This window comes from Rhizobium yanglingense (assembly GCF_977109285.1).
This window is the reverse complement of record NZ_CDSAWY010000004.1, coordinates 506,698-619,884: the sequence shown is the minus strand read 5'-3', so window position 1 is coordinate 619,884 and position 113,187 is coordinate 506,698. Positions and strand designations below refer to the sequence as shown.

The 113,187-nt window shown below is 60.0% G+C and carries 105 protein-coding genes, 1 tRNA gene, 7 pseudogenes and 1 riboswitch (1 of these 114 only partly in view); of the genes and pseudogenes, 75 read left to right on the top strand and 38 right to left on the bottom strand.

Features of this window, described 5'->3' with window-relative positions; all coding sequences use genetic code 11:
* A protein-coding gene (locus ACW4PC_RS08070; protein WP_455873428.1) for an aspartate/glutamate racemase family protein crosses the window boundary here: on the bottom strand, positions 1 to 689 show its 5' portion. Its footprint begins 31 nt before the window's first position; the window shows 689 of its 720 coding nt (coding positions 1-689); the start codon lies at positions 687 to 689; its stop codon lies off the left edge, out of view.
* A 153-nt stretch (positions 690 to 842) separates the two neighbouring features.
* Here ACW4PC_RS08070 and ACW4PC_RS08065 point away from each other — a divergent pair, with 153 nt between their 5' ends.
* Positions 843 to 1,307 carry an Lrp/AsnC family transcriptional regulator gene (locus ACW4PC_RS08065; protein WP_455873427.1) on the top strand — a complete coding sequence of 155 codons (465 nt, stop codon included), beginning with the start codon at positions 843 to 845 and terminating at the stop codon, positions 1,305 to 1,307.
* An 89-nt stretch (positions 1,308 to 1,396) separates the two neighbouring features.
* Positions 1,397 to 2,662, top strand: coding sequence for an NAD(P)/FAD-dependent oxidoreductase (locus tag ACW4PC_RS08060; protein WP_455873426.1), 1,266 nt, complete (start codon positions 1,397 to 1,399; stop codon positions 2,660 to 2,662).
* A gap of 35 nt (positions 2,663 to 2,697) precedes the next feature.
* Here ACW4PC_RS08060 and ACW4PC_RS08055 read toward each other — a convergent pair.
* Positions 2,698 to 3,746, bottom strand: a pseudogene (locus ACW4PC_RS08055) (NAD(P)-dependent alcohol dehydrogenase).
* A 280-nt stretch (positions 3,747 to 4,026) separates the two neighbouring features.
* The gene (locus ACW4PC_RS08050) at positions 4,027 to 4,398 is read right to left on the bottom strand and encodes a VOC family protein (RefSeq protein ID WP_455873425.1); all 372 of its coding nucleotides are present in this window, start codon (positions 4,396 to 4,398) and stop codon (positions 4,027 to 4,029) included.
* Between the two features lie 271 nt (positions 4,399 to 4,669).
* On the opposite strand from ACW4PC_RS08050, the gene ACW4PC_RS08045 reads away from it, so the two are divergent.
* The 3 genes from ACW4PC_RS08045 (at position 4,670) to ilvC (ending at position 7,420) form a co-directional block, all read left to right on the top strand.
* Complete coding sequence (locus tag ACW4PC_RS08045) at positions 4,670 to 5,578, top strand: AraC family transcriptional regulator N-terminal domain-containing protein (RefSeq protein WP_455873424.1); 909 nt, start codon at positions 4,670 to 4,672, stop codon at positions 5,576 to 5,578.
* A gap of 105 nt (positions 5,579 to 5,683) precedes the next feature.
* The gene (locus tag ACW4PC_RS08040) at positions 5,684 to 6,349 is read left to right on the top strand and encodes a TetR/AcrR family transcriptional regulator (protein ID WP_194729979.1); all 666 of its coding nucleotides are present in this window, start codon (positions 5,684 to 5,686) and stop codon (positions 6,347 to 6,349) included.
* Between the two features lie 51 nt (positions 6,350 to 6,400).
* Positions 6,401 to 7,420: a ketol-acid reductoisomerase gene (gene ilvC / locus ACW4PC_RS08035; RefSeq protein WP_022714456.1), complete on the top strand. Its 1,020-nt coding sequence runs from the start codon at positions 6,401 to 6,403 to the stop codon at positions 7,418 to 7,420.
* A gap of 55 nt (positions 7,421 to 7,475) precedes the next feature.
* Here ilvC and ACW4PC_RS08030 read toward each other — a convergent pair whose 3' ends face one another.
* Both ACW4PC_RS08030 and ACW4PC_RS08025 read right to left on the bottom strand, forming a co-directional pair.
* The gene (locus tag ACW4PC_RS08030) at positions 7,476 to 8,048 is read right to left on the bottom strand and encodes a class I SAM-dependent methyltransferase (protein ID WP_455873637.1); all 573 of its coding nucleotides are present in this window, start codon (positions 8,046 to 8,048) and stop codon (positions 7,476 to 7,478) included.
* 120 nt (positions 8,049 to 8,168) lie between these two features.
* Positions 8,169 to 8,420: pseudogene (locus ACW4PC_RS08025) on the bottom strand (PIN domain-containing protein); the annotation flags it as partial.
* 257 nt (positions 8,421 to 8,677) lie between these two features.
* Between ACW4PC_RS08025 and ACW4PC_RS08020 the strand changes: the two are divergent.
* Positions 8,678 to 9,898, top strand: coding sequence for an aminotransferase-like domain-containing protein (locus tag ACW4PC_RS08020; RefSeq protein WP_455873423.1), 1,221 nt, complete (start codon positions 8,678 to 8,680; stop codon positions 9,896 to 9,898).
* Between the two features lie 19 nt (positions 9,899 to 9,917).
* Here ACW4PC_RS08020 and ACW4PC_RS08015 read toward each other — a convergent pair whose 3' ends face one another.
* Entirely contained in the window at positions 9,918 to 10,976 is a 1,059-nt protein-coding gene (locus ACW4PC_RS08015; RefSeq protein ID WP_455873422.1) for an aldo/keto reductase, read from the bottom strand.
* Positions 10,977 to 11,149: 173 nt separating this feature from the next.
* Here ACW4PC_RS08015 and ACW4PC_RS08010 point away from each other — a divergent pair, with 173 nt between their 5' ends.
* The 7 genes from ACW4PC_RS08010 to ACW4PC_RS07980 all read left to right on the top strand — a co-directional run bounded on the left by ACW4PC_RS08010 (position 11,150) and on the right by ACW4PC_RS07980 (position 17,963).
* The gene (locus tag ACW4PC_RS08010) at positions 11,150 to 12,127 is read left to right on the top strand and encodes an ABC transporter substrate-binding protein (protein ID WP_455873421.1); all 978 of its coding nucleotides are present in this window, start codon (positions 11,150 to 11,152) and stop codon (positions 12,125 to 12,127) included.
* A 17-nt stretch (positions 12,128 to 12,144) separates the two neighbouring features.
* Complete coding sequence (locus tag ACW4PC_RS08005) at positions 12,145 to 13,839, top strand: ABC transporter permease (RefSeq protein WP_455873420.1); 1,695 nt, start codon at positions 12,145 to 12,147, stop codon at positions 13,837 to 13,839.
* Entirely contained in the window at positions 13,827 to 14,855 is a 1,029-nt protein-coding gene (locus ACW4PC_RS08000) for an ABC transporter ATP-binding protein (RefSeq protein WP_455873419.1), read from the top strand. Before ACW4PC_RS08005 ends, ACW4PC_RS08000 begins: the two co-directional genes overlap by 13 nt.
* Positions 14,856 to 14,927: 72 nt before the next feature.
* Positions 14,928 to 16,040: an endonuclease/exonuclease/phosphatase family protein gene (locus ACW4PC_RS07995; RefSeq protein WP_455873418.1), complete on the top strand. Its 1,113-nt coding sequence runs from the start codon at positions 14,928 to 14,930 to the stop codon at positions 16,038 to 16,040.
* Positions 16,037 to 16,783, top strand: a complete 747-nt coding sequence (locus ACW4PC_RS07990) for an NUDIX hydrolase (protein ID WP_455873417.1) — start codon at positions 16,037 to 16,039, stop codon at positions 16,781 to 16,783. The genes ACW4PC_RS07995 and ACW4PC_RS07990 overlap by 4 nt, the downstream gene beginning before the upstream one ends.
* 64 nt (positions 16,784 to 16,847) lie before the next feature.
* Entirely contained in the window at positions 16,848 to 17,762 is a 915-nt protein-coding gene (locus ACW4PC_RS07985) for a PhzF family phenazine biosynthesis protein (protein WP_039845266.1), read from the top strand.
* Positions 17,763 to 17,887: 125 nt separating this feature from the next.
* Positions 17,888 to 17,963 (top strand) — tRNA-Lys (locus ACW4PC_RS07980).
* 134 nt (positions 17,964 to 18,097) lie between these two features.
* Here ACW4PC_RS07980 and ACW4PC_RS07975 read toward each other — a convergent pair.
* Positions 18,098 to 18,457 carry an SPW repeat protein gene (locus tag ACW4PC_RS07975; protein ID WP_022714913.1) on the bottom strand — a complete coding sequence of 120 codons (360 nt, stop codon included), beginning with the start codon at positions 18,455 to 18,457 and terminating at the stop codon, positions 18,098 to 18,100.
* Between the two features lie 243 nt (positions 18,458 to 18,700).
* Between ACW4PC_RS07975 and ACW4PC_RS07970 the strand changes: the two genes are divergently transcribed.
* Positions 18,701 to 18,859 carry an entericidin gene (locus ACW4PC_RS07970; protein WP_455873416.1) on the top strand — a complete coding sequence of 53 codons (159 nt, stop codon included), beginning with the start codon at positions 18,701 to 18,703 and terminating at the stop codon, positions 18,857 to 18,859.
* Between the two features lie 61 nt (positions 18,860 to 18,920).
* Here the strand turns inward: ACW4PC_RS07970 and ACW4PC_RS07965 are convergent, their stop codons facing one another.
* Complete coding sequence (locus ACW4PC_RS07965; protein ID WP_455873415.1) at positions 18,921 to 19,325, bottom strand: hypothetical protein; 405 nt, start codon at positions 19,323 to 19,325, stop codon at positions 18,921 to 18,923.
* Positions 19,326 to 19,582: 257 nt separating this feature from the next.
* Between ACW4PC_RS07965 and ACW4PC_RS07960 the strand changes: the two genes are divergently transcribed.
* Positions 19,583 to 19,771 carry a hypothetical protein gene (locus ACW4PC_RS07960; protein ID WP_455873414.1) on the top strand — a complete coding sequence of 63 codons (189 nt, stop codon included), beginning with the start codon at positions 19,583 to 19,585 and terminating at the stop codon, positions 19,769 to 19,771.
* Positions 19,772 to 19,777: 6 nt separating this feature from the next.
* Here ACW4PC_RS07960 and ACW4PC_RS07955 read toward each other — a convergent pair whose 3' ends face one another.
* The 4 genes from ACW4PC_RS07955 to ACW4PC_RS07940 all read right to left on the bottom strand — a co-directional run bounded on the left by ACW4PC_RS07955 (position 19,778) and on the right by ACW4PC_RS07940 (position 21,796).
* The gene (locus tag ACW4PC_RS07955) at positions 19,778 to 20,014 is read right to left on the bottom strand and encodes a hypothetical protein (RefSeq protein WP_039846821.1); all 237 of its coding nucleotides are present in this window, start codon (positions 20,012 to 20,014) and stop codon (positions 19,778 to 19,780) included.
* Positions 20,015 to 20,101: 87 nt separating this feature from the next.
* Complete coding sequence (locus tag ACW4PC_RS07950) at positions 20,102 to 20,332, bottom strand: hypothetical protein (protein ID WP_455873413.1); 231 nt, start codon at positions 20,330 to 20,332, stop codon at positions 20,102 to 20,104.
* Between the two features lie 122 nt (positions 20,333 to 20,454).
* Positions 20,455 to 21,426: a DMT family transporter gene (locus tag ACW4PC_RS07945; RefSeq protein ID WP_455873412.1), complete on the bottom strand. Its 972-nt coding sequence runs from the start codon at positions 21,424 to 21,426 to the stop codon at positions 20,455 to 20,457.
* Between the two features lie 109 nt (positions 21,427 to 21,535).
* Positions 21,536 to 21,796, bottom strand: coding sequence for a hypothetical protein (locus tag ACW4PC_RS07940; protein WP_039845259.1), 261 nt, complete (start codon positions 21,794 to 21,796; stop codon positions 21,536 to 21,538).
* Between the two features lie 247 nt (positions 21,797 to 22,043).
* Here ACW4PC_RS07940 and ACW4PC_RS07935 point away from each other — a divergent pair, with 247 nt between their 5' ends.
* The 7 genes from ACW4PC_RS07935 (at position 22,044) to ACW4PC_RS07905 (ending at position 30,940) form a co-directional block, all read left to right on the top strand.
* Entirely contained in the window at positions 22,044 to 23,489 is a 1,446-nt protein-coding gene (locus ACW4PC_RS07935) for a DHA2 family efflux MFS transporter permease subunit (RefSeq protein WP_455873411.1), read from the top strand.
* Positions 23,490 to 23,762: 273 nt separating this feature from the next.
* Complete coding sequence (locus tag ACW4PC_RS07930; RefSeq protein ID WP_455873410.1) at positions 23,763 to 24,818, top strand: sensor histidine kinase; 1,056 nt, start codon at positions 23,763 to 23,765, stop codon at positions 24,816 to 24,818.
* 20 nt (positions 24,819 to 24,838) lie between these two features.
* Positions 24,839 to 25,390 carry a DUF924 family protein gene (locus ACW4PC_RS07925; protein ID WP_455873409.1) on the top strand — a complete coding sequence of 184 codons (552 nt, stop codon included), beginning with the start codon at positions 24,839 to 24,841 and terminating at the stop codon, positions 25,388 to 25,390.
* Between the two features lie 88 nt (positions 25,391 to 25,478).
* The gene (locus ACW4PC_RS07920) at positions 25,479 to 28,019 is read left to right on the top strand and encodes a mechanosensitive ion channel domain-containing protein (RefSeq protein WP_455873408.1); all 2,541 of its coding nucleotides are present in this window, start codon (positions 25,479 to 25,481) and stop codon (positions 28,017 to 28,019) included.
* 121 nt (positions 28,020 to 28,140) lie between these two features.
* Positions 28,141 to 28,404 (top strand): hypothetical protein, encoded by a 264-nt coding sequence (locus ACW4PC_RS07915; protein ID WP_455873407.1) that lies wholly within the window; start codon positions 28,141 to 28,143, stop codon positions 28,402 to 28,404.
* 171 nt (positions 28,405 to 28,575) lie between these two features.
* Complete coding sequence (locus ACW4PC_RS07910) at positions 28,576 to 29,406, top strand: response regulator (protein ID WP_183922805.1); 831 nt, start codon at positions 28,576 to 28,578, stop codon at positions 29,404 to 29,406.
* 202 nt (positions 29,407 to 29,608) lie between these two features.
* A complete protein-coding gene (locus ACW4PC_RS07905; protein WP_455873406.1) occupies positions 29,609 to 30,940 on the top strand; it encodes a diguanylate cyclase in 1,332 nt (443 codons plus the stop codon).
* 17 nt (positions 30,941 to 30,957) lie between these two features.
* On the opposite strand, the gene ACW4PC_RS07900 is transcribed toward ACW4PC_RS07905, so the two are convergent.
* From ACW4PC_RS07900 to ACW4PC_RS07890, 3 genes and pseudogenes are all read right to left on the bottom strand, one after another.
* Complete coding sequence (locus tag ACW4PC_RS07900; protein ID WP_039845252.1) at positions 30,958 to 31,977, bottom strand: GlxA family transcriptional regulator; 1,020 nt, start codon at positions 31,975 to 31,977, stop codon at positions 30,958 to 30,960.
* A 296-nt stretch (positions 31,978 to 32,273) separates the two neighbouring features.
* A complete protein-coding gene (locus ACW4PC_RS07895; RefSeq protein ID WP_028739595.1) occupies positions 32,274 to 32,471 on the bottom strand; it encodes a hypothetical protein in 198 nt (65 codons plus the stop codon).
* Positions 32,472 to 32,965: 494 nt separating this feature from the next.
* A pseudogene (locus tag ACW4PC_RS07890) lies at positions 32,966 to 33,578 on the bottom strand (L,D-transpeptidase).
* A 297-nt stretch (positions 33,579 to 33,875) separates the two neighbouring features.
* Here ACW4PC_RS07890 and ACW4PC_RS07885 point away from each other — a divergent pair.
* From ACW4PC_RS07885 to ACW4PC_RS07850, 8 genes are all read left to right on the top strand, one after another.
* Positions 33,876 to 34,289: a GNAT family N-acetyltransferase gene (locus ACW4PC_RS07885; RefSeq protein WP_455873636.1), complete on the top strand. Its 414-nt coding sequence runs from the start codon at positions 33,876 to 33,878 to the stop codon at positions 34,287 to 34,289.
* A gap of 93 nt (positions 34,290 to 34,382) precedes the next feature.
* A complete protein-coding gene (locus tag ACW4PC_RS07880; RefSeq protein ID WP_455873405.1) occupies positions 34,383 to 34,949 on the top strand; it encodes an NUDIX hydrolase in 567 nt (188 codons plus the stop codon).
* 146 nt (positions 34,950 to 35,095) lie between these two features.
* On the top strand, positions 35,096 to 35,311 hold the full coding sequence (locus ACW4PC_RS07875; protein ID WP_455873404.1) for a sunset domain-containing protein: 216 nt from the start codon (positions 35,096 to 35,098) through the stop codon (positions 35,309 to 35,311).
* Positions 35,274 to 35,441, top strand: coding sequence for a hypothetical protein (locus ACW4PC_RS07870; protein ID WP_455873663.1), 168 nt, complete (start codon positions 35,274 to 35,276; stop codon positions 35,439 to 35,441). The genes ACW4PC_RS07875 and ACW4PC_RS07870 overlap by 38 nt, the downstream gene beginning before the upstream one ends.
* The gene (locus ACW4PC_RS07865; RefSeq protein WP_455873403.1) at positions 35,416 to 35,655 is read left to right on the top strand and encodes a hypothetical protein; all 240 of its coding nucleotides are present in this window, start codon (positions 35,416 to 35,418) and stop codon (positions 35,653 to 35,655) included. Before ACW4PC_RS07870 ends, ACW4PC_RS07865 begins: the two co-directional genes overlap by 26 nt.
* A gap of 427 nt (positions 35,656 to 36,082) precedes the next feature.
* Positions 36,083 to 36,469 carry an NUDIX hydrolase gene (locus ACW4PC_RS07860; protein WP_455873402.1) on the top strand — a complete coding sequence of 129 codons (387 nt, stop codon included), beginning with the start codon at positions 36,083 to 36,085 and terminating at the stop codon, positions 36,467 to 36,469.
* Positions 36,470 to 36,479: 10 nt separating this feature from the next.
* Positions 36,480 to 36,992: an HIT family protein gene (locus tag ACW4PC_RS07855; protein ID WP_455873635.1), complete on the top strand. Its 513-nt coding sequence runs from the start codon at positions 36,480 to 36,482 to the stop codon at positions 36,990 to 36,992.
* Positions 36,993 to 37,086: 94 nt separating this feature from the next.
* Positions 37,087 to 37,446 carry a hypothetical protein gene (locus tag ACW4PC_RS07850; protein ID WP_455873401.1) on the top strand — a complete coding sequence of 120 codons (360 nt, stop codon included), beginning with the start codon at positions 37,087 to 37,089 and terminating at the stop codon, positions 37,444 to 37,446.
* Positions 37,447 to 37,699: 253 nt separating this feature from the next.
* Here the strand turns inward: ACW4PC_RS07850 and ACW4PC_RS07845 are convergent.
* From ACW4PC_RS07845 to ACW4PC_RS07835, 3 genes and pseudogenes are all read right to left on the bottom strand, one after another.
* Positions 37,700 to 37,990, bottom strand: a pseudogene (locus ACW4PC_RS07845) (ImuA family protein); the annotation flags it as partial.
* A 16-nt stretch (positions 37,991 to 38,006) separates the two neighbouring features.
* Positions 38,007 to 38,738 carry a methyltransferase domain-containing protein gene (locus ACW4PC_RS07840; RefSeq protein WP_455873400.1) on the bottom strand — a complete coding sequence of 244 codons (732 nt, stop codon included), beginning with the start codon at positions 38,736 to 38,738 and terminating at the stop codon, positions 38,007 to 38,009.
* Positions 38,704 to 39,027, bottom strand: a complete 324-nt coding sequence (locus ACW4PC_RS07835; RefSeq protein ID WP_455873399.1) for a class I SAM-dependent methyltransferase — start codon at positions 39,025 to 39,027, stop codon at positions 38,704 to 38,706. The genes ACW4PC_RS07840 and ACW4PC_RS07835 overlap by 35 nt, the downstream gene beginning before the upstream one ends.
* Before the next feature lie 1,282 nt (positions 39,028 to 40,309).
* Between ACW4PC_RS07835 and ACW4PC_RS07830 the strand changes: the two genes are divergently transcribed.
* Positions 40,310 to 40,960 (top strand): hypothetical protein, encoded by a 651-nt coding sequence (locus ACW4PC_RS07830; RefSeq protein WP_455873398.1) that lies wholly within the window; start codon positions 40,310 to 40,312, stop codon positions 40,958 to 40,960.
* A 143-nt stretch (positions 40,961 to 41,103) separates the two neighbouring features.
* On the opposite strand, the gene ACW4PC_RS07825 is transcribed toward ACW4PC_RS07830, so the two are convergent.
* From ACW4PC_RS07825 to ACW4PC_RS07800, 6 genes are all read right to left on the bottom strand, one after another.
* Positions 41,104 to 44,196, bottom strand: coding sequence for an efflux RND transporter permease subunit (locus ACW4PC_RS07825; RefSeq protein ID WP_455873397.1), 3,093 nt, complete (start codon positions 44,194 to 44,196; stop codon positions 41,104 to 41,106).
* Positions 44,193 to 45,284 carry an efflux RND transporter periplasmic adaptor subunit gene (locus tag ACW4PC_RS07820; protein ID WP_455873396.1) on the bottom strand — a complete coding sequence of 364 codons (1,092 nt, stop codon included), beginning with the start codon at positions 45,282 to 45,284 and terminating at the stop codon, positions 44,193 to 44,195. The genes ACW4PC_RS07825 and ACW4PC_RS07820 overlap by 4 nt, the downstream gene beginning before the upstream one ends.
* 279 nt (positions 45,285 to 45,563) lie before the next feature.
* Positions 45,564 to 46,421: a MipA/OmpV family protein gene (locus ACW4PC_RS07815; protein WP_455873395.1), complete on the bottom strand. Its 858-nt coding sequence runs from the start codon at positions 46,419 to 46,421 to the stop codon at positions 45,564 to 45,566.
* Positions 46,422 to 46,563: 142 nt separating this feature from the next.
* Entirely contained in the window at positions 46,564 to 47,955 is a 1,392-nt protein-coding gene (locus ACW4PC_RS07810; RefSeq protein ID WP_455873394.1) for an ATP-binding protein, read from the bottom strand.
* Complete coding sequence (locus ACW4PC_RS07805) at positions 47,955 to 48,692, bottom strand: response regulator (RefSeq protein WP_455873634.1); 738 nt, start codon at positions 48,690 to 48,692, stop codon at positions 47,955 to 47,957. Before ACW4PC_RS07805 ends, ACW4PC_RS07810 begins: the two co-directional genes overlap by 1 nt.
* 138 nt (positions 48,693 to 48,830) lie before the next feature.
* Positions 48,831 to 51,410 (bottom strand): glycosyltransferase family 39 protein, encoded by a 2,580-nt coding sequence (locus ACW4PC_RS07800; RefSeq protein ID WP_455873393.1) that lies wholly within the window; start codon positions 51,408 to 51,410, stop codon positions 48,831 to 48,833.
* Positions 51,411 to 51,841: 431 nt separating this feature from the next.
* Here ACW4PC_RS07800 and ACW4PC_RS07795 point away from each other — a divergent pair, with 431 nt between their 5' ends.
* Positions 51,842 to 53,002 (top strand): patatin-like phospholipase family protein, encoded by a 1,161-nt coding sequence (locus ACW4PC_RS07795; RefSeq protein WP_455873392.1) that lies wholly within the window; start codon positions 51,842 to 51,844, stop codon positions 53,000 to 53,002.
* Between the two features lie 797 nt (positions 53,003 to 53,799).
* Here the strand turns inward: ACW4PC_RS07795 and phnE (ACW4PC_RS07790) are convergent.
* The 4 genes from phnE (ACW4PC_RS07790) to phnC form a co-directional block, all read right to left on the bottom strand.
* Positions 53,800 to 55,302, bottom strand: a complete 1,503-nt coding sequence (gene phnE, locus ACW4PC_RS07790) for a phosphonate ABC transporter, permease protein PhnE (RefSeq protein WP_455873391.1) — start codon at positions 55,300 to 55,302, stop codon at positions 53,800 to 53,802.
* Positions 55,303 to 55,312: 10 nt separating this feature from the next.
* Positions 55,313 to 56,275, bottom strand: coding sequence for a phosphonate ABC transporter, permease protein PhnE (gene phnE / locus ACW4PC_RS07785; RefSeq protein WP_455873390.1), 963 nt, complete (start codon positions 56,273 to 56,275; stop codon positions 55,313 to 55,315).
* Between the two features lie 90 nt (positions 56,276 to 56,365).
* The gene (phnD, locus tag ACW4PC_RS07780) at positions 56,366 to 57,274 is read right to left on the bottom strand and encodes a phosphonate ABC transporter substrate-binding protein (RefSeq protein WP_455873389.1); all 909 of its coding nucleotides are present in this window, start codon (positions 57,272 to 57,274) and stop codon (positions 56,366 to 56,368) included.
* Between the two features lie 88 nt (positions 57,275 to 57,362).
* The gene (phnC, locus tag ACW4PC_RS07775; RefSeq protein ID WP_455873388.1) at positions 57,363 to 58,208 is read right to left on the bottom strand and encodes a phosphonate ABC transporter ATP-binding protein; all 846 of its coding nucleotides are present in this window, start codon (positions 58,206 to 58,208) and stop codon (positions 57,363 to 57,365) included.
* Positions 58,209 to 58,607: 399 nt separating this feature from the next.
* On the opposite strand from phnC, the gene ACW4PC_RS07770 reads away from it, so the two are divergent.
* From ACW4PC_RS07770 to ACW4PC_RS07735, 8 genes are all read left to right on the top strand, one after another.
* On the top strand, positions 58,608 to 59,642 hold the full coding sequence (locus ACW4PC_RS07770) for a substrate-binding domain-containing protein (protein ID WP_455873387.1): 1,035 nt from the start codon (positions 58,608 to 58,610) through the stop codon (positions 59,640 to 59,642).
* Positions 59,643 to 59,801: 159 nt separating this feature from the next.
* Positions 59,802 to 61,283: a phosphate ABC transporter permease subunit PstC gene (gene pstC / locus ACW4PC_RS07765; RefSeq protein WP_455873386.1), complete on the top strand. Its 1,482-nt coding sequence runs from the start codon at positions 59,802 to 59,804 to the stop codon at positions 61,281 to 61,283.
* Positions 61,280 to 62,599, top strand: a complete 1,320-nt coding sequence (gene pstA, locus ACW4PC_RS07760; RefSeq protein WP_455873385.1) for a phosphate ABC transporter permease PstA — start codon at positions 61,280 to 61,282, stop codon at positions 62,597 to 62,599. The genes pstC and pstA overlap by 4 nt, the downstream gene beginning before the upstream one ends.
* A 15-nt stretch (positions 62,600 to 62,614) precedes the next feature.
* Complete coding sequence (gene pstB / locus ACW4PC_RS07755; RefSeq protein ID WP_455873384.1) at positions 62,615 to 63,430, top strand: phosphate ABC transporter ATP-binding protein PstB; 816 nt, start codon at positions 62,615 to 62,617, stop codon at positions 63,428 to 63,430.
* 34 nt (positions 63,431 to 63,464) lie between these two features.
* Positions 63,465 to 64,178, top strand: a complete 714-nt coding sequence (phoU, locus tag ACW4PC_RS07750; protein ID WP_455873383.1) for a phosphate signaling complex protein PhoU — start codon at positions 63,465 to 63,467, stop codon at positions 64,176 to 64,178.
* 34 nt (positions 64,179 to 64,212) lie between these two features.
* The gene (gene phoB, locus ACW4PC_RS07745) at positions 64,213 to 64,896 is read left to right on the top strand and encodes a phosphate regulon transcriptional regulator PhoB (RefSeq protein WP_022714998.1); all 684 of its coding nucleotides are present in this window, start codon (positions 64,213 to 64,215) and stop codon (positions 64,894 to 64,896) included.
* Between the two features lie 23 nt (positions 64,897 to 64,919).
* Positions 64,920 to 65,600, top strand: a complete 681-nt coding sequence (locus ACW4PC_RS07740; protein WP_455873382.1) for a winged helix-turn-helix domain-containing protein — start codon at positions 64,920 to 64,922, stop codon at positions 65,598 to 65,600.
* Positions 65,601 to 65,989: 389 nt separating this feature from the next.
* Entirely contained in the window at positions 65,990 to 66,178 is a 189-nt protein-coding gene (locus tag ACW4PC_RS07735; RefSeq protein ID WP_455873381.1) for a hypothetical protein, read from the top strand.
* Between the two features lie 37 nt (positions 66,179 to 66,215).
* Here ACW4PC_RS07735 and ACW4PC_RS07730 read toward each other — a convergent pair whose 3' ends face one another.
* Positions 66,216 to 66,659, bottom strand: a complete 444-nt coding sequence (locus ACW4PC_RS07730; protein WP_455873380.1) for a hypothetical protein — start codon at positions 66,657 to 66,659, stop codon at positions 66,216 to 66,218.
* Between the two features lie 94 nt (positions 66,660 to 66,753).
* Positions 66,754 to 67,001 (bottom strand): annotated as a pseudogene (locus ACW4PC_RS07725) (YbhB/YbcL family Raf kinase inhibitor-like protein); the annotation flags it as partial.
* Between the two features lie 227 nt (positions 67,002 to 67,228).
* Between ACW4PC_RS07725 and ACW4PC_RS07720 the strand changes: the two are divergent.
* Both ACW4PC_RS07720 and ACW4PC_RS07715 read left to right on the top strand, forming a co-directional pair.
* Positions 67,229 to 68,131, top strand: a complete 903-nt coding sequence (locus tag ACW4PC_RS07720) for a universal stress protein (RefSeq protein WP_455873379.1) — start codon at positions 67,229 to 67,231, stop codon at positions 68,129 to 68,131.
* A 76-nt stretch (positions 68,132 to 68,207) separates the two neighbouring features.
* Entirely contained in the window at positions 68,208 to 69,017 is an 810-nt protein-coding gene (locus ACW4PC_RS07715) for a sulfite exporter TauE/SafE family protein (protein WP_455873378.1), read from the top strand.
* 44 nt (positions 69,018 to 69,061) lie between these two features.
* On the opposite strand, the gene ACW4PC_RS07710 is transcribed toward ACW4PC_RS07715, so the two are convergent.
* The gene (locus ACW4PC_RS07710; protein WP_455873377.1) at positions 69,062 to 69,337 is read right to left on the bottom strand and encodes a hypothetical protein; all 276 of its coding nucleotides are present in this window, start codon (positions 69,335 to 69,337) and stop codon (positions 69,062 to 69,064) included.
* Between the two features lie 66 nt (positions 69,338 to 69,403).
* Here ACW4PC_RS07710 and ACW4PC_RS07705 point away from each other — a divergent pair, with 66 nt between their 5' ends.
* Positions 69,404 to 70,345 carry a LysR family transcriptional regulator gene (locus ACW4PC_RS07705; RefSeq protein ID WP_455873376.1) on the top strand — a complete coding sequence of 314 codons (942 nt, stop codon included), beginning with the start codon at positions 69,404 to 69,406 and terminating at the stop codon, positions 70,343 to 70,345.
* 103 nt (positions 70,346 to 70,448) lie between these two features.
* Positions 70,449 to 70,604 carry an entericidin domain-containing protein gene (locus ACW4PC_RS07700; RefSeq protein WP_455873375.1) on the top strand — a complete coding sequence of 52 codons (156 nt, stop codon included), beginning with the start codon at positions 70,449 to 70,451 and terminating at the stop codon, positions 70,602 to 70,604.
* A gap of 6 nt (positions 70,605 to 70,610) precedes the next feature.
* Here ACW4PC_RS07700 and ACW4PC_RS07695 read toward each other — a convergent pair whose 3' ends face one another.
* Together ACW4PC_RS07695 and ACW4PC_RS07690 are read right to left on the bottom strand one after the other, a co-directional pair.
* On the bottom strand, positions 70,611 to 70,961 hold the full coding sequence (locus tag ACW4PC_RS07695; RefSeq protein ID WP_455873374.1) for a hypothetical protein: 351 nt from the start codon (positions 70,959 to 70,961) through the stop codon (positions 70,611 to 70,613).
* Positions 70,962 to 71,056: 95 nt separating this feature from the next.
* Positions 71,057 to 72,052: a glycine betaine ABC transporter substrate-binding protein gene (locus ACW4PC_RS07690; protein WP_455873373.1), complete on the bottom strand. Its 996-nt coding sequence runs from the start codon at positions 72,050 to 72,052 to the stop codon at positions 71,057 to 71,059.
* 29 nt (positions 72,053 to 72,081) lie between these two features.
* Between ACW4PC_RS07690 and ACW4PC_RS07685 the strand changes: the two genes are divergently transcribed.
* Positions 72,082 to 72,288, top strand: coding sequence for a hypothetical protein (locus ACW4PC_RS07685; protein WP_455873372.1), 207 nt, complete (start codon positions 72,082 to 72,084; stop codon positions 72,286 to 72,288).
* Between the two features lie 368 nt (positions 72,289 to 72,656).
* Positions 72,657 to 74,111: a cobyric acid synthase gene (locus tag ACW4PC_RS07680; protein WP_455873371.1), complete on the top strand. Its 1,455-nt coding sequence runs from the start codon at positions 72,657 to 72,659 to the stop codon at positions 74,109 to 74,111.
* Here the strand turns inward: ACW4PC_RS07680 and ACW4PC_RS07675 are convergent.
* Positions 74,108 to 75,899 (bottom strand): annotated as a pseudogene (locus ACW4PC_RS07675) (chloride channel protein). The gene ACW4PC_RS07680 and the pseudogene ACW4PC_RS07675 sit on opposite strands and share 4 nt — an antisense overlap.
* Before the next feature lie 164 nt (positions 75,900 to 76,063).
* Positions 76,064 to 76,457: riboswitch (cobalamin riboswitch) on the top strand.
* Positions 76,458 to 76,775: 318 nt separating this feature from the next.
* Between ACW4PC_RS07675 and cobU the strand changes: the two are divergent.
* From cobU to cobO, 4 genes are read left to right on the top strand one after another with little or no spacing between them, the layout of a single operon-like run.
* Complete coding sequence (cobU, locus tag ACW4PC_RS07670; protein ID WP_455873370.1) at positions 76,776 to 77,300, top strand: bifunctional adenosylcobinamide kinase/adenosylcobinamide-phosphate guanylyltransferase; 525 nt, start codon at positions 76,776 to 76,778, stop codon at positions 77,298 to 77,300.
* A 4-nt stretch (positions 77,301 to 77,304) separates the two neighbouring features.
* Positions 77,305 to 78,354 carry a cobalamin biosynthesis protein CobW gene (gene cobW / locus ACW4PC_RS07665; protein WP_455873369.1) on the top strand — a complete coding sequence of 350 codons (1,050 nt, stop codon included), beginning with the start codon at positions 77,305 to 77,307 and terminating at the stop codon, positions 78,352 to 78,354.
* A gap of 9 nt (positions 78,355 to 78,363) precedes the next feature.
* Entirely contained in the window at positions 78,364 to 82,293 is a 3,930-nt protein-coding gene (gene cobN / locus ACW4PC_RS07660; RefSeq protein WP_455873368.1) for a cobaltochelatase subunit CobN, read from the top strand.
* Positions 82,294 to 82,310: 17 nt separating this feature from the next.
* Positions 82,311 to 82,943, top strand: a complete 633-nt coding sequence (gene cobO / locus ACW4PC_RS07655) for a cob(I)yrinic acid a,c-diamide adenosyltransferase (protein WP_455873367.1) — start codon at positions 82,311 to 82,313, stop codon at positions 82,941 to 82,943.
* 7 nt (positions 82,944 to 82,950) lie between these two features.
* Here the strand turns inward: cobO and ACW4PC_RS07650 are convergent, their stop codons facing one another.
* Positions 82,951 to 83,763, bottom strand: a complete 813-nt coding sequence (locus ACW4PC_RS07650) for a TSUP family transporter (protein ID WP_455873633.1) — start codon at positions 83,761 to 83,763, stop codon at positions 82,951 to 82,953.
* Between the two features lie 100 nt (positions 83,764 to 83,863).
* On the opposite strand from ACW4PC_RS07650, the gene ACW4PC_RS07645 reads away from it, so the two are divergent.
* The 13 genes and pseudogenes from ACW4PC_RS07645 to ACW4PC_RS07585 all read left to right on the top strand — a co-directional run bounded on the left by ACW4PC_RS07645 (position 83,864) and on the right by ACW4PC_RS07585 (position 96,102).
* Positions 83,864 to 84,283 carry a cobalamin biosynthesis protein gene (locus ACW4PC_RS07645; RefSeq protein WP_455873366.1) on the top strand — a complete coding sequence of 140 codons (420 nt, stop codon included), beginning with the start codon at positions 83,864 to 83,866 and terminating at the stop codon, positions 84,281 to 84,283.
* Positions 84,284 to 84,352: 69 nt separating this feature from the next.
* The gene (locus ACW4PC_RS07640) at positions 84,353 to 85,303 is read left to right on the top strand and encodes a nucleoside hydrolase (protein WP_283072255.1); all 951 of its coding nucleotides are present in this window, start codon (positions 84,353 to 84,355) and stop codon (positions 85,301 to 85,303) included.
* A gap of 186 nt (positions 85,304 to 85,489) precedes the next feature.
* Complete coding sequence (gene cobA / locus ACW4PC_RS07635) at positions 85,490 to 86,332, top strand: uroporphyrinogen-III C-methyltransferase (RefSeq protein ID WP_455873365.1); 843 nt, start codon at positions 85,490 to 85,492, stop codon at positions 86,330 to 86,332.
* Positions 86,329 to 87,636, top strand: a complete 1,308-nt coding sequence (locus ACW4PC_RS07630) for a cobyrinate a,c-diamide synthase (protein ID WP_455873364.1) — start codon at positions 86,329 to 86,331, stop codon at positions 87,634 to 87,636. Before cobA ends, ACW4PC_RS07630 begins: the two co-directional genes overlap by 4 nt.
* On the top strand, positions 87,633 to 88,637 hold the full coding sequence (locus ACW4PC_RS07625) for a threonine-phosphate decarboxylase (protein ID WP_455873363.1): 1,005 nt from the start codon (positions 87,633 to 87,635) through the stop codon (positions 88,635 to 88,637). The genes ACW4PC_RS07630 and ACW4PC_RS07625 overlap by 4 nt, the downstream gene beginning before the upstream one ends.
* Positions 88,634 to 89,615: pseudogene (cbiB, locus tag ACW4PC_RS07620) on the top strand (adenosylcobinamide-phosphate synthase CbiB). The gene ACW4PC_RS07625 and the pseudogene cbiB overlap by 4 nt, the downstream one beginning before the upstream one ends.
* A gap of 152 nt (positions 89,616 to 89,767) precedes the next feature.
* Positions 89,768 to 90,085 carry an acyl carrier protein gene (locus ACW4PC_RS07615; RefSeq protein WP_022715027.1) on the top strand — a complete coding sequence of 106 codons (318 nt, stop codon included), beginning with the start codon at positions 89,768 to 89,770 and terminating at the stop codon, positions 90,083 to 90,085.
* 114 nt (positions 90,086 to 90,199) lie between these two features.
* On the top strand, positions 90,200 to 90,682 hold the full coding sequence (locus ACW4PC_RS07610; protein ID WP_455873362.1) for a 3-hydroxyacyl-ACP dehydratase FabZ family protein: 483 nt from the start codon (positions 90,200 to 90,202) through the stop codon (positions 90,680 to 90,682).
* Complete coding sequence (locus ACW4PC_RS07605; protein ID WP_455873361.1) at positions 90,679 to 91,884, top strand: beta-ketoacyl-ACP synthase; 1,206 nt, start codon at positions 90,679 to 90,681, stop codon at positions 91,882 to 91,884. The genes ACW4PC_RS07610 and ACW4PC_RS07605 overlap by 4 nt, the downstream gene beginning before the upstream one ends.
* An 11-nt stretch (positions 91,885 to 91,895) precedes the next feature.
* Positions 91,896 to 93,182, top strand: coding sequence for a beta-ketoacyl-ACP synthase (locus ACW4PC_RS07600; RefSeq protein ID WP_455873360.1), 1,287 nt, complete (start codon positions 91,896 to 91,898; stop codon positions 93,180 to 93,182).
* 54 nt (positions 93,183 to 93,236) lie between these two features.
* Entirely contained in the window at positions 93,237 to 94,265 is a 1,029-nt protein-coding gene (locus ACW4PC_RS07595; RefSeq protein WP_455873359.1) for a zinc-binding dehydrogenase, read from the top strand.
* A 4-nt stretch (positions 94,266 to 94,269) separates the two neighbouring features.
* The gene (locus ACW4PC_RS07590) at positions 94,270 to 95,205 is read left to right on the top strand and encodes a lipid A biosynthesis lauroyl acyltransferase (RefSeq protein ID WP_455873358.1); all 936 of its coding nucleotides are present in this window, start codon (positions 94,270 to 94,272) and stop codon (positions 95,203 to 95,205) included.
* Positions 95,206 to 95,394: 189 nt separating this feature from the next.
* Positions 95,395 to 96,102 carry a PAS domain-containing protein gene (locus ACW4PC_RS07585; protein WP_455873357.1) on the top strand — a complete coding sequence of 236 codons (708 nt, stop codon included), beginning with the start codon at positions 95,395 to 95,397 and terminating at the stop codon, positions 96,100 to 96,102.
* A 9-nt stretch (positions 96,103 to 96,111) separates the two neighbouring features.
* Here ACW4PC_RS07585 and ACW4PC_RS07580 read toward each other — a convergent pair whose 3' ends face one another.
* Together ACW4PC_RS07580 and ACW4PC_RS07575 are read right to left on the bottom strand one after the other, a co-directional pair.
* A complete protein-coding gene (locus ACW4PC_RS07580; protein ID WP_455873356.1) occupies positions 96,112 to 96,468 on the bottom strand; it encodes a VOC family protein in 357 nt (118 codons plus the stop codon).
* Positions 96,469 to 96,471: 3 nt separating this feature from the next.
* Complete coding sequence (locus ACW4PC_RS07575; protein WP_455873355.1) at positions 96,472 to 96,870, bottom strand: SRPBCC family protein; 399 nt, start codon at positions 96,868 to 96,870, stop codon at positions 96,472 to 96,474.
* Between the two features lie 159 nt (positions 96,871 to 97,029).
* On the opposite strand from ACW4PC_RS07575, the gene gndA reads away from it, so the two are divergent.
* Positions 97,030 to 98,481 (top strand): NADP-dependent phosphogluconate dehydrogenase, encoded by a 1,452-nt coding sequence (gene gndA / locus ACW4PC_RS07570; RefSeq protein ID WP_455873354.1) that lies wholly within the window; start codon positions 97,030 to 97,032, stop codon positions 98,479 to 98,481.
* Positions 98,482 to 98,911: 430 nt separating this feature from the next.
* Here gndA and ACW4PC_RS07565 read toward each other — a convergent pair whose 3' ends face one another.
* Positions 98,912 to 99,952, bottom strand: coding sequence for a LacI family transcriptional regulator (locus ACW4PC_RS07565; protein WP_455873353.1), 1,041 nt, complete (start codon positions 99,950 to 99,952; stop codon positions 98,912 to 98,914).
* 457 nt (positions 99,953 to 100,409) lie between these two features.
* Between ACW4PC_RS07565 and ACW4PC_RS07560 the strand changes: the two genes are divergently transcribed.
* From ACW4PC_RS07560 to ACW4PC_RS07510, 11 genes are all read left to right on the top strand, one after another.
* A complete protein-coding gene (locus ACW4PC_RS07560) occupies positions 100,410 to 101,648 on the top strand; it encodes an ABC transporter substrate-binding protein (protein WP_455873352.1) in 1,239 nt (412 codons plus the stop codon).
* Positions 101,649 to 101,745: 97 nt separating this feature from the next.
* Positions 101,746 to 102,636 carry a carbohydrate ABC transporter permease gene (locus ACW4PC_RS07555; RefSeq protein WP_455873351.1) on the top strand — a complete coding sequence of 297 codons (891 nt, stop codon included), beginning with the start codon at positions 101,746 to 101,748 and terminating at the stop codon, positions 102,634 to 102,636.
* A gap of 12 nt (positions 102,637 to 102,648) precedes the next feature.
* Positions 102,649 to 103,569, top strand: coding sequence for a carbohydrate ABC transporter permease (locus tag ACW4PC_RS07550; protein ID WP_455873350.1), 921 nt, complete (start codon positions 102,649 to 102,651; stop codon positions 103,567 to 103,569).
* 2 nt (positions 103,570 to 103,571) lie between these two features.
* A complete protein-coding gene (locus ACW4PC_RS07545) occupies positions 103,572 to 104,657 on the top strand; it encodes an ABC transporter ATP-binding protein (RefSeq protein WP_455873349.1) in 1,086 nt (361 codons plus the stop codon).
* 234 nt (positions 104,658 to 104,891) lie between these two features.
* Positions 104,892 to 107,351 (top strand): beta-mannosidase, encoded by a 2,460-nt coding sequence (locus ACW4PC_RS07540; protein WP_455873348.1) that lies wholly within the window; start codon positions 104,892 to 104,894, stop codon positions 107,349 to 107,351.
* Positions 107,352 to 107,386: 35 nt separating this feature from the next.
* Positions 107,387 to 108,148, top strand: a complete 762-nt coding sequence (locus ACW4PC_RS07535; RefSeq protein ID WP_455873632.1) for a sugar phosphate isomerase/epimerase family protein — start codon at positions 107,387 to 107,389, stop codon at positions 108,146 to 108,148.
* 9 nt (positions 108,149 to 108,157) lie between these two features.
* A complete protein-coding gene (locus ACW4PC_RS07530) occupies positions 108,158 to 109,291 on the top strand; it encodes a Gfo/Idh/MocA family protein (RefSeq protein ID WP_455873347.1) in 1,134 nt (377 codons plus the stop codon).
* A 67-nt stretch (positions 109,292 to 109,358) separates the two neighbouring features.
* Positions 109,359 to 110,390, top strand: coding sequence for an L-glyceraldehyde 3-phosphate reductase (mgrA, locus tag ACW4PC_RS07525; protein WP_455873346.1), 1,032 nt, complete (start codon positions 109,359 to 109,361; stop codon positions 110,388 to 110,390).
* Positions 110,391 to 110,483: 93 nt separating this feature from the next.
* Positions 110,484 to 112,097: a glycoside hydrolase family 43 protein gene (locus ACW4PC_RS07520; RefSeq protein WP_455873345.1), complete on the top strand. Its 1,614-nt coding sequence runs from the start codon at positions 110,484 to 110,486 to the stop codon at positions 112,095 to 112,097.
* 2 nt (positions 112,098 to 112,099) lie between these two features.
* A complete protein-coding gene (locus tag ACW4PC_RS07515; RefSeq protein ID WP_455873344.1) occupies positions 112,100 to 112,606 on the top strand; it encodes an N-acetyltransferase family protein in 507 nt (168 codons plus the stop codon).
* Positions 112,607 to 112,791: 185 nt separating this feature from the next.
* Entirely contained in the window at positions 112,792 to 113,067 is a 276-nt protein-coding gene (locus ACW4PC_RS07510) for an RcnB family protein (protein ID WP_455873631.1), read from the top strand.
* Positions 113,068 to 113,187: the final 120 nt, after the last annotated feature.

The following is a 113,187-nucleotide window of genomic DNA, read 5'->3' as shown; positions in this document are numbered from 1 at the left end:
TTGCCGATTGAAAAATCGACGGCCGCCCTTGCATGGATCGCCGTGGTGTCGAAGCCGGGTAGAGGCAGCTTGCCGGGGTCCAGGATGAGGCAGATCTCGGTGCAGCCTAGAATGATGCTGTCGGCGCCTTTGGCGCGTTCGCGTTCGATGATTTCCATCAGCTTCGTGCGCGAACTGTCGAGCACCTTTCCGGCGCAAAGTTCGTTGAAGATGATGTCGTGAACGATGGTGCGGTCGGCTGCATCCGGGACCGTCACGTTGACGCCCACGCCCTTCATGCGGTCCGCATAAAAGCCATGCTCCATCGTGTAGCGGGTTGCGAGCAGCAGCGGACGCTTGCGGCCGGCGGCCCTGAGCGACTTCGCCGTCTCATCGATGATATGGATCAGCGGAACCGAGAGGCGCGATGCCACCTGGTCGGCGATCAGGTGCATGGTGTTGGTGCAGATGAGAACGCAGCGGACGCCGGCGGTCTGCAGGCGAAGCGCTACATCGCCGAGGCGTGCTGCAGCGCCGTCCCAGTCGCCGGCCTTCTGCATGGCGACGATCTCTTCGAAATTGACGGAATGCATGACGAGTTCGGCCGATGCGAGACCGCCAAGGCGTTCGCGCACCATCTCGTTCACCAGACGATAATAGACCGCCGAGCTTTCAAAACTCATGCCGCCGATCAGGCCGATTGTCTGCATGTCCACGCTCCTGCTTTTTGATGACGCGTAAAGGATGCCTCAGTCGCTGCGCCGAATGTTTGCATTCTTTGACGTTGATTGCACTAACGAGCTATCAGTTTGCGTAAGATTTCAATAATGTGCAAAAAATCAGCGTCAATTAAGGAGATGGCAATGCTTGATGATCGCGATAGAAAGATTCTCGACCTTCTCCAGGCCGATGCCGGCATTTCCGTCAGCGGTCTTGCCGAGCGCGTCGCGCTTTCGGTTTCGGCCTGTTCGCGCCGCATCCAGCGCCTTGAGGAAAGCGGCCACATCGCCCGACGCATCGTCGTGCTCGACCGCGAAAAGATGGGCGTGCCGACCACCGTCTTTGCGCTGATCAAGACGGCGCATCATTCCGACGAATGGATTGAGACGTTCCGCAGGGCGATCAGCGGCATTCCGGAGATCGTCGAGGCGCATCGGCTGACGGGCAATCAGGATTACATCCTGAAGATCGTGCTGCCGCGCGTCGAACATTACGACGTCATTTACAAGCAGATCGTCCGCAAGATCGAGCTGTTCGACGTCTCGGCTTCGATCTCCATGGAGATATTGAAAAGCGGCAGCGCGATCCCGGTCGGCTATGCCGATTAAGATCGCACGGCAGCTATGTTGAACCGGCCGTTGAAACCTGCCTGCAAAGGGCGACATTTGCGTCAGCAAAACAGCAAAAAGGTTATGTCATGAGCGATCATCGGGTCGTCGTTGTCGGCGGGGGTTTCGGCGGGCTACAATTCGTCAACGGGCTCAAGGGTACGGGGGCCAAGATCACACTGGTCGATCGTCGCAACCACCATCTCTTCCAGCCGCTGCTCTATCAGGTCGCGACGACGATCCTATCGACATCGGAGATCGCCTGGCCGATCCGTCATCTCTACAGCAACAGGCCGGATGTTACGACGCTGCTCGGCGAAGTCACCGGCGTCGATACCGCGGCAAAGCAAGTGACGTTACGCAGCGGATTGACGTTAAGTTATGATACGCTCGTTCTGGCCACCGGCGCAACGCATGCCTATTTCGGGCGCGACGAGTGGGCGCCCGTCGCACCAGGCCTGAAAACGCTGGAGGACGCGACGACGATCCGCCGGCGCGTGCTGCTCGCCTTCGAGCGTGCGGAGACAGAAACCGATCCGGTGACGCGTGATGCCCTTCTGACCTTCGCAATCGTCGGCGCAGGACCGACTGGAGTCGAACTTGCGGGCATCATCGCCGAGCTGGCGCGCAAGACGCTGCCGCGGGAATTCCGCAACATCGATACGCGCAAGGCGAAGGTCGTGCTGATCGAGGCGGGGCCGCGGGTGCTCGCAAGCTTCGCCGAGGAGCTTTCGGCTTATGCGCAGCAGGCGCTCGAAAAGCTCGGCGTCGAGGTTCATCTCGGCGAGTTCGTAACGGACTGCACCGCCGCCGGCGTGAAAGTCGGCGAGAAGTTCATTGCCAGCAAGACGATCGTCTGGGCGGCTGGCGTGCAGGCCTCGCCTGCGGCAAAATGGCTAGATATTCCAGCCGATCGGGCAGGGCGGGCAATTGTCGAAAAAGACCTGAGCGCGCCGGGATTGCCAAATGTCTTCGTCATCGGCGATACGGCGTCCGTCGTTCAGGACAACGGCAAGCCGGTGCCCGGGATCGCGCCTGCCGCCAAGCAGCAGGGCGCTTACGTCGCAAAGGTCATCCGCGCGCGCCTACAGGCAAAGCCGGCGCCAGGACCTTTCCGGTACTGGCATCAGGGAAGCCTTGCGACGATCGGGAAAAGCGCTGCCATCATCGACTTCGGCAAGATCAAGCTGAAGGGGTGGATCGCCTGGTGGATATGGGGCATTGCCCATATCTACTTCCTGATCGGGACGCGCTCGCGCTTTGCCGTTGCCTGGAGCTGGCTGTGGATCTATCTCAGCGGTCAGCACAGCGCGCGGCTGATCACCCAGAAGGAAACCATGCGCGAAGAGAATTAAGAGAAAGGCGGCTCGGGTGAGCCGCCCTTCCGTTGTCAGGCCGCCAGCGAGGCGATGTCGATGACGAAGCGGTAGCGCACGTCGCTCTTGATGACGCGCTCGTAGGCTTCGTTGATGTCCTGGATGGCGATCTTCTCGATTTCGGAGACGATGTTGTGCGCGCCGCAGAAATCGAGCATTTCCTGCGTTTCCTTGATCGAGCCGATCATTGAACCCGAAAGGCTCTTGCGGCCGGCGATGACGGAGAAGGCGTGGACAGGAACAGCATGTTCCGGAACGCCGACAAGCACCATGGAACCGTCGAACTTCAGGAGGTTGAGGTAGGCGTTCCAGTCGATCGCCGTGCCGACCGTGTTGATGATCAGGTCGAAGGTGCCGGCGAGCGTCTTGAAGGTCTCGGCATCGTTGGTAGCGTAATAGTCCTTGGCGCCGAGCTTCAGGCCGTCTTCCTTCTTCGAGAGAGTTCTGGCTGAGCACGGTGATGTCCGCGCCCATGGCGGCGCCGAGCTTGACGCCCATGTGGCCGAGACCGCCCATGCCGACGATTGCGACCTTCTTGCCGGGACCGGCCTTCCAGTGACGAAGCGGCGAATAGAGCGTGATGCCGGCGCAAAGCAGCGGCGCGCCGGCATCGAGCGGGATGTTGTCCGGGAAGGAGAGGACATAGCCTTCTTTGACGACGATCGAGTCGGAATAGCCACCGTAGGTCGGCGTTTCGCCGTCCGCTTCGACGTCGTTGTAGGTCTGGGTGAGGCCCGGCATAGAAATGCTCGTAATCGAGATCGCGTGTAGCACAGCCGATGCAGGAATTGACGAAGCAGCCGACGCCGACGCGGTCGCCGACCTTGAACTTCGTGACCTTCGAGCCGACAGCGGAAACCACACCTGCAACTTCATGGCCCGGCACCATCGGGTAACGCGAATTGCCCCATTCGTTGCGGGCCTGGTGGATATCGGAATGGCAGACGCCGCAATATTGGACGGAAATGACGACGTCATCGTCATTCGGTTCACGGCGTTCGAAGGTGAAGGGCGCCAACGGTTTTGACGCGTCAGTGGCGGCATAGCCTTTTGCAATAGCCATCTGAATCTTCCTTTGATTTGAGGAATTGGACGGCCGGACAATGCATCGAAACTGCAAAGAGGCGTTAGAGCGATCCTGCGAGCTTTTTGCACGATCCTGCAAATCCGCTACCGCCAGCAAAATGCTATTGGCGGAAGTCGCAGCTTCGGCGCTGTCATTCAGGTGTGCTGCGCCGTGCTACAGGATGATGATGAGCGGACATTCACGTGTGAAAAACGTTGCAACGCAGATTGTCGGGATATGCCCAACGCCTCCAACTAACCCTGTCAAATGTTTCTCTTCAGCTCTGTGGTTCGCCAATTTCTATTGCGTGCCCATCCGGATCGTAGAAACGGAAGACCCTCTGTCCCCACGCTTGTTTTTCTACGGGGTGGATCAACTCCACATGCGGCGCGATCTTTTCAAAGGCGGCATCGACATCGCCATGTTCGAAATACAAAAGCCAGTTTCTTCGCCCATAGGATTGGGCTCCCTCACGCGTCTGGCGCCAGACCGTTTGTTCAAGCGATCGTCCCTCATGGATCGCAAAGCCGGTTTCGAAAAGGACGAAATTTCCGGCGTCCTCTATAATTTTCAGACCGAGCAGCTTGTTGTAGAATTCTTTCGATCGATTGATGTCGCGAACGAAAGGAATAGGATTGATAAAACGCATCTTTTCCTCTCGATAGGCTCAAATTCATTGCCGCAAGATACTGACCAAAGCACGCGTGTTCCGCATGAGGCTTTTGCAACTTGGCACAATAGGAGGTTTCGCGAATGCCGCAACGGCCGATCCTGACGCCGAGCTGTCCCCAGCGGTCCATTTCCGCAATGGCGGCCACTCCCTTGCTTCCTGAGACCTGATAATGCGACTACGGGTTTGTAGGATGCTGCCGTGAAGCTTAGATAAGGTGGACCTGCACCATCTCAGAACGAGTTATCCCATGACATTGCCCTTCAACCCTTATCAGGAAATCGCGTCTATCGCGGCGCGCCATACGTCCGGGGAGGGCGAGTTCGCGACGGCCATCGGCAACCTGTTCCTGAGCCGCCGTTCAAAGCCGGCGGGCCCCTTTCACTCGGCCTACCGCCCGTGCGTCGCTATGGTGCTGCAGGGCGCAAAAAGCGTCAGGCTCGGGACGGAAACGCTGAACTACGGCACCGGCGACTATCTTTTGACGTCACTTGACCTTCCAGTCGCGTGGCGGGTGACGGAGGCAAGCCCGGACGCGCCCCATCTATGCTTTGCAATGGCGATCGATGCCGAAAGGGTTGCTGCGCTTCTGCGCCGCGTCGATATCCCGCGTCCAGCGGCGCATACCGAGGGGCTGCGGGGCATGGCGGTCAACGCCGCGCCGCCGGAACTGCTGGAGGCGGCCGTGCGGCTGGTGCGCCTGCTTGACCGTCCAAATGATATCGCTGCCATGGCACCGCTGATCGAGCAGGAAATCCTCTATCGCGTGCTGACGGGGCCTGTCGGCCCGCACCTCTTGAACATTGCGCTCGCAGAAAGCCAGAGCAACAGGATTGCCCGCGCCGTGGGATGGCTCAGGGAAAATTATGCAAGACCTTTAAGGATTGAAGCGCTCGCCGAGCTTGTTGGCATGAGCGTCTCGTCGTTCCATCATCATTTCAAATCCGTCACCGCGCTGACGCCGGTGCAGTTCCAGAAGCAGCTCCGCCTCCACGAGGCGCGTCGCTTGATGCTGATCGAGCGGCTGGATGCCGGAATGGCCGGGCATCGCGTCGGATATCAAAGCCCGTCGCAGTTCAGCCGGGAATACAGCCGTCTCTACGGCATCTCGCCTGCACGCGACGTCGACGCAGAGCGCTTGGCGACCGCTGCCGAATAAAGAGGCCGGCTGCAGAAAATTTTTGCTTCGCCTCTCGTCCCCCTCTTGACGGGTAAGGGCGACTGCGCAATAAGCATCCACGAACCGTACCGTACGGTACGTATTTTGGGAGCACATATCGTGTCTGTCGAAACCTTGGAGCCGAGCGAATTTTCGCCACGTCAGAACGCCGTTCTGGAGCAGGCGCTGCAGCTCCTTGTCGATGGCGGGGAGAAGGCGCTGACGACGTCGGGCGTCGCACGCGCTGCCAACTGCTCCAAGGAAAGCCTCTACAAATGGTTCGGGGACCGCGATGGCCTGCTGTCGGCGATGATTGCCTATCAGGCCAGCAAGGTGCGCACGTTCGAGCGCAACGGCGAACGGCTGACGGCGACGAGTCTGCATGACCATGTCGTCCTCTTCGCACGCGACCTGCTGGAGGTTCTGGCCGGCGATGTTTCGCTGGCGCTAAACAGGCTGGCGATCGGCCAGTCGCATCGCGACGGCTCGAAGCTCGGCAAGCTGCTTCTAGAGCGCGGCCGCCGCCAGATTGACCGCCGCGCCATGGCGCTGATCGATGCGGGGAAGCGGGCAGGGCTGCTGCGCTTTTATGATGCCGACGAGGCCTATCACACGCTTTACGGCCTGATCGTATCTGACCTGCATGTGCGCATGCTGCTCGGCGAGCCAGGTCTCAAGGATACCGCGCGGCAGGCGGAGAGGGCGGTGACTGCTTTCCTCCGGCTCTACGGTACGGAGAAGGTTTTGGCGGAAATGCCGGCGCTGAGCTGAGTTCCGCTGTTTTACCAATCAACACGACAAGCAAAAGGGAAGGAACTTCAAATGCGCGTCTATTACGATCGTGATGCCGATCTCAACCTCATCAAGTCCAAGAAGGTCGCCGTCATCGGCTACGGTTCGCAGGGCCGCGCCCACGCGCTGAACCTGAAGGACAGCGGCGCCGGCAACGTCGTCATCGCGCTCAAGGCTGGTTCGCCGACCGTCAAGAAGGCCGAAGCCGACGGCTTTAAGGTTATGACGGTTGCAGAAGCCGCCAAGTGGGCCGACCTGATGATGATGGCGACGCCTGACGAGCTGCAGGCCGACATCTACAAGTCGGAAATCGCTGCCAACATCCGCGACGGCGCCGCCATCGCTTTCGCACACGGTCTTAACGTCCACTTCGGCCTCATCGAGCCGAAGGCTTCTGTTGACGTCGTCATGATCGCGCCGAAGGGCCCGGGCCATACGGTTCGCGGCGAATACCAGAAGGGCGGCGGCGTTCCCTGCCTCGTTGCCGTTCACCAGAACGCGTCCGGCAATGCGCTTGAACTCGCTCTCTCCTACGCCTGCGGCGTCGGCGGCGGCCGTTCGGGCATCATCGAGACCAATTTCCGCGAAGAATGCGAAACCGACCTCTTCGGCGAACAGGTCGTTCTATGCGGCGGTCTCGTCGAGCTCATCCGCGCTGGTTTCGAAACGCTGGTCGAAGCCGGCTACGCTCCGGAAATGGCGTATTTCGAGTGCCTGCACGAAGTGAAGCTGATCGTCGACCTGATCTATGAAGGCGGCATCGCCAACATGAACTACTCGATCTCGAACACGGCCGAGTGGGGCGAATATGTCACCGGCCCGCGCATCATCACCGAAGAAACCAAGGCCGAAATGAAGCGCGTCCTGAAAGACATCCAGACCGGCAAGTTCACGTCGGAATGGATGCAGGAATACCGCGCCGGCGGCTCGCGCTTCAAGGGCATCCGCCGCGTCAACGACTCGCACCAGATCGAAGAAGTCGGCGCGAAGCTCCGCGGCATGATGCCGTGGATCGGCAAGAACAAGCTGGTCGACAAGAGCGTGAACTAAGCGCGTCTCGACTGCTGGAATCGGAAGGGCCGGGGCGGAAGCTCCGGCCCTTTCATTATTGTGCTCGCAGGTGAAGCCAGCGCGTCGGCTTGTTATCGTAGCCGCTACCATCGGCTTCATCGATGGTGATGTTCCGCCAGCCGCCGGCCATCAGCAATTCGGACAGACAGGCCGCGGAAAGGTAGTTATAATACCGGCCGAAGCTATCGTGTCCCTCTGCCGTCCCCGCCTTGAAGCTTGCATGGAGCGCGCCGCCATCCTTCAGCGCCTGGCGGATACGGGCTAGCACAGCGGGCAAGTCCTTTCGCGGCACATGCAGCAAGCTGGCCTCGGCCCAGACGCCGTCGAATTCGTCTTTGGCTTCCAACTCCTCGAAGCGCATCACCTTGACGGGCTTGCCGATCAGTTTTTCAGCTTGCTTGGCCAGTTCCGCAGAGCCATCCGTCGCCATCACGTCGAAGCCTTTGGAGAGCATATAGGCACTATCTTGTCCACCGCCGCAACCGAGTTCAAGGATGCGGGCGCCGGAAGGTAGGGCGCAGAGAAACGCGTCGAGCCGCGCTGTCGGCAGCTTGCGGTTCCGCGAGGCATAGACGTCGGCATTTTCGTCATAGAATGAGGGCGTCATCAAGCTTTCTCGAAATATGCGGTACGCTCCAAATCTTTGAAGTGAGCGTCCAGCGTTAAAATCGGCATCGTGAAGCTGTGCCGTCGCATAGACGATAGCGTCGGCCATGGCCAGCTTGTGAGAGGCCGAGACCTCTGACGCCCGCCGGGCGAGCGTTGTATCGAGTGGTACGACGATGCATGTGGCGGTATAGGCGAAGAAACTATCGACTGCCTCTTCGCCACGAACCCGCTCAAGCCATCTTGCCAGCTCGAACTGCACGATCGTGGGAACGATGCATTGGCTTCGGTCGGGTATTTCGGCTTGAAGGCGTTTGGCAGCCTGGCCCTCAGTCAGCCATTCGATCCAGGCAGAGCTATCGATGAGGCGCATCAAAGCGGTCGTTTCTGTCGCGGTAATTCTCTGGGTTTGCGCCTTGCGCAAGGCCGCGGAGATCGTTCAATCCCGGCACAGGTATTGCATGGGAGTCATGATCCGCTCGATTTCCTTTGTCTCGCTATTCCTGTGCTTGCAGCTTTCGAATACAAGGCCTGAAACTTGTCACCATGACAAGAAAATAGGTCAGTATTATTGACATAAATGCCGCTGCGTGGTCTGGTTGCGGCTATAGAAAATATGAGGAAATGCCCATGTTGAATTGGGAGAATATGTTTGCGACGCGATCGTCGCGCATGCGTGCATCGGAAATCCGCGAGCTGCTGAAGCTTCTTGATCAGCCGGACATCATTTCGTTTGCCGGCGGCATTCCGGATCCGGCGCTGTTTCCCGACAAGGAATTCCAGGCGGCCTATGCCGATATTTTCAATAGTGCGGCAGTCAGCTCGGCGCTGCAGTATTCGGTGAGCGAAGGTTACAAGCCGCTGCGCGAATGGCTGGTGAAGCAGATGACGGCGCTCGATATCCCCTGTGAGCTCGACAATGTCTTCATCGTTTCGGGTTCGCAGCAGGGCCTCGATTATCTTGGCAAGCTCTTCCTGTCGCCGAAGGATACGGCGCTCGTCACCTGGCCGACCTATCTCGGCGCGTTGCAGGCCTTCAATGCATACGAGCCGTCTTACGATCAGTTGACGCCGAACGGCAACCGGACGCCGGATTCCTACCGCGCCACCGCCACCCAGAACGGCGGTAAGGTGAAGTTCGCCTATCTCTCGGCGGACTTCTCGAACCCGACCGGCGAGACCGTCGATCGCGCCGGCCGTGAAAAGGTACTCGAACTTGCGGAAGAACTCGATATAGCCGTTATCGAAGATGCCGCCTATCAGTCCCTGCGTTATGACGGCGAGCCTATCCCGCCGATCCTGGCGCTGGAGATCGCCAAGAAGGGGCATATCGACAACACGCGCACGATCTATTGCGGTAGCTTCTCGAAGACGCTGGCGCCCGGTCTTCGCGTCGGTTTCGTCGTCGCCAACGCGCCGGTTATCCGCAAGCTGGTGCTGATGAAGCAGGCCGCTGACCTGCATTCCTCGACGATCAACCAGATGGCGATCACCCAGGTCGCCGAGCGCGGCTTCGATGCGCAGGTCGCAAAGATCAAGGCGGCCTACAGCCACCGCCGCGACGCGATGCTGGCCGCACTTGCCAAGCATATGCCAGCCGGTATCGCCTGGACGAAGCCGGAAGGCGGCATGTTCATCTGGATCACGCTGCCGAAGGGCATGGACGGTGCGGCGCTGCTTGCAAAATCGATAGAGACCGCAAAGGTCGCCTTCGTTCCTGGCAGGGCCTTCTTTGCCGACGGCTCGGGTGAAAACACGATCCGCGTCAGTTTCTCCTGCGCCAACGACGTTATGATCGACGAAGGCATCGGCCGCCTCGGCAAGCTGATCGCAAAGGAAATCGGCGGCTGAGCGCCGCCGATCCCGAAGCCTAGTTCTTCAGGTGCGGGGCGAACAATTCCATGTCCGCCTCACTCAGACGGTCGCTCGCCGTATTGAGCTGGTGCCAATAGGGATAGATCACCGGCGGCAGGCTGACGTCGTCGAGGCGCCTGCGCTCCTCCTCGGTCAGCTTCAGTTCGGCAGCGGCGAGGTTGTCCTTGAACTGCGCTTCGGTGCGCCCGCCGATGATGACGGAAGTCACGGCCTTGCGGCCGATCAGCCAGGCAAGCGCCACCTGCGCGGCCGATACACTGCGGCTCTCGGCAATCGCCACCAGCGTCTCGACGATATTCCAGAGGCGGTTTTCGTCGCGGATCGGTGGTTCGGTCCATCCGGCGAACTGACGGGTGCCTTCCGGAGCGGCCTGATTGCGGCGATGCTTGCCGGAGAGGAGACCACCCGCCAGCGGGCTCCAGACGAGAACCCCAAGCCCCTGATCGATGCTGACGGGCAGCAGCTCGTATTCGGCGTCGCGGGCTTCGAGCGTATAGTGGATCTGCTGGCTGACGAAGCGCTGGCGCTTGTCCCTTTCGCTAATGCCGAGCGCCTTCATGATGTGCCAGCTTGAAAAGTTCGAGCAGCCGACATAGCGGACCTTGCCCTGGTGAACGAGCGTATCGAGGGCCTCCATGGTTTCTTCGAGCGGCGTCTGGCCGTCCCATTCGTGAAGCTGATAGAGATCGATGACATCGGTCTTCATGCGCTTGAGGCTTGCCTCGCAGGCCGCGATCAGGTGCTGGCGCGACGAGCCCGCATCGTTCGGGCCGTCGCCCATCGGGAAGCGCGCCTTAGTCGCGATCAGCACGCCGTTCTTGCGCTTGCCGCCGAGGACTTCGCCAAGAATTTCCTCCGAGACGCCGGCCGAATAGACATCGGCGGTGTCGATCAGGTTGACGCCCGCATCGAGGCACAGATCGACAAGGCGGCGGGCTTCGGAAACGCCGAGATCGCCGACCATCTTCGCCCAGCCCTTGCCGCCGAAGGTCATCGTGCCCATCGTCACGGTCGAAATCTTGAGGCCCGAGCGGCCAAGTAGACGATATTCCATTGCTCATCTCCCAAATTCAAAATCAAAAAAGAAACGCGGGTTAGAAAATAGCGGGGTACCCTCGTGGTCAAGTGCGGCTCGCGCCAGTATTCGCGGAGGCCCATGGCCGACTGTCACAATCATGTTATTCGGCCTCTCTATGGAACCGTCATGTTCATCATGAGGGAATTGCCATGAAGAAGGTCTCCATCTTTGCCGCATTGCTGGCTGCAGGTCTCGTTTCCGTTTCGGCTGAGGCTGCCAATCTCGTGCTTTATACCAGCCAGCCGAACGAGGACGCGCAGGCGACGGTCGATGGCTTCATGGCCGCAAATCCGGACGTCAAGGTTGACTGGGTGCGCGACGGCACGCCGAAGATCATGGCGAAGTTGCAGGCCGAGATCGAAGCCGGCAACCCGGTTGCCGACGTGCTGCTGATCGCCGATACGGTGACGCTGGAGCGCCTCAAGGAGGCCGGCAAGCTGCTCGCCTACAAGTCGCCGGAAGCCGCAAGCTACGACGCCGCTCTCTACGATGCTGACGGCCACTACTATTCCACGAAGCTGATCACCACCGGCATCATGTACAATACCTCGGCCTCGATGAAGCCGGCGAGCTGGAAGGATCTGACGAAACCCGAAGCCAAGGGCCTCGTTGCCATGCCGAGCCCGCTGACCTCGGGTGCCGCGCTCATCCACGCCCAGACGCTGGCTGCAGTCGATGGCCTCGGCTGGGACTACTACAAGGCGCTTGCCGCTAACGGTGCCATTGCTGCGGGCGGCAACGGCGCTGTCTTGAAGTCGGTCGCCTCGGGCGAAAAGGCCTATGGCATGGTCGTCGACTATATGCCGATCCGCGAAAAGGCAAAGGGTGCACCCGTCGAGTTCGTCTTCCCGCAAGAGGGTGTTTCGGCCGTGACCGAGCCGGTCGGCATTCTGGCAAGCACCAAGAACGCCGAAGCGGCGAAAAAATTCGTCGACTACGTGCTGTCCGAAAAGGGTCAGGAAGGCTTCCTGAAGCTCGGCTATATTCCGGCCCGCAACGGTATGAAGCTGCCGGAAGGCTTCCCTGCACGCGACAGCATCAAGGTGCTGCCGATCAAGGCTGGCGAAGCGCTGAAGAATACCGATCAGGATCTGAAGACCTTCTCGGGCATCTACGGATCGAACTGATCACCACCGGATACCCGATGCAGGGATATGTTCGTGCAGGAAGCAGCCAGCCGGCCTGGTTGTTTCCTCTCATCATTCTGGTGGTTCTGATCCTCAGCGTGCTGCCGCTGGCGCGGCTTGCCGTTGCAGGCATCGCCGCGTTGGCAAATGGCGGCGTGTCTGCCGTGCTTGCCGATCCCGCACTCTGGTCAGCCACCTATTACACGATCGTCACCGCCATCCTCGGCACGGTGATTTCACTCGTCATCGGCTGCGCCTTCGCATTTCTGCTGACACTGACGGATATTCGCGGGAAGGGGCTGTTGAGCTTCCTCTTCGTGCTGCCGATGATGATCCCGCCGCAGGTGACGGCTCTCGCCTGGGTGCAGATGTCCGGCCCGTCGAGCCCGCTTCTCAAAGCGCTGCATATCGCGCCGCCGCTCGGCTCCCCGCAACCGCTTTATTCGGTCGGCGGTATTGCGCTGCTCTATGGCGTGCAGCACGCGCCGCTCGTCTACCTGGCTCTGAGGGCCGGGCTGATGGCGCTGCCGCGCGACGGCGTCGAGGCCGCGCGGCTTTCCGGCGCATCCAGCTTTCGTGTCTTTCGCGATATCATCCTGCCACTGTCGCTGCCCGGTGTCATCGCGGGTGCGGCGATCTCGTTTGTCTCCTGCACCGGCAATTTCGGCATCCCGGCGATCCTCGGCATTCCTGCCTCGATCTACACCTTACCGACGCTGATCTTCTCGAAATTCTCGGCCTTCACCAGCCGCACATTCGGCGAAGTCGCGCTGCTGTCGGCCATCATCGCGATTATCTCCGTCGCCGGGCTTGCGATCCAGGATCGGGCCTTGCGCGGCCGAGACTATCGCGTGCTTGGCCTTTCGGGTGCGACTGCTACCTTCGATCTCGGTGGCTGGAAATATCTGTTCGCGCCGCTGCTTTGGGTCATCTTGTTCTTCATGCTGGCCGCACCGTTCTTCGCGTTGCTCGCCGGCGCGCTGGTGCCGGCCTATGGCGTGCCACTGACCTTCAAGACCATCTCCTTCAACGCTTTTCATGAAGTCCTCTTTCGCCAGGCGGTGACGCGGACGGCCTTCGTCAATTCGCTTTCTCTTGCGGCCGGAACGGCTATGTGTCTCCTGCTGGTGACTGTTCTGTCGGCCTATGCGTTGACGCGGCGCAGAGATGCGGTTTCGCGCGCCGTCTCAAGTCTGATTGAGATACCCTATTCGCTGCCGGGCATCGTCATTGCCGTTTGCTTCATCCTCGTCTTCGCCGCGCCGCTGCCGGTTCTCAACATCACGTTCTACGGCACGATCTGGATCATCCTGATCGCTTACCTCTCCAGCTTCTTTGCCGTCAGCCTGAAGCCGGTCGTCAGCGCGTTCCATCAGCTCGATCCGGCGCTGGAGGAGGCAGCGCGGCTTTCCGGCGCAGGCTTCTTCCGCCGGCTGAGGGATATCATCGTGCCGCTGATTGCGCCTGCGGCTGGCGCCTCGGTCATCCTCGTCTTTCTCATTGCCTGCAACGAACTGACGATTTCGGCGCTGCTCTGGTCTGCGGGCACCCAGACGCTTGGCGTGGCGATCTACAATCTCGATGACAGCGGCAGTTCGGATCTGGCGTCTGCGCTTTCCGTGCTTATCGTCCTGATGGTCATCGTCATGATGCTGCTTCTGGAATTGCTGGCAAAGCGGCTGCCCAAGGGAGTGGTGCCATGGCGAAGCTGATCCTCAATCATGTCGGCAAGGATTTCGGCACTGGAAAACCAGCGGTGAGCGCGCTTTCACTCGATGTGCGCGAGGGTGGATTCCTGGCGCTGCTCGGTCCCTCCGGCTGCGGCAAGACGACGGTGCTGCGAATGATTGCAGGTTTCGAGACGCCGACCGACGGCTCGATCCATCTCGGCGAGCGGCTGCTTGCCGACGCGTCGCAATCCCTGCCGCCCGAACGGCGCAACATGGCGATGGTCTTCCAGTCCTACGCGCTCTGGCCGCATATGAATGTCGCCGATAATGTCGGTTATCCGCTGAAGGTGCGCGGCATTGTGGGCGAAGCCTATCGCCGGAAGGTGCGAGACGCCCTTTCGACCGTGCGGCTTGCGGAATACGCCGAGCGGCGTCCCGCCGACCTTTCCGGCGGCCAGCGCCAGCGCGTGGCGCTGGCGCGCTGCCTGGTGACATCGCCGGATGTGGTTCTACTCGACGAGCCGCTCGCCAATCTCGACCGGCACCTGAAGCAGGAAATGGAAGAGAGTTTCCGCGAGTTTCATTTGCGCTCCGGCGCCACCATGATCTATGTGACGCACGACCAGAGTGAGGCCATGGCGCTTGCAACGGACGTCGCGGTGATGTCGGAGGGCCACCTGCTGCAGGTCGCGCCGCCTGCCGAGATCTATGCACGCCCGGAAGGCCGGATGGTCGGCGGATTGATCGGGCGAGGGGCGATCCTGACTATGCGGTCCCCTGGCGGTGATAAGCGTAATTTCGATTGGAATGCGCTGCAGGCCATCATTCTAGATCAACCGGGCGAGGGGCCGCAGATCGATATGCTCGTGCGTCCGGAAGACGTCCTGCTCGGCGGCGGGGGCATTCCGGCCACGGTGGAATCGGTTCTCTATGAAGGCGAGCGTTATGCGCTGAAACTCGCCCTGGCGGACGGCCAGATGCTGCGCGCCTTCAGCCGCACGGCGGTGCAGGCGGGCGATGCGCTGAAGATTGCGATCCGTTCGGCATGGCGGCTCTGATTTCCGTCTCGCTGCCTTCCCGAATGCCTCTTTCGTCTCTACAAATGACATAACGCCAACCGGAAATGTTCGATGTCGCTTCGCATTGCCACATTCAACGTCGAAAACCTGATGACGCGTTTCGATTTTACCGGTTTTCGCAACCAACTGCGCCAGGACCGCGTCATCAAGCTTTTTGAGATACAGAGCGAAGGCGTCTACCAGCAGCTCGAGCAAGCGCGGGTCGTCGCCTCGACCGACGATACCCGTCAGATGACGGCGCTTGCGATCGCCGATGCCGATGCGGACATTCTCTGCCTGCAGGAAATCGATAGCATGGGGGCACTGCGGGCCTTCGAGTACGGCTATCTTTTCCGGATGGTGGGAACCGGCTACCGGCAGAAGTATCTCGTCAAGGGTAATGACAGCCGCGGCATCGATGTCGCGGTCCTCGTACGGGAGGAAACGCACGACGGCCAGAAGATCGAACTGAAGGAGATCAAGAGCCACGCGATGCTCACCTATCGCGAGCTCGATCTGTTCAACGATCAATTGGCGCTCACCAATCGTATCGACGACAAGATCTTCAAGCGCGACTGCCTGGAACTCGATCTCTCGATCGGCGGTGTGGCGCTGACGCTTTATGTCGTGCATTTCAAGTCGATGGATGGGCCGCGCACCAACGGCGTCAGCAGCCGGCAGGCAACGATGCCTGTCCGCCGGGCGGAGGCGCTGGCCGTGCGCCGGATTGTCGAGAGCCGTTTCGGTGCCGGACATACCGCCAGGAAGAATTTCGTGATCTGCGGCGACATGAACGACTACCAGGAGCGCGTCAACGTCATCGGCGTGCGTCGCAGCGGATACCGTTTCGAACACACGGACGAAACCGAAAGTGCGCTCGACGTGTTCAGCCATGACGGCTTTGCCGAGAATGTCGCGCGCCGCCGCGATCCGCTCGACCGCTGGACGCTCTACCACGCGCGGGGACCGGAAGAGCAATGGCTTTGCCAGCTCGACTATCTCTGGCTCTCGCCGGCGCTTGCGCAAGCGAACACCGGCCGGATGCCGGAGATCATCCGCAACGGTCAGCCCTTCCGCACTATCTTTCCGCCCGGCCAGGAAGTCGAGCGCTATCCGCGCACCGGCTGGGATCGGCCGAAAGCCTCCGACCATTGCCCCGTCGTCATGACACTGGATTTGACATGAGTTTTGCATTTTCGGATGATCTTAGCGGCTGGCCGCCGGAGAAGACTGTTTTTCCTGTCGCCTCCATCGACCTTCGCGTGCTGGCGGGCGAGCATCCTTATCACCTGCAGAATGCAGCACTCGCGAGCGAGAACTGGAAGCGCGAGATATCGGCCAAACCGGAGCTTTTCGATGGTCGTATGGTGTTTCAGCATCAGCTTGCGTTGAACGATGGCGGCATTGCGGGCAGGGGTCACATCATTCCCTTCTCCACCTTTCTGTGGTGGCGCAAGCAGGCAGAGCGCCGCGGCGGCATCCACCTTTTTGCCTTCGGCATCATGGTCTCGTCAGATGGCGCGATCATCGCCGTGCGCATGGGCGCGCATACGGCAAATGCCGGTCAGGTCTATTGCGCCGCTGGCTCGCTGGACCTCGATGATATCGCCGGCGGCCGTTGCGACCTCGAGGGCAATATGCGCCGCGAAGTGCTCGAGGAGACAGGCATGGAACTTCGCAATGCAACGCCGGATACCACTTACTACGCGAGCCATTTCCGCCGCACGGTCACCGTGTTCCGGCTGTTCCGTTTCGGCCTGGCTGCGGACGAAATGATCGAGCGGATTGCGGCCCATATGCTCGTTGCCGAGGACAAGGAAATTGCCGGAGCGGTTGCGATCCGTTCTGCTGATCACTCGGCCTATCCCTATAACGTCGCCATGCTTCCGATCATCGATTGGTATTTCGCTAGTACAAACGAGAGCTAATATCTTGCACTCGTTTCGCCGGTCGGGCAGGTTGCAGGTTCGATGACCGATTAAGGAGGCCGATGTGGCGCGCAGCTACAGCGTCTATGACGTGTTCACCGACCGCAAACTCGCCGGGAATCCGCTGGCCGTCATCTTCGACGGCGACGATCTCAGCGAGGAGGCGATGCAATCGATCGCCCGCGAGATTAATCTCTCCGAGACAGTCTTCGTACGCCCCTCGGCAAATCCAGCCTATACAGCCAAGCTCAGGATTTTCACGCCGGGCCGCGAACTGCCCTTCGCCGGCCACCCGACCGTCGGCACGGCGATTGCCCTTGCCGAAGAGGCGCACGGGCGCGACATGACGCTCGATCTCGTTTCGGTATTGGAGGAAAATGTCGGGCCGGTGCGCTGCGCGGTCCGGCTGCGGCGGGGCGAGGTGAGCTTTGCCGAATTCGATCTTCCGCGGAAATCGCAGCAGATCAATATGCCGCTCGAAAAGCTCGGCATCGCCAATGCGCTGTCGCTCAAGGTGACGGAGATCGGTTTCGAAAATCACGTGCCCTCGATCTGGAGCGCTGGCGTTCCTTTCCTGCTCGTGCCGGTTCACGATGTCGGAGTTGCAAAACGGCTGGAATTCGATCCGCAGCTCTTTGAAAAGACCGTGCCCTTCGTCGACGGTTCGCTGGCCTCGGCCTACATCTACTGCCGCGCCGGCGTCAACCATTCGGCGAAGTTCCACGCGCGTATGTTTGCAAGCGACATGGGGATATCCGAGGATCCCGCAACCGGCTCCGCAGTCGCGGCACTTTCGGGAGCGATCCACCATTTCGACCGGCTGCCGGACGGCCATCATCCGATCACGATTGAACAGGGGGTGGAGATGGGGCGGCCATCCTTCATCCACCTGCATGTCGACGTCGAGGCCGGCACCATCTCCAATGCCCGGATCGGCGGGCAGGCGGTGCGCCTTGCCACGGGTACGCTCGACCTTTGATTTCATTCCCATTTCAGCCATGCAGAAAAATCTTCGAAATTAATCAAAGAATTTTCCGCAGGGCGCTAGACAAGGCCTGCGATCCTGTTTATACGCCCCGTCACACCGCGCAGCCAAGCGCGAACGGGTGATTAGCTCAGTTGGTAGAGCAGCTGACTCTTAATCAGCGGGTCGTAGGTTCGAGCCCTACATCACCCACCATTTTCCCTATGACGCAGGGCTTTCAGTAGAACCGTAAGAACGAACAAACGTTTCGTAAGGCGGCTGTTTTGCTGTACGCCGCCTCACTGCCTTAATGCATGCCATTCGGCCAGTCGGACTGCTGTTACCAGCGCCTAGGCGTGAGCGTGCGGATGATGAACATCCCAGACTGCCCATAGCGATATCGCAGCGACGAGCACCCCCATGATGACGGCCGTCCACATCGCTGCTGCGCTGGCCGCAAAGCCGAGCGCCCATGGCGAGGCAATCAACCACAGGCCGACTACCAGGTTTGCCCATTCCTCCCATTCGGCGAAAGCCGAAAGCGCCGTGATCGCCAGGGCGCCGAGAATGATGCCGACGATCCATGCGTTCCAGGTCGGCGCGGCTTCAGCCGCAAAGCCGACAACCCATGGCGAGATGAACAAGCATACCGCCAGGACCAGGTTGACCCAATCCTGTATCTTTCTTCCTTCCATCAGTGTGTTTGGCATAACAACCTCCCAGCATGATGCCTAGCTAAGCATCATTCCCGCGTGCACTGCACGCCTATTTATATAAGTAATTTCTGATGTTCATCATTCAAGTGGCTGCGCCGATGAGGCCTTCGCGTCGAATGGCGATCTTCGTATTCATGATTTGGGACTGAAGACCGGAGTTGTTCGACCCATTGGCATTGATTTTGCCGTTTTGTGTAACATGTTCACGGCATTGCCAATTCCTATCAGGGGAAATCGATGCCGAAATCCATGCTCGCCTTCGCCTGCCTCGCGGCACTGCTGCTTTCGTCTTGCGGAAATACGGCCTGGGGCCTAAAGCGTGATGGCCAGGAAGCGAGCCGCGCTATGGACGACGCGTCGCATCGCGTGCTGTCATCTGGTTCGAAAAAAAGGTAGATGTTGGGCGAAGTGGGAGGCAGCATGGGCTGCCCCTTGCTTTTGCGTTTCAGTCTTGATCCTACCGAAGCGTTGCTGCTGACGGCGTAATTGCCGGTTCCTTCGGCGAGAAGATGATGAAGGCGAAGAGCAGAGCGCCGGCGAAGATGATCAGTGACGAAACGGCGACGACCGGCTCCATGGCCGCATTCGCCCGCAGCATCATGTAGAGCGCCGGGACCAATACCGTAAGGCCCGCTGTGTAGATGTAATACTGGATCATAGCGATGCGGCGTTCCGCTTTCTTCGGGTTCAGTGCATGATACCCCCCGAAAATTGCCATGCTGACCCAGCCCAAGAGATTACAGTGGGCATGGGCGCCGATGACGGTATGATCGTGGGAAATGGCCATGTTCAAACCGATGGCGATCCCGATAATGAAGAAGACGATTGCGGTCTTGAAGTAAAGTTCTGCTACGCGTGGCATGAGTTCCCCCTATGTTTTATCCATGTAAAGAATACCACTTCCTTGCGGGGGGGAAATACGGAAGGTGAAAGTAAATCCACATCCCTTGCAGGGAGAGACGCACTGCTCTCTTCGCGGCAGCGGCTCTTTGCTTGGCCAACGGCGGCCCCTGATTTCGTCCTCTGTCCGCGAAGTATGGTTAATTTTTTAACTATCTCGGGGATATGACGGAACGGAAGCGTGCCGTCGGCCGTTAAGGCGGCGAACCGGAGGAGCCCATGATCTTTAAAATCGTTACCGCCAAATCCGAAGTCGAAACCGACGACACCGGCACCTATCCCGACGGTATCTTCGAATCGAACCGCATCGATTTCAGCGCTCGCCGTAATGACCGCTATTCTTCATCGCATGAGCGTGATTATGGTCCGAGCCGCAAGGTTGCGGTAATCCCGCTGGGCCTTGCCTGAGCCGGGTCAGGCGGTCTTTTCCGTCAGTGCGCGGAATGGAAACTTGCGGCTGCATTCGCAGCGGATGATGTAGGTTTCCTGGAAATTCGAGGATTTTTGCTCGAAGAAGCCTTTGGGCAGCTGATCGACACGAAACGCGGGATTCTTGCGCGAAGGGTGGTCGTCCTCCGAGGCCTCGGCGAAGCCGGTATTGCCGCATTGCGGGCAGGTCAGCTTTTTCGAAAAACGGTCGCGTGCGGCCATCGGCTTCCTTTTCATTTTCATCGCGTCATACAGCTGAAAGCCTGCACATGAAAGCCAGAATGCTTTCATGTAGCGGCACCAGCCCATTTAAGGTGCCGGCGCTTCGATCTGGGGCGGGGGTCGTGTAGAGCCGGTCGTTGCCTGATCAGGACCGGGTGAAATGGCTATGCTGCCAATGATGATGACAACGACGATTGCTCCGGCGATCCCGAAGGTCCAGATCAGCCAGCTCCGGCGCTCCTCCGCCAGTAGGCGCGTTTCTTCCTCGGCGGGCGACGGCGGGACGGGCTCACCGCATTCCTTGGGTTCATCAGTCATGAAAACTCCCTCTTTTATCTGGAACAAGCGCCTCTCCGGATTGTTCCGTTGCCGAAGGAGCTAAAGACTGTCCCGGCTTTCGAATAGCAGCGAGCGAGGGCCGGACTATGGCCACTGCGGGCCTATTCGGCAGGATGTTCCACGCCGTCGAAGTTGGCTTCTGCAAGCTCCGCCGTTGCAGAGACGGGGGCCTGATTGTCCACCGAGACGACGGCGGCCGGAAGCGGCGTGCCGCGCTTGCGTTCGCGGGCGAGTGTGAGCAAGCCCGAGCAGATGATCAAAACGATGCCGGCGGCCATCGGGAGATCGATGGTATCATCAAAGATGAGATAGCCGAAGACGATTGCCCAGATCATCTGGCTGTACTGAGGCGGGGCGACGAGGTTTGCGGGCGCGAAGCGGGCCGCCGTCATGAGAAGCACGTTGCCGATCGCCCCAAGAATGCCATAGCTCGCCATGAAGAGCCACTCGCGCGGCGTCGGAATGGCAATATCCGAGAGCATCAGAAGGCCGCTGACGATCAGCGTTCCGAGAAGCCCGGCGCCATAGAGCGAAATGCGCTTTTCGGCAGGCCCCATTGCCCGCAGGATGACGATGGAAATAGCTGCGCTCAAGCCGCCGATTGCGGCCGCCAGATGGCCCGCCGACAATTCGCGAAAGCCGGGCCTCAACACGATCAGCACGCCGATGAAACCGACGACGACAGCCGTCCAGCGCTGCCAGCGCACGTCTTCCTTAAGAAAGATGACCGAGAGAATCGTCACGAAGGAGGGCAGCAGGAAGAGGAGACAGAAGGCCTCCGCCATCGGCAGCTTTGTGAAGGCGATGATCGAGGCGATCGCGCCGATCGCTCCGCAGACGAAGCGAAGCGCCCACAGTATGCGGTTCGATGTCTGGACGATATCGAGCCAGGAATCATCCCGCGCTTTGATCACCGGCAAAACGACCAGGCCGAAGATCGAGCCGATGAAGGCCACCTGGTAAGACGAAATCGCACCGTGAAGGATCTTGATCGAGGCATCGCTGAAAGCGAAGACTGCATAGGCGGCGAATGCGACGAGGACTCCGCGGAGCGGCGAATGGGTCGGGGACATGTTCTCGAATCGAACTTGAGGCGGTTGTCTTCCGAATACGAAAAAAACCTTACGGAGAGCAGATGCGGTTGCGAATAGCTGCCATGCGAATGGGCACTGCTCTTTCCGTCTACGTCAATTCGCTGCGAAGCTCTGCTCCGTATTCACGGTAGATGCTCAGGCAATCCGTGTAGCTTAGCGAACCGTGCTCACCGTAGATGATATGGACGGCCGACGCATCGGTTGCCGCTTGTTCGGAGACGAAGAGGATCGCCTCGCCAAGCGACTTGCCGGTGATGGGTAGGTCAGTTCCGTCTTCCTGTGTCATTCCCTTGACGATGGCTGCAATCTTGCGATGGCTGAAAACGGCGCGGCGGTCTTCCGGCGTCATCGAAATATCCTCGGTTGAATTCCGGCGCGGCGAAATCTGCCGCCCCGGTCATCATCAAACGTTTGTGAAGCCAATTTGTGCCGTTGATGCGTACAGGATCGCGCAGGAAACCGGAAATTGTAAGCGGCATGGACCGTTTTGACTTTTCCCGGCCGCGTAAGGAGCGTATTCAGGGTGCCGAATTCCTGCCTGCCCGGTCCCCAGCGGCGATACGCACTTCTCCTCCCCAATGCACAATGGCATATCGATGACAACAGTACAGACGAGTGAAAAAACGGACGAAGCGCCGAGCGCAGGTCAGGCGAAGATCGTTGCGCTGGTCGTCGCCGTATCGTTCTTCATGCAAATCCTCGACGGCACGATCGTCGCGACCTCGTTGCCGCAGATGGCGGCGAGCTTCGGCGTGCAGCCGGTCTCGATGAGCATCGGCATCACCGTCTACATGCTGACCATGTCGGCTTTCATCCCGCTTTCCGGCTGGCTTGGCGACCGTTTCGGTGCGCGGCGGATATTCCTGGCGTCGATTGGAGTCTTCACCGGGGCATCGCTCTTCTGCGGCCTTTCCGGCAGTCTTACGGAATTCATCGTCGCGCGTGCGATCCAGGGCGCCGGAAGTGCGCTGATGACGCCGGTCGGACGGATCATCGTTTTGAAGAATGCGCCGAAGTCTGAATTGGTCAATGCGATCGCGCTCATCACCTGGCCGGCGCTGACGGCTCCGGTCATCGGACCGGTGCTCGGCGGCTTCATCACAACCTATGCAAGCTGGCACTGGAACTTCCTGATCAATATTCCGATCGGCCTTCTCGGCATGGCGCTCGTGCTGCGCTTCGTGCCGGAGCAGCGCGAAGAGAACCCGGGTCGTCTCGATGTGCTGGGCTTCATCCTGAGCGGTGCCGGAATGACATTCGTGCTTGCCGCGCTCGAGCTCTCCGTGAAGCGGGAAGGCAGTCTTCTTCTGGTCCTTGCAATGTTTGCAACCGGCATCGTGCTTTCCGTCATGGCCACCCGGCATTTCCTGAAGGTGGAAAATCCGCTGCTCGACCTCTCGGCGTTCAAGGTCCAGAGCTTTGCGATTTCGACGCTCTCTGCGGGCACGGCCTGCCGGGTAGCGATCAACGCCACGCCCTTCCTGCTGCCGCTGTTGTTCCAGCTCGGCTTCGGTTTGAACTCGATTGCCGCGGGCACATACCTGCTGGTTTATTTTCTCGGCAATCTCGGCATGAAAGCAGTGACCACGCCGCTGCTTGCGCGGTTCGGATTCCGCAATGTTCTTTGCGTGAATGGGCTGATTGCGGCTTTATGCATCATTGCGTGCGGCTTTTTCACGCCGGATACGCCGCTGGCGGTGATCTACGCGATCCTGCTTGCGGCCGGTCTTTCACGCTCGATGGAGTTTACCGCGCTGAACACGCTTGCTTTCGCCGATATCAGTCCGGCGCAGCGCAGCTCTGCCTCGACATTATCAAGCATGCTCCAGCAGGCCGCCATGCTGCTCGGCGTCGCTGTTGCGGCGGCTCTGCTTAATATCTCAACCGCGCTTCGCGCGGCGCCGGAGCCTGCGCTTATCGATTTCCGCTGGGCCTTTTTGGCGGTCGGCCTGATGGGGATCGTGTCGTCGTTACGCTTTTTCAGTTTGCCTGCAGATGCCGGCGCGGAAGTCTCCAAGCACAAGCGCTTTCAAGAAAAGTGAAGGCGATGGAACCATTCCGGTCCGGCTGCGTTTAGTTTCGGGTTTGCGCATCTTTCTGCGTTCGCAGTATCTTTTTATCCCGCGGAGTCTCCAGCGGGCGGGGTCACATTGCCGGCATGATTTCAAATGCGAACTTCCTTCGATTGAAGGTCTGCAGGGGGATAGAGGCTTTGCCGCCGTATACGCGCAATGGCCGATACAATACGACATTCGAATGCAGGCGACCCGGCCGCCGGGCAGTTGCGCTGCTGCTTGGCAAAATCCGGAGGCCCAATGCGTGAATCCGCTGATGATGCGGATCTCGAAATCCGCATCCTTTACATCGATGACGACGAAACGCTCGCGCTGCGGCTGAAGGAGAATCTCGCTCACCATGGTTTCGCGGTGGAATGGGCGCGAGACGGCGCGGCCGGATTGAAGCGGATTGCTGAAGGCGGCATCGATGCTGTCGTGATCGACCATCTCCTGCAAACGGAAACCGGACTCGATGTCCTGCCGCAATTGATGGCGCTGGCGGATCATCCGCCGGTGATCTATGCGACCGCCTCCGACGACACCGGCATTGCCGTTGCGGCGTTGAGGGCGGGCGCCGACGATTATGTTCTCAAGGGCAGTTCCCCCGATTATTTCGATCTGCTTGCGGCGACGCTGGAGCAAGGGCTGGAACGGGCGCGCTACCGGCGCGAGACGGCTGATGCGCAAGAAGTGATCCGCCAGCAGAGGGACCGCGCCGAAATGCTGCTTGCCGAAGTCAATCATCGTATCGCAAACAGCCTCGGACTTGTCGGAGCGCTGATCCGCATGCAGTCGTCGATGACGACGGACCAGGTGGCGATCGACGCGCTGCACGAAACGCAGATGCGAATCAACGCCATCGCGAGTGTCCACCGGCGCCTCTACAACAGCCGCCAGATCGGCACCGTGCAGCTTGACGAATATGTCGAGAACCTTTTGAGCGAACTCGAGACTTCCATTCGCGACGACAAGCGGCCGCACCGGATCGTTCTGACCGCCCAGCCGATGGATCTGCCAACCGACAAGGTCGTCACGCTTGGCCTCATCGTCAGCGAACTCGTCACCAACGCTTTCAAATATGCCTATAACGAAGGTGTTGAAGGCGAGATCAGGGTCATCGTCGAGCAAGCGGGCGAGCAGTTGCGTCTCGTCGTGGAGGACGATGGCGCCGGCTTCGACCATTCCAGCCCCGCGAAGGGCACCGGCCTCGGCACGAAGATATTGACCGCGATGGCAGCAAGCCTCAAATCGGAGTTGACCTATGACCCGGCCCATCGCGGCACCCGGGCCATACTGGTCTTTTCCATCGATTGACTGGCGCAGGGAGGGGAGCGGTGGCCAAGATATGCACGCCGGAGGAGGTGTATTCCTTCTGGTTCGAGGAATGCAGCCGCGAGCAGTGGTTCGAAACGACGCTTTCGCTCGATGAGGAAATTCGGCACCGTTTCCGGGATACGCACCTGGCACTGGCGGGCGGCGTGATCGGCGCCTGGCATGCGAGCTCGCAGAACCGGCTCGCCGCGGTCGTCGTGCTCGATCAGTTTCCGCGGAATATCTATCGGAACACGCCGCTTGCGTTTGCGACGGACGGATTGGCGCTTCGCGAGGCGAAACTGGCGCTCGATGCCGGTGCCGATCAGGTCGTCGAGAAAGAATGCAGGACATTCTTCTACCTGCCTTTCGAGCATGCCGAGGACATGGCGGAGCAGGAGCGGTCGGTGATGCTGTTTCAGGCGCTTGGCGATGCGCAATATCTCGATTATGCCATTCGCCATCGCGACGTGATCGCTGCCTACGGAAGGTTTCCGCACCGCAACACCATCATCGGAAGAGTTTCGACGGCGGCCGAACTGGATTATCTTGCTGGGCCCGGCGCCGGTTTCTGAGCGGCGAAAACAACTTCCGCCTTTCTGTCGCCTTTCTTTGCTATAAGAAGCAGGCCTCACTGATGAACGGAATCCTTGCGGGGACATTTTGCGGCTGACAATCATTCTGCTCCGGACGTTTCTTTGCTTGATGCTTGCAGTATCGGCTGCCGGTCTGCCTGGCAGCTTTGCGGCTGCGCAGGAGCCGCCGCAACCACAGGCGCAGACGGAGGCGCCGGCTCCCGTTGCGGATACGGGGCTCGATCAAGCAGTCAAGGAGATCGAAAAGGCCAAGGCAAAGCTCGCGTCCCTGCAGGACGGCGTGAAGCAGAACGCCGACAATGACGACACCCTCGTCAGCCTGTCCGCGCAGGTGGATGAACTGGGACGCCACATTCTCACGACCTCCGTCAATCTCCGCCCGCGTTTCGATCAGATCAAGAGCCGTCTCACCGAGCTCGGCGATCCGCCGAAGGAGGGACAGCCACCGGAAGCGCAGATCGTTACCGAGGAGCGAAATGCGCTGACGGCAGAGCGCGCGCAGGTCAATGCCGTGACCGGCGATGCCGAAAACCTCTCGCTCGCCATCAACCAGCTGATGAACGAAATAGTTGAAACCCGCCGGCGGCTTTTTGCTGCAACTTTGCTGAGGCGCACCGAGGTTTCGGTGTCGGTGCTCGACGATGCGGCCAAGGCCTTTGTCGAGGAGGTTGGCGAGTTCCGGCAGGCACTTTCGAGCTGGCTGAGTTTCGTGTGGAAGTTCAAGCGATTCGCGATGTTCGCCGCGATCTTCATGTCGCTCGCGACAGGCTTGGTCATGCTTTCAGGCGGCTACCGGATGTTCGGCCGCTACCTGACGCGGGACGACGGCGTCGAGAATCCTTCCTATATCAGCCGGCTCTCGATTGCCTTCTGGTCGACGCTGATCCGCACCTTCGCGCTTGCCGCAGTGCTGGTGACGTCATATATTTTCCTCAATGGTTTCAACGTGTTGAGGCCGGATATTGCGCCTGTGGTCGCCGCTCTTTTCGGAGCGATCGGGCTGATCTATTTCGTCGGCCGCTTCAGCAATGCCGTCTTCGCTCCCCGGGAGCCGCAGTGGCGCCTCGTGCGCCTTTCCAACCGCGGCGCGCAATCGATCGGCGCCTGCCTGCTGGCGATGGCGATCGTCAATGCGCTCGACTACCTGTTCGGCAGCGTCAGCGAAGCGATGGGCTCACCGCTGGTTCTGACCGTCGTCAGAAGCCTGATTGCGGCGCTGATTATCGGTCTCATTCTGATCGCGGCCTCCTTCGGGCGTCCGATGCTGGCGCACGACGGCGATCCCGATGCGCCAGGCCGCCACTGGCCGCGCGGCATGGCGATCATCCTTCGCCTGCTCGGCCTAGGTCTCATCGTGACCGCGCTGACCGGCTATGTCGGTCTTGCCCGCTTCGTCGCCACGCAGTTCATCATCACCGGCGCGATCATCGTGACCACCTATATCGGCCTGCTCTCGGGCAAGGCGATTTCCAAGCAGGAGAGCTTCGGCGACACCTTCATCGGCCGCTTCCTGAAGAGCCGCTTCAATATGGGGCCGGTGGCGATCGATCAGGTCGGCCTTGGCGTGGGACTTGCGATCTATGCCGTTGCGCTCATGACCGGCATTCCCCTGATCCTGTTGCTCTGGGGCTTCCATATCCAGGATCTTCAGCTGATCGCCTACCGTCTTTTCACGGAGGTCCGCCTCGGTGGGATCAGCATTTCGCTGCTCGGCATCTGTACCGGTATTCTGCTTTTCGCCGGCGGTTATTTCTTGACCCGCTGGGTTCAGCGATGGCTCGACAGCAACGTCATGGCGCGAAGCCATGTCGATCTCGGCGTGCGCAATTCCGTCAAGACCGGCATCGGTTATCTCGGCGTCGCCGTTGCAGCGATCATCGGCGTTTCGGCGGCAGGTATTGACCTTTCGAACCTGGCACTTGTTGCTTCGGCGCTTTCGGTCGGTATCGGTTTCGGCCTGCAGAACATTGTCTCGAATTTCGTTTCGGGCCTGATCCTGCTTGTGGAACGGCCCTTCAAGGTCGGTGACCATGTCGTCTCGGGCACGGCAGAAGGCATCGTGACGCGCATTTCCGTGCGTGCGACGGAGATCGAGACTTTCCGCAAGCAGTCGATCATCGTGCCGAACTCCGAACTCATCAATGCTGCGGTCGGCAACTGGACACACCGCAACAAGGTCGGCCGTTCGGAAATCCCCATTTCCGTCAGCTACGACGCCGATCCGCAGAAGGTCATGGATATCCTCCTGGAGCTGGTCAACGAGGCGCCATTCGTCCTGCGCAATCCGGAGCCACATGTCGAGTTCCTGCGTTTCGGCGCCTATTCGCTGGACTTCGAGCTGCGCTTCATGCTGGCCGACATGGGCGAGGGCATGAACGTCAGGAACAACCTGCGTATCGCCATCCTCAAACGCTTCAAGGAAGAAGGGATCGATATCCCGCTGCCGCAGAGCGATGTCATTTTTCACCGCGACCACGTGCCTGCTCCGGCGCTGGAACCTTCCTCGACAAGAGCAGACGAACAGCCTGTCGGCGATACCGGCGTGACGGACAGCGGAGCGGTGCGACAGCTGCGCAGCAAAGCGGCTGATGGCAATCGCAAAGGCTAAGTATTTTATTCAGGGATCATTCAGAGGCTCTCGATTATAAAGCCTGGGCAATCGGGATTTCGCTGCTGGGGCAGCAGCGCCGAGACGCTCCAGGGGAGGGCGCATCGCTGCGCCGCGCTGAATGGCAAGGTTTGCCGCGGTCATGCTTCTTTCGCTTCTCATCGCCGCGGGCGCTGAAGCGGCGACAATCACCAACACTGATCCGGCACCGGTCGTCGTTATCGTCACCGAAGGCGGAAACCGCGTCGAGGTCGTCGTCGATGCCGGCGCATCGGAGACGCTCTGCGCCGCAGGCTGCTTCATGACGACGCCGGACGGCGACCGCATCGGCCTCGGCGGCGGCGAGACTGTCGAGATCGTCAAAGGCTCGGCGATCATCAAGTAGACGTTCGGCACAGCTCTTCGCGCATAGTCTCTTAAGCATAAGTCGAGAAATAGCAGCCGGTCTTACGGACTGCCTTCTTCTTATGCCGCCGCGCTACTTCGATTAACAAATACTCAAACGAATTGATGTATCGGTTCGGCCGGGGACAGAATTTCCATCAAAAGGTTTGCTATGTCATTTTTAGGCATTTCGGGAATGCAGTATTCCGGAGAGATGTTTGCTGGTGCGCGTATTATTCTCGCTGAAGATTCAAATGTCTTTACGTCGATGATCAGCAAACGACTGAAAGAGCTTTTCGATATCGACGTCGAGATCTGCCGCAATTTCGAGGAATTGCAGCTTGCTTACGACAAGTCTTCCGAGCCGATCATGCTCGCGATCTCCAACATCAACCTCCCCGGTGCTGAGAAGGGCGAGGCGCTGGAATATCTGGTCGATCTCAGCATTCCGACCATCGTCTTTACCGGTACCTTCAACGAGGGCCTGCGCGACGAGCTGATGGCGAAGGATATCGTCGACTACATCCTCAAGGACAACATCTTCGCTGTCGATCTGCTCGCCGAAGCGATCTGCCGTTTCCTGACCAACAAGCGCCACCACGTGCTGATCGTGGACGACAGCGCCACGGCGCGCGCGCTGCTCTCCAGCCGCCTGAGGCGATATAACTTCCGCGTCAGCGTTGCCGAGAGCGGCGCCAAGGCGCTCGAGATCCTGAAGGCCAACCGCGACATTGGCCTCATGGTCACCGACTACAACATGCCCGATATCGACGGCTTCGAGCTTACGCGACGCATCCGCGCCAATATCGGCTCGCATCAGCTGCGCATCATCGGCGTCTCGTCCTCATCCAACCGGCTGCTTTCGGCGCGCTTTCTCAAGGCGGGCGGCAACGATTTCATGCTGCGCCCGTTCATCGACGAGGAGTTCTATTGCCGCGTCAACCAGAACCTCGACACGCTGCTGCAGATCCAGACGATGAAGAAGGAGAGGGCCGTTGCCTGATTCGAGGATCGAACGCGGTATCAGGAGGCCCCCGGATGAATGAGGAGCCCCCTGCCGCTGTTAAGATATCTCGAATTGTTGCAATTGCAGGTTACTTTATAGCCGTTCTACCCCTTCAACCCCTGCGGTCTCTCGGCTATCGTCCCTGCCGCCGCAATGAAGGCCGATTCGGGTTTTCATTGCACTTGGGAGAGTAGGGGGCATGGCATTTCAGGCGGATTTCAGTCGGGACGGCTCAGGCCCACGCTTCGGAACCCAGAAGTTACTTCTGGTTGAAGATTCCCGGATGTTTTCCGCCGTGCTCTGCCATCGGTTTCAGGCCGAACTCGGCCTCAACGTCAAGCCCTGTTCTTCGCTGAAGGCGCTGCAGGAGGCTCTGGCGCAGGACGGTCAGGGCTTCACGATGGCCGTCGTCGATCTGAACCTGCCGGATTCGCCCTATGGCGAGGCGCTTGATTGCACGATCGAACACAATGTTCCCACGATCGTTTTTACCGCGACCTTCGATACCGCGACCCGCAACCGGATACTGGAACGCAACGTCATCGATTACGTCCTCAAGGACAATGAATTCGCGCTCGACAATCTGGTCGCGACCGTGCGCCGCGCGATGCTGAACCGCAAGACGCGCGTCCTCGTTGTCGATGACGTTCCGTCTGCGCGCCAGGTGCTCGTCGACCTCTTGAAGGCGCAGCAATACATGGTCGTCGAGGCAACCTCGGGGCTCGAAGCTCTGGCTGCGCTTGAGGCCCATAGCGACATTGAACTCGTGGTGACCGACCATCACATGCCGGACATGACGGGTTATCAGTTGACGCGGCGCATCCGTCATCGCTTCAGTTCCGACAGGATGCGGGTCATCGGCATCTCCTCGTCCAACGACCGGATGCTGTCGGCAAGCTTCCTGAAGGCCGGCGCCAGCGACTTCGTTTACAGGCCGTTCGTGGCCGAGGAGCTTCAGTGCCGCATTGCCAACAATGTCGAGACGCTCACGCAGATGAAGCAATTGCGATCCGCCGCCGCATGCGATTATCTGACCGGCCTCTATAACCGCCGCTATTTCTACGATTACGGGCCGAAGGTCGTGAACGAGTGCCTGAGGCAGAAATCGCCGAGTTCAGTCGCTATCCTCGACATCGATCATTTCAAACGGCTGAACGACACCTATGGCCACGAGATCGGTGACGAGGTGCTGAAGGCGGTTGCAAGCCGGCTTGCAGCAATCTTCGAAGGCAGCGACAATCTTCTCTCGCGCCTCGGCGGCGAGGAGTTCGCGATCCTTTTCCCGATGGTGGATTCGGCTGCGGCAACGAAGCTCTGCGACGAAATCCGCTCGGATATCTCACGGCTGAAGGTGGCTGCCGACGACGAGGAACTGACGGTCACCATCTCGATCGGCGTTGCGGAAATCTCGGGCTACGAAACCTTCGAGAATTACCTCAACGCCGCCGACCAGTTTCTCTACATGGCCAAACACAAGGGCCGTAACCAGGTCTATTCCGACGCCAGGATGACGGAGGAAGCGGCGCAGTAGTGCGGCCGCCATCTTTTTTATGCTGCGATCGCTTGGCGAGCCGTTGCCATCGTCAGCTTGCGCTCGGCGCGCTCCTGCTGCGGTGAACGGTTGTAAAGTTCGCGATAACACTTCGAGAAATGCGATGCGGAGACGAAGCCGCAAGCGACTGCGACTTCGACGACCGGCATCGAAGACTGCACCAGCAGGTGGCGGGCGCGATCGAGCCGGATCTCCAGATAGTAGCGGGCGGGAGACCGGCCCATTTCCTGCCGGAAAAGCCGCTCGATCTGGCGGCGGGACAGACCGGCGCCATCAGCGATCTCAAGCAGCGACAGAGGTTCGGCGAGATTGCCTTCCATCAGTTCGATGATCGACAGAACCTTGGAATTCTGGACGCCGAGGCGGGCGCGCAGCGGCAGGCGCTGACGGTCGTGCGGACTGCGGACGCGATCGGTCAGATGCTGCTCGCAGACACGGTTGACGAGCGCTTCGCCGAAATCCTGGCCGATGAGGTTCAGCATCATGTCGAGCGAAGCGGTGCCGCCGGCGCAGGTGTAGAGATTGCTGTCCACTTCGTAGAGGTCGGCATAGACCTCCGCCTGCGGAAAGGCTTCGGAGAAGCCCGGCAGGTTTTCCCAGTGGATCGCGCAGCGCTTGCCGTTCAAGAGCCCGGCCTGAGCAAGCACATGCGCGCCCGTACAGAGGCTGCCGACGGCCACGCCGCGATTGTAGGATTCGCGAAGCCAGGCATTGACGGACTTGTTGTTGAAATCCTCGACATCGATGCCCGAACAGACGAGCACCATGTTCGGGCGGTTTTCACCGCCAAGATGCCGGCGCTCTTCGGCAAGCGACGAATTTGCCTCGACGCCGATGCCGCAGGAGGAATAGACCTTGTTGCCGTCGACCGAGGTCAGCCGCCAGGTATAAGCCTGATAGCCGAGCATGCGGTTGGCGATGCGCAGCGTGTCGATCGCCGCCGAAAAGGGCAGCATGGTGAACTGGGGAACCATAAAGAAGACGAGAGAACGTTTCTTGGTCAGCATCTTGTTCATGAGAAAAATCCATGCTCGAGGGCGATTGCCTATTCGTTGCGTGGAATGCGTCGTTCCGATGTCTCGAAAGCGACATTCGCATGGAAAAATGCGGCCGTGAAGAGCTATTTTGCGACATTGGTGAATTTGATCGTCGGCAAGTGACGAAGACAGTCGGCAAAAGTTGCGGAATCAGTTCGTCTGAAAATATATGTGCTCTAAAATTCAAGATTAAATCTGCGGGAGCGCTGAAACGATGAAGGCGGCGCTGCCGGTGGGCTGGCGCCGCCTTCAAGCGGGGAGGTATGTCGCATTCATTACATAACCTTGCGTTCATCCGCGTCGTCTGCAGACGGCCAACCAATATCCTTGCGAATGTCGAAAGGCATGGATTCGATTTCCCGCGCGTTCTGCCACTGGTGCCAGGAATGTGCGAGCCTGCGGGCAAGGCTTGCTACATCAAAGTGCGCGTCGGAGGATGAGCTCTTGCCATCCCGGTAACCGATCGTAGTCATCATCGTTTCCTTTCTAACGGGGTTTGCGCTTGATGCTTAATATGCTCCTTGGCCATCCATCAAACAAACGAATAGATTTTATGGATACGATCAGATTTGTTGAACCTATCGGGGCGATTCCCGTTCGCCGCGGCAGCCGCATACATTGATGAACTCACATTAGAGCGAAGCAAACACTGGCCTATAGCGAAGCAGATTTAGCCACAGCGAAACGGATTCAATCAAAGCGAAATGCTATCAGACCATATCGAACTGATTTAATTGTGAAAAGTTGTTTGAGGCAATCGTCGGTAATGCGAAAATCTCTGTCAGATAGAGACTTGCAATATACTCCCAGGGTGAATCCGGGCGTGAAAGAATGCCTGAAAAGGCGAAGGCGGAACTTCGTCAGTGGGCAGCGAAATGGAAATAATGCGACACCGAGCGAGCGGCCCGGTGGTTCCTCGGAGTTGCTGTAGCCAGAGCAGCGGTCGCTTAGCAATCAGGTGTGTCGGTTATCGCTGAATGATGACCTGCGTTCCTGGCTGGACCATCTCGTAAAGCTCCTCGACGTCCTCGCGGATACATCCGGAAGCAGCCGCTCGACGCATTGGTGCCGATGGAGGAGGGATCGTTGGTGCCGTGAATGCGAAGTAGGCCGTCGGCAAGGTAGATCGCGCGGGTACCAAGCGGATTTGCGGGACCAGGCTTCACGACTGCCGGGAGCCTTGGGTTCTTCTGGCGCATGCTCGCCGTTGGCCGCCACTCTGGATACTCTCGCTTCGACACTACCCGCGTTGTTCCGTACCATTGCTTGCCTTCGCGGCCAACGGCGATGGGGTAGGCGAACTGCTCGCCTTGTGATGTCGTGTAAACAAGGGTGTGCTCACGCGTGGCGATGACGATGGTTCCCCTTGCGCTTCGCGCCGATGGCTCCCGACGTTCTTGCCAAGGTTCCCGATAGCGAGGCACTGGCTCGTAATCCAGCGGCGGCGGATAAGGGCTGTACGGGTCGTCATAGCCATAGCCACCATAGTCGTCGTATCCATCATAAGGCCCGTAAACCTGGGCTCGGGCCTGAATGACCGTCAGTAAAAGGGCTGCTGCAAGGAGAGTCAGCAATCTCATTTTTCGCCATCCGCCTGTTATACAAGCATGATTGGGCTAAATTCTATGGCGGCACTATGGCGGCCTCGGTCCTGGATTTCACGGTGGTCTTTCGTCCTCGGTCGGAGACCCGCTCGTGTGTTGGCTCACGAAACGAAGCTGGGCCGCTTCGGAGCGAACCGTCATGCCGAAGCGGGCTCCGGTATGGGCTTGTCTCTGGACATAACCGCCGTCGGGCTGATTGCGGTCATTCCATGGATGCGGATTGCAATATTCTCGACGCTCATCTTCGTTTCTAGTCACCTCGGAGACGGTGAAATGGTTACAGTCCTTATTAATCCATTCCCGTCGAATGACGAACTGAATGACCTTTGGGCAGAAGCTTGGGGTAGTCGTGAGAGAAAAGACTTCGGCAGCATCTTAGCGCGAAGCCTTGCGCATGTCGGGGCTTATGACGGCGAACATCTCATTGGCTTTGTCAACATAGCTTGGGATGGCGGTACACACGCTTTCATCCTGGATACCTGCGTTCACCCGCGCATGCGTCGAAAAGGAATTGCTACGCAACTGATGAGGGAAGCAGTCAGAATAGCCCGAGATCGCGGGGCAGGATGGCTGCATGTCGATTTCGAACCGCATTTAACTTCGTTCTACAGAAATTGTGGTTTCCGACCGACCGAAGCAGGTCTCATGCAACTTAAAGCAAAAGATATAGACCCATCTGATCGATGACCGCAAAAGGCGCGACCCGGTCATGAATGAGGTCTTCTTCCGGCCTCCCATTGCGGCCGTTCGCCAAAACCTGCAAATGTCTCCACATGGATAGTGCGGTGTCGGCAAGCCGAAGGCCACGGAGGGATTGTGACAACTATCGTCCTTGCAGCATTCATCCACGGCGATCGGGTACTAGTGGTTAGACGCGCCGCCCATAAGCGGCAATATCCGGAGCATTGGGATTTAGTCGGCGGCCACGTCGAAATAGGGGAGACTACCGATGCCGCTCTTATCAGGGAGGCGCAGGAGGAAGTCGGCGTAACCCCAATCAACTTTCGGCACCTGAAGTCCTTCGCTGACGCGGCGACTCCCGACTGTGAAAATATAAGATACCAGTTATACGCAGTCACCGAATGGTCAGGTGGCGCTCCGCGATTGTTGGGAGAGGAACACACCGATCTAGCTTGGATTGCGATTGGAAATGTCAACTCCTTGACCGCGTTTGGCGTGTTCCGAACATGGTCCAAGTCGCCTGTCGGCCTAAGCGGACTGAGACCCACCCAAAGTGATTTCCCGCAGTTTCGCTCGTTTTACGCTCCTGTAATGTCATCGTCACTGACGAACGGTCCGCGCGACGGGTCGCATTCGACCGATCCAATGCCTTCGGTTCCGTGTTGAGCTGCTTCTCTAAAGCCCGGCCGATGGTCGTCCTGAGTGTTTACAACTTTAAGGATTGCCAAAATCTAAAATAAAACCATTCTTACTATAAGACGGTATGAGCAAGTTTTCGCTTCTTGTAATCGCTTCTTCCGCCGCAGCCTTTCTTGGCTCTGGGCGGCTACACTCTCCTGCCTCGCGAGTTGTACGACCTTGCCTGTGATATCAAGGGTAACATTTCGATTGGTTCGGGGGCCAAGATTTATCACATCAAAGGCCAAGAGTATTACGACGCGACCATCATCCGATCTGAATTTGGCGAGCGTTGGTTTTGCGCGGAAGCCGATGCCCGCGCCGCAGGATGGCGGCGGGCTGGTCGGTAACGGAAACTGGAGCGGTGCCCTGAAACGATCTGCCCTGCATCGCGACTTATCCATCAACAGAATCGAAGAGTTGTTGCCATTGAGCATCGTACTGGAGCCGTCACTTGATCATTATCGACTTTATCCTTGACGTAATGGGCTACACCACGGCCAGACTAACGTTGCCTCTTGTAACGTTCGGAAAGGTGCAGGTGGAGCCGATATCCAGTACCGAGACAGGGTTCAACTGGTGGGGATTCAAACGCACCACAGATGGCGTCCTGCTTTGCCAAGCTCCCATGGCAGGTTGGCTTGGCTTGATCCCATGGGTGCTTGGGATCGCTCTTGTCGTAACAATCGCGTAACAAGCGCATAATCGGACGCTTGCCTTTTGGTGGACGTTCAGCATCAGGAGACAGCGTAATAGGCTGCCGCAACGCAGATACCAAAGACCGCAAGCCCAGCCCACGCTGCCGAGATCTATCCAAGGCCGAATAGGTTTCGGCCTGCCAGATAGGCGTTCAAGAAGCGCGGAGAAAACTGCCGTCATCAGATCGTTCATCTGCAAAGACCTGAGCATCTCGCAAATGCCGCGCCTTCAATTGCTCAGCCTCGCCTCTTTCTCGCCGCCGACCACACTGGCCCAGCCTGAGCCCCTTAGCTGATTGAGAACACTGATGGATGATACAATTCGAACGATGATCGTGATGGATGCGGGACAGTCCCTCTTCCAGTTCCGTAGCGGCGCTTTGATCTCGTCCCAAGGGCATATTCTTATTCATCGGGGGATCGGTGATCCGTTCTGGGCTTTGCCCGGTGGGCGCGTCGAGTTTCAGCGAGGCCGGCGCTGAATCTTTAGCGCGGGAAATTGAAGAGGAAATCGGATGCGGAGCATCCATCGGCCCTGTGCGGTTCGTGATTGAGAACTTCTTTGAGTTAGGCGGACGAAAAGCTCATGAGATCGGGTTTTATTTTGATGCCGAACTATCGCGGCCTCTTCGTTTCCACGAGAGCGACATCATCCATCGCAGTCGCGATGGCGAGACTGACCTGGAATTCCGCTGGATTCTTCCGATGAGAGAGGCTTTGGAGGAGATTGATTTGAAACCCGCGCCCATTCGGGCGCTGATCGAAGCCAACCCGACCGGCGTCCGTCATCTTGTCTATCGAGACGAATAGGGGCTTTGGTTTGGATATTCCCAAACAGTTCCATGTGGTCGAGACCGAGAACTGGCTCGTCAATCATCGAATGAACTCGGCTCTGCCGGGCTATCTCATGATCAGTTCCAAGAGCTTCACCAATGAGCTGTCGAGCCTTTCTGCCGAAGCGCTGGCAGAACTAGGGCCGTTGATGGCGAAAGCTCAGCGCGGATTGCAGGAGCTGTTGAAGGCGCAACGCGTCTACATTGGCCGGTACGGCCACATGCCGGGATACTCGATCCATTTCCACGTCATTCCTATCTATGGTTGGGTGGAAACTCTCTTTTGGCAGGATGCCCGATATCGGGCGCTTGAGAGTTTTGCGGAGGTTCCTGATGCTAAAGGCACCGACGGAGCGGAACTGACCCTTTTCGTCTGGCGGGAATTTTGCGAACGAGCAGAACCACCCGCGATCCAAGGGTTCTCCGTTGCCGAAGCGATTGATATCCTGAGACGATCTATGCGGACGACCTGGGTGCATACCGATGAACTCAACGAATAGCTGGTGCCCGCCTAACGAGGAAAAGGGTACGACAATCGTCTTACGTCTGGTTGTAATGTTAAGAGGGGTGTGGCTCATTGGGGAAGGAAAACTTGTGCGTCGTTCTTTTGTGCTGCTTCTGATCGGTGCTTTTGCGACGCCGAGTTTTGGGCAGGGCCAGGCTGAGCTGGGAGCCAATACCAACGACCATCCATTTCAGTGTGGAGCGGCATTCGCGATCATGGCGAAGGCGTATCAGGAAGCCGGTGACACCAGCAAATCCGAAGGCTACCAAATCAAATTTGACAAGCTAGCCACCAAGGCCGAGGCCATTTTTGAGGAAGCACACAAGTCTAAAGGCGATGCGGAGGCCTACATGCAGAAGCATGTCGATTTGTTAGCGGCTGTTGCCGAGAGAGACGCAAAGCTCGTGATCAATTTCGCCCGGCGCTGTGACGAGCGTTTCCCTGGTTAAACCAGGATACTCGTGCAATTCCAGAAGCAATAGTTCATCGATCCTCTGATCGGATGATCGGCGATGCGGGTAAGGACGAGGACGCGTCGAAGGTATGAGTTCCGAGACCAGATCGAGGCCGCGACCGAGTATGCGATTGATGTGTCGTCGCTCAGGCGGAAGAGAACCACACGTCTTTGATCTGCTTCCCGGAATGTTTTCTTCAAGATCGGTGAGTGCAAGAGGGAGCGCCTTTCCAATACCGGTTTGCGTAGAGAGGTATTAACTGCAGCGGACGATAGACAAGCGTCGGTTTGACGGATGAGGACGGCAGGACACTCACCCTCCATCTGGTCATGGAGGACGTCGGCTGTCCGTAGGCCGAAGCCTCTGACTGCCTGCGCCAGCGCCTGAGCGCGATACCATCGTGCCCGTCTTCTCGGCCGCCAGCTGAAGGCGGCGGGACGCCGTCATCGGAAGCCGTACCAGCTCGGCGACAACGGCACCAAGGCCGCCGAAGCGACAGGCCCTCCTCGAATGCGGCAAGCACGTCTTCCTCGCGGTCGGTGATCCGATATAAATCATGCTGAGCTTTTCATAGCGCTACGGAACGTCCACAATATCCGGATTATCAACGCCTGCAATGACCGCAATTGGCGGATACCGTTGAAAAAGTCTCCGCTGGTCGTCCTTGTTGAATTCGGGAGGGCGAGTGCGGCCGGGAGGTGTTTTGTCCGGTTAGACCGCAGTCGCAATGGCCGCTTTTGGGGCGCAATCCGGCCAAGGCAAAGCTTCCACAGTCGGCCCATTGCGGCCATCCGTGGGGGCAAAGCTTCGTCGGCGGGACTGCCGTTCAGTCGCGCATCGCTCTCTTCGTTACAGCCAAAAGAAAGAATCGGCGGACGACGAAGATTCATCGATAATGCAGGTCGCTCGCTCAGGAACTCTGGAAGTGGTGTCGGCTCACCGAAATGGTCCAGTCGAAATCCGGCTCTGAGAAGCGTAGTGACATACGTTTCAGTAGTGCGATGGAATTTCACCACGCCATCGACAAAACCACTTCGTATGACCGCCCCTCCTTCCTTTCGATAATTATCCAACGGCCAGCTAACCGGATGCCCATCCGCGTCTGTCGTCCATCCAACCGGATTTGCCGTGCAGACTGGATGCTCCACAGAGAAGATGAACCGACCTTCAATGGGAAGACACGCAAATACTCTCTGCACGATGGAGGCGTAATCATCGACATAGTGAAGAGCCATCGAGGAGACGGCGAGATCAAAGACTTTCGGGGGGAAAGGCGATTTCTTCAATTGAGCTACAAAGATAGTCGATCTGCGAGTCGTCGGTGAGAAGTCTCGCCTCAGCGATCATGTTCTCGGATACATCCAATCCGGTGACCGATGCCGCGCCGGACGACCGGGCATAGCGAGCGAAATCACCGAAGCCGCAGCCCATATCGAGGATACGCAGCCCTTTGAGGTCAGGGAGCAGAGCACGAATAGCCGGCTGCTCCAGTGCCCCATTTAGACCGGTATCGTTCTGGCGAAGATTCTTGTAGCCTTCGAAGAAGATTGGCTCGTCGTAAATATTTTGCGGCATGATTCACCCTGGAACATTGGCTTTAGGTTGGCAGAGAAGGTACGCTCCCGAAGAGCTAAGAAAACCGTCCATCGTTTTGCGAAAGTTGCATGTCCACGCATGGCGCGATCCGGCCAAGGGCGTCGTCGCCTCTCGGCCCTGAGCCGTCGATCTGAAGGCTACTCTGAGCCTGAATGTCCGCAACCGGGTTGCTTGCTCGTTGTCTGCTTTTTCCTCTTCAGGGGTTCACGCGAAAGGCTCAGACGCGATGTATCGAGCATCTCGCACCCAGAGACGGTTGCTTCCTCTCGCAGAAATCGAGCCCATTTCGACATGTTCTCACCGCCCAGTTCAGGCTGCCCCGCGATCAATTGAAAGACGTCTGATCCTCGTCTCATCGTCGCAATCCACAAGGATCGTCGAGTACGCCACGACACCCGCATGGGCTGCCGCTTCCGCGACAAACGAAAGGCGCGACTGACCTTCGAACAGCACGCTGCGGCCCTGCGCCACACGGTCCTGCTAACTGCGACATCCATTCAAAGATCGCTGTCGCTGCCCTCTGCCAGCCTTCGACCGACCCAAATTTCCTGACCATCTCGTCCGCAGGGGGCACGCCGATCCGATCTTTGTAGAAGACATCGATCTTCTCCCCATGTCTGTGTTCGATTGCCTCGGCAATCGTCGTTTTTCCTGCACCGGACGCGCCGGCCAGAACCAAGAGCGGCATGTATCTTCCTTTCCCGGAGTGCGCAGCCGACAATCGGAATGTTCACGCATCATCGTTTCATGCCTAGAACCCGCCGATGCGCCAGCCCTTTGCCTGTAAGTGGCTGGGCCTCAAAGGAAGACTGACCAGTCATCTGGATTTCTGCCGTCGGCAAGGAAGTCTTGGATGAAGTCGGTTTTTTGTAAGACAACCACGCCGCGACCACGGTGCGGCTGAGCTGGTTTTCTCAGGTCCGTGAGTTCTTAAATCGATTTTAAAATCTTGAATTCAAACCCTAATCGATTTTAATTATTTTGTTTAAAATTCTTGTTGCGGTGCGAAAGAATTCCGACCTTAAATGGCTGGCGAAGTCTGCTGTTTGGAGGGCCTTGGATGACCTTTACATTCCCGCTTACCGAGAAGCGCAATGTCGAGGAACTGCTAAAACACCTGGCACAGCACAAACTCAGCTGTCCAGGGAACTGTGTCGTATCGGTGAAAACCCACGTCGCACATGTATCGTCCATGCTTACGTTCGCGCTGGGTACTGCCCGTACCGCCTGGTAACGACGAAGGAGGCGGGCCAACGGCACTATGCTGAGATTTGTCACAGCTTCAGTGTCAGTTGCTCGAAACCCATGTCGACCTGGCGCGACGCCGTCTGGAGCCCTCTCGGGAACCCACGTTATTGACCATTTGCGAGCAGTGACGGAACTCCCGGAAGACTTCGTTCGCGCGCTCGCCGTCCATGAAGCAGGCCACGCCCTCGTCTCGATCGAAGTTGGCCACGGTGAAGTCACGGAGGTCAAGATTTCCGGTACCGGGCCGAAGGAAAATCCGGTCAACTTGGGTATGTCCAGTACGGTCAAATTGGTGCACGGCCAAAAAAGGCGTGCCCACTATCTCAATGCTATCGCCGTATGCCTTGCTGGCATAGCTGCGGAACTGGAAGTCTTCGGGTCATTCGCAGATGGCTCTTCGGGCTCTGAAACCGCAGACCTCAATAGGGCGACGGAGCTTGCGACTATGCTGGAGGGCGCTCTTGGGATGGGACACACGCTCCTCGTCGCGGGCCCCCGAGAGCAGCTCGAGCGACTGCGAGCCTATAATCCTGATTTCCGAAGACGCGTGCATGATATCTTGCAGAGTGAGTTCGGCCGGGCGAGGTCGATAATTCAGACCCGCCGGACGGCTCGACGCCATCGTCGAACGTTTGATGGTAACGAAAGCCATGACGGGCGATGAAGTACTCGAAATCGTGGATCGGCATCGGCGGCCGACGGTGACCTCGTCGGCGCGCTCCGTTTCGTGACAGTGACAGTGCGTCCCCGAGGCGATACTGAACGACCTATTGCCGCGATCGAAAAGCCAGGCAAACGCCATGGAATTCACTCACCCGACCGCAGCTTTCCAGTTCCAGCTTCCGCGCCCTTGTCAAGGCATCGTTTAAGGAACGCGAGGAAGTCGTCGGCGAGATCGAAGATGACGGGGATGACGACGAGGCTGAGTACCGTCGACGTGATCAGGCCGCCGATGACCACGATTGCCATCGGCTGACGGAAGCTGGGATCGCCGCCGCTTAGGGCGAGGGCGACGGGAAGCATACCGCACCCCATGGCGATAGTCGTCATGACGATCGGGCGGGCGCGCTTGTGGCAAGCATCGATGAGCGCATCGAACCGCGAAAGTCCGGTGCGTCGAGAGACGATGGCGTATTCGACTAGAAGGATCGAGTTCTTTGTCACCACGCCCATCAGCATCAGAAGCCCGATCACGACCGGCATCGAGGAGCTGGTTCCGGTCAGCACCAGGGGGAGCAGCGCCCCGCCCAACGACAGAGGTAGCGCCATGAGGATGGTGATCGGCTGTAGGAAATCGTGGAACAACAGAACCAGGACCGCATAGATGCAGAAGACGCCGATCCCCATGGCGATCAAGAACCCACCGAAGAGGTCGGAGGTTTGCTCCAATTCCCCCTGTTCGATGAACCTGACGTTCGCAGGCAAGTCCTTGACGGCGGGTAGGGCCTGCACCTCGCTGAAGACCTCGCCGAGTATCCGCCCGTTGAGTTCTACCGTCAGCATGACGTTGCGCGAGCGGTCGATACGGCTGATTTCTGCGGGTCCGCCGCCCATCCGGATTTCCGCGACCGATCCGAGAGCGACGCTCCCTCTGGCTCCAGCAACACGGATATTCGCGATATCATCCAGCGTCGTCCGGCTGTCGGGATCGAAGCGGACGCGGATGGGAAGCTGGCGTTGCGGGAGGTTGAGCTTGGCAAGCGCCAGAGCGTAGTCGCCGCTCGTGGCGACGCGAACCGCCTGCGACATTGCCTCGGATGTCACGCCGAGAGCGGCGGCACGATCGCGATCCGGAACGATCTGGACTTCAGGAGCCTGAAGCGAAGCGGTCGACGTCACCGCCCCTATATCCCGCAGGGTCCGCAGCTGTTCTTCGAGTATGATCGCCGCCCGGTCGAGAGCCTGCGTGTCGTCACTGGCAAGGGTGAGCTGAAGTGCCGAGCCGCCGCCCGAACCGACCTCGATTCTGATGCCGGGAAGGACGGCAAGCGCCTGCCGGATGTCGTTCTCGATCTGGAACTGCTTGCGGTCGCGCTTGCCGAGCTTCTTTAGATCGACGACGAGCGAGGCCACGGTCGTGCCAGCCGTAGCCGCTGCGGAGTAGTCGGGACCACCGGCTCCCGTCGAGAAGGTTCCCACGGCGGAGAAGACATGCGTGACGTCCGGAAGGCCCGACACGATTTCGATCGCGCGTCGCGTGACCGCGTCGGTCTCCTCGATCGTGCTTCCCGGCTGAAGCCTCAGCTTGACCTGCGTCTGTGCATCGTCGGGGGGCGGTAGAAAGGCTGAACTCAACATGGGAACCGTCGAGAGGGATAGCCCGAGGAAAAGGCATACACCGACCATCGTGAACGCCCGATGGCGCAGGCACGTTCCGGCGACGGCAAGATAGGCACGCATGATCATGCCGTCTTTCCGTTCCGCCGGATGCCCTTTCATCATGTAGGCAGCCATCATCGGCGTCAGCAATCGCGCGACGACCAGCGACGCGAGGACCGCGACAGCGGCGGTCACACCGAACTGTCGGAAGATCAGGCCGGGGATGCCGCTCATGAACGCGGTCGGCAGGAAGACTGCCACCAGCGTCAGGGTGGTGGCCACTACCGCGAGTCCGATCTCGTCTGCAGCCTCGAGGGCGGCTTCAATCGGTTTCTTTCCCATTTGTAGGTGGCGTGCGATGTTTTCGATCTCGACGATGGCGTCGTCGACGAGAACCCCGACGACCAGGGAAAGCGCAAGCAGCGTCACGGTATTCAGGCTGAAGTCCAGCAGGTACATGACCAGGAAGGTCGGGATCACCGACATCGGCAGGGCGACGGCTGCGAGGAAAGTCGCCCTCCAGTCGCGGAGAAACAGCCACACGACGACGACCGCGAGGATGGCACCCTCGTTGAGGAGGTGCATCGATCCCGTGTAGCTGTCCTCGATCGGACCGGTCGTGCTGTACGCCTTCACGATCTCGACGTCTGGGTTGGCGGCTGCGACGTCCTTTACCGCGGCCTCAATCCCGGCCGCGACGCCGATATCGGAAAATCCGTTCGAACGCTTTACTTGAACAGCGATCACCCGCTCGCCGTCGAGGTAGGCCATCGATGTGCGGTCGGCGAAGCTGTCGCTGACTGTACCGATCTCCTCCAGCCGCACCAATGGTCCGCCCGGAAGTGGAATCGCCATGTCCTTCAGCTCCTCCACGGAGGATGCCGCGCTCAGCGTCCGGATCGACTGCCTGTTTCCGCCGATCTCGCCTCTGCCTCCTGAGGAACCAGACTGGACGGACTTCAAACGGGAGGACACCGACGCGGCGCTCAGGTTCAACGAGCCCATCAACTCGGGATCGAGGTCGATATGCACCTCCCGATCGACACCGCCGACCCGACCGACTTCGCCGACGCCGCGTACGGAAAGCAGTGCCTTCGTCACATCGTTGTCGACGAACCAGGAAAGCTCGGTCTCGTTGAGGTGCTCGGATCGAACAGCATACGTCAATAGCGCCGATTCCTGCACGGTCGATCTCGTGATGCTCGGTTGCTGCATCTCGGGCGGAAGGTCGCCGCTCGCGCCGTCGACCGCGTTCCGCACCTCGTTTAGCGCCTCCTCGCCGTCCTTTTCCAGCTCGAAAGATACGCTCATCGAGACCAAGCCGTCCGTAATAGTCGTCGTGATGTGCTTGAGCAGGCTCAGCGAGGCCAGTTTGTCTTCGATCTTGCGCGCGACTTCTGTCTCGATCTGCGTCGGCGCGGCACCTTCGAGGGTCGCATCGATCTGGATCGTCGGGAGGTCCATGTCCGGAAAATTCTGGACCGAGAGGCGGTCAAAGGCGAGCATGCCGCCCGCGGTCAAAAGGATGAACAGCAGAATGGCCGGGACCGGATTGCGGATGGACCAGGCGGAGATGTTCATCGCGCTGCTCGTTCTGCCTGGGCGAGCACTTCCCCTTCGATCCGCACGCGTGCCTTATCGGAGAGGAACGCGCCGCCCCTTGAAACGATGTCGGTCGCGCTGTTGAGGCCTGAGAGGATTTCCACCTCCCGTCCGTTTCGGCGGCCCGTTTCAACGCGGATGCGCACCACGCGTCTGTCTGTGTCCAGGGTGAAGACGTAACTAATGCCGTCCCGCATCACGAGCGCCGACTCCGGCACGGTCAGGGCGACGGTTTTTTCCAGCTCTATCCGGCCACGGACATAGAGGCCGACAGGTATCTGCGCCCCCGCGGGCAGGGCGACGTAGACGAGCGCGCGGCCGGTGTCGGTGCTCACCGTTGGCGCGACGAGCCTGACGTGTCCAATAAGGCCGCCCTCCGGCCCGTCGATGGTCACGGTGAGACCCTCGGTGACGAGCGGTAGATACTGCGCGGAGAATTCCGCCTGCCACTCGACGCGCTGCTGGCGGACGAGGCGGAACAGTTCCGTGCCCGAGGTGACGACCGCGCCGAGTTGCGCTGAGCGGGCGGTGATCACCCCGTCGTCCGCGGCCACGACGGTAGTCTGGGCGAGTTTGATTCCCGTGCTTTCGACGGAGGCTTCTGCGGACTCGACGCCCGCGACGGCCGTCTGCTCGGCGAGCAGATATTCTTCGATTTTCGACTCAGCAAGCGTGCCGCTCGTCTGTAGTCGCTGGGCGCGGTCGGCGTTCAACCTCGCCTTGGCGAGTTCCGCGCGAGCGCTTGCCAGCAGCGCCTCTTCCTTGCGCAGTTCCGTCCGGACGGTCTCGTCCGCGAAACGTGCCAGTGGTTGCCCTTTCGAGACGACCGATCCGACGTCGACAAGAATTTCGGTGACGCGAAGGCCATTGACTTCGGCCGCGACGATTGCTTCGTGCCATGGCTTCAGCCATCCACTCGCGGAAATGGTGCGAGGCCAGAGACGTTCGGCGGGCCTCGCCAGGCTGACGGTCAGCGTCGCGGCTTTGTCCTGCTCGGCATGCGACGCGAAAGGAGCGGCCATACTCACCGCCAGGGCGAGCGCGAGGCAAATTGGTTTCGAACGCATCTACGATGAAGTCCTTCTGACGTATACCGATCTGAGACAGAGCTGATCGCGCGACAACGGCGATTGGGGCCGGCGAAATCTCCGCCCTTGCAAATCTACCGGATTGGCCGTGAAGTGCAGTCAAGTCCGGTTAACTTGCGTTAAGTCCTGTGTCGTTTCGTCGGCGAGGTGTCACGAGCGCTCGCCTGATCGGCTGGCGGGATGTTCTCCACACGCTTCAAACACGAACACCCGGCGGACTCTCTCTGGAGCCACCGAATGTTTGCGGCATCGATATTGTCAGAACTTGTAGCCAACGAGCAGCATTGCCGACGGCTGGACGTCGTCCTGGACGATCGGGCTGTCTTTCGCGTCACCGGTCAGGAAGCCGACCCCCGCCTGGCCGCGAACGACCCAGTGTTCCGAGGCCATATAGGTGATGGAGGCCTCGAGGTCGAAACGCTTGAGACCGGCGCTCGCTTCGTATTCCCTCAATCCTGAGCGGGCCGACTGGGCGGCCGTTACGCCGAAGTAGCTCTCCATGTGATTGTCGTCGGCGAATGTCGCAGAAGCGCCTGCGCTGAAGATGAAGCGATTGTAGTGGTGGGAGACGTTCGCGCCAACCGTCCCGAGGAGACCGTCACTGCCGCCGATTGATTTGTCCACGGACGCGTACAATTCCATGGGGCCCCACTCGTAAGAAAGCTTGGCTCCGAGAACCGCACCACCGTCGATGTCTCCGAGACCTTTCAGATGATCTGAGTCGTCCTCGTCCCGCCCGAATTCGTAACCGCCCTTGGCGGCGAGTTTGAAACCGTTGGTGTCCAGCAGATCGACGCTGATCCCCAGCGGATCGATATTTACCCGCCCGATCGTCGCGGAAATCATCGGGACAGGCATGACCTCCATCTCGTCGGAGCCTTCGAACTTGGGGCCATACATCGCGCCGATTCCCACCATGACGTTCCAGTCCGCGAGTTTCTGCCGCACGCCGCCGAAGCGTCCGTTGTCGAACTTGCTCGACGGCGGTATCGCAGCCGCGTCGCTCGCGACGAAATCGGCGGCTCGGACCGGCACCGCTGGATAGGCGACGATCACCGCGCCGACCGCCCACGCAAGACGCCGCAGACGATTGTGAAAAGGAAATTGGGTCAGCAAGTCTGGCTCCTGAAAATGATCGAGAATCTCCGCAGGGCGCGGGTTCACGACCCCACATTTCCAGAGGCTCGCGTTGACTTCAGTTTTGAGATGTTAAGAGATGTTTCGGCTGCTTCCCGTGTCGGGAAATTCGAGACACCGATCACCGGATCGGTGCTAGCTGCATGGGTATGTCCGCTGCCGGCGCAACGGGCGTATCGGCGTCGGCCGGCAGATCGATTCGGGCGACGAGCCCCCGAGGGAGCCTATTCGACAGTTCCAGGGTTCCGCCATGTGCCCGGACGATGTCGTTGACGATCGACAACCCCAGTCCGAAGCCGCTTCGCTCGTTCGGCGCGCGCGCCTGATCGATCTTGAAGAAAGGATCGAGTACGCGGCTACGGAGATTCGCGGGAACGCCGGGACCGTCGTCCACGACGCTTATCCGCACGGTGCCGTTCTCGAGGACCATCAATTCCACCGTGACGCTCTGGGCGAACTTTGTGCTGTTCTCGACGAGGTTGGCGACGGCGCGCGCCAGCGACTGCGGCCTGCATCGATAGGCAAACCGCTCCGCTCCCGCATAAGTTACTTGGAATCCGACGTCGGCGAAATCCGAACAGACCATCCCCAGGAGACTGGGAAGGTCGGCGTTCACGATTTTTTCGGACGCCATTTCCTTGCTCAGATGGCTCAACACGTCGTTGATCATCCCGCCGAGGATGGCGATGTCCCGCAGGATAGCCGCCTTTAGCTCGGGCTGGTTGGAACGTTCCACGCGGAGGCGCAGTCGTGTCAGGGGTGTCCGCAAGTCATGGCTGATCGCCCGCAGCATGCGTGTCCGGTCGTCAATCATCTCACGGACGCGGCTCCGCATGTCGTTCAAGGACTTCGCCAGTGTTCGGATTTCGGCTGCCCCTCTTTCGTCAAAGGGACGGTCGGGTCCGTCGTCGGGCCTTAGCTTTTCGGCCGCCTGCGAAAATTTCATGAGGGGAGCTGTGATCATGCTCGCCGCATAGAGCGACAGCAAGATGACGGGCAGGACCAGACCCATCAATTGCAACACGATGCTGACCTGATAGTCGTTGATCCATGTGTCCGGCGGCGGCGGCGACGGCTGGAATGCCATTGCCCGGCCACCACCGATGTCGACGACGAGGACCTCGCGAAGCTGTCCGCCAGCGGTCGCGTCGCGATAGCTCGTCACGATGGACTCCGGCAGGTTCTTCCGGATCATGTCGCGAACATCGTCAATCGGAGGCTCGGGGCCTCCCGGCTGCGAAAGTTCTGCGGGCGAAACCTCTTCCACCCGTAGACCGGTCCTTGAAACGACGTCGAGGACAACGTTCTCCTCTTCCCTGGAGCCGGAGGCACGAAGCTGGTCGATGACCATCTCGATCTTCAAAGCCGTCGTCTTGGCGTAAGAAACGCTCTCGAAGTCGTCAGCGAGAAGGTACTCGGCGATCGTGCCGATAAGCACGAGGGCGATGATCGGCCCGATGGCGAGGGCCGCGATCTGACGCCTGATCGATCCGACCCTCATGCAGGTGAACATCAGCAGGCCTCGACCTTTGGGGTGAACATGTAGCCTCCCAGACGGACCGTCTTTATCATAGTCGGCTCCTTGATGTTCGGTTCGATCTTCTGCCGAACACGGCTGACGTGGACGTCTATGCTCCGATGGATCGGTCCCGCGAGACCCGCGTGGGTGAGACCGAGGAGCTTTTCCCTCGTCAATATCTGGCCAGGGTTCTGGCAGAACGCCAGAAGGATGTCGAATTCCGCCGTCGTCATTGAGACGTGCACTCCTTCTGGCGATACAAGTTGCCGCAGGACGGGATCGATGTGCCAGCCGGCAAATTTCATGGCCGTCGGTGCGGAGGGTTGTTCGGCTCCATACGAAGCGCGCCGGAGCAGGCCCTTGATCCGCGCCATCAGTTCGCGCGGATGGAACGGCTTGGCGACGTAGTCGTCGGCCCCAAGTTCAATGCCGACGATGCGACTGATGTCGTCGCCCAGCGCCGTCAGCATCATGATCGGAACCGTTGACGATGCCCGCAGGCGACGACATATGCTGAAGCCGTCTTCGCCCGGAAGCATGGCGTCAAGGATCAAGAGGTCGAATTCCTGCTTCCGTAGCATCAGGTCCATCTCAACCGCCGAGCCGGTCGTGACGGCCTGGAACCCATTCTCCGTCAATAGGTCGATAATCATCGCAGCGATCTCGTCGTCGTCTTCGACGACAAGAATTTGGGAAGTTGTTTCCGATGCGATGAGCTTCGAGGGCGGCATCATGTTCATTGCTTCGCGCGTATCCTGCAAAAGAGATCGGGTTTTACCCTATTGTCTCAGATGGCAGGCGAAAGTCACCGGGGGAAATATTTAGATTTGTAAAGCGGACGCCGCCGCGAGATAGGCCCCTCTCCAGGTTCACGGCTGATCGGTCGCTGCTTCGGTAATGTCCATTTTTCGCCAATCAGCAGTAGCCGGACGCAGACCGTAACCGATCCTGTAGAAAAACCGGCCGGCTTCAGTCCTTCCCTTGTACACGAAGCGCGTTTCAAGCGGACCGAGCCTGTCAAACCTGTAGCCGATTTCGGCATCGGAAAGCCGGTCTTGCGTCAGGCTGTACATGACGACCACGTCCTTCTTCTCGCGGGGGCCGGGATGCCAGACGCCGAACATGAGGCCATTTTTCCCAAAGAGGTTCTGGCTCGTGACGTTATCGGGCGCAGTTCGATCCGTTGCGTAGAATCCGAGAATGCTGGCGATGTTGTAGCGATCCATGCCTACGAGGAGTGGCGAGACGCCGGACTTGGCCGCCACGTCGTCCCTGATCTGCCGCGCTTCCCGACCGAATTCCTCCCACGCGACGGGGAGGTCACGCAAGCTTCCCGTATACCCGACGGCCGGAAAACCGAGGGCGAGATAGTGCAGCGCGAGCGAAAACAACACCACACTGGCGACGACACCGACTTTCAAGAGAGAGTTGAGACGTCGCAGGCGGTTGTCGCTCCCGATCGCTGCGAAGACATTCGCCATCATCGGCAGCGATGCAAGCCAGAGCGGACCGGTCCAATTCATTTTGACCATGTGGACGAGGCTGAACACGGCGAAGACATACAGTGGAACCAGCGTGAAGACACTGACGAAGACAATGCGATCGTGGCCTTCTTGCCTCCGGACGAGCTTGTTAGCCGCAACCGCTATTAGCGCCAGACCCAAAGGGCCGACGAGCATCGCGATATATCCTGCGAGCAGATGCAGCGACAACTCGATTTCTTCCGACACCCATCGCCGGGTTCCCTGAAATTCGAAGGACGCCCAGTCGTTCGTGGCGTTCCAGACGATGACGGGGGAAAAGAGGACAACGGCGATCAGCGCGCCTGCATACGGCCATGGACTGAAGAACCAGCGGCGCGACCCAGGATGCAAAAGCAGAAATATGACCGTTCCAAGACCCAGCAGACCGATCGTGTACTTCGACAGCATGCCGATGCCGATGCAGATACCCACCCCGATCCAAGCCTTGTTTCGCTTTCCGATCAGCGCTCGCTCGAGAAAGTGGAGCGCTCCGGCCCAGGCGGCGGTCAGGGGGGCGTCCGGCGTCATTAGGACGCCGACGGCGAAGAAGAAGGGCAGGATCGACAGCAAGAGAAGGGCGATGAACGCCGCGGTGCGACCGTACAGGCTGAACGTCAGGCGGGACACGAAGTAGGCGGTCACCAGCCAGGACAAGGTAGCGGCGATCCGCACGCCGAATTCGCTGTCGCCGAAGACGGACGTGCCGATGCCGATGAGCCAGGCCACGATCGGAGGATGGTCGAGGTAGCCGAGAGCGGGATGTTGCGCGTAGGTCCAGTAATAAGCCTCCTGCGGAAGCAGGTCGATGCTTCCCTGGTAGACGACCCTGAGGATTGCGACATAGGCGAGGACCGCGATGGCTGTCAGCTTCCACCGGCCAGTGGAATGAAAAGATGCGTTATCGCGGAAAACGAAGAACTCGCTGCCGAAATAGCTCACCATCCCGCCACCAGCGATGCCCACGAGAATGACCATCCCGACGGGAAAGCCGAGGTCCGTGGCGGCGGCGATGAACCCGCCTCGCATGGCCAGAGCGAGGACCAGTACGAGCAGGTAGCGGGCGATCTGCGAGTGAGTTTTTGGTCGCCCTTCGAAAGTCCATTCGGCATGGGCCATATAGTTGAAAGCCGAAGCGCAACAGAAACCGGAAATGTTCGCGATGGTCGGGTCGACACCGATGAACAGGGCTATCCACACCACCACGAAATCGAGGGCGACGCCAGCCATACCGACCACCACGAAACGCTTGAAGGCACTTGACGGCGAAACGCCGCAAAAGCGGGCGAGTTGACCGAAATAGGCGGTGAAGTGGCCGACGCCGAGTTTCGACTTGCCCAATGTCCGGTCGGCAAACGCGATGGGGACTTCCAGGACCTTCAGCGTGTCGCCGCCCGCGAACACTGCCTCGAGCCCGATCTTGAACCCTTCGGCTCGCTCTCCGCTGGCGATAAGGTCGGCGCGGCGGATGGCAAAAAATCCCGACATCGGGTCAGCGATGTTCGTAAAGGGGGATGCCAGAGCCGCGCCGAAGCGGGACAGCGCGCGGCGATGGAGCGGCCACCCGATCGTCGTGCCGCCGTCAACATACCGGCTACCGACGACCATGTCGTAGTCGCCGGTCAGCACCGGGTCCACGAGATCACCGATCGACGAGGCCGGATGGCTCCCGTCGGCGTCCATAACGACCAAGACGGGATATCGAGCTTTCAGAGCGGCCGCCATGACGTCGTTCGCGAGGCCGCCAGCTCCGGTGTTCTTTACAAGCGAAACCGGATACATCGTAGCCCAATCGGACACCTGCTCGCAGGTCCCGTCCGTCGATCCGCCATCGGTGATGAGGATTTCGAAGGCGTAGTTCTGGCCGACACTATCGACGATATCCGCCAGAACGCCGCCGATATTTTCCGCTTCGTTCAGGGTCGGCACAATGATGGAGATCGCGTGACGGGATACGTACGACGGCGCGAACTGATCCGCTTCTCGCGGTGTAGGCACAGGTGAGAACATGGGCGCTCCGGCAATGGTGACCATCGCGCTGCCTAAGGATTGGCAGCGCGGTTGCCCTAGAGCTCTAGTTTTTTCGCCTCCCGGACGGTTTTAAGAGTTGTTAACTTCTGCTCCCTTTTGTTTCTCGCGAGCGGGGGACCCGTCCATAGGCTCCCTTTTCCGGTAGGAAGGCGCGGCGTCCTCGGCTCTGCCCGGTAACATCTCTTAACAACTCAAAACCCAAACCAACCGAGAATCCGTGTTCAAGCGGCGGCGAGACTTGCCAATGAAACCAGTTGTCGTCCTGCATTGACCAAACCATTCAATCGGGTGTCATGCGGCTCGGCTCAACCCGGAAAAAGACGACTTCGATGCTTCGACTGTTGGGTGTTGTGTTGTTGGTGTTTCTATCCGGCTGCGTCGCGCCGAGCAGAACGTCCTACGGATCGCTAGCCGCAGCGAGCGCCAACGTCGAAGGCTTCGAGGACATCCGAATGTACGCGGACTCACGTCGCACCCGACCTAACGAGCGGGTCTGGCTTCCTGTGCCGAGAGGCAAGAGGATCAACTACCTCGTGCTGTCGGGCGGAGGCGGCGCAGGCGCGTTCAGCGTTGGGGCGCTGAAAGCCTGGTCCGAATTGGGAAGGCGGCCGGAGTTCGACATCGTCAGCGGGGTGAGCACGGGAGCGCTGATCGCTCCTTACGCGTTCCTCGGGGGCTCCTACGACCAGACGCTCGTCGATTTGTACACGAGTGGCGTTGCCAGGGAACTGGTCGACGCGGACTTCCTGCCGAAAGGCCTGCTGGGGCCTAGCCTCCTGAAACAGGAACCGCTTCGGCAGATGGTGGAGAAATTCCTCACCCGCGAAGTCATGCTGAGGATCGCTGCGGAGTATCGAAAAGGACGACGCCTGTTCGTCCTGACCACGAACCTCGACTCCCAGAGGGCGGTGATCTGGAACATGGGTGCCATCGCCTCCAGCGGGCGAGCCGACGCGCTCCGGCTTTTCCAGGACGTCATCATCGCCTCGGCGAGCATTCCGGGTGTCTATCCGGCGGTCCTCGTCAAGGTCAGAGCCGGAGACACCGTCTTCGAGGAAATGCACTCCGACGGGGGATCGGTGTCGCAGATACTGACCGTCCCGGAGGGCTGGATGACAGGCGACGACAATCCTCAGGGGTCCAGGGGACCGGAAATCAACATGTATGTCATCATCAACAACGCGTTGATGCCCGAATTTTCCACGACACGGAACAACACGCTCGTTGTGATGGCAAGAGCGAGCTCCACCCTCATTAAGGCGCAAACCCGCAGCGCCTTGCTGGCGACCTACGCATACGCACAGCGAAATAACATCCGGCTCCGCGTCGCCTCGATCGACACGCAGCTCAAGTACGACATGACCGACCCGTTCAACACCAACTACATGCGTGCAGTGTACAATCTCGGCTACGGGAAAATGGCGAGCGGCAGCCTCTGGAAAGAAAGGCTGTCTTTCACTAACGAGCTAACGGACGTTCAGTCGCGATAACCCTTTTTCATCTCACGACCCTCCAGCACGATATCATTCGTCCCGTGGCCAACATTTTCAAAGCAGTGATCGCGGTGACCTATTAGATGGTGGCAGGAGAGGTTCGATACCCGAGACAGTCATATCTCTGATCTGCAAGCACTGCACCTGGTGCTTAGCAAGCCGAGACGTCGCTGGACGTTGCTTATCCCCCCTACCGATCTCGGCCCACGAGGCACCAAAAATTTATTCGCTTATGGCCCCGACAGCTTCTCTTAGCGAAACAAGCCGGGAGGCCGCCTTATTCGCTGGGCAAGTTTGCGTCGGCCCCGTGATTGGTGATCCGAGGCGGAGGGCCATCTGGAGAGGTCGGAAGTTGGCGCGCGCTTTGAGCCTGGAATCCAGTGTTGTGTTGACTGAATCAGAAAGCGTCGAACCATGAAGGTCTGGAGGTTCAAACATCGATGCTGAGCTGGAATTTCCAGCTCAGCATCGGGAAGAAGGAACAACATCGCCCCGTGCAAGCAGAAACCATGAACTACGGGTGACGCCGTATGAGATTCGCTATTAACAACCTGTGTCGTTTGAAATCATTGCTTTGGCTGATTCTGTTTAAGCTGGGTTCGTCATACAGTGGGCTAAGCGAGGCGAATTCTTTTGCCTGTCAAATGCAGTTCATTGACTCAGGAAGCTCATCTTGAACGATGAGCAAAAGACGCACTCGAGGAAAATAAACCTCGATAATTCTCCCTAACAGCACTCATGATAGATAGTGATTCAACAAGCCGACACAAGGCCCGAACGCCCGTGTCAGCCTTTCATCGGCGTCCCATGAGACGTGACCGGATCGCGTTCGAGGCCGCGTCGAAGAGGAAGACGACGGCCAGGATCAGGGTGACCATGTAGGCGACATTTTCCCAATCGGAGTTGGTGCGCATCGCCTCCCAGAGCTTGAGGCCGATGCCGCCGGCGCCAACGGCACCGATAACGGTAGCGGAACGGGTGTTCGACTCCCAGAAATAAAGCGCCTGAGAAACAAAGATAGGCATCACCTGTGGTACCACACCATATCGCTGCACCGCGACCGGATGTGCGCCTACCGATTTCACGCCCTCGCGCTGCTTGTCGTCGATATTTTCGAGCGCTTCCGCGTAAAGTTTGCCAAGGGTCCCCGTATCGGTCAAGAGGATGGCTGAAATGCCGGCAAGAGGACCAGGTCCGAACGCCCGAGTAAAGAACAGCGCCCAGATCAGCATATCCACCGAGCGCAGAAAGTCGAAGAATCGCTTTGTCAGTTGATTTGCCGGCCGGTTACGGAAAATATTCCGGGCGGCGATGAACGAAAGCGGGAAGGCGACGAGCATGGCAAACAGTGTGCCGACAAAGGCCATCACGATGGTCTGCAGTAATTTCGTCCATACGTCGAGATGTTGCCAGGAAGGATTGTAGAGGAAGTCGCTCCAGGCGAGCGATAGATTGCTTTGCCGCGGATCGAGGCGTTCGCCCGACAGGATCAGAAAAGCCACCTCATCGACAGACTTGCCGAAGAAAGATGAATTGGTGTCGAACACGAAGTTCGCCCAGCCCAGGAAGCGCTTGTGGATTCTCACGCGGTCGGATGAAATCTCCGCCCAACCGGAAAGGCCGAAATATGCGATCACGCGCGCGCCTGAAGAACGCTGCTCCGCCCATTCAGGAAGGTTACTCTGGGCGATCACCCGACCTGCGGTGGGGTCCAATCTTAGGGTCACCCTTTCGTCGTTGCGCGTCAGGACAACCTCCTTCGGGCGGATCTCCGCTGTCCGTGATGCGCCCATGTGGACCAAAACTTCGGTGACGACTTCCTCCGAGCGGGTTTCGGGTTTTGCCGCCTCTGCCGAAGCGGCTGGTTGCTGCGGGACGCCGGTCATGAAATTGAAGCTTGAGGGCGGAGCGGACGGCGCAACAGTAGCAGGTGCCGTCGCCGGCGCTTCGATCATGCGGGTAACCGTTTCGCGGTTCGCCTCCAACCAATCGGGGTTCGGATTGGGACCGATGGGATCGAAGCGCGAATACTTGATCTGCATGTTGCCGTCGGCGTCGATCTCTACATCGGGGCGGATTTCGTAGGAAACCCAGTCGGCCATATAATTGCCGGCGATACCCCAGTTGGCCTCGCCGAATACTTTTCCGACCGCGAAAAACCACCAAGCATAAAGGACGTAGAGAACGAAGGCGGCCACAATGAGCGGAACCTGAAACCGCCGCCAGACGGAGGGGTTGAAGATTTCCGGATGCCCGGCTGCGATGCGTTCCATTTCGGCGGCGTTCAGGGAGGACATGGCGCAATCCTTATGCAACGATCTGAAATTTATGGTCACCCACCAGTTTGCGCCTCAGCCAGGCCGAGAACTGGTCGACAGCGATGATCGTCAGCAGCAGTAAGATGATGATGGCCAAGGTCTTGGCCTCGTGTCCGCGGCTGATCGACAGTCGCAACTGCTCGCCAATGCCGCCGCCGCCGACGGCACCGATGATGGTGGAGGCGCGGACATTGATTTCGAGGCGGAGCAGGAAATAACTCATGAAGTTCGGCAACACCTGCGGGACCATGCCGAACCATGCACGCTCGATCCAGTTGGCTCCTACGGCCTTCAGTCCCTCGTCGGGCTTCATGTCGGCATTTTCGATGACTTCGAAAAACAGCTTGCCAAGCGCTCCGATCGTGTGGATCGACACGGCGATGACGGCGGGAAGGGGGCCGAGAGAAAGGATGGCAAGGAAGAATCCGGCGAGAACGACTTCGGGAAAAGCCCTGAGGATTTCCATAAAGCGTCGTGCCGTGCCGCGTATCCATATATTGCGGGTCATGTTTTTCGCGGCGACGAAGGACAGGATGAAGCCCAAAACCAGACCAATGACAGTAGAGAAGATCGCGATATTCAGCGTTTCTACCATTTTGTAGAAGTATTCCGGAATATAGAAGCTTCCGGTAATGTAGTGCCGGCCGTCCGGATAGTCGTACTGGAGGCTGCCATCATAGTAGGGTGACGGCAGGTCGAACATGGCGCGCCAGATTTCCATGCCGTCCCGGGGAACGAGATCGCCGACGAAATCGAAAAGGTGCGGCAGGCGATCTAGGAATTTCCCCGAGTTGGTCTCGTTGGCGAACCAAAGGGACCCGCTCAGAGCGACGATCAGGATTGCGAGGCTGAGGACGGTGTAGAGCCGGCGGCGCGCTGCAAGCTCCTGCCAATGGCGTTCGACAAGCGCCCCTGTCTCGCTCAGAAACGGCTTCAGTGTGGTGGACGTCATCCGATTATCCCTTTCCGCGTACAAGGCGGACTCAGCATGAAAGCGCCGCCGCGGTGTCCCGTCGGCGGCGCTTGTTGTAGGCGTGGGCGATTAGCCGCCGATCGTGGCCTTGCGGGCGTCGATGATCGGCTTATAGAAGTCGGCATTGACTTCAGCGAAGCCCTTGAAGTCACCGCCCTGAATAGCGGAGAAGCATGCCGCATCGGTTGTCGGCAGGTCCATCATGAACTTCTTGAACTTGGCCTTCATGTCGTCGTTCATGGAGGTGCGGACAACGACCGGGCCATTCGGGATCAGCGGAGACTTCCAGAGTTCGACCAGATCGTCCATGTTGAGGACCCCCTTGTCGACCATCTTGCGAAGATTGCCGGAGGTGTAGCCGTCCTTGAAATCGCCAATGCCCGAACCGAAGGTCGTGCCGGCATCGAAGGTGCCCTTCAGCACTTCGAGAACGAGGTTCTCATGGCCGCCGCCGAAACCGGTCGAAGCCACGAATTCCTTGACGGGCTTGCCGCCGAGGGCTTCCGGCAGGGTGACGGTGGGAATGAGGTAGCCGGAGGTCGAGTCCGGATCAGCGAAGCCGAGCTTCTTGCCCTTGATGTCGGTGACTTTCGTCATGCCCGAATCTTTGCGGGCAACCATGATGGAGTAGTAACCCATGGAGCCGTCGGTCTGAACCGTGGTCAGGATCGGCTCCACAGCTTTCGAGTTTGCCAGATAGATCTTGGCGTAGCCGGAGGCACCGAGTTCGGCATAGTCGAGCGTGCCGCCGAGCAGGCCTTGGATGACGCCGTCATAATCGGCGGCCGGGAACAGTGAAACCTTTTCCACGCCGAGAACGGATGGCAGCTTGTCAACCATGCACTGGTAGTTGCGCAGGCGGTCAGCTTCGTTTTCACCGCCGAGAATGCCGACGCGGAATTCCTTGAGGTCTTCGGCTGCGGCAGCGCCGGCAAGCGCCAGAAGCGCTGTCGCGGCAAAGAGTGCTTTCTTCAACATGGTTTTCTCCTGATTGACCGGTTCCCCGGTGGTCTTGCTGTTACGAAGAAGTGTGCCCTTGACGCGGGCGGTCGATCGCCGCCGTCTCTCAGAGGCCCGCCAGGGCAACCGGTTGCAGGCCGGCGGACGCTTGAGCGGCGGCCGGCGCGGGCATGTTGATCGAGGTGGACGTCATGGTCTCGTCGATGCCGGCGCCATCCTTGTCGGTGCCGTAGATTTCCTTGACCGCAGCCGCTGTCAGCTCTGAAGGCTTGCCGTCGAAAACGACGCGGCCGGCGGCCATGCCGACGATGCGTTCGCAATAGTTGCGCGCCGTATCGAGCGTATGCAGGTTGGTGATGACGGTGATGCCCTCGCGCTCGTTGATGTCGCGCAGCGCATCCATGACGATCTTGGCGTTCAGCGGATCGAGCGAGGCGATCGGCTCGTCGGCGAGTACCATCTTCGGGTTCTGCATCAGGGCACGCGCGATCGCCACGCGCTGCTGCTGGCCGCCGGAGAGCGTGCCGGCGGTCTGCAGCGCCGTCTGCTCGATGCCGAGGCGCTCCAGAGCCGCAATCGCATAAATACGCTCGTCACGGCTGAAGATGTTGAGGAGGCTCAGCATGGTCGGGCGGTGATTGAGGCGGCCGAGCATGACATTGGTCAGAACGTCGAGGCGAGGGACGAGATTGAACTGCTGGAAGATCATCGCGCAATCGCGCTGCCAGTTGCGCAGGGCTTCGCCGCGGAGAGCAGAGACTTCGACGCCGCCGAAATGGATGGAGCCGGAAGTCGGCTCCTGCAGGCGGTTAATCATGCGAAGAAGCGTGGATTTGCCGGCACCCGAGCGGCCGATGATGCCTACCATTTGACCCTGCGGTATTCTCAGGTTCGTCTGGTCGACCGCGGTCTTGCCACCGAACCGGCGGGTCAAATCCGTTATTTCCAGCATTGGCGCGTCCCTCGTCATTACGTCTGAGGGGACATATGCCGCGTTCTTAACGGTGTAATGTCGGTTTTATGTCACTTTTATAATGTTTGCCGATTTTCCCTTGGCCGCGCGACGGATAATGGATGTGTTGGCCAGCTCTTTTCTCTCCGGACGCCGGAACCTGCTGGCTAAGCTCGAAATCAGATGGGCAAGTACCGGGAAGGCATTGACTCTGTTGGTCTAATTTGATGTTGGTTCGACACCTAAAAATCGGCGTCGCTGGCGCAGCCGGCGCGCATCGCCGATGCCTTCCTTCCCTTACAATGAATTGATACAAAACTGTCACAAAACTGTTACGTGGCGCCTATAGAGGGGAGCCGACGCCGAAGCGTCATCGTTAAATTCTACGGGAGAGTATCCATGAAGAAATATCTCGGAAGCTGCGCAGTCGCCGCTATTCTGCTGGCAACCGCAGGCGTCGCATCGGCTCGCGATCAGATCCAGGTCGCCGGCTCGTCCACCGTTCTGCCATATGCGAAGATCGTTGCAGAGTCCTTCGGCGAAACGTTCTCGAACTTCAAGACGCCGGTTGTTGAATCCGGTGGCACTGGCGCTGGCCTCAAGGAATTCTGCAAGGGCGTCGGCGAAGACACGATCGACATCGCGAACGCTTCGCGTGCGATCAACAAGAACGAACTGGAAGCCTGCAAGAAGGCCGGCGTAACCGACATCCAGGAAGTCAAGATCGGTTATGACGGCATCGTCTTCGCAACCGATGCTTCCAACCCGGACGTCGCTTACGTTCCTGCAGACATCTACAAGGCGCTCGCCGCTCAGGTTGTCGTCGACGGCAAGCTCGTCGCCAACCCCTACAAGAAGTGGTCTGAAGTAAACCCGAAGCTCCCCGATGCTGAAATTGCTGCCTACATCCCGGGCGAAAAGCATGGCACGCGCGAAGTCTTCGAACAGAACGTTCTCGCTGCTGGCTGCAAAGATTCCGGTGCCCTTGAGGTCATCTCTAAGGAAATCACTGAGAAGGCTGCCCAGACCAAGGCCTGCGTCGCAGTCCGCAAGGACGGCCTGGCTGTCGACATCGACGGCGACTATCCGGAAACGCTGGCACGTATCGCTGCCAACAAGACGGGCGTCGGCGTATTCGGCCTTTCCTTCTATGAAAACAATGCCGACAAGCTGAAGGTCGCAACCGTCAACGGTATCGTTCCGTCGACTGAAACGATCTCCGACGGCACCTATCCGGTTTCGCGCCCGCTGTTCTTCTACGTCAAGAAGGCACATCTCGGCGCCGTTCCGGGCCTGAAGGAATACGTCAACTTCTTCGTGTCCGACCCGATGATCGGCCCTGACGGCCCGCTCGTCGAATACGGCCTCGTTGCTGCTCCGGATGCTGAGCGCGAAGAGATCCGCAAGAACGTCGAAGCTGAAAAGACCATGTAATGATCGTGCCGGCGCGGTGCCAGAGGCCCGCGCCGGCATTTTTGTCTGACTTATTCTACCCTTGCCTATTGGCGCAGGGTTTTGAGTTTCCGTGACTGGGAAGCCGTGCAGGACGTTCCTGCTCGTGTTTTTGGGGTCGTGAGCCTGGGGACGTAACGAATGAGCACATCCATCATACTCTTGTGTCTCGTGGTGCTTGGCGCGCTGGCCTATATGGTCGCACGCAGCCGTGCCATGGCGCTTGCCGGCGGCAAGCCGTCCGCGCTGCATTCGCGGCCGGGTTACTACGGCGCCTATGCCGCCATCTGGTCGACTCTCCCCGCCCTTGTCGTTCTCTGCATCTGGCTCGCATCGAGCCCGGGGATCATCGAATCCGCTGTCCGCGGCTCTTTTCCGGACGACGTGAAGGCAAAGCCTGCTGCAGAACAGGATCTAAGCTACGGCATGGTGGCGACCATCGCTCGCGGCATGAATCTGCTCACGTTGGAAGAAACGAGCGCAGTCGGCTCCGATGCTGCAGCCATTCAGGCAAAGCTCAGCGAGAAGGGTGTTCCGCTCGCCGGTGAGCCGCAGCCTTTCATGATCGAAGCAGCAAAGGCGCTGAATGCCAAAGCCGCCGGCAACCGCATGATCATGACCGCGGTCGTCCTCGTGATCGCCATTGGCGGTGCGTTTTACGCGGTTCGTGGCATCGCGCCGCGCTTTCGGGCTCGCAACCGGGTCGAACGTGTGATGCTCTGGGGCCTTCTCGTGGCATCGTCCATTGCGATCCTGACCACGGTCGGCATCGTCCTTTCGATGTTGTCCGAAGCCATCCGCTTCTTCACAACGGTCCCTGCAGCCGATTTCTTCTTCGGCACGGTCTGGGATCCGCGCTTTGCCGGCGCGGGCAGCTCGTCCTTCGGCCAGTTCGGTCTTATCCCGCTGCTGCTCGGCACGCTTTATATCGGATTTGTCGCCATGCTGGTTGCAGTTCCGGTCGGCCTTTTTGCCGCGATCTATATGGCTGAGTATGCCGCCCCGAAGGTCCGTTCGCTCGCCAAACCTCTTCTTGAAGTTCTGGCTGGTATCCCCACCATTGTTTATGGCTTCTTCGCCCTCGTTACTGTCGGCCCGTTCCTGCGCGATCTGTCTGCGCAAGTGAACGGCCTCCTGACCGGCAGTTATGCCAATTTCATTCAGGCGCAGAGCGTTCTGACAGCCGGCATCGTCATGGGCATTATGCTGATCCCCTACGTTTCCTCGCTGTCGGACGACATCATCACCGCCGTGCCGCGCGCGCTGCGTGATGGTTCGCTTGGGCTCGGTGCCACGCGTTCGGAAACCATCAAGAAGGTCGTGCTCCCGGCAGCTCTTCCAGGCATTGTCGGTGCGCTCCTAATGACGGCATCGCGTGCGATCGGTGAAACGATGATCGTCGTGCTCGCAGCCGGTGTCGCCGCGCGCATTCAGATCAATCCCTTCGAGCCGATGACCACGGTGACCGTCAAGATCGTCAACCAGCTAACAGGCGACCTTGAATTCACTTCGCCGCAGACGCTGGTCGCCTTCGCGCTCGGCATCACGCTCTTCTGCATTACGCTTTGCCTTAATATCTACGCGCTCTACATCGTGCGCAAATACCGGGAGCAGTACGAATGACGAATATTGTTTCCCCCATTGCAGGCGCTGTATCCAAGGCGCCTGAGCGCCGCGATATCGGCATCAAGCGCCGCTATGCCGCGGAGCGTCGGTTCAGGGCCTATGGCGTTGCCGCCATCTCCTTTGGCCTGATTTTCCTGGCGTTCCTGCTGTCGACGGTTATCCGTAACGGCTACACTGCTTTCCAGCAGACGGTGATCGCGCTTCCGGTCGAGTTTTCCGAGAAGGCCATCGACCCGGACAACGAGCGAGCCACCGATCCGTCGGTGCTGATTGCGGCCAATTACGGCGCGTTGCTGCGTGATGCAATTGTTAAGCAATTGAACATCAACGCCTCGAGCCGTCCGGATGTCCGCGAAGCATCGGCCATGCTCTCCAAGAGTGCTCCGATCCAGTTGCGTGATATGGTCGTCGCTGACCCGTCGGTCATCGGCAAAACTGTCAATGTCACCGTTCTGGCCGACGCTAATGTCGATAGCGCCAACAAAGGCCAGATCGACCTTGCCGTCGATGAGAAGAACCGCAAGGTGAACGACAAGCAGATCGGCTGGATGAACGAACTGAAGGCGAACGGCGCACTCTTCAAGGAGTTCAATACCGGCCTTTTCGTCAACGGAAATTCCAGCCGTCCGGAAGCCGCCGGCCTCGGCGTCGCCCTTGTCGGCTCGCTTTACCTGATGTTGATCGTTCTCGTTTTGTCGCTGCCGATCGGCGTTGCCGCCTCGATCTACCTCGAGGAATTCGCGATGAAGAACAAGGTCACGGACCTGATTGAAGTGAACATCAACAACCTCGCGGCTGTTCCTTCGATCGTTTATGGTCTCCTCGGCCTTTCCGTTTTCATCAACTTTGCCGGCCTGCCGCGTTCGGCTTCGCTGGTCGGCGGCTTGGTGCTGACGCTTATGACGTTGCCGACGATCATCATCGCCACCCGTGCGGCGCTGCGCGCTGTCCCGCCGTCGATCCGCGCGGCGGCGCTTGGCCTCGGCGCCTCGAAGATGCAGATGGTGTTCCACCACGTCCTGCCGTTGGCGATGCCCGGCATCCTGACCGGCACGATCATCGGCCTGGCGCACGCCCTCGGGGAAACCGCACCGCTTCTTCTGATCGGCATGGTCGCTTTCGTGGCCAGCGCACCGGCCACACCGCTTGATCCGTCGACGGCGCTTCCGGTGCAGGTCTACATGTGGGCCAACGAAGCCGAACGCGCTTTCGTCGAACGTACATCTGGCGCCATCATCGTCCTGCTCCTGTTCCTGATCGTCATGAACCTCGGGGCTATCCTCTTGCGCCGGCGCTTTGAGCGTCGCTGGTAAACGGAGTACATTATCATGAACATGTTGACCGAAGCAGCAGTTGAGAAGGCTCTGGACCAGAAGATGAATACGATCCCGTACAAGATGATCGGCCAGGACGTCTCGGTTTATTATGGCGACAAGCGTGCGCTTTTCGACGTGAAGCTGAACATCCGCGAAAACACTGTTACCGCGCTCATCGGTCCTTCCGGCTGCGGCAAGTCCACGTTCCTGCGCAGCCTGAACCGCATGAACGATACGATCGACAACTGCCGCGTGACCGGCAAGATTACCCTCGATGGTGAGGACATCTACGATCCGGACATCGATGTCGTAGAACTCCGCGCCCGTGTCGGCATGGTTTTCCAGAAGCCGAACCCGTTCCCGAAGTCGATCTACGAGAATGTTTGCTACGGACCGCGTATCCATGGTCTGGCGAAGTCGAAGGCCGATATGGACCAGATTGTCGAGTATTCGCTGCAGCGCGCGGGCCTTTGGAACGAAGTCAAGGATCGCCTGCAGGAATCCGGCACCGGTCTGTCGGGCGGCCAGCAGCAGCGCTTGTGCATCGCACGCGCGGTCGCCGTCAGCCCGGAAGTCATCCTGATGGACGAACCGTGCTCGGCGCTCGATCCGATCGCGACCGCCAAGGTCGAGGAGCTGATTCATGAGCTGCGCGAAAACTTCACCATCGTCATCGTGACGCATTCGATGCAGCAGGCGGCGCGCGTTTCGCAGCGCACCGCCATGTTCCACCTCGGCAATCTCGTCGAGGAGAACGACACCGACAAGATGTTCACCAATCCGGACGACCCGCGCACCCAGGATTACATCATGGGCCGCTTCGGCTGATCTGCGGCGTTCAGGCTATTCAAGGACAATCCCAATGGCATCGACCCATATCTTTTCTGCCTATGACGACGATCTGAAGTTCTTGTCCCGCCGCATCTCGGAAATGGGCGGGCTTGCCGAGCAGATGGTGTCGGACGCCGTCCGCGCGCTTGTCAACGGCGATACCGCTCTGGCCCAGAAGGTCATCTCGGACGACGTGATCCTCGATCACGCGGAGCGCGAGATCGGCGACAAGGCGGTCGTAACCATCGCCCGCCGCCAGCCGATGGCCTCCGACCTTCGCGAGATCATGGGCTCGATCCGCATCGCGGCCGATCTCGAACGCGTCGGCGATCTCGGCAAGAACACCGCCAAGCGGGTCATCGCCGTGCAGAGCACCGGCGTTCCGCGCAAGCTTGCACGCGGTCTTGAGCATCTTTCCGAACTGGCGCTGGTCCAGCTCAAGGAAGTGCTCGATGTCTATACGACCCGCGCGGCCGACAAAGCGAAGTCAATCCGCGAGCGCGACGAGGAAATCGACGCAATGTACACCTCGCTGTTCCGCGAGCTGTTGACCTACATGATGGAAGATCCGCGCAACATCACCAGCTGCACGCATCTTCTCTTCTGCGCGAAGAACATCGAGCGCATCGGCGATCACGCTACCAACATTGCCGAAACGATCTATTACATGGCGACCGGCGCACAGCCGGAAGGCGAACGTCCGAAGGACGACGCTGCCAACACCGTCGGCGCGGTCACGGAATGACAAATCCGAACCGGCCCTCAGGAGACAGAACCGAATGATCCCCAGAGTTGCAGTCGTTGAAGACGAAGAAGCACTGAGCGTGCTTCTTCGCTATAACCTTGAGGCCGAAGGTTTCGAGGTCGACACCATCCTGCGCGGCGACGAGGCCGAAATCAGGCTTCAGGAGCGCACGCCCGATATTCTGATCCTCGATTGGATGCTGCCGGGCGTGTCGGGCATAGAGCTTTGCCGCCGCCTGCGCATGCGCCCGGAAACGGAGCGTCTGCCGATCATCATGCTGACGGCGCGCGGCGAGGAAAGCGAGCGTGTGCGCGGCCTTTCCACCGGCGCCGACGACTACGTGGTCAAGCCGTTCTCCACGCCCGAGCTCGTTGCCCGCGTCAAGGCGATGCTGCGACGCGCCAAGCCCGAGGTACTCTCCACGGTGCTGAAATGCGGCGATATCGAACTCGACCGCGAAACGCATCGTGTTCACCGCAAGAGCCGCGAAGTCCGTCTCGGCCCGACCGAATTCCGTCTACTGGAATTCCTGATGTCGTCGCCCGGCCGCGTCTTCTCGCGTTCGCAGCTTCTGGACGGTGTCTGGGGCCACGACATTTATGTCGACGAGCGCACCGTGGACGTTCATGTCGGTCGCCTGCGCAAGGCGCTGAATTTTTCCAACATGCAGGACGTCATCCGCACCGTCCGCGGCGCAGGATATTCGATGGAAGCATAGCAGGAAGGCCGGAGAAGATGTCGGTGCGCATACTTGTTGTCGAGCAGGACGAAGATCTGCTCACGACACTGAAGCATGCTCTGGAGACAGAAGGATATTCGGTGAACTGTCTTCACCCGCATGCCTCGCTGGTCGAGCTCGTGGCGTTGCGGCTGCCTGATGCGGTGATATTCGGTGCGCCGGCTCCTGGCTCGCTGGCAATCTCGACATGCCGTCAGTTCCGGACAACTGGAGCGACCGCCCGCCTTCCGATTGTGGTGCTTTTGAACTCGGCCCTCGAGCAGGACCGGTTGGCCGTCCTCTCCGCCGGAGCCGACGACTGCCTCATAAAGGCAGTCTCCCCCGTGGAACTCCTCATCCGCTTGCGGAACCTCCTGCGGCGGCTCAATCCAGCGCTGCTGGAGAGCACGCTGAAGGTCGGGGATCTGACGCTCGACAAAAACGCCCGCCGGGTTCACAGGCAGAAGAAGGAAGTCAAGCTCGGCCCCACCGAGTTCAGGCTGCTCGAGTTTCTGATGAAGTCCCCTGGCCGCGTCCACTCCCGATCGGAACTGAGGGCATCGCTGTGGGGTAACGATGCCAGTGTCGATGAGCGCGCTGTCGACGTACACATCGGGCGTCTCCGGAAGGGCATCAGTTTCGGCAAGGCCGATAAGGTGATCCGGACGGTGCGTGGCGCCGGCTATGCACTCGGCGACTTCTGATCTGGATCAGGTTCCTATCTATCCCCATCGCTGTGCGCACAGATTGAGACGCGCGATGCCGATGTTCTCTCAATACGTGTGTCACGTCGATTTCACGCGACTGCCTATATTAGGGTGTGCTTAGTCGCGCTGGAGGTGATTCCGAGTCCGCCTTCGGCTCCCATACTCGCCTAGGGGCGTCAAACATATAATCCAGCCGGGATGAGGGTTCGGGCCAGATAGGGCCCACTCGTCCCAAAGTACAGCTAGTTTGGTTGAAGCGATTTTGGAGTATTCCATGACAATCAAGACGGCGTTGTTGAGAATGTCCCTGATTATCGTTTCCGGGTGGGTCATGGTCGGCACCATCACCTTGGTGATGTTCCATTGACCAGCGAGGTGTAAACGGCATGCGGTTCCTGGTGTATACGAAAACGATTGCTGAACTCGATTATGACGAAGAGACGCGCGTCTTGACGATCATCTACCGGGACGGCCAACTGCGATCCGTTCCCCGTGTCGATCCCAAGATCATGATGAGAATGGTTGCACAGCTTCCTCCGGAACGATCCCTCTACCTGATGCAGGCGGCGATCTGAACCTCGCGGCCAAGGCAAGGTGCGACCGCACCTGGCGTCAATGCATGGCCTCGATAAAGGCGCGGCGATAGAAGGCGCCGAGGTTGATCCGTTCTGCAGCGACCGCCACAAGCTTCTTTTCGAGACGGCGCTCGAATTCGCGCGATCGGGCCGCCCGCGGCCTGCCGTGCGGTGTCGTAGGCTTTAACCGGATCCGTGGTCCGACGTCGTCGCGGTACTGGGCAAGCGTCATAGCGGCCTTGATCAGCAGAGTTCTTATCTGCGGACGGTGCTCGGCAGCGATGACGAGGCCAAAAGACTTGATCAGGACAGGCTTCGGGACGGGCAGCTCGATCTCGTCGATGATGTCATTTCCCACTTGGGCTTCCTCGGCGAACACGAGGTACTGGTCCACCAGGTCATGAGCGGCCTCGAGGGTCTCGGTGTCCGGGCTGTACCGGCACCAGGTGTCACCAAAAGCACTCAGCGATCCGTATGACATCAAGAGCTCCTTTGCCCTTCAAATGAACGCGGAAACTGCCTGATTGTTCAAAGGATGCTGCAAGTGGCGCGAAAGCGGCGCGGTTTCGTCACGATCAGTTGCTCCGCGGCGGGATGGCCGCCGCGGGTGACGTGACCTCGATGCTCGCCTGATCCAGCGTATTGGCACGAAGAAGCCGACCATGGCGGCTTGTTCATCGAGGGGGAGGTTGTCGAGGGAAAGAGCATAGACCGTGAACTGGTACCGGTGCGGTCCGTGGCCGACAGGCGGGCAAGCACCGCCATAGCCGGACATGCCGAAATCGGTGCGGCCCTGTACAGCGCCTTCGGGAAGTTTCCCATCTGCCTGTCGAAGGAGGACGCCAGTGGGAATGGCGGGATTTGCTTCGTGCGTCATGTGTCTTCTTGGTATTCGTTTTCGGGCCAAATGGTCCTTAGCACGCAATCGCTCGTTTGCCATGGAAGAGGCGGACAAGTGTGCGGCGTTTGCTAGCTATGGGACGCAGGAGTAAACTTTCAAACGTGATGGACCGGGAGCGATGTGGGAGCACTCGCGAAAGGAGGCCCGGTATGAACAATGCGCCCGCAAACGACAACCCGCGGAAACCGCCCTCGGTAGAAGCCGGCGTAATCTTCGCCGGCCATGTGCGGGAAGTGACCGTCCATGCCGACGTTCTCGCTCTGCTGCCCGATCCGGCGACTGCGCAGCCTTGCCTGGATATTGCCGAAGACGCCGCCCGCGCCATCCACGGCACCATGGCCGTGGCCCATGTCGGTGCGGATCCGGAACGGATGATCGCCCCGCCCGAGGAGATCGATCTGCAGATGCTGCGGGACCTGTCCGAAGGCTCGCCGCAGGAGCGGTTCGAGCGGGTCGCCCGCGCCTTCGAGGATTGGAAGCAGGGCAAGCCCAGCCGAGAACGGCTCCTTCTCGATGACTGCCGCGGCGATGTTAATCGCTGCGTGACCGCCGAAGCCCACGAGACGGCGCTCGTCGTCGCCCCATGCCATGGCAACATGGATGCCCGCGACGCTTTTCACGATCTCCTTTTCAATGAGCACAAGCTGGTGTTGGCACTACCTGCCGATGCCTATGCCGGCAATCTGCTGGAGCATGTGGTGATCGGCTGGAAGCCGCATGATCATACGCAGGGTGCCGTCGCCGCCGCCAGACGGTGGCTCGCTGCGGCCGATCGCGTGACGGTTCTATGCGTCAACGACAAGCCGGACGGACGCTGCCAGTCAACGGCAAGGGAATTGCTTGATCAGCTGGGGCTTGACGGCGACGTCGTCGCAGTCAGCTCGGGAAGCCGGTCCGTCGGGGAGGCGATCCTCGATTTCGCCAAGTCGGTGAATGCGACGTGTCTTTTGATTGGCGCTTTTAAGCATGGCTATTTCCTGGAACTGCTGCTCGGCCGTGTCACTCATTACCTGCTGTCGCATTCGCCACATCCATTGATGATGAAGCATTAGCGGCGGCGGCGACGCTTGACCTCGCCTGCGCCAAGAAAAGCCGCTACAAAGGCGGTACTTCCATCTGGCTATATCGATGACACACGAAACGGCGGCCGCATCTCAATCACGCAACTTACCCATGGCATTTGCTGGAGGCGCAATTATTGGCGCGCTCGGTGGGCTGATCGGCCTCGGCGGCGCGGAATTTCGTTTGCCGTTGCTGATTGGCCTTTTCAATTTTGCGGCCCTGGAAGCCGTCATTCTTAACAAAGCCATGAGCCTCGTCGTGGTCGCGACGGCCCTGCCGCTCCGCGCCGGAACGGTGCCTTTCGCCGTTATCGCCGAAAACTGGCCTATCGCCGCCAACCTGCTCGCCGGAAGCCTGCTTGGTGCATGGTTTGGGGCCGGATGGGCAACGCGCCTGAAATCGGAAACGCTCTACAAGGTTATTGCCGTTCTGCTCGTTGCTATCGCGGCGGTGCTGGTCTTCGGCCATGACGCTCGGGCAGGTCAGCCGGTTCTGACTGGGCCGTCCCAGCTCATCGCGGGCGTGATCGCAGGCTTCGTCATCGGCGTGGTAGCCTCGCTGCTCGGCGTGGCAGGCGGGGAATTGCTGATCCCGACTTTGGTGCTACTGTTCGGCGCCGATATCAAGCTGGCCGGAAGCCTCTCGCTCGCGGTGAGCCTGCCGACGATGCTTGTCGGCTTCACCCGCTACAGCCGGGATCAGAGCTTTTCGGTTATCCGTCGCAACAAGGCATTTCTGCTCGTGATGGCGGCGGGATCGACTGTCGGAACCTTCATCGGCGGGTTACTTCTCAGCATTGTGCCGAGTGTCTTCCTATTGCCTACGCTTGCCGTGATCCTCCTGATTTCAGCGTTGAAGGTCTGGCGGCATCAATAGTTCGGTGGGACGCACAACCCCCCACTTGCACACCTAGGAGCCCGCTACACGTTGCGATGATAGCTGGCGGCGGACGAGCCGGGCGTGAACCGCATTTCATGCAGTGTCTGTATCGCCCGACGTGCAGAACTCTGTTGAGGGGCAGAAGGTTGCGTGCCTTCTTCTCGGGTATTGTTGAGCGCATATGGGTCGACATCAGCGATCAGGTGGCTGGGCAGCGCGGTCATCTGCCGCATGGTGTTCTCCCAGGCGGTGCGCTGCAGTTGCCTTGCCCTGAACGCAAAGAAGATGTCCAGAATGCTGTGTGCAGCCTCGGTCATAATGGCCTCCTTTGTTTATCGAGCCATGGTCTAAAATAGCTTTGCGTTGACTTTCAAACAAACGAAATGATATGGTGCTTAAGATCAGAAAAATTGAAAGATGCGACGATGACTATGCCCTTTCGCCGCCCGATCCCGTTGCTCGACAATGATGTTCTGAGAACCTTTGTCGCCATTGCGGAAACGGGTAATTTTTCGACTGCAGCCGAGGCTGTGTTCCGCACGCCGTCGGCGGTTTCCATGCAGATCAAGAAGCTCGAGGAACAGCTCGGCGCGACGCTCTTCATGCGTGATGCGCGTTCGGTGACGCTGACGCAGCACGGCGAGCTCTTGCTGACCTACGCTCGCAATATCTTGGCGCTTTCCAACGAGGCGGTTTCCCGCTTCATCATGCCGGAACTCAGCGGCGTCGTGCGGCTCGGCGCGCCGGAGGATATCGGCGAGCGGCTGCTGCCAAGTATCCTGAAGAGCTTCGCGGAGAGCTATCCGGGCATCATGGTCGACGTGACGATCGACATGAGCATCGGCCTCAAGAAGCGCATGGAAGAGCAGAGGCTGGATCTGGCGCTGATCAATTGCGCCACGCGGCCGTTTCCGACCGGTGGGGAGATCGTGTTTCGTGAACGCCTTGTCTGGGCAGGCGCCAAATGCGGTACTGCCCACAGGCGCGATCCCCTGCCGATCTCGATCTGGGAGGATGGCTGCATCTGGCGCCAGGAGGCGCTGGCGCAGCTTGAGCGCAACAAGCGGCCTTACCGCGTCGCCTATCTCAGCGGCCATACGATGGCGCAGCGCGCCGCCGTGCTTTCCGACCTTGCGATCGCGCCGCTGCCGCGCTCCTATGTGGCCGACGGCATGGTGATGCTCGGTGCGCAAGAAGGCCTACCTGAACTCGGCTCGTTCGACATCCGGCTGCTGACGGCCTCCCAGCTCTCAGGGCCTATGGAGGCGGTCGCCGACAGTATCCGCTTTGCTTTCGCGGAAAAGGCAAAGGCCGCCGCCGCTTGATCCGTACGGCGAGGAACTTTATTGGATTTCGGCGCGTTGAACGGCGAGAGCAGCATGCTGCTTCGGCCGCGCGATTTCTAGTTTGCAAAAGAGGATTTCCAAAATGACGTTAACGGTCAAAATCGGCGCAGCGCTGATGCTGCTTCTGGCGCTTTCTTCCTGCGGCAATACCATCCGTGGCGTGGGCCGTGATACGGCAAACGCCGTCAACGCAACGCAGGATGCCGGCCATTCGGTCAACCGCGCCGCACGCCGCTAAATCTTTTCAGACCGTTGCGGCAGGATAGGCGCGTTCGAGGCCGCCCGATCGGTTAAGGCCAGTGCGGAAAGCAAGATAGGCCGGATGCTGGCTTGATTTCGCCGCTTCGGTCAATCGGATCTGAAGCCGCGCTGGCGCGGCTTCACCAATCCACATTCCAGTATTTTCAAGTTTCAGAGAATTGAGAAAGGGCGCAGCCGCGGCCAAATCCAGATACCGATGCAAGCCGTCGATCAGGCTGTCGTCCTGCGCTGCATTTTCCATGAGCAGCGCAAGATACGACCTGTCCGCTTCGGAAGCGGCTGCAAATTTGCTGGCAACAGTGTCGCGATCGGGAAAGGAAGCGGCTGGCGTCATCGGTCATCCATTACGTTGCTGCCATGGCCCGGCAGACGTTTGACTAGAATATGCCGTCAGCCTAGGGGCGATAGCCTACGCGAGGCTGGAATTGCTCAAAGAGCGGCCTTCACCTTTTCCGCGACGTCAGCCGGCATCCACCGTGTCCAGAGTTCGGGGTAGTTGCGCAGAAAGTAGAGCGCCGCGTTCTCGCTGCTTTCCCGGTTTTCGTCCTGCCACGCCAGAATGTCGTTTATGGTGTTGTTGTCCCAGGTGCGGGAGCGCAAGTAGGCGAATTCCGGACCGGCACGGTCGGCAAAGGCCTTGGTGACGACGGTAAAGGCCTGGGAGACGGGATAGGCGTTAAGCTGCGGACGCGCGCAGCCTTCGACCGAGGTGCAGGCCAGCCATTCCGCCTTATCGTGGCTGACACCCATACTGAGCCGTGTCATGTCGTATTTGCCGAGGATCGCCGTTGGTGCCCAGTAATAGCCGAGCCAGCCGACTTTGGCGTCGAAGGCTGCGCCGATCGAATCGTCCAGGCTTTGCGGGCTTTCGCTGTCGATCAGCTCGAAACCGGCCTTCTCGCCGTTCAAGGCTCTGAAGAGATTGGCTGTCGAAATCCGGCAGCTCCAGCCCGGCGGGCAATTGTGGACAGCGCCCTTGGAGGCATTTTTCGGCGCGGGGAAGAGGTCTGGCCGTTTCAGGGCATCCTGCACGGAGCGGATGTCGGGATTTGCATCGGCGATGAATTTCGGGATCCACCAGCCTTCGATTGCGCCATCCGACAAAATCTCGGAGGCCTGGATCAGGCGTCCGCTCTTCACTGCCGCCTCGAGTTGAGTCCTGACGGACGCGGTCCAGAGTTCCGGTGCGATATCGGGTTCGCCCTTCTGATCCATCGAAGCAAAAGTGGGTACGGTATCGCCGGCCACGGTCCTGACATTGCATCCATAGCCGTTTTTAAGAATGAAGCTGTCGAAATTGGCGGCAATCGCCGCCGAGGCCCAACTCATCTCCGCGATCGAAACATTACCGCAATCAGCTTGCGCGGCGCGGCCGCCGGCAGCGAGACATACGGCAATAAACAGCGAAGCCAGGATGATCTTCATTCGCTCGTTCCCCAATTTTTGATGCTGACATGCAGCTTTTGGATGTATTGCTAACCGCCCAATGCGTTCATTCAATGAATGCAATGCAGCAGTTTGGCCGTCGCAATTTCAGCTGCCATGCGTTTTATTGCATCGCGACCGCCAGCCTGGGACATTCCGATTACTTTGCAGCCTACGCCTTTGACACGGCAATTGAAATCCGCCTGAGGCCGAATATTTTTGACCTAAATGACTGATTTGAATGATCTAATATTCCCGCTGATCCACGAGTGAAAGTCTGCGTCGAGCTTGAGGTGGAATGCCCTCAATGAACTGCATGCGGATCGGGACTCGGCAAAATGTCAAAAAAAGTCGAAATTCACCATTGCTGAGTTCCGCAATAACACTCCGGTAAGAATGTCACGCTATCAGTTGAACCACGGCGGGGGACAACCGCCGCTTTCTCCGGATCAGGTAGTGCGTCCCGGAGACACACGAGTTTCGCCGTGTATTGGCGAATACGCCAGAGTTTTCGGCAAACCGCGCGCGCCCGCCAGCCCGCGCGGTTTTCGCATTTCGGACAGACGATTGACCGCGGATCGTGCCGCGTTGTAGGCCTCATCGCATGACCAAGGCGATCATGTTGCAGGGAACCGGCTCGGATGTCGGCAAGACGGTGCTCGTTGCCGGGCTTTGCCGGCTTGCGGCCAATCGCGGCCTCAAGGTTAAGCCTTTCAAGCCTCAGAATATGTCGAACAACGCGGCTGTTGCAGATGACGGCGGGGAGATCGGCCGGGCGCAGTGGCTGCAGTCGCTTGCGGCGCGTACGTCCTCGTCGATACACATGAACCCGGTTCTCCTCAAGCCGCAATCCGAAAACGGCAGCCAGATCATCGTGCAGGGCAAGGTCTTCGGGCAGGCGAACGCCCGTGACTACCAGAGGTTAAAGCCGCTGCTCCTTGAACATGTCCTGCAAAGTTTTGCGATCGTTTCGGAAGGCGCCGATCTCGTCATCGTTGAGGGTGCGGGCTCGCCGGCCGAAATCAACCTGCGTCCCGGCGATATCGCCAATATGGGCTTTGCCACCCGCGCCAAGGTGCCCGTCGTGCTCGTGGGCGACATCGATCGTGGCGGCGTGATCGCCTCTCTTGCCGGCACGCATGCAATCCTTTCGGATGACGACCGGGCGATGATTTCCGGTTATATCATCAACAAGTTCCGCGGCGATGTTTCGCTCTTCGATGACGGCAACGCAGCGATCAATCGCTTCACTGGATGGCCGTGTTTCGGCGTGGTGCCCTGGCTGAAGGCCGCCGCCCGCTTGCCGGCGGAGGACTCCGTCGTGCTGGAGCGCCTGGCCAGGAGCGCCTCCGGTGCGTTGAAGATCGCCGTACCGGTTCTGCCGCGCATCGCCAATTTCGACGATCTCGATCCTCTGCGTGCCGAGCCCGATGTCGAGCTCGTCTTCGTGAAGCCGGGAGACCGGCTGCCGGGCGATGCAGCGCTGGTGATCCTGCCCGGGTCGAAATCGACGATTGCCGACCTCCGTGATCTGCGCGCTGCCGGCTGGGACCGCGATCTGGAGACGCACATCCGGCGTGGCGGGCGCGTCATTGGCATCTGCGGCGGCTATCAGATGCTCGGGCGCACGGTTCGCGATCCGCTCGGCATCGAGGGGGCGAGCACTGCGACACCGGGTCTCGGATTCCTTGATGTCGAGACCGAAATGGCGCCGGAAAAGACCGTGCGGAACAGCCTGGCGGTCTCGGCCGAACACGGCGTTCCGCTTACCGGCTACCAGATCCATCTGGGCGTCACGACCGGGCCGGACTGCGCCAGGCCATCAGCGGTGATCGACGGTGTGGCCGATGGCGCGGTATCTGCTGGCGGCCGGATCATGGGCACCTATCTGCACGGCCTTTTCGGCAGCGATGCCTATCGCGGCAAGCTTCTCGAGAGCTTCGGCCTATCTGGCGAACGGCGGAGCTACCGTCAAAGCGTCGACCAGGCGCTCGACGAGGTCGCGGACGAACTCGAAACCCACCTCGACAAAGGCTGGCTGGCCGGGCTTCTCGGCTAGATTTCGCCGGAGACCTCGCGGCGCCTGCGGTCGAGCTCTTCGCTGTAGCGGCGAAGCGTATAGCTTTCGCTGAGCTGGCCGACGACGCGGCGCTCGATCAGATTGTTGAGCACGGCGAGTGCTTCGCTTTCCGTCTTGTCGAAGATCGCCGCGGCCTGCTTTGCGTTCATCTGCGGCTGCAGGAAGTCGTTCCGGTAGCGGATGAAATCCTTCAGATCCTTGCCCTCGTCGTCGGTGTCGACCGGGCTCGCGTAGATTTCCGGAACGAGCACGATGCCGGCATATTTGTCAGAGTCGTCGACGAGGATGACGCGCTGCCTCGATCCGATCGGGAAGGCCTTCTTGAAATCATCAATCGTGATGCTGACCTTCGCCGTTTTCACGTCCGAGCGCATCAGCTTGTCGACCGTCAGATTGCGGATCCAGCCGACATCATGGGCGCTGCGGATGCTTTCGCCACGAAGATGGAAACGCCATGTCGCGAAGGAGTAGCCGAACGTGTTGCGCACGACGAGCGACGAGGTGATGACGGCCGCAAGTACCAGCGCGGTGATCGGAAAGTCCCCGGTTATCTCGAGCGCCAGGAACGTCATCGTCAGCGGCCCTCCGATGACCGCAACGGCGAGCGAACTCATGCCGACCACGGCATAGATCACGGGCGTCAGCGTCGCATGGGCGAAATAGGGGGCACAATAGGCGAAAAGCTTGCCGAGCAGCGCGCCCATGAAGAGTGAGGCGAAGAAGAGGCCGCCCCTGAAGCCGGAACCGATGGAGATCGCCGATGCGAAGGATTTCAGCAGGAGAAGACCGACCAGGACCGGGACGGCAACATCACGGCCAAGGTTCAGATGCAACGCCCCATGGCCCGCCGAAAGCACCTGCGGCGTAATCATCGCCAGAAGGCCGACGATGATGCCGCCGAGCGCCGGGCGAAGCGGCGTCGGAACCGAACTTTTGCGCGCCAGCTCCTCGATGAAGGCTACGCCCTGCATGATCAGGATGCCGACGCCGGCGCAGAAGGCGCCAAGCAACAAGGCAGGGATATAATCGGCCGGAACCACCGTGCCGAACGCACCGACATCGATCATGAAATCGCTTCCCGCCAGCAGGCGCGCGACGAGCGTCGAGACGAGCGCGGAAACAACGACCGGCGTCAGCGACACGATCGTGTAGGTGCCGATGATGAGCTCGAATGCATAGAAGGCGCCTGTCAGCGGTGCGTTGAAGGCCGCGGCGATCGCACCGGCCGCGCCGCAGCCGACAAGGACGCGCAGATCTGCACGGCGGAGCTGCAGCTTCAGTCCGAGCTTGGAGGCGATACCCGCCGCGAGCTGGACATAGCCGGCCTCGAGGCCGACGGAGGCGCCGAAGCCGTTCGAAACCAGAATTCTGCACGGCGACGATGATGCTATCCGTCAGCGATAGCCGTCCGCCATGCAAAGCGTTCGCTTCGATGGGATCGACCATGGGCTTCTTGCGGGTTCGCGCGAGAATGAAAAACAGAAGGCCGAGCAGCATCCCGCCGCAGACGGGCGCCATCAGAAGCAGGAATTTGTCGTTTGTCTGTGATGAACTCAGCCGTTCGATGTCGCTAACGCCGAAGATCAAGCGATGCAGCTCGCGCGAAAGGAGGCTCATGCCGGTGACAGCCAGGCCCGACGTCACGCCGACGGCGATCCCGGCGAAGACCATGCCCATTTCACTGCGGCGGGCAAGCGCACGAAGCCGGCCGGCGTCGAGCAGGCGGTAGAGCCGGTAGAGGCGCGGGAAATTCAATTTCGTGAGCATATGCAAAGAACTAGGTGGCGGCCAACAGCGTCAAGGGCAATAGGGGCGCTTGCTCCCGAAATGTGGCGAAAGCCCGGCGCGAAATTCACCACCAATTGGAAGCTGTTCCTCGCCGGTTTCATTTGGGTACTCGCAATTGACTTCGGTAGGCGGCTTGCCTAACGATGAATATTCTTACGGATGGTTTTGGGACGGCAGATGCCGTTCCGGATGAAAAGGGAATGTGAAGGGACGGACCCAAGCCGGGCGTCTTCATCACAGCCGACCCCGCGACTGTAGAGCGGTCAGGGTCTTCCGTCCGGCGTTCAGGCCAGTTCACGGCTCCTTTCGCATGTTGCGGATCAGGAAGTGGCTGGGGCGCCGGAAAAGCCACTGGAAATGCATCGTGATCAGCCGGGGCAGGACGCCTCTATTTCTACGAATCGTCCGCCTTTTCACGAGAATGCAGCCGGGAAGGCGAGGAAGATCCACTGGTGCGATCAGGGGCGACCTTAGATGGGTCGCCCCGGTCGGCCGACACCCGCGAGCCAGGAGACCTGCCATGCGTGCCGGGCGAAGAGCCCATTCTGGGGCATTGTTCCCCGCTGCCAGCACGGAGGTTGTCATGGCTGAACGATGGAATTCCATGCCGCATTTTGTGGCGTCTTTGCGGGACACCGCACTTTCGACTTCCCGCATTCCTGTCTTCGGGTTTAACCCGAGGATTGTCACAAGGAACAAGCCACGGCGCGTCCGCGCCGTGAATGAAACAGCCATCGCGAGGGTGTCATCGGCGCCCAAGGACTTGGGGGCACTGGAATCCTGTGGCAAGCACAGGAATGAGGGTTGGCTGCGCCATGCCTCGGCAGCGCCGTTTCTTACGCCGCAGGCCTCCGGATGACTCATCCCACATGCGGCACCGCCTTCGTCCTCGGCGGCGCGCGTTCCGGCAAATCCCGTTTTGCTGAGCAGCTGATTGCCGATAGCGGCCTTGAGCGCCACTACGTCGCGACGGGTCGGGCCTGGGACGAGGAGATGCGTCAGCGGATCGAGAGCCACAAAACCGATCGCGGCCCACTTTGGACGACGCATGAGGAGCCGCTGGAGCTCGTCCCCCGTCTTTCCATTATCGACCGCGAGGGCCGGGCGATCCTCGTCGATTGTCTGACGCTCTGGGTCACCAATCTGATCATGGAGGAGCGCGACATGGCAGCGGAATTTGCAGCACTTGCCGCTTGGTTGCCGAAGGCAAGAGCGCGGCTCGTCATCGTTTCCAATGAAGTCGGCCTCGGCATCGTGCCGGAAAACCGCATGGCCCGCGATTTCCGCGACCATGCCGGACGGCTGCACCAGATGATAGCGGCGCAAGCCGCGGAAGTGTATTTCATCGCGGCCGGATTGCCGCTGAAAATGAAGGGTTGAACCTATGAGCCAGCAGAAGATCCCCGCAACCGTCATCACCGGATTCCTCGGCGCCGGCAAGACGACGATGATCCGCAACCTGCTTTCCAACACCGGCGGCAAAAAGATCGCGCTGATCATCAACGAGTTTGGCGATCTCGGTGTCGATGGCGACGTATTGAAGGGCTGCGGCGCGGAAAACTGCACTGAGGACGATATCATCGAATTGACCAACGGCTGCATCTGCTGCACCGTTGCCGACGATTTCATTCCGACGATGACGAAGCTTCTCGAGCGCGCCCAGCGTCCGGATCACATCGTCATCGAAACCTCCGGCCTTGCCCTGCCGCAGCCGCTCGTTGCCGCCTTCAACTGGCCAGATATCCGCAGCGAAGTGACCGTCGATGGCGTCATCACCGTCGTCGACAGCGCGGCCGTCGCGGCCGGCCGTTTTGCCGACGATCACGATGCGGTGGATGCGCGCCGGGCAGACGACGCCTCGCTCGATCATGAAAGCCCGATCGAAGAACTCTTCGAGGACCAACTGACCTGCGCCGACCTCATCGTGCTCAACAAGACTGATCTCCTTGACGGCAAGGGGCTCAGCCGCGTGCGCCACGAAGTGGCCTCCCGCATCGCCCGCAAGCCGGCGATGATCGAGGCGAGGAACGGCGAGGTTCCGGCAAGCGTGCTGCTCGGCCTCGGCATCGGTACTGAAGAGGACATCGGCAACCGCAAGTCGCATCACGAGCTGGAGCATGAGGACGGCACGCCGCACGATCACGACGAGTTCGACAGCTTCGTGGTCGACCTCGGTCCGATCGACGATGCGGCAGGCTTCGTCGAGAAGCTGAAAGGCGTGATTGCCGAGCACGATGTTCTGCGCCTGAAGGGCTTTGCCGATGTCGCGGGCAAGCAGATGCGGTTGCAGGTCCAGGCCGTCGGCAGCCGTATCGACCAGTATTTCGACCGCGCTTGGGCGCCGGGCGAAGCGCGCGGCACACGGCTTGTGGTGATCGGATTGCACGAGATGGATCAGAACACCGTCCGCAAGGCCATCGAGGCACTCGTCTAAGGCTCGGCCATGCATCTGCTTCTTGCCCAGAAAGGAACGATCAGCGACGGCGACGAGGCGATCGACCTCGGCCAATCGCCTGCCGATATCCTGTTCCTGTCTGCGGCGGATACCGAGCTTGCGGCGATCGCCGCGGCTCACGCGCAAGCCGGAAGGCCTTTCACGCTCCGGCTCGCCAGCCTGATGAGCCTCAAGCACCCAATGTCCGTCGATGCCTATATCGAGCGCACGGCGCGGTGCGCAAAGCTGATCATCGTCCGGGCGCTTGGGGGCGCGAGCTACTTCCACTACGCGCTGGAGGCGCTGCATGCCTGCGCGGCGCGGCATGGTGCGATGATTGCGGTCCTGCCTGGGGATTCGAAGCCGGATGCAGGATTGACGCCATTTTCGAACGTGCCGCTCAACGATCTCAACGCGCTCTGGGCTTATCTGATCGAAGGCGGCGAGGGGAATTCGCGAAGCTTTCTCGATTACGCGACGGCGATGCTCTCCGGCGATGAGAAGCCGGGCGCGGCTGTGCCGCTGATGAAGGCGGGTATCTGGTGGCCGGGTCGAGGTGCGATTGGGGTTGAGGAGTGGAAAGTTCTTTCCGCCTCCGGTATCCCAAACTCGAAGGAAGAGGCCGGATTCAAACCCACCGTCGCCATCAGCTTCTACCGCGCGCTCGTGCAAAGCGGCGAAACGGCCCCCGTCGAAGCGCTCATCGAAGCGCTGGCGGCGGAAGGCCTGCGCCCTCTGCCGATCTTCGCCTATAGCCTCAAGGATCCGCTATCGACCGGCATTCTCGAGCGCATCTTTGCAGAAGCGCCGCCCGATGTGGTGATCAACACCACCGGCTTTGCCGTGTCTGCGCCCGGTGCCGATCGCGCGCCGAGCGTGCTTGAAACAAACGGCGCCGTCGTCCTCCAGGCGATTTTCTCCGCCACGTCCAAGGAGGCGTGGGTCTCGTCATCGCAAGGCCTTTCCGCCCGCGATCTCGGCATGAACGTCGCGCTGCCGGAGGTCGATGGCCGCGTGCTGGCGCGGGCCGTTTCGTTCAAGTCTGCCGCCCGTTACGACGCGGCCGTCGAGGCCAATATCGTCGCCAGCGAGCCGGATACCGATCGCATGCGCTATACGGCGAAACTCGCCGCCAACTGGGCGCGCCTCCGAAACAGGCAGCTTGCGGGGCGGCGCATCGCGCTGGTGCTTGCAAACTACCCAAACCGTGACGGACGCCTCGGCAACGGCGTCGGCCTCGATACGCCAGCCAGCACGATCGAGGTGCTGAAGGCGATGCGGGATGCGGGTTACGCTGTTTCCGGTTTCCCGGCCGATGGCGATGCGCTGATGCGGCACCTCGCCGAGGGGCCGACCAATTCCGGACACGATGGCAAGGTGATCCGCGAGACGCTTTCCTTGAATGGGTACAAAGCGTTCTTCGCATCTCTTCCGAAAAAGATTCAAGACGAGATTGCCGCCCGCTGGGGGGATCCGGCGTCCGATCCCTATTTCACGGACGGCAGTTTCGCCCTGCCTTTCACCCGCTTCGGAAATCTCCTCATCGGCATCCAGCCTGCACGCGGCTACAACATCGATCCAAAGGAAAGCTACCATTCACCGGACCTCGTGCCGCCGCATGGCTATCTCGCCTTCTATGCCTTCCTCCGCGAGGAATTCGGCGCCGATGCCGTGATCCATATGGGCAAGCACGGCAATCTGGAATGGCTGCCGGGCAAGGCGCTGGCGCTGTCTTCGGAATGTTATCCGGAAGCGATCCTCGGCCCGCTGCCAAATCTCTATCCCTTCATCATCAACGATCCGGGCGAAGGCACGCAGGCCAAGCGGCGCTCCAGCGCCGTCATCATCGATCACCTCACGCCGCCGTTGACGCGGGCCGAGAGCTATGGCCCGCTGAAGGACCTGGAAGCGCTGGTCGACGAATATTATGAGGCCTCCGGCGGCGACCCGCGGCGCATTCGGCTGCTCGCCAAGCAGATCCTTGATCTCGTCGCCGATATTGGTCTCGACCGGGATGCGGGGATCGCCAAAGGCGAGAGCGGGGACGAGGCGCTGAAGAAGCTCGACGCCTATCTTTGCGATCTGAAGGAAATGCAGATTCGCGATGGCCTGCATGTGTTCGGTGTTACGCCGCAGGGCCGGTTACTGACTGATCTGACGGTGGCACTGGCCCGCGTTCCGCGCAGTCTGGGCGAGCGGGGCGATGCCAGCCTGCACCGGGCGATTGCGGCAGATGCGTTTTTTGGGTTCCCTCTTCTCCTGCGCGGGGAGACGATGTCCGCCAGGACAGATGAGGGGGTACGCGACAAAAGGAGCGAACGAGCAGGCGCCAGCCAGGCCGAACATTCCGCCCCCTGCGTCTCGTCCGACCCTTCGGCCCACCTTCTCTCCGTTGGGGGACAGTCGCTATCCTTCGACCCCCTCGATTGCGATATGTCGGCGCCCTGGCTCGGTCCGCGGCCATCGCTATTGGTAGAGACCTGCAATACCCCCTGGCGCACCAACGGCGACACCGTCGAGCGCATCGAATTGCTTGCCGCAGAACTGGTCGCCGGTGAAATTCCATGCCCGCCGGACTGGCCTGCAACCCAATCGGTTCTCACCGAGATCGAAACCCGCTTGAAGCCTTCCATCCTCGCCTGCGGCAAGGCTGAAATCGCGGGCCTTCTTCGCGGTCTCGACGGCCGCTTCGTCGCTCCCGGTCCGTCCGGCGCGCCGACGCGCGGGCGGCCGGACGTGCTTCCGACAGGGCGGAATTTCTACTCAGTCGATAGCCGCGCCGTTCCGACGCCCGCAGCCTTCGAACTCGGCAAAAAATCCGCCGAATTGCTCGTCCGGCGCTACGTTCAAGACCATGGCGACTGGCCGGTCTCGTTCGGGCTGACGGCCTGGGGCACATCGAACATGCGCACCGGCGGCGACGATATCGCGCAAGCGCTGGCGCTGATCGGCGTCAAGCCGGTCTGGGACATGACCTCGCGGCGCGTCACCGGCTACGAGATCATTCCGCCTGCGCTGCTCCGGCGCCCGCGGGTCGACGTGACGCTACGCATCTCCGGCTTCTTCCGGGATGCCTTTCCCGAGCAGATCGCGCTGTTTGACAGGGCAATCCGCGCTGTAGGTTCTCTGGATGAAGATGCCGCCGACAACCCGATCGCCGCCCGCATGCGCGGCGAAGCCGCGCGCCTTGCCGCAGCCGGCCTCGATGAGGCATCCGCACAAAAACGCGCCGGCTACCGCATCTTCGGCTCCAAACCTGGTGCCTATGGTGCGGGCCTGCAGGCTTTGATCGACGAAAAGGGCTGGGAGCGGCGTGCCGATCTGGCGGAATCCTATCTTGTCTGGGGCAGCTATGCTTACGGCGCGTCGGAGGAAGGCAGGGCCGAACGCGGCGTCTTCGAGGAGCGCCTGCGCTCCATCCAGGCCGTGGTGCAGAACCAGGACAACCGCGAGCATGACCTGCTCGACAGCGACGATTACTACCAATTCGAAGGCGGCATGGCGGCCGCGGCCGAACAACTGGGAGGAGTACGTCCCGCGATCTACCACAACGATCACTCGCGGCCCGAAAAGCCGGTGATCCGCTCGCTGGAGGAGGAGATCGGTCGCGTCGTGCGTGGGCGTGCGGTCAATCCGAAGTGGATCGATGGCGTCATGCGCCATGGCTACAAGGGCGCCTTGGAGATCGCCGCGACGGTCGATTACCTCTTCGCTTTTGCAGCGACGACGGGTGCCGTCGGCAACCACCATTTCGAGGCCGTCTACCAGGCCTTCGTCGCCGATCCGAAAGTCCGCGATTTCATGGCGGAGAAGAACCCGGCGGCGCTTGCGGACATGAAGGAGCGTCTGCTCGAAGCGATCGAGCGCAGGCTCTGGACGCCGCGCAGCAATTCGGCGCGCTTCGATCTCGCACCGCCACGTCACACAGAAACGGCATAAGCTTTATAGGGAAGAAAATGAGCGAAGAACCAGTGGAAAGCGGCGAGAAGGACGATGCACGTCACGCCGAAAAGATGGCCAAGAAGAAGGCCGCGCGCGACAAGATCATGGCCACGAAGATCGACGAGAAAGGCCTGATCATCGTCCATACCGGAAAAGGCAAGGGCAAGTCGTCTGCCGCCTTCGGGATGATCTTCCGACATATCGCCCATCGCAAACCGTCAGCCGTCGTGCAGTTCATCAAGGGCGCGATGTGGACCGGCGAGCGCGACCTGATCGAGAAGCATTTCTCCGACGTTTGTCAGTTTCATACAATGGGCGAGGGCTTCACCTGGGAGACGCAGGACCGCGCGCGCGATGTTGCAGCGGCGAGGGCTGCCTGGGAGAAGGCGAAGGAACTGATCCGCGACGAGCGCAATTCCATGGTGCTGCTCGACGAGATCAATATCGCGCTCCGCTATGACTATCTCGACGTCAACGAGGTGGCCGCATTTCTCAAGGCCGAGAAACCCTATATGACTCACGTCGTGCTGACCGGCCGGAACGCCAAGGACGAGCTGATCGAGATCGCCGATCTGGTCACGGAGATGGAGCTGATCAAGCATCCGTTCCGCTCCGGTATCAAGGGACAGCCCGGCGTGGAGTTCTGATGGCGGATCAATTTCCCGGCAGGTAATCGGAGGCCATTGCCAGGCTCCAGAGGCGGAGAGGGTTCGTCGGGTCGGATAGAAGCTTGACCGTGAACGCGATGCAAACCGTCACGAGCAGTGGCTTGATGAGCTTGGCGCCGGTGCGCATCGCAAGCCGTGAGCCAACCTGTGCGCCGAGGAACTGGCAGACACCCATCATCAGCCCGACCGTCCAGAGCGTTGCTCCGAAGGAGGCGAAGACGATGAGCGCGCCGATGTTCGAGCCGAGGTTCAGAAGCTTGGTATGCGCCGTCGCCTTCAGCATGCCGAAACCTGCAAGCGTCACGAACGAAAGCATGAAGAAGGAACCCGTGCCCGGGCCGAAAACTCCGTCGTAAAAGCCGATCAGCGGCACGAAGGTCATGCCGAAGACGAAAGGCGTGATGCGGCGGTGGGTATCGAGGTCGTTGAGGTTCGGCTTGAAGGCGAAATAGAGCGCGATCGCGATAAGCAGCACCGGCATGATGGCGCGCAGGACGTCGCCGGGCACGATCGTCGCAAGGGCTGCACCGAGCGCACCGCCCATAGCCGCCAACATGGCCATCGGCAGTTGTTCTCGAAGGTTCACATGGCCCTTGCGCGCATAGGCGATCGTCGCGGACGCTGCTCCGAAAACCGATTGTACCTTGTTCGTGCCGAGGGTCTGGAGCGGCGGAATCCCTGCGATCAGCATCGCCGGGACGGTGATGAGCCCGCCGCCGCCGGCGATCGCATCGACAAAGCCGGCAAAAAAGCCGGCAAGGCAGAGGAGAAGAAGAAGATGGGGAGCGATATCGGACAAGGCGGAACTCGAAGGCAGGACTGAAGTCCGCGCCATGTTGCATTTCCGGCTTCCGGCTGCAATGGCTGGAGGGACACGCCTGCATTTCAAAATAGGGCCGATGACCGGAATCACGTTCGATATTTCACGCCGCCATGTCCTCGGCCTCGGTTGCGAGCGCGGCACGCCGCCCGACGAAGTCATGGCGCTTGCGGCCGAAGTTTTGCGGCTGGGCGGTCTGGCGCCCGGTGAACTCGCCGCGATCGCGTCGATCGACGGCCGGGCCGGGGAGCCTGCTATTTTCGAGGCTGCCAGGCATTTCGGCGTGCCGATGCTGTTTTTCAGTGCCGCACGCCTTGAGGAAGAGACGCCGCGCCTTAAGAATCCATCCGACATCGTCTTTGCCCGAGTCGGCTGCCACGGCGTTGCCGAGTCCGCTGCGCTTGCTGCTTGCGGCAGCAACGCAGAGCTTGCGGTGCCCAAGATCAAATCTGCGCACGCGACCGCGGCGATCGCCCGCATGCGGTTGCAGAAAGAATAACGGGCGCTATGGTGTCGCCACTTCGCAAGGCGTTTCCGGCACGCGGCGAACAGCATAAAAGGAAATCTCATGCACAAGGTCATTTATGACACGGACCCGGGCGTCGATGACGCCATGGCGCTCCTCTTCCTGCATCGTCACCCCGACGTCGATCTGATCGGCATCACGACCGTTTTCGGCAATGCCTCGATCGAAGCGACGACGCGCAACGCACTGTTTTTGAAGCGCGAATGGAATATTTCGGCCCCCGTCGCCAAGGGTACGGGTACGACGATTGATCCGTCGCGCAAGGAGATCGACTGGCCGACCTTCGTGCATGGCGACAATGGCCTCGGCAATATCGACGTGCCGGAGACGGTCGATGTGCCGCTCGATCCGCGCCCGGCCTACCGGTTCATCGTCGACACCGTGCGCGCCAATCCCGGCGAGGTGACGCTCGTTGCCGTCGGCCGCATGACGAACCTTGCGCTGGCGCTGAAGGAAGATCCGGAGATCGCCAAGCTCGTGAAAGCCGTCGTCATCATGGGTGGCAATTTCTATGTGCCGGGCAATGTCTCGCCGGTCGCGGAAGCCAATATTCACGGCGATCCGGAAGCTGCCGACATCGTCCTGACCGCTCCCTGGAAGGTTGTGGTCATCGGCCTCGACGTGACCGCGGTCACGACCATGAGCCGGCGCTATCTCGCCGCTGCCGCCGCAGAGGGCGACAGGGCCGTCAAACTGCTGAACGATCTCTCGCAGTTCTACATCGATTTCTACGCGCACGCGGTCGATGACGGAATGATGGTGCATGACAGCTGCGCCTGCGTCTATGTCGTGGCGCCGGAACTCTTTTCGACCATCACGGGTTCAGTTCGCGTCGTCTGTGGCGGTATTGCCGACGGCCAGACGATCGTGAAGCCGGACGGCCGCCGCTTCCCGCCCGGCGACTGGGACGGCCTGCCGAGCCAGATCGTCTGCACCGGCGTCGAGTCGGAAAAAGTGATCGGCCTCGTTCGCGAGACGCTGCTGCGCGCCTGATGAACTGCCGGACCGGCCGGCGTCTCCTCCGGCCGGTTCTTGTTGAATCCGATCAATGGGATGGCTTGCTTTCCTTAAGTTCGGATTCAACCCTTTCCAAAATTGAGTCAGTTTCCACCCGGCAGCCTGTGGTCGGCTTTCACCGTTGCCGTTGACCTTGCCTGCTGCCGGGCATAGATCACCTAAATGATCGAAAGCGCATTCTCCCATCTGCCGGCGCTGGAGCCGGGCAGCGTCTGGCTCGTCGGCGCCGGGCCGGGCGATCCTGGCCTGCTGACGCTGCTTGCCGCTAAGGCGATGGCGGAAGCCGATTTGATCATCCACGACGCGCTGGTGAACGAGGAATGCTTGAGGCTCGCGCGGCCCGATGCCGTTCTCGAATATGCCGGCAAGCGAGGCGGCAAGCCTTCCGCGAATCAGCGGGATATCTCGCTTCGCTTGGTCGAACTTGCGCGCTCCGGCAAACGCGTGCTGCGGCTGAAGGGCGGCGATCCCTTCGTCTTCGGCCGTGGCGGCGAAGAGGCGCTGACGCTGGTCGAGCACAACATCCCGTTCCGCATCGTGCCGGGCATTACGGCCGGGATCGGCGGGCTCGCCTATGCTGGCATTCCAGTCACCCATCGCGACATCAACCATGCGGTCACGTTCCTCACCGGCCATGATTCTTCCGGCATCGTGCCGGATGCGATCAATTGGGAGGCGATCGGCCGCGGTTCGCCGGTGATCGTCATCTATATGGCGATGAAGCATATCGCCCAGATCAGCGCCAACCTAATCGCGGCGGGCCGCAATCCGTCGGAGCCGGTCGCCTTCGTCTGCAATGCGGCAACCAGCGGGCAGCAGGTTCTGGAAACGACGCTTGGCGAAGCACCGGCCGCCGTCGCGGCGTCCGGCTTGGAGCCGCCTGCAATTGTCGTCGTCGGCGAGGTCGTGAGATTGCGCCCGTCGCTCGATTGGCTGGGTGCTTTGGCGGGGCGCAGGCTACAGCCCGATCCGTTTCGCCGCACCGGAGGGAAGGTGACGGCATGAGCGGGTTGCTGATCGCTGCGCCGTCCTCCGGCTCCGGCAAGACTACGATCACGCTCGGCCTGCTTCGGGCGCTTCGCAACCGCGGTGTTGCGGTCGCTCCCGGCAAGGCCGGTCCGGACTATATCGATCCTGCCTTTCACTCCGCCGCCAGCGGCACGCCCTGCCTGAATTTCGACGCCTGGGCCATGCGGCCCGAGTTGATTTCCGCCAATGCCGCGCTGCACCGATCCGGCGATCGCATCCTGGTCATTGAGGCGATGATGGGCCTCTTCGACGGTGCGGCCGACGGCAAGGGGACCGCGGCCGATCTCGCCGCCATGCTTCGCCTATCCGTCGTGCTCGTTGTCGACGCTTCGCGCATGTCGCATTCGGTCGCGCCGCTCGTCAGCGGCTTTGCGAGCTTCCGCGCCGATGTCCGCATCGCCGGCGTCATTCTCAACAAGGTCGGCAGCGAGCGGCACGAGACGATGCTGCGCCAGGCGCTCGATGCGATCCGCATGCCCGTCATCGCGGTCATCCGCAGCGACAAGACACTGGCGCTTCCGGAGCGGCATCTGGGCCTCGTCCAGGCGGGCGAGCATCAGGGGCTGGAGGACTTTATCGAGCATGCTGCCGAAGCCGTATCCGACGAGTGCAATTTCGAGTTTCTTTTGCGCACCGCGCGCCAGGGTCTCAACGTTCCCTCGGCGGCGAATATCCATCGGCTGGCGCCGCTCGGAAGCCGGATTGCTGTTGCCCGCGACATCGCCTTTGCCTTTTCCTACGAACATATGCTGCTCGGCTGGCGCCGCCGCGGGGCAACGATCTCCTTCTTCTCGCCGCTGGCCGACGAAGCACCCGCCACCGATGCCGATGCGATCTATCTGCCGGGCGGCTATCCGGAACTGCATGCTGGAGAGATCGCGGGTGCGCGGAATTTCCGCCGGGCGATGGTCGAGGCTGCAGGGCGCGGCACGCGCATTTACGGCGAGTGCGGCGGCTACATGGTGCTTGGCGACGGGCTGATCGATGCCGGCGGCGCGCGGCACGAGATGCTCGGCCTGCTGCCGCTTGTCACCAGCTATGAAGAGCGCAGCCGGCATCTCGGCTATCGCCGCGTTCAGCCGGTCGACGGGGCATTCTTCGACCATGCCATGACGGCCCATGAATATCATTACTCCACTGTGGTTCGCGAAGGCGACGGCGACAAGCTCTTTGCGGTGAGCGATGCTCTCGGCATCGGTCTCGGTGAAGCCGGCCTTCGCCGCGGCCAGATCGCTGGGTCTTATATGCATCTGATCGACCTTGCCGGAGCCGCCGCATGAGTGTTCCGATCATGCATGGCGGCGGGATCTCGGCCGCCGCTGCTGCCTTTGGCGGAAGGCCGGAGGATTGGCTTGATCTATCGACCGGCATCAATCCATGCCCGGCGGCGCTGCCGGACATTCCTGCTGAATCCTGGCATCGCCTGCCGGACAAATATCTGGTGCAATCCGCCGTTGCCGCTGCCCGCGACTATTACCGCAGCGGCGATCTCCTGCCGTTGCCTGTTCCAGGCACGCAATCGGTGATCCAGCTTCTGCCCAGACTGGTCGAGCCTGGCAGGCGAATCGCGATCGTCTCGCCGACCTATGGCGAATACGACAAAGCGTTCCGGTCAGCCGGCTTTATCGTGGATGCGATCGATGGGATCGGGGCTGTCGACGACCGGCACGCGCTGGCCGTCGTCGTCAATCCGAACAATCCTGATGGCCAAAGCTATAAGCCGGACGAGCTAGCCGCGCTGCATGACCGGCTGAAAGGGCAGGGCGGCTGTCTCGTCGTCGACGAAGCCTTCGGCGATGCTGAGCCGAATTTCCGAGTCTCGTGCCTCTGGCATCGCGGTTTTCAAATCTCGTCATCTTCCGTTCGTTCGGAAAGTTCTTCGGACTCTGCAGGTCTGCGGCTCGGCTTCGTCGTGACTGCAAGCGATATCCGCGAGCGTTTCGAGGATTGGCTCGGCCCTTGGGCGGTGTCCGGCCCGGCGCTGTCGATTGCCGCGTCCTTGCTGCGGTCGGATACGGCTCCGATCATCCGCACGATCGCCGAGCGCCAGGTTGCCTTGGAGGGCGTGTTGAAAGGCGCCGGTTTGGAAATGACCGGCGGTACGCGGCTCTTTTCGCTCGTCGAAGACAGCCGCGCAGGCCGCATTCACACGCATCTCTGCCGCCACCATATTCTCGTCCGCAAGTTCGACTATGCGCCGGAATGGCTGCGTTTCGGCCTCCCTCCCGATTTCGCCGCCGACAACAGGCTTGTGGTCGCTTTGGAAAGTTTTGACGGATGACGATCGACGAAAATCTCCTCGTGCTGTTGCTGGCGCTCCTTCTCGACCGGATCGTCGGCGATCCGGATTGGCTGTGGTCGCGGCTGCCGCATCCCGTCGTCCTCTTCGGCAAGGCGATTTCCAATTTCGACCGGCAGTTCAACAGCGAGACGCTGACGAAGGCCGAGCGGCGGCTGAACGGCACCGTCTCGATCACCGTGTTGTTGGCGTTCAGCGCCGCAGCCGGGCTCGTGCTGCACTGGTTCTTCGGACTGTTCGGCTTTGTGGGAATTCTTCTCGAAATTGCCTGCGTCGCGATCTTCTTGGCGCAGAAAAGCCTTGCGGATCACGTTTCTGCGGTGGCGGAAGCCTTGCGCGGCGAGGGGATCGTCGGCGGCCGCAAGGCCATCTCCCGCATTGTCGGCCGCGATCCGGAAACCCTCGACGAGCCGGGAATTTGCCGTGCGGCGATCGAAAGCCTCGCCGAAAACTTCTCCGACGGCGTCGTTGCACCGGCGCTCTGGTATGTCGTCCTCGGCCTGCCCGGCCTCTTCCTCTACAAGATGCTCGAATACCGCCGACTCGATGATCGGACACAAGTCGGACAAGTACATCGATTTCGGCTGGGCCTCGGCTCGCCTCGACGATCTGGCGAATTGGCCGGCCGCCCGTCTTGCCATCCTGCTGATCGCCGCTGGCGCCTGGCTTCGGCGCGGCGCAAGCGCCAGCCGCGAGGCCTTCCAGGTTGCGATCCGCGACGGCGGTCTGCATCGCTCCCCGAATTCCGGCCGGCCGGAAGCGGCCATGGCCGGTGCACTTGATGTTCAATTGGCAGGTCCCCGCGTCTATTCCGGCATTGTCGTCAGCGAACCGATGATCAACGGCGCGGGCCGCGGCACCGCCACCGTCAAGGACGTCGAAGACGGGATCGCGGTATTCAATGCGAGTTGCATGATACTGGCGATCGCCGTGTTTCTGGCATTCGTCGCTCTGCTTTGACCGTGCTTCGCAGGAGAGTTTCGGCGCTATCCAGATAAGAATGGTCGCATGGTGTTCCGAGCCTTTATGCGAATTGCTGTTTCGGCAACAGTTGCCCGTCAAATTTGAAAGCAGATCATGCGAAAGCATTGGCTTTTGAAATGGATTTGCCTATGAGGGGGATAAATTCGTCATTGAAAGAGGTACAGCGCGTGACCGCTACATTCGATAAAGTTGCCGACATCATTGCAGAAACCAGCGAGATCGATCGCGAGACCATCACGCCGGAGAGCCATACGATCGACGACCTCGGTATCGATAGCCTCGACTTCCTCGATATCGTTTTCGCCATCGACAAGGAATTCGGCATCAAGATCCCGCTCGAAAAGTGGACGCAGGAAGTCAACGAGGGGAAGGTTTCCACCGAGGAATATTTCGTGCTGAAGAACCTCTGTGCCAAGATCGACGAGCTTCGCGCCGCCAAGGCCTGAGCGACACAGCTATCTTTTTTCTCCGCCCTGCCTCTGCGAACCGTAGCGGCCGGGCGGTTTTGTTCCTAACTAGGCGTATCCGGCGCTCGCTTTCCCGCCGGGCCGGAGGATCCGATGCTGCTGGAATATTTCCAGATGATTGACCGCGTGGAAGTGGTCGACCTCGAAAAGGGTATGCTCAAGGCGCGTTCCGTCGTGCCGGCGAAAAGCCCTGTCTTCGAAGGCCATTTTCCAGGTATGCCGCTCGTTCCGGGCGTGCTTCTCATTGAAACCATGGCGCAGGCCTCGGGCATGCTTGTGCTGGCCGCGACTGATTTTGCCGCGATGCCGTTCCTGATGTCGGTGGATGGCGCCAAGATGCGCACCTTCGTCGAGCCAGAGGCGGTTCTCGACATCGAGGCGTTTCTGGAGCATGACGGGTCCGGTTTTGCCGTGACCAAGGCAAAGATCACGAGCGGCGGCAAGAAGGTCTGCGATGCGCAACTGAAGTTGCGCACCATGCCCTTCAGCGAGGTTCCGCTCGGCGATATCGTGAAAAAGCGCGCGGGCGAGGTCGGCCTGATCGATGCAATCGCCGCGCAGGGAGTAAAGGGATGAGCAAGGCTCAAAATGATGTCGTCATCACCGGCGTCGGTATCGTCACTTGTCAGGGCGTCGGCAAGGATGCGCATGTCGCGCTCTTGACGGCAAGCCGAGCGCCGGAGCCGATCATCGAGACCGAGAAATTCAAGCCCTATCCGGTGCATCCGCTGCCGGAAATCGACTGGTCGCAGCAGATCGCCAAGCGCGGCGACCAGCGCCAGATGGAGAACTGGCAGCGCATCGGCGTCTTTGCCGCCGGCCTGGCGCTCGATGACGCGGGCTTCAAGGAGAATGCGGAAACCTGCGGCAGGATGGACATGATCGTGGCCGCCGGTGGCGGCGAGCGTGACATCAATGTCGATACGCTGATCGTCGACGAGGGCCTGAAGCGCAATGATCGCGAGCTCTTACTCAACGAGAAGCTGACCACGGAACTGCGCCCGACGCTCTTCCTGGCGCAGCTTTCCAACCTCCTTGCCGGCAATATTTCGATCGTCCATAAGGTCACCGGTTCCTCGCGGACGTTCATGGGTGAGGAGGCTGCAGGCATCTCCGCCGTCGAAACCGCATTCTACCGGATCAGATCGGGCGAATCCTCGCATGCGCTCGTCGGCGGCGCCTTCGTCGCCGAGCGTCAGGACATGATCCTTTTGCCCGAATCGATCGGCGCTCACCTGCAGGGCAAATGGGTGCCGCTTTGGTCGCGCAAGGATACCGAAGGCGGCGGCATGATCCTGGGGTCGGCCGGGGCGTTTCTCGTTCTGGAATTGCGCAAGCATGCGGAAGCGCGGGGGGCGCATATCTATGCGACGATCGATTCCATCGAGGGCGACCGCGGTAACCGGAATGCCGGAAACCTTGAGGTTCGTCTCGAGCGCCTGCTGCAGCCGGCCAAGAATCTTGCGCCGGAAACGACTGCGATCTTCTCGGGCTCGACCGGCATGCATGATCTGGCAGAGCGCGAGAAGGCTGTTCTGGAGCATCAGCTTCCGGGCGCAGCCGTCCGCGGCTTCGGCGGCGTGTCCGGCCATGCCATCGAAGCGCAGTTTACCCTTGGACTTGCTTTTGCGGCGCTCGCCGTCGACAGCAAAGCGAAGGTGCCGCCTTTCGATGCCGCGCACGAAGAACCGATGAGCGCGGGTACCACGGCCGCTGTCGTCACCGCAGTCGGCCACCAGCGCGGCGAGGGTGTCGCCGTTCTTTCCGCGGATGCGTGAGGAGTGATCAAATGACAAAAGCGACTTACAAGGATCATCTTGGCCGCCCGATCGTCGCGGTCACGGGTATGGGAATCATCACCTCGCTCGGCCAAGGGCTCAAGGACAACTGGGCGGCGCTGACCTCCGGCACTTCCGGGATCCACGGCATCACGCGCTTTCCGACCGACGGGCTCTCGACCCGGATTGCCGGCACTGTTGATTTCATCGACATCCCGGTGCCGAACGCAGTTGAGCGTTCCTACGCCTTTGCCCGCGAAACGACGATTGAAGCGCTCTGCGATGCCGGTATCTCCGGCGATTTCAACGGTCCGCTCTTTCTCGCCGCGCCGCCGATCGAGCCGGAATGGAGCGCCCGCTTCGATCTCGCCGACCGTTCGCCGCCGTCCGAACATCCGGGCGATGCCTACGAGCGGTTCCTGGCCGCGATGCGCCAGCGCACGGATGCCGCCTTCCATGAAGCAGCACTCTTCGGCGCGATCTCCGAGCGTCTGGCCGACCGTTTCGGCACGCGCGGGCTGCCGGTGACGCTTTCGACCGCATGTGCATCTGGCGCCACCGCGATCCAGCTCGGCATCGAGGCGATCCGCCAGGGTCGTACCGATCGCGCCCTTGCGGTTGCGACCGATGGTTCGCTGAGCGCCGAAGCGCTCATCCGCTTTTCACTGCTTTCCGCGCTGTCGACGCAGAACGATCCGCCGACCAAGGCTTCCAAGCCCTTCAGCAAGGATCGCGACGGTTTTGTCATCGCCGAAGGTGCAGCGACGCTGGTCCTCGAATCACTGGAAGCGGCTGTCGCGCGTGGCGCCAAGGTACTCGGCATCATGAAGGGCGCGGGTGAAAAGGCCGACTCCTTCCATCGCACCCGTTCGTCGCCGGATGGCGGCCCGGCGATCGCGACGATCCGTGCCGCGCTTGCCGATGCCGGCATCGATGAAAGCGGCATCGGCTACATCAATGCTCACGGCACCTCGACGCCGGAAAACGACAAGATGGAATATGGCTCGATGCTTGCCGTCTTCGGCGAGCGCATGGCCTCCATTCCGCTGTCCTCCAACAAGTCGATGATCGGTCATACGCTGACGGCGGCTGGCGCGGTCGAAGCGGTGTTCTCGCTGCAGACCATGCTCACCGGCACGCTGCCGCCGACGATTAACTACAACAACCCGGATCCATCTATCGTTCTCGATGTCGTACCGAACAAGAAGCGCGAACAGCAGGTCTGCGCCGTGCTTTCGAACTCTTTCGGCTTCGGCGGGCAGAACGCCAGCCTTGTCATGGCGCTCGAACCGGCTTAAGCGGTTGCCGACAAAATAAGAGAGAGAAGACGCCTTCGAGGCGAGAGGTTTTTTATGCGCGCTTTGCAACTGATCGATGACCGCAAGCTTGAGATCACCGATTTGCCGGAACCGGATGCTCCGGCTGCCGGTGAGGTGACGCTGCGCGTCAAGGCAGTCGCCCTCAACCATATCGACGTCTGGGGCTGGCGCGGCATGGCATTCGCCAAGCGCAAGATGCCGCTCGTCATCGGCGCGGAGGCCTCGGGCGTCGTGGAGGCGATCGGCCCGGGCGTCGCGAACGTCCTGCCCGGCCAGTTGGTCGCAATCTACGGCGCGCGCACCTGCGGTCTCTGCCGTCCGTGTCGCGAAGGCCGCGACAATCTCTGCGAACACGTCTCCGGCGTCCATGGCTTCCATCTTGACGGCTTTGCGCAGGAGAAGGTGAACCTTCCGGCCCGCCTGCTCGTTCCGGCACCGCCCGGCGTCGATGCCATCGGCGCGGCTCTGGCGCCCGTCACCTTCGGGACCGTCGAGCACATGCTCTTCGACAATGCCAAGCTCGAACCTGGCGAGACGATCCTCGTGCATGCCGGCGGTTCGGGCATCGGCACGGCGGCAATCCAGCTCGCCAAGAAGATCGGTTGCACCGTGATCACCACCGTCGGCTCGGACGACAAGATCGAGAAGGCCAAGGCGCTCGGCGCCGATCACGTCATCAATTACCGCACGGACCGCTTCGAGGGCGTCGTGCGCAAGCTCACGAAAAAAAAGGGCGTCGATGTCGTCTTCGAACACGTGGGCAAGGACACCTGGGCGGGCTCGATGCTGTGCATGAAGCGCGGCGGCCGCCTCGTCACCTGCGGCTCGACGTCGGGCGTTTCTACCGACATGAACCTGATGATGCTCTTCCAGCAGCAGCTGAAGTTGCTCGGCTCCTTCGGCTGCCGCATCGAGAATATGGCGAATGCCATGCAGAAGATGGGCCGCGGCCTCGTTCATCCGGTCATCGACACCGAAGTCAGCTTCGACGATATCGATCGTGCGCTCGAACGCATGGAATCCCGCCAGATCTTCGGCAAGATCATCCTGAAGATGGACTGAACCGGTGAAGCTCTTCCTCACCCGGATCGTTCTGATGCTCGAGCATTTTCGCCAATGGCTGATCGCTCAGCTGGCCTTTGGCTTCATGAATTTCCTGAAGCTGTTTCCGGCAGACAGCGCGATCCGATTTGCTGATTGGCTGACCCGCAAGATCGGTCCGCACACGTCGCGCCACAAGCTGATGCTCTTCAACCTGCGCAACGCCTTCCCCGAGAAGGGTGAGGCGGAGCTAGAAGAAATCGCCCTGGCGAGTTGGGGCAATATGGGGCGGCTCGCCGCCGAATACGTCTTTCTGGACCGTTTGTTCGATTTCGATCCGGAAAGGATCGGTCCGGGCAGGGTGGAGGTCTCGGGGATCCCGATCTTCCTCGACCTGCGGGACAATCCCCGGCCGTTCATCGTCTTTACGGCGCATACGGGCAATTTCGAACTCCTGCCCGTCAGCAGCGCTGCCTTCGGTCTGCATGTGACAGTTCTCTTCCGTCCGCCGAACAATCCTTATGTCGCCCAGAAGGTCTTCGATTTCCGCAGCGCCCGCATGGGCAAGCTCGTGCCGTCGCATGCCGGCTCGGCCTTTGCGCTGGCGCGTCAGCTCGAAGCCGGGCAGGGCGTCGGCGTTCTCGTCGATCAGAAGTTCCGCAAAGGGCTGAAGACCACCTTCTTCGGCCTGGACACGAAGACGAACCCGCTCTTGCCGAAACTCGTCCGTCAGTTCAACTGCGAGGTTTATCCTGCGCGCTGCATCCGGCTCCCCGGCAACCGCTATCGGCTGGAGATCGAGCCGAAGCTGGACATGCCGCGCGACGAGAAGGGCAATCTCGACCTGGCGGCGACCGCTCAGATGCTGAATGACAAGGTCGAAAGCTGGGTGCGGGAATACCCGGCCCAATGGCTCTGGTACCACGACCGTTGGAAGGTAAAGCACGAAGTTCTTAAGTGAAGGGCTTTCAACCTCTCATATCTCATCCACTAAAACCCATGTGCCGTCCACGTTGAACGTGAATCCTGAATCATGTTATCCGTCGCTACTAGGGCGAGTAGCGGGATTCATGTTTATGTCATATGCGTTGAATTCTGCCAAAGCGGGGAGAAATGAATCCCTTTGGAGAATAAGGGATCTGGAGGCGCCTTGCTCGAACTTTTGCAAGCTTTCTCATCACGCTGCTCGCAGATCGAAGAGGCAATTCGACTTGGCGACGATCGGCGCGTTGCAACTCTTGATGGTGGCCTCGATCTTTTGGTCCAAGTAATTGTAGACCATCACGCGGCCAACCTGATGGAGATGTACATGCAGCTTCAGTTTGTCGGCTATCTGCTGCAGCAGGATGCCGATGACGCTGCCAGCGTCAGCCATCACTCAGCCATGCTCATATCCCTTTTGGAGCGCTATTTCGGCGCGCTGCCGCGTGCGGATTTCGCGTTGCCGCGGGAAATGCCGCTACCTGCGCCGACGGCCTATGTGCCCACTGTCGACAATGGGAATTTTCTCAATTCGGCGATTCTCGAGACCTTGCCGGATCGTGTTGCGGTGCTCACGCGCGACTACCGCTATCTTTATTCCAATCCGGTGAACTGTGCATATCTCGGACGAGGGCCGATCGACATGATCGGCCGCCATGTGATGGAATTCATCGGCGAGGAACAGTTCGTGGCACAAGCGAAAGCCAACTTCGACGCCTGCTTCGCGGGGCAGCATGTCGAATACAACTACGAACAGCGCGGTGAAAGCAGGCGCACGCGTTGCCGCATGTCGCCGTTGCGCGACCTGTCCGGGCAAGTTCTAGGTGCGCTTGTCGTGCTGGAATCTGCTGATGCGATCTCGACAATCGCTGCCTAGCTTCCCGCTTTAAGTCTTGCTCCACACGGCCAGTTCGTAGGCATCCTTGTCAAGGAAGTGAAACCGCCGGCCGCCCGGAAAGGCGGTGATCGGCTTTACGATCTTGCCTCCGACCTGTTTGACCTTCTCCAGCGCTTCCTCAAGTTTGTCGGCGTATAGGATCACAAGCGGGCCACCACCCGGGCGCGGCGGTTGGATATTTGTGAAGCCGCCCGTCAGGCGGCCGTCGTTGAATTCGCAATAGCTCGGGCCATAATCGGTGAAACTCCAACCAAATGCGTTACCGTAGAAGGCCTTTGCCGCCGCTATGTCGGCGACGTTGAATTCAATGTAGTCGATCTTCAGGTCGTTTGCGCTTTTTTCCATCGGTTACATCTCCATCATCGATTTCAAGGCGCCGAGGTCCTTCTGCACATGAGCGGCATCAGCGGCGAACTGGTCGTCCGTCATGCCTGGCTGTTTCAACAGCGTGAACATCACCTCGCAGCCGTCGCCGTTCGGCACGATTTGCAGCGCGTTGTAGACCCGTAGTCCGCTTTCGATTGTTACCGTATGGTCGATGACGCCGAACTCGTTGTGTGGGACGAAGCTCACACGCACCGTTCCCAAAGGACCATGCGCGATCCAGTCGCTGCCTTCCGGTTCGAGGCCGGAGGCGAGCCCTGAGGCCCAGAGCGACATGTTTTCCGGCTTGCCGGCAAAGTCGTAGACCTCCTTCCAGTACCGATTGATCGAGCAGTGAACAATTTTGGCAGGCAGGGTGCTCATCGGATTTTCCTTGGTGTTTCCTCCGCCGATAATAGCAGACAGGATGGCGGCGTATTGAAGGAAACGGCCGGTCAGCCTCCGAACTGTGCGCTGCCGAACTGATCGGCGTCCTTCCAGACTTGCCGTTTTTCCCGGAGAGTGCCACAACACCGGTCCAAAATGACTTATCGGAGGTGTATCGTGGAAAAGGCAGAAATCGGGCTGATCGGCCTTGCCGTCATGGGTTCCAACCTGGCACTCAACATTGCGGAAAAAGGCAACAAGATCGCAGTCTTCAACCGCACTCCCGAAAAGACGGACGAGTTCTACGAAAGCGCCGGTGATCTCAAGAAGCAGATCGTCCCCTGCAAGACCATCGAGGAATTCGTCGAGGCCATCCGCCCGCCGCGTCCCATCATCATCATGATCAAGGCGGGCGAGGCCGTCGACCAGCAGATGGAAGCGCTGCGGCCGCACCTTTCCAAAGGCGACATCATGATCGATGCCGGCAACGCCAATTTCCGTGACACGATCGCCCGTTTCGACCGCCTCAAGGATACTGAGCTGACCTTCATCGGCATGGGGGTATCCGGCGGTGAAGAAGGCGCCCGCCACGGCCCCTCGATCATGGTCGGCGGTACCGAAGACTCCTGGAAGCGCGTCGAGAAGGTTCTGACCTCGATTGCCGCCAAGTACAACGGCGATCCCTGCGTCGCCTGGCTCGGCAACGATGGTGCCGGTCACTTCGTCAAGACGATCCACAATGGCATCGAATACGCCGACATGCAGATGATCGCCGAAATCTACGGCATCCTGCGCGACGGCCTCGGCAAGAGCGCCGGCGAAATCAGCAAGATCTTCGGCGAATGGAACAAGGGCCGCCTGAATTCCTACCTCATCGAAATCTCCGAAAAGGTGCTGGCGGCGACCGATCCCGTGTCCGGGGGCCCGATGGTTGACATGATCCTCGACAAGGCCGGTCAGAAGGGCACCGGCAAGTGGTCGGCGATCGAAGCACAGAACATGGGCATTCCGGCGACCGCTATCGAAGCTGCCGTTGCGGCCCGCAGCATCTCCTCGATGAAGGACCAGCGCGAAGCCGCCGAGAGGATCTTCGGAAAGCCGAAATACGAATTCCCGATCGCCTACGGTCAGGACCTCGACAAGGATCTGGAACTGGCGTTGTTTGCCGCCAAGATCGGCGCCTATGCGCAGGGCTTTGCCGTGATGGCGGAGGCTTCCCGCGAGTTCAGCTGGTCCCTGCCGATGCCGGTGATCGCCAAGATCTGGCGGGCCGGCTGCATCATCCGCTCGCAGTTCCTGGACGAAATCACCAGCGCTTTCACCAAGGCGCCGGATGCGGCAAACCTCATCGTCACGCCGGCCTTCTCCGAAATGGTCAAGGAATTGGTCCCGTCGCTTCGCCGCGTCGTTGCGGCAGCACTTGCCGCCGGCCTGCCGGTTCCGGCGCTCACCTCGGCGCTCACCTATTTCGACGCCTACCGCCAGGGCCGCGGCACCGCGAACCTCATCCAGGCCCAGCGCGACTTCTTCGGCGCCCACGGCTTCGACCGCCTCGACGGCAAGGATTTCCACCATGGCCCATGGGGCAGCGGCGCTTCGACGTTCTGAGGTATCAATCGAACAAGGAAAGAGCCCGGTTTCGATCGGGCTTATTTTATTTTGAACATACCGAAGCAGGATCATGGAGCCTGCGCACTGGCTTGTCCGCTTCCCGCGGTCTCTTCCACATTTGCATTCCTGCGACCTCATCAAGTCAGGCGGTGAGAGCGAGGAAAAACGACATGCCATCACCCTTGAGGGTCGCGCCGTGCGATCTTGCGCCTTAGGTGAGCTTGATTGCCAGAAGTGTTGGCACCGTCTCAACACACTCCAAGTCGCCGCGAGCAGCGTTCACCCTTAACTACTGAGACGGGAGAGGGAGAGTCCAGCCAGGATAGCCGCATCGGATAACTTTGGGAAAAGCGCGAGCCAGCTTTTCCGTGCCGAACTGCGGCGAAGCAGGATAATTCGGCGCCTCTGCACCAGGAAACGTGACCGCCTATCTGCGATCGTCCGGCCAGACCGGCTTGCTGATGCTCTGCAGCAGTTCCGGCTCAATGCCATCGATGCGGGCGATGACGGCCTTGGCCAGTTCGCGGCCGGCGTGGCGAACGTCTTCATTGGCGGTGATGATCTCCGGCCTGATCCAGTTCAGGATCGGCGCGGACTGCTTGGAAACCATGTCGATATCGTAGCCGACGCGCTTACTTGTCGCCTCGATGCCGGCGTTGACGGCGATAGCGGCACTTCCGGCCGAACAGACGATGCCGTCGGGCGCGTTCGGCATGCGCATCATCGCTTCGACCGTGGTCTTGACCTCCTCCAGCGGCGTATCGGTGTTGACGCGCAGGGGGACTTCCTCGGCGCCATAGTCGTGAAGGCCGGTCTGGAAGCCGATCCTGGTATGGGCATAGTAAGTGAGCTTGCTCGCCGGCTGGAGCAGAGCGATTCGCCTGCGGCCGCGCTCGACGAGCCTCTTCACCGCCTCGTGCGCGAAGGATTCGTTGTCGAAATCGTGATAGGGGTGGACCAGTCCCGCATCTGTCCGGCCATGCGTCGCGAAGGGCATGTTCTGCTCAGCGAGCAGCCGCACGCGCGGATCGTCGGGCTCGATACGGGAAATAATGACGCCGTCGGCAGAGCCGGTGTCCAGGATGTAGCGCACCGGCAGCATCGGGTCCTTGCTGTGCGAGTGCGGTGTCACGACGATGTGGTACGGCGTGCCGGTCAGCACCTCGGAAATGCCGAAGACCATCTGGCTCGAGAAACCCATGATCTCTTCGTCGATGGAAAGAACGAGCGCGATGACGTTGGTCTTGCCGGTCCTGAGGCGTACGCCGGCGCGGTTCGGCTGGTAGCCGAGCTGGCGGGCGACCATACGCACGCGCTCCTTGGTCTCCGCGCCGATATCCGGTGCGTCCTTGAGTGCGCGCGAAACCGTGGTAATGCCCAAGCCCGTCATGAAGGCGATTGTCTTCAGCGTCGGCCGTTCGCGCTGGATAGCCGCTGCCGCTCCCCCGGAATTTCCCTTGTTTTCCATCCCTTTATGTCACCCTCGCGCGATTTCGGTCCGCTTATAGAATGTTTTTCGCAAAGCCGTAAGCACATTCCCCGCTGAACAGCACTCCTCACTTGAGCCATTAAATCTGTAACGATACAGTAGAAATGTCGAGCACTTTTTATGATGTTCGCACCATCACTAGACGCTTAGGTTGAATTGCGGTTTCAAGCTCGGATCTTTTGCACTTGCGAAGGCGATTTCTTCAGACGACATGCGCCATAATAGAAATAAATATTTGATATCAAGAAATTGCTCTGTTCGTCATCATGCAATCTTGAATGCCCAACCTAACGCCATATGTCGCGGAGTTGTGGAGCAACAACAGGCATGGGTAGCAATGGCGAGTTTCGCATAAAATTTTGACAGCGGGCTGTTGCGCCAAAATGTCGATTGCACTAAGTTTTTCCGGCAACGTTTCAGTGAGGGAGGAGAACTCATGAATTTTCGTTCGATGGCGGCTGTGCTTGCCGCTTCCGTCGTGCTGCCGCTTGGCGCGGCCAACGCGACCGATCTCGAAGTCACCCATTGGTGGACATCCGGTGGCGAAGCTGCCGCCGTCAAGGTCCTTGCCGACAGCTTCAATGCGAGTGGCGCCAACAAGTGGGTCGACGGCGCAATCGCCGGTTCCGGCTCCACCGCCAACCCGATCATCATCAGCCGAATTCTCGGCGGCAACCCCATGGGCGCTACCCAGATGAACACCGGCCGCGACGCCGAGGAACTCATCAAGGCAGGCCTCATGACGGATCTGACGCCACTTGCCGAGGAGGAACATTGGAAGGACGTCATCCGTCCGGCCAAGCTGCTCGACGCCTGCGTCTATGAAGGCAAGATCTATTGCGTGCCGATCAACATCCACTCCTGGCAGTGGATGTGGCTCAACCGCCACGTCTTCGAAGACAACGGCATGGCTGTTCCAAAAAACTGGGACGAGCTCGCAGCCGACGCGCCGAAGCTGAAGGAGAAGGGCATCACGCCGCTCGCCACCGGCGCCCCGTGGCAGGTCGAAGGCATCCGCAACGTCATGCAGGCCGGCATCGGCGGCAAAGACCTCTACTTGCAGATCAACGACAAGAAGAGCGAAGAGGCCGTTCGCAGCGATCAGAACAAGAAGGTCTGGACCGCATTCGCCCAGGCCCGCGATATGGTCGATCCGGCTTATTCCGGCCGCGACTGGAACGTTGCCACCAACATGGTGATCGAGGGCAAGGCTGCCGCTCAGATCATGGGCGATTGGGCGCAGGGTGAATTCGGCGTCGCGAAGAAGGTTGCCGGCACCGACTACGATTGCCTGCCCGGTCTCGGCTTCAATGCGCAGCTCGATACGGGCGGCGACGCCTTCTATTTCCCGAAGAACAGCAATCCGGAAATCACCAAGGCGCAGCTTGAACTCGCCAAGATGCTTCTTTCCAAGGAAGTTCAGGTCAAATTCAATCTGGTCAAGGGTTCGCTGCCGGTTCGCGGCGACGTCGATCTCGAAGCCGCCAACGCCTGCATGAAGAAGGGCATCGAAATCCTGTCGGACCTCAACAATGTTCTGCCTTCGACCGAGCAGATGCTCGATTCCGATACGCAGGGCCAGCTGCAGGATCTCGCGCTCGAATTCTTCAGCTCCAAGATGTCTGTGGACGATGCAATCGATCGTCAGGCCGACATCATCTCGCAGGCCCAGTAAGGCCACAGACGCTCTCATAACTTGAGACGGTTTTATGGGGCGCGAGCGGACAGCTTTCCAGTCTGGTCGCGCCCCTGACCGCCAACAGGAGGTATTGATGGCTCATGCCGGCCGGCCGTTTGGCCTATTGCGCAACCTCAATGCGAAGGTCGCAGCAATCCCTATGATGCTGACCGTCATCGTGATTTTCATCGGTTGCACGCTTTGGACCGTTTTCTACTCGTTCACGTCGTCGCGGTTGCTACCGACGAGCGATTTCGTGGGCATTGACCAGTACAGCCGCCTCTTCGGCAATTCGCGCTGGAACCAGTCGGTTCTCAATCTTGCCACCTACGGCGTCTGCGTGCTGACATTCGTCTTCATCATCGGCTTCCTGCTGGCTGTTCTCATCGATCAGAAGATCAGGTTCGAGAACACATTCCGCACGATCTTTCTCTACCCGTTCGCCCTGTCGTTCATCGTGACGGGGCTCGTCTGGCAGTGGATTCTCGATCCCGGGCTCGGCGTGCCGAAGGTTTTGAACGATCTTGGCCTTCCGGGGGGCAGCCTCGCGCTGCTCGGCGACAAGAATACCGTTATCTATGCGCTCGTCATCGCCGGCCTCTGGCAGGGGACGGGGCTGGTCATGGTGTTGATGCTTGCCGGTCTGCGCGGTATCGATTCGGAAATCTGGAAGGCGGCGCGCGTCGACGGCATTCCGGCGTGGCGCACATACCTCTTCATCATCATTCCAATGATGCGCGGCGTCTTCGTCACCACACTGGTGATCGTCGCTTCCGGCATCGTACGCGTCTATGACCTCGTCGTCGCAATGACGCAGGGCGGACCCGGTTTCGCATCGGAAGTGCCGGCCAAATACGTCTATTCGTTCATGTTCGAGCGCGCCAATCTCGGGCAGGGCCTTGCGGCTTCGACCGTGATGCTCGTCACCGTCTTCATCATCCTGGTTCCGTGGGCTCTCGCCGAGTTCCGCCAGAAGCGATCCTGAGGGAGCACGATCATGGCCATGGCCACCACCACCAATAACAGCACCGCCAGCGTCGTCGAGCCGGCAGGCGCAAGGCCGCGTCGCATGTTCGCGCCCTCGACCATCATCCTCTACAGCATCCTGACAGTCGCCGCGCTTTATTATCTTCTGCCGCTCTATGTGATGGTCGTGACCTCCCTCAAGGACATGACAGAAATCCGCATGGGCAATATCTTCGCGCCGCCGGTGCAGATCACCTTCGAGCCCTGGGTCAAGGCATGGAGCCAGGCCTGTACAGGCCTTGATTGCTCCGGCATCAGCGTCGGCTTCTGGAAGTCTGTCAAGATTACCATTCCGAGCGTCATTATTTCCGTGGCGATCGCCTCGGTGAATGGCTACGGCCTGTCCTACTGGCGCTTCAAGGGTTCGGAAGTCTTCTTTACGATCCTGCTTTTCGGCGCTTTCATCCCCTATCAGGTGATGCTCTATCCGCTCGTCATTATCATGCGCGAGCTCGGCATCTTCTCGACCATCTGGGCGGTCGTCCTGGTGCACACGATCTTCGGCATGCCGATCAACACGCTGCTCTTCCGAAATTATTTCGCATCACTACCTCCCGAACTCTTCAAGGCTGCGCGTGTGGATGGGGCAGGGTTCTGGCAGGTGTTCTTCCGCATCATGCTGCCGATGTCGCTGCCGATCTTCGTCGTGTCGATGATCATCCAGATCACCGGTATCTGGAACGACTTCCTGTTCGGCGTGATCTTTGCCGGCAACCAGAATTTCCCGATGACGGTGCAGCTCAACAACATCGTCAACGCCGTCCAGGGCGTGAAGGAATACAACGTCAACATGGCCGCAACGCTGCTCACTGGCGCGGTGCCGCTTATCGTCTACTTCGTGTCCGGACGTCTCTTCGTCCGCGGTATCGCCGCTGGCGCAGTGAAAGGTTGATCATGAACACAAGCGTTTCCATCAAAGATCTGTCGCTGAATTTCGGCGCCGTCAGCGTCCTCAAGGACCTGAACCTCGACATTAATGACGGCGAATTCCTGGTGCTGCTCGGCTCGTCCGGCTGCGGCAAATCCACGCTGCTCAACTGCATCGCCGGGCTGCTTGATGCATCCGCGGGACAGATCTTCATCAAGGGCAAGAACGTCACCTGGGAAGAGCCCAAGGACCGCGGCATCGGCATGGTGTTCCAGTCCTATGCGCTCTATCCGCAGATGAGTGTCGAGAAGAACCTGTCCTTCGGACTTCGCGTTGCAAAGGTGCCGCAGGCCGAGATCGAGAAGCGCGTGGCGCGCGCCTCCGAAATCCTGCAGATCCAGCCGCTTTTGAAGCGCAAGCCCGCCGAACTGTCCGGCGGCCAGCGCCAGCGCGTCGCGATCGGCCGCGCACTGGTGCGTGATGTCGATGTGTTCCTGTTCGACGAGCCGCTGTCCAACCTCGATGCCAAGCTGCGTTCGGAGCTGCGCGTCGAGATCAAGCGCCTGCACCAGTCGCTGAAAAACACGATGATCTACGTCACCCACGACCAGATCGAGGCGCTGACGCTGGCTGACCGCATCGCGATCATGAAAAGCGGCATCATTCAGCAGCTCGACGATCCGACGACCATCTACAACAGGCCGCGCAATCTTTTTGTCGCAGGCTTCATCGGCTCGCCGTCAATGAACTTCCTGCACGGCGACCTGACCAAGAACAGCGACAAGACGGTGTTCAGATCAAACGGCGTCAGCTTCTCGCTCGACGGCTATGATGCGGCTCAGCCGCTGCGATCTGGCCGCAAGGTGGTGCTCGGCGTGCGCCCGGAGCACATCAAGGTCGACGAAAATCTCGGCCCCGAAGTGCATGATGCGACCGTCGACATCGAGGAGCCGATGGGCGCCGACAACCTCCTCTGGCTGAAGCACGCCGGCCACACGATGTCGGTGCGCATCAACGGCGCGCGCCGCTTCAAGGTGGGCACACCGGTGAAGCTCAGCTTCGACATGTCGCTGGCATCGCTCTTCGATGCTGAGACGGAGGAGAGAATTTAGGAGGCGGCGCGTGTGCGGTGGGCGAGGGCGGTAACCAGCCCCTCATTCGCCTGCCTGGCACCTTCTTCCCGCAGACTGGGAGAAGCAGATATGCCGCAACGCCTTCCCCGATCGCAATGTTGCGTTCGGGCAAGTTCCCTCTCCCCGCAGGCGGGAAGAGGGCTAGGGTGAGGGGCAGACACGTGCTCCTGTGCGAGCGAGGACATCCCTCGTTCCAATGTTCGAGATCAGATAATGACCACGTCCAATACTTCGTCCATCGATCTTTCCGGTTCCTGGCAGCTCGCCTCCGCTGAAGGCGAAGTCACCACATCGATCACGCTTCCGGGCGACGTCCATACGGCGCTTCACGCGGCAGAACTCATTCCGGATCCCTATTTCGGCCGCAACGAAGAGCAGGTGCAGTGGGTCGCGCATCGGGATTGGGTGCTCGAGCGAAGCTTCCAGCTCGATGATGCCGAAGGCGACTGGTATCTCGACATCGATTACCTCGACACCGCTGCCTCGGTCTTTATCAACGGCTTCGTCGCGCTCGCGGCCGACAATTGCTTTCGCCGCTACCGGCCGGATGTTTCGAGCATGTTGAAGGCAGGCGAAAACACGATCCGCGTCGTGCTGCATTCGAGCATTGCCGCCGGCGCAGAGCGGCAGGGCAGGCAGCCTTTCTACGTACCCTATCACCCGGGCAACTCGCCGATCGCCAACGGCAATATGCTGCGCAAGCCGCAATGCCATTTCGGCTGGGACTGGAACATCGCGATCGCGCCGCTCGGGCTTTATGGCACGATCGCACTGAAGAAGCTCGAGACGGCGCGCATCGAGCACGTGACGACGCGCCAGACGCATAGCCTCGACGGCAGCGTCGAACTGCAGGTCGCGGCAACGCTGTTCGCGAAGGACCCCGGCATCGTGCCGTTGCATTTTGCGCTCGACGGCGAACGTGTCCGACTCGATGTCGGTGTCAATGCCGGCGAGACGGTGGTCAATCATATCTTCTATGTCGAGAAACCGCGCCTCTGGTGGCCTTCCGGCAGTGGCGAGCAGGCGCTTTATGCGCTGACCGTCGATCTGCCGTCAGACGTGGTGACGAAGCAGATCGGCCTTCGCACCGTCGAACTCATCACTACGCCGGATGCGGCCGGCAGCCGCTTCGCCTTCAAGGTCAACGGCCGCGAGATCTTCTGCCGAGGTGCGAACTGGATTCCGGCGGATGCGCTGTTTTCGCGGTCGTCGGCGGAGAAGACGCAGGACCTGCTGCAGTCGGCAAAAGCTGCGAACATGAACATGATCCGCGTCTGGGGTGGCGGCTTTTACGAGCATGACTGGTTCTATGACCTGTGCGACCGGCTCGGCCTCATGGTCTGGCAGGATTTCATGTTTGCCTGCAACCTCTATCCCTCGACTGAAGACTTCCTCGACAATGTCGCGCTCGAAGTCGATTATCAGGTCAAACGTCTCGCCTCGCATCCCTCGATCGTACTCTGGTGCGGCGATAACGAACTGGTCGGTGCGCTCACCTGGTTCGACGAGCCGAAGAGGGACCGCGACCGCTATCTCGTCTCCTATGATCGGCTGAACCGCACGATCGAGCAGGCGATGAAGAAGGCGGCGCCAGGTGCGATCTGGTGGCCGTCGAGCCCGGCCTCCGGCTATCTGGATTTCGGCGACGCCTGGCATGCCGATGGCTCCGGCGACATGCATTACTGGTCGGTCTGGCACGAAAACAAGTCGTTCGACAATTACCGCTCGGTACGGCCGCGTTTCTGCTCCGAATTCGGTTTCCAGTCCTATACCTCGCTGCCGGTCATCAAGACTTATGCCGATAGGAGGGACATGAACGTCGCGTCGCCGGTGATGGAGTTGCATCAGAAGAATGCCGGCGGCAATGAGCGGATCGCGGGCACGATATTCCGCTATTTCCGCTTCCCCAAGGACTTTCCGAACTTCGTCTATCTCAGCCAGATCCAGCAGGGGCTGGCGATCAAGACGGCGGTGGAATATTGGCGGTCGCTCAAACCCCATTGCATGGGCACGATCTACTGGCAGCTCAACGACACCTGGCCGGTCGCGTCCTGGTCGAGCCTCGACTACGGCGGGCGCTGGAAGGCGATGCACTATCTCGTCAAGCGATTCTTCCAGCCGGTCGCCGTGGCCGCCATTCCATCGGAGGACGGCAAAACGATCCGATTCTCGCTGGTCAACGACACGCTTTCGGAGGTCAGCGCCGATCTATCGATTTCCATTCTGACGATGAAGGGCGAGCGCAGGCACCTGAAGGATATCCAAGCCGTCTGCACGCCGGATGCTGCCGTGACGGCAACGGCGATCAATGTCTCGGATATCCCCGAGGGCACGCTGCTTGGCTGGCGCTTCACGGCGTCGAACGGCATGGGCGGTGAGGGGCACTACGTCCACGGCACCTACAAGGCACTCGAATTGGAGCCTGCCGGTCTCCAGGTAACCCGCGAATATGTCGAGGAAGACGGCTCGGTCTGCCTCAATGTCACCGCCAAGGGACTGGCGCTGTTCGTGATGATTGAGACCGAGACCGACGGCAAATATTCCGACAATGCCTTCGATCTGGCAGCTGGCGAGACCCGCCGCATCCTCTTTACCCCGGCAACGCCGCTCCAAGACGGCGAGCTTCCGGACTTCCGTTTCTACGACCTGCATTCCTGCCAGTCGGCAGATTGATTTTGAGAAAGGGCACGAGGCCCGAGGAGAAAATGATGACGAAACTGAGTTTCCAGCTTTATAGCGCCCGCAATTTCCAGCCCTATTCGGCAATCTTCGAAAAGCTCGGCAAGGCCGGTTATTCGGAGGTCGAAGGCTTCGGCGGCATCTATGCCGATCTCGGCGACGCTGATTTGAAGGGCCTGCGCGCCGATCTCGACAAGAATGGTCTCACGATGGCAACCGGCCATTTCAGCCCGGATTTCCTCGACGGCGAAGTCAAGAAATCGCTGAACATCGCAAAGACGCTCGGCATGGATTCGATCTACGCGCCGCATCTTGCCGCAGACCAGCGTCCGGCGGACGGGCCCGGCTGGCTTGCGTTTGGCAAGCGCCTGCAGGAAATGGCCAAGCCCTATAAGGACGCCGGCTACGAATTCGGCTGGCACAATCACGACTTCGAATTCGTGGAGCTTGCCGACGGCTCGCTGCCAATCGAGCGCATCTTCGAAGGCGCCCCCGACATTTCGTGGGAAGCCGATATCGCCTGGGTCGTCCGCGGCGGGGCGGATCCGTTCGCCTGGATCGAGAAGCTCGGCTCACGCATCACTGCCGTACACGTCAAGGACATCGCGCCGGTCGGCGAGAACAAGGACGAGGACGGCTGGGCCGATATCGGTCACGGCACACTTGCCTGGCCGAAGCTGATCGCTGCGCTCAAGGGCACCAGGGTGAAGCACTACGTCGTCGAGCACGACAATCCGAGCGACATCGATCGCCTGATCACCCGCTCGATCGCATCCTTCAAGACCTACTGAGGGCAAACCATGACCAAGGAACTTGGCGTCGGCATCATCGGATGTGGCAACATATCCACCACTTACCTTTCGCTCGCGCCCCTCTTCAAGGGGCTGAAAATTCTGGCCTGCGCGGACATCAATGTGCAGGCAGCCGAACTTCGCGCCGAGGAATACGGCGTCACCGCTCAGACCATCGAGCAGCTTCTTGCCAATGACGAGATCGACGTCGTCGTCAACCTCACGATCCCCGATGCGCATTATCCGGTCTCAAAGGCGGCGCTTGAGGCCGGCAAGCACGTCTTCTCTGAAAAGCCGCTCGTGCTGACGCTGGAACAGGGTGAGGATCTGCGCCGCATCGCCAAGGAAAAGAAGCTCTCCGTCGGCTGCGCGCCGGACACCTTCCTCGGCGGTGCGCACCAGCTTGCCCGCAAATATATCGACGAGGGCGGCATCGGGCGCATCACCTCCGGCGCCTGCTATGTTATGGGGCCGGGCATGGAGATGTGGCATCCGAACCCGGACTTCTTCTTCCTGCCGGGCGGTGGTCCCATCCTCGACATGGGTCCGTATTACATCGCCAACCTCATCAATTTCATCGGCCCGGTGAAGCGCGTCGGCGCGATCACCTCGATGGCGTCGGAGATACGCACAATCACCAGTCAGCCACGCCACGGTGAGACGATTCCGGTCAAGACGCCGACGACGGTCCAGGCACTGCTGGAATTCGTCAGCGGTGCGACGGTGACGCTGACGGCGAGCTGGGATGTCTGGTCGCATCGCCATGCCAATATGGAGCTCTACGGCACCGATGGCACCCTTTTCGTTCCCGACCCGAACTTCTTCGGCGGCGTCGTCGAGGCCAGCGGCCGCGACAAGGACATCAAGCCGCTTGAAGCCTGGGAGCATCCCTTCGGCAGGTTCAACCAGGAAAGCCCGCAAGGCCCGCGCGCCAACTACCGCACCGCAGGTCTTGCTGACATGGTCGCGGCGCTGATCGACGGCCGCGATGCACGCTGCTCGCTGGAGCGCACGCTGCATGGCGTCGACGTCATGACCTCGATCCTGAAATCGGGCGAGGAGGGCAGGTTCGTGGAACTCACGACGACCTGCACGCAGCCCGCCGCGCTTGGCATCGAAGAGGCACAGGCGCTCTTGAAGTAGGCCTCCAAAGGGCTATTTTCGCGCGGGCTTTTCCGGCCCGCGCGCACTTTCCCAAAGGATCAGGACCATGAGCTGGCAACCGGCTTCCGACCGCTATTCGAAGATGAAGTATAACCGCACGGGCCGCTCCGGCCTGAAGCTTCCTGCCGTTTCCCTCGGTCTCTGGCACAATTTCGGCGGCGACACGCCGCATGAGCGCAAGATCGACATGTGCCGCACAGCCTTCGATCTCGGCATCACCCATTTCGACCTTGCCAACAATTACGGCCCGCCTCCAGGTTCGGCCGAAACCGCCTTCGGCGAAATCCTTCGCACCGAATTCGCGGGCCTGCGCGATGAACTCATCATCTCGTCGAAGGCCGGCTACGAAATGTGGCCGGGTCCCTATGGCGAGTGGGGCAGCCGCGAATATCTGATCGCTTCCTGCGACCAGAGCCTGAAGCGCATGGGCCTCAACTACGTCGATGTCTTCTATTCGCACCGTTTCGATCCGGATACGCCTCTCGAAGAGACCTGCGGCGCGCTCGACTATATCGTCCGCTCCGGCCGCGCGCTCTATGTCGGCATTTCCTCTTATAATTCGCAGCGCACGCGGGAAGCAGCCGCGATCCTCAAGGATCTCGGCACGCCGTGCCTCATCCACCAGCCGAGCTATTCCATGCTCAACCGCTGGGTTGAGGACGACAAGCTGCTCGATACGCTGGACGAGGTCGGCATGGGTTCGATCGTCTTTTCACCGCTGGCGCAGGGCATGCTCACGACCAAATATCTCGCCGGCATCCCGGAAGACAGCCGTGCGGCTCAGAACCACTTCCTGAAGCGTGATTTCATCCGCCCGTCAATCATCGACAACATCCGCAAGCTGGATCGCATTGCCGAACGCCGCGGCCAGACGCTGGCGCAGATGGCGATTGCCTGGGTATTGCGCGGCGGCCGGGTGACGTCGGCGCTGATCGGCGCTAGCCGTTCCTCGCAGATCGTCGATTGCGTCAAGGCGCTCGACAATCTTGAGTTCACGGTGGAAGAGCTGAAGGAGATCGATGTCTACGCCCGCGAGGCCGACGTCAATCTCTGGGCGAAATCCGCAGAGCGAGAATAAGCGCAAGCAACGCCCGGCAGGAAACTGCCGGGCGTTTCTCATTCAGTCTGATGTACGTGCCGCAGTCTGCGGCTATCCGGAGGAGCAGCCGTCATGATCCGCAACCCCGTTCTGCCTGGTTTCAATCCCGATCCCTCTATCTGCCGCGTCGGCGACGACTATTACATCGCAACCTCGACCTTCGAATGGTATCCGGGTGTGCAGATCCACCATTCGCGCGATCTGGTGAACTGGACACTGGTGCGCCGTCCGCTGGAGCGCCAATCGCAGCTCGACATGCGCGGCAATCCCGATAGCTGCGGCGTATGGGCGCCGTGTCTTTCCTATGCCGATGGGCAGTTCTGGCTGGTCTATACCGACGTCAAGCGCTTCGACGGCAACTTCAAGGACGCACACAACTACATCGTCACCTCGCCGACCATCGAGGGCGACTGGTCTAATCCGGTATACGTCAACTCCTCGGGTTTCGACCCGTCGCTCTTCCATGACGACGACGGCCGCAAGTGGTTCGTCAACATGCAGTGGAACCACCGGACGGAAAGCTATGGCGGCGCGCCCAAGCATCCGGCCTTCGATGGCATCCTGTTGCAGGAATGGGATCCGGTCACGAAGGCGCTGAAAGGTCCGATCAGGAACATCTTCGCCGGCAGCCCGCTCGGCCTTGTCGAAGGCCCGCATCTCTTCAAGCGCAACGGCTACTATTATCTAACGACCGCCGAAGGCGGCACGGGCTATGATCACGCGGTCACCATGGCGCGTTCGCGCAACATCGACGGTTCCTACGAGATGCATCCGAATATCCATCTCATCACCTCCAAGGACAATCCGGAAGCCGTTCTGCAGCGGGCAGGGCATGGGCAGTATGTCGAGACGCCCGACGGACAAGTCTATCACACCCATCTCTGCGGGCGGCCGCTGCCGCCGAAGCGCCGCTGCACGCTTGGCCGCGAAACCAGCCTGCAGAAATGCGTCTGGAAGGCGGACGGATGGCTCTACCTCGAAAACGGCACGGCGGTGCCGGATGTCGAAGTTCCGGGCCTCAAGGGCGCGGTTCGCGCCGAAAAACCGGTTCGCACCGAATATAGTTTCGATGGCGGCAAGTTGCCTGCGGATTTCCAGTGGCTGCGCACGCCGCAGCCGGAGCGCATCTTCGATCTGACCGGACGCCCCGGCCATCTGCGCCTCATCGCCCGCGAAAGCATCGGCTCGTGGTTCGAGCAGGCGCTCGTCGCCCGCCGCCAGGAGCATCACAGTTTCCGCGCCGAGACTGTCGTAGAGTTCGACCCGGACACCTACCAGCAGGTCGCCGGCCTGACGCATTACTACAATCGCCACAAGTTGCACGCCGTAGCCGTGACTCTACACGAAAAGCTCGGCCGCTGCGTCACCATCCTTTCCTGCAATGGGGATTATCCGAACGGCCGTCTCAGCTTCCCGGCTGGCAGCGGTGTCGCCCTTCCGGCGGAAGGCCGCGTCCAGCTTTCCATGGAAATCCGCGACAACGACCTGCAGTTCTTCTGGCAGACGGAAGGAAAGGGCGCCTGGCAGCCGATCGGCCCGGTTCTCGATGCCGGCGTCGTCTCCGACGAGGGTGGCCGCGGCGAGCACGGCTCCTTCACCGGTGCCTTCGCCGGCGTCTTCGCCTTCGACACATCCGGGCGTGCCAAGACAGCGGATTTCGACTGGTTCAACTACGAAGAGCTTTGAAAATGGCGCCGGATATTGTCATCGAACCGATCGCCGTCCGGCACATCGAGAGCTATCACCAGGCTCTCGACGTTGTTGCGCGTGAACGCAGGTATCTCACCTTCCTTGAGGCCCCGCCGCTCGAAGACACACGGAAATTCGTTCTCGACATGATCGAGAACAGGCATCCGCAATTTGTCGCAGTAAAGGACGGCGGGGTGATCGGCTGGTGCGATATCCACCGGCATTCCCGCCCGGCACATGCGCACCGAGGAACGCTCGGAATGGGCATCGTCCCTGCCCACCGCGGACAGGGTCTCGGCTTGCGTCTCATGGAGACGACGCTGAAGCAGGCAAGGGAATACGACATTATACGGGTCGAACTCAGCGTCCATGCCGACAACGCCCGCGCAATCCGCCTTTACGAGAAGGCCGGCTTCGTCAGCGAGGGCGTGAGCAAGGACGCCGTTCATATCGACGGCCGCTACCTCGACGTCGTCAACATGGCTTTGATCTTCAGCCGGATTTGAATGCGGCCGCTTTAAAAGGCGAAACTAAAGTATAAGGTAATGCTTATAAGCGTCAGTTTCCATTACAAAAGTTTAATTTAGTTTTCAGATTCGGTTCACCTTCCGTGGACGTAGTTTCGGGGGTGTTCAACACGAGGATCCCCCGATGAGAAGAGATACTTACAACCCTGCTTTCTGCTTCCTTCCTGATTACGCCGATTGCTTTCGCATCAGAGGCAAGTGCTGCCGAGCACCGCCGTCCGATCATTGTCGAAAAGAAGGTCGCGGTCCACAAATACCGCTGGACGAAAGGTCATCGCATGACTGCTGCCGAACGCCGCCACATGGCCGAAGTCCGCGACTACCGCCGCTACCGCCTGTCGGCGCCGCCGCGCGGCTACCGCTGGGTCAGGGTCGACAACGACTTCCTGCTGGTCGGCGTCACGAGCGGGATTGTCTCGAGCATCATCGCTGCCCGTTGATCGGGCGTTTTAAAAAGCCACCTTTGGGCTCTAAAGTCGCTCGCAGCAAGACGCTCCGGGCGGCTCGACTTATTGAAGATATTCTCACGAAGCCTTGGTGAATGCTGTTGCTGGCAAAAA

Coding starts and splice junctions, on each gene's coding strand:
- ACW4PC_RS07515 (WP_455873344.1), top strand. CDS start 112,100: ATGGCGCCGGATATTGTCATCGAACCGATCGCCGTCCGGCACATCGAG.
- ACW4PC_RS07625 (WP_455873363.1), top strand. CDS start 87,633: ATGAGTGTTCCGATCATGCATGGCGGCGGGATCTCGGCCGCCGCTGCT.
- ACW4PC_RS07870 (WP_455873663.1), top strand. CDS start 35,274: ATGCCCGCGCCGCAGGATGGCGGCGGGCTGGTCGGTAACGGAAACTGG.
- ACW4PC_RS08060 (WP_455873426.1), top strand. CDS start 1,397: ATGAGCGATCATCGGGTCGTCGTTGTCGGCGGGGGTTTCGGCGGGCTA.
- ACW4PC_RS07685 (WP_455873372.1), top strand. CDS start 72,082: ATGCAGCTTTTGGATGTATTGCTAACCGCCCAATGCGTTCATTCAATG.
- ACW4PC_RS07795 (WP_455873392.1), top strand. CDS start 51,842: ATGCTTCGACTGTTGGGTGTTGTGTTGTTGGTGTTTCTATCCGGCTGC.
- ACW4PC_RS07825 (WP_455873397.1), bottom strand. CDS start 44,196: ATGAACATCTCCGCCTGGTCCATCCGCAATCCGGTCCCGGCCATTCTG.
- ACW4PC_RS07915 (WP_455873407.1), top strand. CDS start 28,141: ATGGCAAGGTTTGCCGCGGTCATGCTTCTTTCGCTTCTCATCGCCGCG.
- phnC (WP_455873388.1), bottom strand. CDS start 58,208: ATGCTGGAAATAACGGATTTGACCCGCCGGTTCGGTGGCAAGACCGCG.
- ACW4PC_RS07520 (WP_455873345.1), top strand. CDS start 110,484: ATGATCCGCAACCCCGTTCTGCCTGGTTTCAATCCCGATCCCTCTATC.
- ACW4PC_RS07990 (WP_455873417.1), top strand. CDS start 16,037: ATGAGTTTTGCATTTTCGGATGATCTTAGCGGCTGGCCGCCGGAGAAG.
- ACW4PC_RS07535 (WP_455873632.1), top strand. CDS start 107,387: ATGACGAAACTGAGTTTCCAGCTTTATAGCGCCCGCAATTTCCAGCCC.
- pstB (WP_455873384.1), top strand. CDS start 62,615: ATGAACATGTTGACCGAAGCAGCAGTTGAGAAGGCTCTGGACCAGAAG.
- ACW4PC_RS07900 (WP_039845252.1), bottom strand. CDS start 31,977: ATGAACAAGATGCTGACCAAGAAACGTTCTCTCGTCTTCTTTATGGTT.
- ACW4PC_RS07720 (WP_455873379.1), top strand. CDS start 67,229: ATGAACAATGCGCCCGCAAACGACAACCCGCGGAAACCGCCCTCGGTA.
- ACW4PC_RS08000 (WP_455873419.1), top strand. CDS start 13,827: ATGGCGAAGCTGATCCTCAATCATGTCGGCAAGGATTTCGGCACTGGA.
- ACW4PC_RS07810 (WP_455873394.1), bottom strand. CDS start 47,955: ATGTTCACCTGCATGAGGGTCGGATCGATCAGGCGTCAGATCGCGGCC.
- ACW4PC_RS07885 (WP_455873636.1), top strand. CDS start 33,876: ATGGTTACAGTCCTTATTAATCCATTCCCGTCGAATGACGAACTGAAT.
- ACW4PC_RS07935 (WP_455873411.1), top strand. CDS start 22,044: ATGACAACAGTACAGACGAGTGAAAAAACGGACGAAGCGCCGAGCGCA.
- ACW4PC_RS07910 (WP_183922805.1), top strand. CDS start 28,576: ATGTCATTTTTAGGCATTTCGGGAATGCAGTATTCCGGAGAGATGTTT.
- ACW4PC_RS07705 (WP_455873376.1), top strand. CDS start 69,404: ATGATATGGTGCTTAAGATCAGAAAAATTGAAAGATGCGACGATGACT.
- ACW4PC_RS07830 (WP_455873398.1), top strand. CDS start 40,310: ATGCTGAGATTTGTCACAGCTTCAGTGTCAGTTGCTCGAAACCCATGT.
- ACW4PC_RS07835 (WP_455873399.1), bottom strand. CDS start 39,027: ATGCCGCAAAATATTTACGACGAGCCAATCTTCTTCGAAGGCTACAAG.
- gndA (WP_455873354.1), top strand. CDS start 97,030: ATGACTTATCGGAGGTGTATCGTGGAAAAGGCAGAAATCGGGCTGATC.
- ACW4PC_RS07805 (WP_455873634.1), bottom strand. CDS start 48,692: ATGCCGCCCTCGAAGCTCATCGCATCGGAAACAACTTCCCAAATTCTT.
- ACW4PC_RS08015 (WP_455873422.1), bottom strand. CDS start 10,976: ATGGAATATCGTCTACTTGGCCGCTCGGGCCTCAAGATTTCGACCGTG.
- ACW4PC_RS07960 (WP_455873414.1), top strand. CDS start 19,583: ATGATCTTTAAAATCGTTACCGCCAAATCCGAAGTCGAAACCGACGAC.
- phoB (WP_022714998.1), top strand. CDS start 64,213: ATGATCCCCAGAGTTGCAGTCGTTGAAGACGAAGAAGCACTGAGCGTG.
- ACW4PC_RS07615 (WP_022715027.1), top strand. CDS start 89,768: ATGAGGGGGATAAATTCGTCATTGAAAGAGGTACAGCGCGTGACCGCT.
- cobW (WP_455873369.1), top strand. CDS start 77,305: ATGAGCCAGCAGAAGATCCCCGCAACCGTCATCACCGGATTCCTCGGC.
- ACW4PC_RS07645 (WP_455873366.1), top strand. CDS start 83,864: ATGACCGGAATCACGTTCGATATTTCACGCCGCCATGTCCTCGGCCTC.
- ACW4PC_RS07970 (WP_455873416.1), top strand. CDS start 18,701: ATGCCGAAATCCATGCTCGCCTTCGCCTGCCTCGCGGCACTGCTGCTT.
- ACW4PC_RS07680 (WP_455873371.1), top strand. CDS start 72,657: ATGACCAAGGCGATCATGTTGCAGGGAACCGGCTCGGATGTCGGCAAG.
- ACW4PC_RS08045 (WP_455873424.1), top strand. CDS start 4,670: ATGACATTGCCCTTCAACCCTTATCAGGAAATCGCGTCTATCGCGGCG.
- ACW4PC_RS07975 (WP_022714913.1), bottom strand. CDS start 18,457: ATGCCAAACACACTGATGGAAGGAAGAAAGATACAGGATTGGGTCAAC.
- ACW4PC_RS07550 (WP_455873350.1), top strand. CDS start 102,649: ATGGCCATGGCCACCACCACCAATAACAGCACCGCCAGCGTCGTCGAG.
- ACW4PC_RS08020 (WP_455873423.1), top strand. CDS start 8,678: ATGTTGAATTGGGAGAATATGTTTGCGACGCGATCGTCGCGCATGCGT.
- ACW4PC_RS08065 (WP_455873427.1), top strand. CDS start 843: ATGCTTGATGATCGCGATAGAAAGATTCTCGACCTTCTCCAGGCCGAT.
- phnE (WP_455873390.1), bottom strand. CDS start 56,275: ATGACGTCCACCACACTGAAGCCGTTTCTGAGCGAGACAGGGGCGCTT.
- ilvC (WP_022714456.1), top strand. CDS start 6,401: ATGCGCGTCTATTACGATCGTGATGCCGATCTCAACCTCATCAAGTCC.
- ACW4PC_RS07730 (WP_455873380.1), bottom strand. CDS start 66,659: ATGTCATACGGATCGCTGAGTGCTTTTGGTGACACCTGGTGCCGGTAC.
- mgrA (WP_455873346.1), top strand. CDS start 109,359: ATGAGCTGGCAACCGGCTTCCGACCGCTATTCGAAGATGAAGTATAAC.
- ACW4PC_RS07710 (WP_455873377.1), bottom strand. CDS start 69,337: ATGACCGAGGCTGCACACAGCATTCTGGACATCTTCTTTGCGTTCAGG.
- cobU (WP_455873370.1), top strand. CDS start 76,776: ATGACTCATCCCACATGCGGCACCGCCTTCGTCCTCGGCGGCGCGCGT.
- ACW4PC_RS07610 (WP_455873362.1), top strand. CDS start 90,200: ATGCTGCTGGAATATTTCCAGATGATTGACCGCGTGGAAGTGGTCGAC.
- ACW4PC_RS07905 (WP_455873406.1), top strand. CDS start 29,609: ATGGCATTTCAGGCGGATTTCAGTCGGGACGGCTCAGGCCCACGCTTC.
- phoU (WP_455873383.1), top strand. CDS start 63,465: ATGGCATCGACCCATATCTTTTCTGCCTATGACGACGATCTGAAGTTC.
- ACW4PC_RS07600 (WP_455873360.1), top strand. CDS start 91,896: ATGACAAAAGCGACTTACAAGGATCATCTTGGCCGCCCGATCGTCGCG.
- cobN (WP_455873368.1), top strand. CDS start 78,364: ATGCATCTGCTTCTTGCCCAGAAAGGAACGATCAGCGACGGCGACGAG.
- ACW4PC_RS07930 (WP_455873410.1), top strand. CDS start 23,763: ATGCGTGAATCCGCTGATGATGCGGATCTCGAAATCCGCATCCTTTAC.
- ACW4PC_RS07695 (WP_455873374.1), bottom strand. CDS start 70,961: ATGACGCCAGCCGCTTCCTTTCCCGATCGCGACACTGTTGCCAGCAAA.
- ACW4PC_RS07580 (WP_455873356.1), bottom strand. CDS start 96,468: ATGGAAAAAAGCGCAAACGACCTGAAGATCGACTACATTGAATTCAAC.
- pstA (WP_455873385.1), top strand. CDS start 61,280: ATGACGAATATTGTTTCCCCCATTGCAGGCGCTGTATCCAAGGCGCCT.
- ACW4PC_RS07555 (WP_455873351.1), top strand. CDS start 101,746: ATGGCTCATGCCGGCCGGCCGTTTGGCCTATTGCGCAACCTCAATGCG.
- ACW4PC_RS07940 (WP_039845259.1), bottom strand. CDS start 21,796: ATGACGCCGGAAGACCGCCGCGCCGTTTTCAGCCATCGCAAGATTGCA.
- ACW4PC_RS07700 (WP_455873375.1), top strand. CDS start 70,449: ATGACGTTAACGGTCAAAATCGGCGCAGCGCTGATGCTGCTTCTGGCG.
- ACW4PC_RS07945 (WP_455873412.1), bottom strand. CDS start 21,426: ATGTCCCCGACCCATTCGCCGCTCCGCGGAGTCCTCGTCGCATTCGCC.
- ACW4PC_RS07605 (WP_455873361.1), top strand. CDS start 90,679: ATGAGCAAGGCTCAAAATGATGTCGTCATCACCGGCGTCGGTATCGTC.
- ACW4PC_RS07995 (WP_455873418.1), top strand. CDS start 14,928: ATGTCGCTTCGCATTGCCACATTCAACGTCGAAAACCTGATGACGCGT.
- ACW4PC_RS07965 (WP_455873415.1), bottom strand. CDS start 19,325: ATGCCACGCGTAGCAGAACTTTACTTCAAGACCGCAATCGTCTTCTTC.
- ACW4PC_RS07630 (WP_455873364.1), top strand. CDS start 86,329: ATGAGCGGGTTGCTGATCGCTGCGCCGTCCTCCGGCTCCGGCAAGACT.
- ACW4PC_RS07545 (WP_455873349.1), top strand. CDS start 103,572: ATGAACACAAGCGTTTCCATCAAAGATCTGTCGCTGAATTTCGGCGCC.
- ACW4PC_RS07955 (WP_039846821.1), bottom strand. CDS start 20,014: ATGGCCGCACGCGACCGTTTTTCGAAAAAGCTGACCTGCCCGCAATGC.
- phnD (WP_455873389.1), bottom strand. CDS start 57,274: ATGTTGAAGAAAGCACTCTTTGCCGCGACAGCGCTTCTGGCGCTTGCC.
- ACW4PC_RS07530 (WP_455873347.1), top strand. CDS start 108,158: ATGACCAAGGAACTTGGCGTCGGCATCATCGGATGTGGCAACATATCC.
- ACW4PC_RS08030 (WP_455873637.1), bottom strand. CDS start 8,048: ATGACGCCCTCATTCTATGACGAAAATGCCGACGTCTATGCCTCGCGG.
- ACW4PC_RS08005 (WP_455873420.1), top strand. CDS start 12,145: ATGCAGGGATATGTTCGTGCAGGAAGCAGCCAGCCGGCCTGGTTGTTT.
- ACW4PC_RS07950 (WP_455873413.1), bottom strand. CDS start 20,332: ATGACTGATGAACCCAAGGAATGCGGTGAGCCCGTCCCGCCGTCGCCC.
- cobO (WP_455873367.1), top strand. CDS start 82,311: ATGAGCGAAGAACCAGTGGAAAGCGGCGAGAAGGACGATGCACGTCAC.
- ACW4PC_RS07595 (WP_455873359.1), top strand. CDS start 93,237: ATGCGCGCTTTGCAACTGATCGATGACCGCAAGCTTGAGATCACCGAT.
- ACW4PC_RS07565 (WP_455873353.1), bottom strand. CDS start 99,952: ATGGAAAACAAGGGAAATTCCGGGGGAGCGGCAGCGGCTATCCAGCGC.
- ACW4PC_RS08010 (WP_455873421.1), top strand. CDS start 11,150: ATGAAGAAGGTCTCCATCTTTGCCGCATTGCTGGCTGCAGGTCTCGTT.
- ACW4PC_RS07770 (WP_455873387.1), top strand. CDS start 58,608: ATGAAGAAATATCTCGGAAGCTGCGCAGTCGCCGCTATTCTGCTGGCA.
- ACW4PC_RS07715 (WP_455873378.1), top strand. CDS start 68,208: ATGACACACGAAACGGCGGCCGCATCTCAATCACGCAACTTACCCATG.
- ACW4PC_RS07895 (WP_028739595.1), bottom strand. CDS start 32,471: ATGACTACGATCGGTTACCGGGATGGCAAGAGCTCATCCTCCGACGCG.
- phnE (WP_455873391.1), bottom strand. CDS start 55,302: ATGTCCTCCCTGAACGCCGCCGAAATGGAACGCATCGCAGCCGGGCAT.
- ACW4PC_RS08050 (WP_455873425.1), bottom strand. CDS start 4,398: ATGCGTTTTATCAATCCTATTCCTTTCGTTCGCGACATCAATCGATCG.
- ACW4PC_RS07640 (WP_283072255.1), top strand. CDS start 84,353: ATGCACAAGGTCATTTATGACACGGACCCGGGCGTCGATGACGCCATG.
- ACW4PC_RS07735 (WP_455873381.1), top strand. CDS start 65,990: ATGCGGTTCCTGGTGTATACGAAAACGATTGCTGAACTCGATTATGAC.
- cobA (WP_455873365.1), top strand. CDS start 85,490: ATGATCGAAAGCGCATTCTCCCATCTGCCGGCGCTGGAGCCGGGCAGC.
- ACW4PC_RS07540 (WP_455873348.1), top strand. CDS start 104,892: ATGACCACGTCCAATACTTCGTCCATCGATCTTTCCGGTTCCTGGCAG.
- pstC (WP_455873386.1), top strand. CDS start 59,802: ATGAGCACATCCATCATACTCTTGTGTCTCGTGGTGCTTGGCGCGCTG.
- ACW4PC_RS07575 (WP_455873355.1), bottom strand. CDS start 96,870: ATGAGCACCCTGCCTGCCAAAATTGTTCACTGCTCGATCAATCGGTAC.
- ACW4PC_RS07690 (WP_455873373.1), bottom strand. CDS start 72,052: ATGAAGATCATCCTGGCTTCGCTGTTTATTGCCGTATGTCTCGCTGCC.
- ACW4PC_RS07560 (WP_455873352.1), top strand. CDS start 100,410: ATGAATTTTCGTTCGATGGCGGCTGTGCTTGCCGCTTCCGTCGTGCTG.
- ACW4PC_RS07820 (WP_455873396.1), bottom strand. CDS start 45,284: ATGCGTTCGAAACCAATTTGCCTCGCGCTCGCCCTGGCGGTGAGTATG.